This window comes from Brachybacterium paraconglomeratum (assembly GCF_039541415.1).
Lineage (GTDB): Bacteria > Actinomycetota > Actinomycetes > Actinomycetales > Dermabacteraceae > Brachybacterium > Brachybacterium paraconglomeratum_A.
This window is the reverse complement of the sequence record NZ_BAABGE010000006.1, coordinates 1-101,319: the sequence shown is the minus strand read 5'-3', so window position 1 is coordinate 101,319 and position 101,319 is coordinate 1. Positions and strand designations below refer to the sequence as shown.

Below are 101,319 nucleotides of genomic sequence, written 5' to 3'. Positions count from 1 at the left end.
GCTCCCCATCGGGGCGATTCTGCTGACTATCCCGGCACGGCGAGCAGCGGCCAGTGTGAATAGGCGGTGAACTCACCTACCCCGTCAATGAGCGTCTGAAGAACCCCGCCATTCAACGGCGGAAGTCACAGCGAATAGGGTCCGGCAGTGGAATTTCGGGACAGATCTGTCCACTGCGCAGCGCCCACGACCTCACTGTGACACTGAGAGCTCCTCGCCCCGGAGCGTGAGGACTCATGCGGCGGTAGATCCGGGCGTCGGGCTCTGGACGTGCGCGCTCCGCGACCCGGAGAGGTGCGGAGCGCGCGATCACCTGATCGGGACGTGCCCCGTCACCCGCGGCTGCGGGCTCGCGCAGTCAGCGAGATGCCGATTCCGAGCGCGAGCGCCGCCGCGAGTGCCCATGGCAGGACCTCGAGGCCGGTCCGGGCGAGCGGCCCGCGGGAACCGTCGGCCGACGGATCATCCTGCGAGCCGGAGCCGGAGCCGGAGCCGGAGCCGGAGCCGGAGCCGGAGCCGGAGCCGGAGCCGGAGCCGGAGCCGGAGCCGGAGCCGGAGGCGCCGTCACCGTCACCGTCGCCGTCACCGTCGCCGTCACCGGGAACTTCGGCTCCGCCGCCGGGTGCCTCGCCATCACCAGGGGTCTGGCCGTCATCGCCACCGCCGGGCTGCTCCCCGTCGCCGCCGTCACCCGGATCCTCGCCGTCGCTGCCGTCGCCGGGATCCTCCCCGCCGCTCCCGGCCTGCGGGGCCACGAACACCGCGACGGTCTGCGCGGGCACGGTGACGGTGCCGGTGGCTGCATCCCACGTGGCCTGCTTGACCACCTCGTCGGCGCCGCCGGCCTGCACCTCGTGCAGCTCGTAGTCCAGCCCGGCCATGCCTTGGATCGTCTCGGTGATCGGCTCACCGGTCGCGTTGAACACGGTGACCAGCCCGTCGAGCGCCGGATCCGCGTCCCCGCCCACGGTGTCGTCGATCCGCATCACCAGCAGACCGGCGGTGGCGTCGGCGCCGGCGTTCGGGAAGCTGACCTTCTGCCGGATCAGCTCCGCGTCGCCGAGGGTGAACAGCGTCGAGGAGGAGCGCATCCGCAGCAGATCCAGGGTGACCTCGCTGGAGCGCCCGATGTCCTCCGGAGTCGGCGTCTTCGCCGGATCCTCGAGCATCGGCACCATGAGATCCCAGGCCTCGCCGTTCTTCTCCTCCGGCGGCAGGCCCGTGCCGAAGCCGCTGGTCTGCTGCGTCCAGTCGATCGTGTTGAAGTGGTCGCCGGAGTTGTAGCTGTCGCGGTCGAGCGACTTCGAGCGCAGCAGATCGGTGCCGCCCGCCCAGAACGAGGGGGACTGGCCCAGGGTCACCGTGGCCAGGGACAGCGTGTTCATCCGCACCCGCACGTCCATCGGTGCGTCCTGCGGCAGCTTCCACACGTTCATGTCGTACAGCGCCTCGTTGTCGTGCGCGTCGACGTAGTTGACCGTCTCCTCGGGACGGGTGGCGTACCCGGCGGGAGCGCCGTTGTAGTCCAGCTGGTCACCGCGCACCACCTCTCCGCTCGAGCTCAGCAGCTCGTAGTCGGCGAGGTTGCCGGCCATCCCGATGCGGATCAGGTCGGTGCGATGGCGCAGATCGGTCAGCTGTTCCGCTTCACCCACCTCCGCGAAGCCGTTCGGCATCGTGTACAGGCCGTTGCCGAAGCCCTGCGCGGTGCGCTTGTCGGTGTCGAAGGGGCTGCCGCCGTGCACGGCGTCCCGCAGCCGGTCGTTGAAGGTGCCGATCGAGGTGCCGCCCAGCTGCCCCTGCGTGGCCTGGGTGAAGCGGGCGTTGTCCGCGATCTCGCCGAAGTTCCAGCCCTCGCCGTAGAGGTAGATGCTCTTCCCATCGACCCCGTCAACCTCGAGGGTCAGCTGATCCAGCGCCTCGCGCACGGCGAGCATGTTCTCCACCGAGTGGTGGCCCATCAGGTCGAAGCGGAAGCCGTCCACGTGGTACTGACGGGCCCAGAGCACGGTCGAGTCGACCATGAGCTTCTGGCTCATGGCGTTCTCGGTCGCGATGTTCGAGCAGCAGCTGGAGTTCTCCACCCCGCCGTCGAGGTTCAGTCGCTGGTAGTAGCCGGGAACGATCCGGTCCAGCACGGACTTGTCTGCCTGGCCGTGCGCGGCGGTGTGGTTGTAGACCTGGTCGAGCACCACCTGCAGGCCCATCGAGTGCAGCTCGCCCACCATGGAGCGGAACTCCGCGGTGCGCTCTCCGCCGATCTGGTGGCCGCCTGTCGCGTAGGACCCCTCGGGGCTCATGTAGTGCAGCGGGTCGTAGCCCCAGTTGTAGGGGTCCTGGTCCGCGACGGCGGTCACCGCGGCCTGCTGTGCGGTCGAGGAAGGTCCCGCATCGGCGGGAATCTCCGGCTGGACCTGTGCGGCGCGGTCCTCCTCGATGGTGGCGATGTCGAAGGTGGGCAGCAGGTGCACGGTGGTCACGCCCGCCTCGGCGAGCTCGCCGAGCCGCGCGGAGCCTGCCGAGTCCGGGTGGCCGAAGGCGGCATAGCTGCCCCGGACCTCCTCGGGCAGAGCCTCGTCACCGGCGGAGAAGTCCCGCAGGTGCAGCTCGTAGATCGTCTGATCGGCGAACTGATCGACGATCGGGGCGGGGGAGTCCGTCCAGACCTCCGGCGCCCAGCGCGGGTCGTCCAGATCCAGCACCACCGAGTGCTGAGAGTTCAGGGTCAGGCCCACCGAGTACGGATCGGTCACGACGTTGGTCGTGACCTCGCCGAGGGCGGGGACGAAGACGTCCACGGCGAAGGTGTAGGCCTGGTCGGTCCAGTCGGCGGCGCCGACGGCAGTCCACACGCCGCCCGGCCCGCGCTCCATCGCGACCTCGGTCGGCGCGGCGGTCGAACCCGCGGCAGCCACCGCCGGGCCGTGCAGCTGCAGCGTCACCTGCTGCGCCGTCGGCGCCCACAGCGAGAGCGACGGCACGCCAGCCTCCCAGGTCACACCGAGGTCCTGCGCGGTCGCGCCCTCGGCGAAGAGGGCATCGAGCACGCCCGGGATCTGCAGCCCGGTGAACACCTCGATGCCGTCCGCGCCGTACTGTACGACGGCCAGCTCGCCGCGAAGCGCCTCCACCAGCACGGAGCGGTCCAGATCCGGCAGGTCGAGGGCGAGGAAGTCCTTCAGATGCCCGCGGCCTGCGAGTTCAGCCTGGTCCAGGCCGCCGTCGCGCAGGGTCAGCTCTCCGAGGCTGGTGCCACCGACGACGGCGCCCTCCTCGACCGCGAGCCCGCCGGCCTTTGCCGTGAACAGCTCCCAGCGGGTGCCCTCAGGAGCAGTCACCAGGTTCGCCGGCCAGGCGATGGTGTCGGCGTCCACGACGTGGCCCAGCTGCTTGCCGGTGCCTGCGAGCTGCGGCGAGGCGGCCTCGACGGCCAGCAGGTGGGTGGTCAGGTCGTAGGTGAAGGTCACCAGTTCGCCGTCCTGGGTGGAGAAGGAGTAGTTCGCGCCGCCCGGCTCGCCGCCTGCGCCGTAGCTCTCGTCCCAGGATCCTCCGTGGGCGGCCTTGGTCTCGTAGGACCCGCCGGGGATCGCGTCGGTGGTGAAGGTGAAGAGGCCATCGCCGTCGGGATCCTGCATCCAGGTGCGCATGCACCCGGGCATCCAGTCCTCGGGGCAGCCGAGCGCGGCGTTGAACGATCCGGGCAGGGTGACGAAGGGTCCCATGGCGCTGTTCTGCGCGACGTGGGTGGCCGGGTCGTACCAGAAGGTCAGCGGCCCGCCCTCGTGGGTATAGGTGATGTCCCCGCCGCCGGGCACGCCGCCCGCGCCGTAGTTCTCGTCCCAGCTGCCGCCGACGGCAACCTTGAAGGCGTAGTCCCCGGCCGGGATGTCGAACGTGCCGGTGTACATGCCGGAGTCCGCATCCAGGGTCAGCTGGGCCGCGGTGCAGTCCGGCTGCCAGTCGCCCGCGCAGCCCATCGCGGCGTTGTGCGAACCGGGCACGGTCACGGACAGCTCGTCGATCGCGCCCGGTCCCTCCTCGGAGCCGCCCGCGGAGAGGTCCGCGCCGACGACCGCGGTCGTCGAGTCCGCGACTCGGTTCCCGGCCGCGTCGGTCGAGACCGCGCGGTACTCGAGCAGGGTGCCGACGGGCAGTGCGCGCACGTCGTGGAACACGCGCGGGCTGTCATCCTCCGCGGTGCCGAGCGCCGTCCAGGCGACCTCGCCGGCGAGGCGCCAGCTGACGGTGGTCTCGGCCCAGCGGTCGGCGGTGACGGCGGCGCTGATCGGGGCGAGGCCCTCGACCTTCGCACCGTCGGCGAGATCCAGCATGATCTCCTGCGCCTCGGCAGCAGCGGCCACAGGCTGATCCGCCCGCAGCACCACGGCGCTGAGCGCAGGCACCGTGATCTCGACCGTTCCGTCGGCCCCAGCAGTCACCGGGGCATGGTCGCCGTAGAGCGAGGTATAGCTTGCGCCCGGGGTGAGGGTGGTGAGCGTGACGGTGTGCGCCTCGGGGGCGTTGTTCAGCGCGACGAGGTGCTCGAGCTTCTGCTCGCGGTCCACGCGGGAGAAGGCGTAGATCCCGGCGCCGTCCTCGGCGTGCAGCTCGATCTGCGCGCCGGTGGCGAGCGCCGGAGTGGTGTTGCGCAGCGTGGCGAGCTCGCTGATCAGCGGGTACAGCTGCGCCTCTGTCGAGAAGTGCTCGCCCTCGCCATAGGGCGCGCCGTCGATCAGGGTGTCATCGAGATAGGAGGAGACCTGGCTGGCGAACATCGACTGGCGGGCGTCCTTGTCGCTGCCGTCGCCGGCGAAGCCCTGCTCGTCGCCGTAGTAGATCACCGGCTGGCCACGGGTCAGCAGCATCGTCTCGTGCGCGAAGGCGGTGCGCTCCGCGAGCCGGTCGGAGTCCCGCAGCAGATAGCCGATGCGGCCCATGTCGTGATTGCCCACGAAGGTGGGCAGGTCCGCGGCGGAGGAGTCCGCCGTCGTGTAGTAGTCATCCGCCGCGAACAGACCGGCCATGCCCTGCGCGGTGTAACCCTTGGCCCAGTTCGTCGCGGAGGACTGGAAGGCAAAGTCGAGCACCGAGTCCATCTCGGTGTCGCGCACATAGGGGGAGAGCTTCTGCGCGTCAGCGTCATAGATCTCGCCGAAGGTGAAGAACTGCTCCCCGGCCGGCGACCCGCCCTGGTGATCGACCAGAGTGGAGGTGAAGGTCTGCCAGAACTGGAAGTCCACATGCTTGGCGGTGTCGATGCGGAAGCCATCGATCCCGAAGTCCATCCAGGTGGTGTAAATGTCCTCCATCGTCGCGAGCACCCTCGGGTCCTCGGTCATCAGGTCATCCAGACCGTCGAAGTCGCCGAAGGTGACGGACTCTCCCTCCCACGTCGAGTTGCCGCGGTTGTGGTACATCGTGACGTCGTTCAGCGCCTCGGGGACCATCACCTGGTTCTCCGCCGAGCGCACCGGCGAGTAAGGGAACGAGGACGCCGGATCCATCGCCGGGAAGTCGGTGGACTGCGCGAGCGCGGTGACGTCCACCGGGCTGCCAGCCTCATCGAGATAGGGGGAGGTCGCCTGGTCGACGTAGCCGTACTCGCCCTCCTCGTAGTCGATGAGGTCCGCGGTGTGGTTGGTGATGATGTCGAAGTAGACCTTGATGCCGCGGGAGTGGGCGTCGTCGATCAGCCGCTTCAGCTCCTCGTTCGTGCCCAGGTGCGGGTCGATGGTGGTGAAGTCGGTGACCCAGTAGCCGTGGTAGCCGGCGCTCGCGTCCTCGCCCTCGCCCTGGACCGGGTTGTTGGTGAAGGAGGGGGTCAGCCAGATCGCACTCATCCCCAGGCCCTCGATGTAGTCCAGCTGCGAGTGGAGCCCGGCGATGTCACCGCCCTGGTAGAAGCCCTTGTCGGTGGGGTCGAAGCCGTGATCCAGGCGCTCGCCGTCGATCCCGCCGGTGTCGTTGCTCGGATCACCGTTCTCGAAGCGGTCGGTGAGCACGAAGTAGAAGGTCTCGCCTCCGCCGGGGTGGCGGTAGGGGGCCGACGAGAGGGCGTCGTCCTCCTCGGTGTATTCCCCGCCCTGATCGGCGAGCACGACGGACAGCCGCGAGGTCGTCTCGTCGAAGCGGAAGGTCACCCGACTGGGGGCGGCGATGGCCAGCGGGATGTTGTCCTCGCCGCCGCCCAGCCCATAGGCCGCATCCCAGCTGCCGCCGATCGCGGTCTTGATCTCGTACTGCCCGGCGGGGACCTCGAAGGTCGACTCCCACTGCCCGGCCGCCGAGGTGGGGGCGAGCGCGGTCGCCTCGCACGCCGGGTCCCAATCCGCCTCGCAGCCCAGCTCGTCCTGGAGGGAGCCGGTGAGCACCGGCTGGTCGGGGCCGACGGCGAACACCAGCGGCGCGGTGCCGAGGATCGTGGCGGTGGCCATGAGCAGTGCGGTGAGCATTGCGAGCAGCCGATGGGAAGCGTAGGGGACCGACATGCGGGGACTCCTCTGTCCGGGCAAGGGCGCCGGCTGAAGCCGACGGGGGAGGGCGCGCAGGAGACGACCGGGAGCGTCGAGCCTGCAAGATCTTGCATAGCGAAACCTGCGACTGTGCGGTGTTTGCCGTCTCCACCGTAGGGGGTGCAGGTCACATGCTCAAGGGTGAGAGCAGAACCTGCAAGAACTTTCAGGGCAGCAGGGTGCCCGCCCCGGCGAGGGTCGCGATCGTCGTGACCGCGGCATACCCGGTCAGCACCGTGCACAGCAGCCATTCGCGGGCGCTGCCGGCGTTGCCCAGCAGCGGCACGGCGACATCCCCGCTGCGCTGCCAGAGCGGCGAGGCGAGTCGCTTCGGCGGCTTCACGGTCAGCGGCCAGGTGGGGAAGGGGATCCCGTCGGTCGTGAGCAGGTCGCCGACGAGATGCGCCAGCGCCCCCACCGCCACGGCGGCCGGCAGCCAGATCGAGGTGTCCGGCGCGACGACCCCGACCAGCAGCCCGGCACCGATCCCCACGACCCAGGGCAGCAGCCTCCCCGTGACCGCCTTCAGCGCCCGGGTGCCGAAGGCGCACATCACGGCGACCAGGAGGGCGGCGCCCGCCTGCACCTCACCCAGCACGGGCACCACCACCTGCCAGTCGAGCCCGTTCACGAACGCCGCCAGCACGGTGAACGCGAGGACGGCGAGCAGCGTGTGCGTGGCCCCGCGATGGCCGGCCGCTCTGCTGACGGACCGGGTGAGCGCCTTCGTGAGGCCGCCGCCGGAGCGGGAGATCGTGGCACTGGGATGGTCGATATCCGGCAGCAGGGCGGCGCCGGTGGCGACCACGGCACCGGCGATCACCTGCGCGGGCGTCAGGTCCCACAGGTCCAGCCCCGCCGCATGCCCGAGCACCGAGGTGGAGCCGGCCAGGGCCATCCAGGCGGCGGTGCCGCTGATCGCGTGATGTCCGCCCATCATGGGCATCGTCCTCCTCGGGAGTTGGTCTGCGCGGCCTCACCAGGGGAAGGATGGGGGAGGAGGGCCGCCGGGAAGACTACCGGCGGGTCACGACAGTCAGCGGCGCCGGGATATTCGACGCGCCCTTCCGCACGGCGATGACATGATCTCCGGAACCGATAGAGGAGTGAAGGCAGTGGATGTCGAGGTGAGCACGTCGTGGGAGACCTGGCCAGCGCTGCGCGACGAGACGCGGCTGTTGCACCCGGGGTCGGCGCTGGTCGGTCTGCACCGCGACGGAGAGCTGGTCGGCCTGCTCCGCCGTTACGTGGGCGACGGCTCCCGCTGGCTCACGCGCTGGCCGACGGGGGAGTCTGATCGGGAGCCGCCCGCACCGTCGGTGCATTTCAGCGCCGACAGCGATGCGCACACGGCAGAGGCCTGGTTCGAGTCGGAGTGTCTCGACGGCGAGGACCACCTGGTGGCCAGGGCCGTGCTGACGCCTCGCCAGCCACCGGCCTGGATCCAACGGCCGGCCGCCGGCACCGACGGCCTCGTGGTCGAAGCCCTCGCAGAGCTGCTGGTCGAGTCCGGCGGCGCGGATGCGGGGAACGAGATGCCGCTGCACGAGGTCATCGCCCTGCCGGGGCCACGTGTTCCGGGACTGCATGCAGATCTCGGCGCCCGCTCGTGGCATGTCACGGATGGGAGGCGCGTCCTGCGCGCAGTGGAGCTGCCTCCGCTGAGGAACCGTGACGACGATGCGCTCCGCGCTCGCCGAGCCCGGATCATCGACTCGACTGCGCCGCTGTCGGCCCCGGGGTTTCTCCTCTGGAAGGAGGGTGAGGTGAGGCTCTGGCGTGGCGGCGAGGAACCGCTGCTGGATCCCTTCCTCGCACACCGCGACCAGTCTCCGCTGGAGAGGCTGCTCGTCGAGCGCCTTGATGCCGAGAGCCTCGAGTTCTCGTCGTAGTCCGCGGCGTCGAGGAGTGGAGCCCGACGCCGCAGTTCCGGCGAGGTGCCCTTCTCGCCACCGTTCACCGCGTCGCCGCCTCCAGCAGCTCGAGCACGTGGCGGTAGCTCTTCCCGGTCGCGGCCTGCATGCCGAGCTCGCAGGTGCGGTTCGCGGAGACGTACCAGTCGGTCTCCCGCTGTGCGACCTCGGCCGCCTCTGCGGCGGTGGCTGACGCGGTGAGCTCGGGATGCAGCATCCCGCGGTCACCCGCGTAGCCGCAGCAGCCCCAGTCCACCGGCACCACGACGTCCCGGGCGGCGGCCTCGGCGATCGCGACCAGGTCCTCGGTCGCCCCCAGATGCGTCGTCGAGCAGGTGGGGTGCACGGTGACGGACCCGGCCCGCTCGCCGATCTGGAGCCGGTCCAGCAGGTGGCGGCGCACGAAGGTGATCGCGTCCACCACCTCGATGCCCGTGCCCGTCATCGCGTCGAGGATCCCCTCGGTGCAGCTGGAGGCATCGACGATCACCGGCAGGCGCCCGCCGTCGCTCGCCGCGAGCAGCGCGGAGCGCACCCGCTCCCGCATCTGCTCCTTCGCCTCGGTCATCCCCTTGGAGGAGAAGGGTGTGCCGCAGCAGAGGGACGCGGCGTCATCGGGCACCGTGAGGCGCATCCCGGCGCGCTGGGCGAGCAGACCGAGCGCGAGGGGCACCCCGAGCGAGGTCGCAGCCGCCGTCGGCCCGCGACCGCTCCCGCATCCGCAGTCCCCACCGCAGCCGCTGGAACTGTCGCGGTCCGTCGCCCGCGGCTCCTCCGCGGCCCCGAACATCGTGTGCACACAGGCTGGCAGGTACACCGCGGCAACATCTGCAGACGCCCGCCCCCGCCCGCCGGCCCGCCGCACCGACCCACCGCGACGCGGCAGCTCCTCCCGGTACTGCGGCACCACATCCGCCCCCAGCACGGCCCGGCCGACGTCGGTCGCGACCCGCGGCAGCACCTGCGGCATCGCTCCGGCCACGCTCATCGCGGCCGATGCCCCCCGGGTCAGCAGATCCCAGTTCCCGGCCGCAGCGCCCCAGGCTGCGTTCGGGGCCACACCCGCGTCCTCCGCCCGCAGCCGCCGCACCAGATCACCGGTGTTTATATCGACCGGGCACGCTGTCTCGCACATCCCATCGACGGCGCAGGTCTCCAGCCCCTGGTACTCGTAAGCCTTCCGGATCGCGCGGGCGGTCTCGAGATCCCCGCGCTGCTCAGCGAGGTTCGCGTCACGGCGCAGCACGATCCGCTGGCGCGGGGTGAGGGTGAGGTCCTTGGAGGGGCACACCGGCTCGCAGTAGCCGCACTCCACGCAGCGGTCCGCCTCCTCCTCGATCGCGACCACCGGCTTCAGATCGCGCATGTGCGCGGAGGGGTCATCGGTGAGCACCACACCCGGGTTCAGGATCCCCGCCGGGTCCACGAGGGCTTTCAGCTCCCGCATCACGCCGTACAGCTCCGGCCCGTACTGCCGCTCGACGAAGGGGGCCATCACCCGCCCGGTGCCGTGCTCGGCCTTGAGGTTCCCGCCGTGGCCGAGGACCAGAGTGACCATGTCCTCGGTGAACGCCTCGAGTCGGTCGCCGCCGTCCCCGAGCCGTTCGTTGAGCAGGAAGTGGATGTTGCCGTCCTTCGCGTGCCCGAAGATCACCGACTCGTCATAGCCGTGCCGGTCGAACAGCCCCTGCAGCCCCTGGCAGGTGGCCTCCAGCTCCGGCACCGGCACCACCACATCCTCGAGCAGGGCGGTGGATCCCGCCGGCCGCGCCCCGGCGACCGCGGCATAGAGCCCCTTGCGGGTGGTCCACATCGCCGCCCGGCGGCCCGCCTCGGTGGTCATCGAGAAGGGTGCGGCAAGGCCCAGCGTCGCGGCGAGCGAGGAGGCGTCGGCCGCCTTCTGGGCGAGCACCTCGGGCGCATCCGCCCGATGCTCCACCAGCAGCGCCGCATGGCCGTCGACCGTGAGCCCGAGGATCTCCTGCGGCGCTCCCGTGAGGGACTGTGCGACGATCAGCGAGCGGGCGTCCATCAGCTCCGCGGTGGCGAAACCGGCGCCCACCACCTCGGGCAGCGCGGCGGTCGCGGCGGTGAGCGAGGGCAGCACCAGCAGCCCGGTGGCGATGTGCTTCTGGATCGGGACTGTGCGGAACACCGCGGAGGAGACGAAGGCGAGGGTGCCCTCGGAGCCGACGATCAGGTGGGCGAGCACGTCGGCCGGGGTCTCGAAGTCCAGCAGGGCGTTGATGCCGTAGCCCATCGTGTTCTTCAGCGCGAAGCGCTCCCGGATCACGCGGGTCGCGGCGGCGTCCTCCCGCACCCGCCGCATGAGGCGCAGCAGGCCCTCGTGAAGGGCGGGCTCGTCGGCCCGCAGGCGCGCTTCGGCTCCCTCGAGCGCGGTGTCCACGATCGTGCCGGAGGGCAGCACGAAGCGCAGCGACTCGAGCGTGCGATAGGAGTTCTCGGCGATCCCCGCCGCCATGCCCGAGGAGTTGTTCGCGATCACCCCGCCGATGGTGCAGGCGATCTCGGAGGCCGGATCCGGGCCCAGCCGCCGCATATGCCGCAGCAGGTGGGCGTTGACCTGCCGCAGCGTCGCGCCGGGCCCCACCCGCACGCGCTCGCCCGCATCGAGCACCTCGATCCGGCGGAAGTGGGTCCGCACATCGGCCAGCACGGAGTCGGACTGCGCCTGCCCGGACAGGCTGGTCCCGCCGGAGCGGAAGGTCAGCGGCCGACGTTCGCCCGTCGCCTGGCGCAGCAGCGCCACCACCTCGGCCTCGTCGGCCGGGGCGGTCACCGCCTCGGGCAGCAGCAGGAAGTGGGAGGCATCATGCGCGAGGGTGTGGCGGGCGACGACATCGGTGTCGAGCAGCGGCAGAGCGGTCATGCCTCACGGTATCTCGCGAGCTGGTGGCGGGCTGTACCGTCGGTTCCGTGACGAGCGCATTGACCACTTATCTCGAACGACTCTCCATCGCGCTGTCGACCGCGACAGCGCCCGAGACCACGGATGCGGTGCAGCCGGACCGCGGCATCTCCGGCAGCGCTGAGGCCGTTGGTGACATCCCCGAGCTGTCCTTCCTCTCCGGCGCCCGCGAGGACCATCTCGGCGTCGCCATCTGCTCGATCGACGGGGAGATCACCTCCGCCGGCAGCGACCACGCCTTCCCCGTGCAGTCGATCTCCAAGGCGTTCGCCTATGGCGCCGCCATCGACCTGCACGGCATGGACTACGTCGATTCGGTGGTCGACGAGGAGCCGACGGGGGAGGAGTTCAACGCCCTCAGCATCGACCGGCACTCGAAGAAGCCGAAGAACCCGCTGGTCAACATCGGCGCGATCCGCACCCACGCGATGCTGGGCCCCACCCAGGATGAGCGCACGAAGCGACTGCGTGATGTGCTCGACGCCGCTGCCGGCCGCCCGCTCGAGCTGCATGAGGAGACCCGGGACGAGGAGCTGACCACCGCCGACCGCAATCTCGCGCTCGCCTACATGCTGCGCGCCGCCGGGTCGATGAACGAGGACGCCGCAGAGGTGGTCGGCGGCTACATCGAGGGCTGCGCGGTGCTCACCACCGTCACGGATCTCGCGGTGATGGCCGCGACCCTCGCCTCCGGCGGCACCAATCCGCTCACCGGCGAGGAGGTGTTCTCCCGGGTCGCCGCCCGCCAGGTGCTCTCGGTGATGCTCACCTGCGGGATGTACGACAACGCCGGCGACTGGGTCAGCGACGTCGGCCTGCCCGCGAAGTCCGGCGTTGGCGGCGGGATCATCGCCTCGCTGCCCTCCCGGTTCGGCCTCGCCAGCTACGCCCCGCAGCTGGACCTGCACGGCAACTCCGTGCGCGGCACCTACTTCTTCGAACGCCTCAGCGCGGACTTCGCCCTCCACATGCTCGACGGCGTGGTGCCGCGCGACCTCGAGGAGTGCGCACAGGAGCTGATGGAAGTGGGCACGCACCCGTGATCGCCGCCCGACAGCTCGACCCCGACGAGTGGCCGCTCTGGCGAGAGCTGCGACTGCGCGCCCTGGAGGATTCCCCGGGCGCCTTCGGCAGCACGCTCGCCGAGATCCGCGAGCGTGACACCGAAGCCCACTGGCGCGAGGGCGTCAGCTGGCCGCGGGTCCCCTTCGTGGTGGAGGCCGACGGCCAGCCCGCCGCCATGGGCCGCCTCCTGTTCGGTGACGATCCGGTGTACGGGGACGTTCCGGGAGCGCGCGCGGAGCTGATCTCCGTCTGGGTCGCGCCCGAGCTCCGCGGGCACGGCGCCGGCCGCGCCCTGATCGCCGCTGCGGTCGAGCACCTCGCCTCCCGCCATCCGCAGACCCGGCTGCTCCTGGCGGTCGTCGAGACGAACCTGCCCGCCCGTCGGCTCTACGAGAGCTGCGGCTTCGGGACCGGCGGCCGGAACCCCGAGGACGCCGCCGAGCTGCTCATGGAGCGCCGCGCCGCCCCGATGGAACAGGAGCCCGTGGAGCTGCCCACCGACCTGGTCGCCCGCTACCGGGCCGTGGACCGGGAGCTGGTCGGGACCCCGACCCTGGACACCCCCGCCCACCTGGACCGCCTCGAGGCGGAGATCGCCCGGGAGGGCATGCGCACCCCCATCGATCTGGCCTTCAACCAGGAGTTCGCGACACTCGACGGCAATCACCGCATCGCCGTGGCCCTGCGCCTGGGACTGAGCACCGTCCCCGTCCACCTCACCCGCCGCATGCGAGAACTGCGCCCGGCCCATGCCCAGGACATGCGCCCCGACGACCTGACTCTGCTCGACGCCGCCCTGCGCGGGGAAGCGCCTGTGAATCGGTAGACTCGCCCCCATGAGTTCCACCTCGAGCAACGACCTGGTCCGCCGCCCCTTCGAGGGCCTGCCGAACGAACAGGATCTGGTGGCTATGCGCCAGCTGATCCCGGCGGCGACGATGGCCGCGAAGACCACCGCGGAGTACGGCTCTCTGGATGTCGAGCTCGCGACCATCCTGCCGATGGCCTGGCCTGCCGTGCGCCGCACTGACGGCTCCGTCACCGTCGGCATCCAGGCCGGTTATCCCGGCGGCGACCTCTCACGCGGCATCGGCCAGGCCATCAAGCTCGCCGCCGCGCTCGAGCCCGGCAACCCGATCACCACCGTCACCCTCGACGAGGACGCCCCGCGCCTGCAGGACATCCTCGACCTCAGCGGCGGCTTCGAGCTCCAGATCCAGGACACCTTCGAGTTCTGGCTCGACCCCAGCGCCGAGCGCACCGGCGAGATCGAGCAGGCCATCTCCCAGGCCAACGAATCGATCATGCCGACCCGTGCGGTGGCGGGCCTGCCCCACGCCTACTGGGTCGACGCCGGCGCGAAGGAGCACGTGCGCTGGGTGCTCGACGCCGACGAGGAGAAGGTGATCGACGCGGTCACCCGCCTCCACGCCCGTCGCGAATCCGCGATCTGCGAGGGTGCCAAGTACGTCGGCTCCTTCCGCGCCGAGGGCCTCTCGATCCCGGTCTGGGACCTCGCGAAGGGTTCCGGCGTCGAGGCCGCCGAGGCAGAGGCAGAAGCCTTCCGCGCTCGTTTCGAGGAGGCGCTCGCCTCGACCGAGCCGCTCACCACCCTCGAACGTCGGGCCCGGGGCGGCATCGTGGCCCGTCAGGTGACACTGCGATGAGCACCGCGGGGCCGCTGACGACGCACCGTCCCGAGCGGGTGGCCGTCGTGATCCCCGCCAAGAACGAGGCGGAGCGGATCGAGGCGACCATCGAGTCCGCCCGCAGGATTGCGGGAGTGGACCTCGTGGTGGTCGTCGACGACGGCTCCACCGACTCCACCTCCGCTGTCGCGATGGGGGCCGACGCCCTGGTGGTGCGGCACAAGACCAACCGAGGCAAGGCCGCCGCGATGGCGACCGGTGCCCAGATGGTCGCGATCCGCGAGCACGCCGAACGGGCCGATGGAGGCTCCAGCTTCTCCGAGGAGCTGCACGCCGAACCGCGCTCGCCCGGCCACACTGGTCCGTTGCCGGTGATCGACGCGCACCACACCGTGCCGCGCGCCCTGCTGTTCCTCGACGCCGATATGGGTGGCTCCGCCGAAGCCGCGCAGCCGCTGGTCGATGCAGTGCTCGACGAGGGCGTCGACATGGCGATCGCCCTGCTGCCCCCGCAGGAGGGCGCCGCTGGAATGGGCATCGTGGTGCGCACCTCACGCCGGGGCATCCACCGCGCCACCGGCTGGGAGCCGAACCAGCCGCTGTCCGGCACCCGCTGCATCACCCGGGAGACCTGGGAGGCCTGTCTTCCGCTCGCTCCGGGCTGGGGCGTGGAGACCTCGCTGACGATCGATGCGCTCAGCAGCGGGTTCTGGGTCAAGGAGATCCCGGCCGAGCTCCATCACCGTGCTACCGGCAAGGACCTCCGCGGCCAGCTGCATCGTGCCGCGCAGCTGCGCGATGTGGTGCGGGCGCTCGCCCGCAAGCGCCACCTGGCCCCCGACCTCGAGGAGGATGGGCAGGCCGAGTCGCCGGAGGATCCGGAGCCGCTGGAGGTCGCACCGCTGCCGCCACTCCCGTCGGCACCGACGGACCATGACGAGGAGAAGACCTGGACCGTCGTCCCGGAGCCTGCCACCGAGTCCGAGCGTGCAGAGCATGCCGAGGCCCGTCGGCTGACCCTCGCGGACCTGCCCGTCACCGGGGAGTTCTCCGACGACGAGACCCGGGCCCTCGGCGACGTGGACGCCGCGGAGCTCGACGCCCTGCTGCGTGACCTGCCGGTGGACGGCGACTTCGCCCCCGATGACGTCGTCTACCTCGCGGAGACCGACCTCGAGACGCTCGCGACCCGGCTCCGGGGTGCGCCCGTCGAGGGCCGCTTCACCCCGGAGCATGCGGTGATCATCGCCTCGCACCTCGAGGTCGGAGAGCCCACGATCCCGGAGTCCCTGCCCACACCGCTCAGCCCCGACGAGTACACCTCGCTCGTGGTGCACGCCGCGGTGGACGCGGAGAACCTTTAGCCAGCGTTCTGGTTCTGGTCTCAGTCCCGTTCCTGACCCAGGTCCTGAGGCGCCGGCAGCACCGCGGGCAGGTAGCACAGCCAGATGCCGAACATGGCTGCGACCAGCACCGGCCCGGTGTCGTTGACCGCGTAGCCGACCCAGGTGCCCACCACGAGCGCGACCCGCACCCAGTACGAGGCGGGGTGCTCGGCATCCAGAGCCACGAGCCGCCGCCAGCGCAGTCGGCCCGGGATCAGCAGCGCGATCGACGCCACCACCGCGAGCACCATCACGACCGCCAGCGACGGGTATCCGGTGGTCATCGCGACGTTCTGGGCGAGCTTTCGGACCACCACCGAGATCACCTCGCCGCTGAGGAGCTCGTCGATGAAGCGTCCCAGGTGGGTGCGGTCCTCGGCGGGTCGCAGCCAGTCCAGGAACGAGACCCCCAGCACCGCGACCGCGCCGCCCGCCCCGAGGGCGAGCAGATGCCACAGCCGCGGCCGGATCCCGGAGACCAGCAGCGCCAGCAGCCCGAAGGCGGGAATCGTGGCCAGCATCGACCCGAAGTCCGCGCCCATCGACGGGGCCACGCAGACGATCGCGACCAGAGCGCCGACGGCCACCGTCCACACCACCCGTGCACGCGGGGTGCGCACCACCGCGAACAGGCACAGCAGCGCCATCAGCGCCGCCGCGAGCACCATCCCGAACAGATGGTTCGACAGCCCGTAGAAGCGCCCGCCGGAGATCGGCTGCGCCCCCAGCGGTGAGCCCAGCTGGAACCGCGACCCGGTGGCCGATTCGCCGAGGATCAGCAGGGCGACCAGCGCCGCGGAGATCCCGACGGGGCCCAGGCGATGGTGGCGCCAGGGACCGGCCAGCACCAGCGCCGACAGCAGCGCGCAGCCCGCCCACACCACGCCCGTCAGGGCCAGCGTCGGATGCTCCGCGCGCCACCACGGCACCAGGGAGGCGAACATCCCCACCGGCAGTGCGAGCGGCGCGATCGCCGCGAGCGCCCGGCCGACGGCGGCGAGACGCGGCCGACGTGCCAGCGGCGGGACCAGCAGGATCACGATCCCGATCACGCCGAGCGCGAACCAGGAGCCGAGCGCGGGCACGGTCGCCGCATCGACCTGCGCCGCGGCCTCGGAGCGATCCAGGGCCAGCTGCTGCGGGTCGTCGTGCGCGGTGCCGCGGAACGGCTGACCGGGGATCAGCCCGTCGGCGGTGGCGTCATAGGAGGTGAAGATCGTGGCGAGCACATCGGTGAGCACCACCACGCCGGTCTGCTTGGTGGCCCCGCTGGTGAGGGCCTGGCCGGAGAAGGCGGTGTCGAGGGCGACCTGCAGGCCCGCCGTGCGCGAGGCGACCGGCCCGGGGTGCTCGGCCGACGCCGGATGCTCGGGATCGGTGGCCGCGACGGAGACCAGCAGGGTGCGGGGGAGGTCCGCGCTCTGGCAGCCGCCGAGCTCGTCGAGCGTCGCCCCGACGACAGCATCGAGGGAGACCAGGGCCTGGGCACGGGCCGGGCCGTCGGCCTGGGGCAGCGAGGGGACCGTGACCTGGACCAGGTCGCCCGCGGCGAGAGCATCGGCGATCTGGGTGTACCCGGACTCGCGCTCCGGCGCACCGCCGCCGCCTTCATCCCCGACGGTGAGCTCCACCGTCGACGGACCCGAGAAGTCGAAGGTGCTGACCGGGACCCCGAGCTGCTCCCACTGATCCTGCGCCGGCGTCGGGATGCCGCTGGTGCGCGGCGCCTCCTCCGCCAGGCCCCGGTATCCGGAGTGCAGCGTCTCCATGCCCTGCCGCTTCGTGGAGACGACCGAGGTCGAGGTGGTGTTCATGGCACCCGCGCCGGAGCGCTCGGCGAGGCACTGAAGATTCGGTGTGGCCTGCGGATCGATGTCCTCCCAGCCGAGCCCCGCGGTGGCGATCACCAGCCGCACGGGATCGTCGGGATCGTCGGCGGAGGCAGTAGGCGCGCCGGCGAGGACCAAGGCGCCGAGCAGCAGTGCGAGCAGCACGGCGAGCGGCGTTCGACGCACGGGGGCGGGCAGTTCCTGGGGCACGTCCCGATGCTACGGGGAAGGCCTGCGCCGCGCGGCCGGCCGTTGCAGACCCTCCACCTATCTCTCACGCTCTATCGTGGTCGCCATGCCTTCTCCACAGCCTCCGTACGAGCAGGTTCGCCGCGAGATCCTCGAGCAGGTCCGCACCGGCGAGCTGACGCCGGGTGACCGCCTGCCGGCGATCCGCACCTACGCCGCCGATCTCGGCCTCGCCCCCGGCACGGTGGCCCGCGCCTACAAGCTGCTCGAGGAGTCGCAGATCCTCCTCACCCGTCGCGGGGCGGGAACGACGATCGCCCCCGGTGCGGCGATGGAAGCCCGCAAACTTGCGACCACGGCCCAGCGCGAGCCCGGCGGTCCGGTCGACGCAGGCCTGGTCTCGCTGTTCGCCGGACCGATCGCCGCCGCCCGGGCCCGTGGCGCCCGCGATGTGGAGATCCTCGCCTCGGTGAGGGCGGCGCTCGCAGGTGAGAGCGACGGCGGGGGCGCATGACGTCGGTGCGGCTCGCGCGGCACGATGCCACAGCGGCGGCACCGTACCGGGATCGTCTCCTGGAGCTGTGGCCGAGCGTCTTCGGCCCCGTCGCGGATGAGCAGCAATGGCGCACCCAGTTCTGGGAGCAGCACCGCGGCCGCGCCGACTTCCGCCTGGTCACCGCGGAGCGCGGGGAGTCGCTGCTCGGCTTCGCCTGGGGATACACCGGTGAGCGCGGACAGTGGTGGGCGGACATGGTCCACCCGGCCATCGAGGTCGACGCCGATGACTGGGTGGGCGGCCACTTCGAGGTCGTCGAGCTCGCCGTCAGTCCCGAGCATCAGGGCCGCGGGCTCGGCGGAGCACTCTTCGACGCCCTGCTGGCCGATCTCGACCACGACCGTGCACTGCTCCAGACGGATGCCGACCCGCGCGGCGCCGGGCACCGCCTGTACCTCCGTCGGGGCTGGACGGTGCTCGGCGACCTGTCCCCGGGGAAGGTCGTCATGGGAACCCGCCTCGCGACATGACCAGGGCGCAGCGGTGATGATCCATCTCGAGAGGCTCGGACCCCGGCACGCAGATGCCATCCTCGCCGGGCAGGACCCGGCGCTCGCTGCGGAGATCGTGGGGCAGCGGTGGAGCCGGGAGAGCCTGGACTCCTTCCTCGCTCGTGCTGCGCGATGGCGAGCCGACGGGCCGATCCGTGAATACGCGGCTGAGCTCGACGGTGTGCTCATCGGCGGCGGCGGACTGAACCTCCTGGACACGGGGCTCGAGCGCGGGGAGGCTGCGCTGACCTACTGGCTCCTCGCAACCCATCGCGGCCGCGGCCATGGGCATGTTCTGGCGGCGGCTCTGGTCTCCCGCGCGCGAGCTGAGCCGCGGATCTCACGTCTCGTGCTGCGCATCGCGCCGACGAACAGCGCCTCGAGCGCCCTTGCCCGGAGCCTCGGTGCGGAGCGGACCGGCGAGGTCGAGCGACATCCGGCCGACGCCGCACGGACCGTGGACCGCTGGGTCCTGGAGCTGCGGAGGAGCTGAGGAGCGCGCTCGCCCCGCACCCATGCCCCGCCCGCCCTTCCGCCCTTTCCGCACCCACAGCCTTTCGGCGAGGTCAAGGAGCCTCGAAAAATGTGGATGAATTGTGGGATCAATGGTGGATGGTTTTCACGGTTCCTCCCCGCGGCGAGTTATCCACAATTTCATCCCCATCTGCCGGTAACCCTTGTCTCTGATGGTGGCTGGGAGATAAACTGGACACTCTAGAAAGAATTGCTGTTCGAGTAATTCTTTGTCGAGCATCCCGAGGAGGAGGTGGAGACGATGACCGTGACAGAGCCGCATCCTGTCGGTCGATCTGATATCGCCCCTCCATTCGTCACGGTCCGCGCGCGTTCACCGCTGACGCCCACGTCGCTGATTGCTCGCGGCAAGCTCGACGCCGGGAGCGTCGACGCCGCGGCGGTCACCCGGATCATGGAGAGTGAGCGTGAAGAGTCGCGGCGTCACGCCCGGCACCTGCTCGGCCTTGCTCCGTTCTGGATCGACTACGAGGATCCGGACCTCTCGGATGATCGTGAGGAGCGGAGTCTCGCGATCGCCATCGCGCTGCGCACCACCACCGCACGTGCGTCCTACCGCATTCGCGACGCGCATATCGCCGTCAACGAGATGCCGCAAACCTTTGAGCGCCTCGCCGCTGGCGATATGCCGAAAGAGTGGCATTAGAGAATGGTGAAAGCGGTCAGGGAATTCACACCTTTCCAGCGCTCGCAGGCCGATGAATATATTTCGGCATGGGATCTCGCCTCCATTCCCGCTGATCGATTCCAGGATGAACTTCGCCAGCTGGTCTCCTGGTTCGAGCGGGAAGAATCGCGCCACTGCCCGGAGCACTCCCGCGATGTCACCGTTGAGTCCAGCGGTCGCGATGACGGCATCGCCTGCCTCCGCGTGATCGGCCCGATCCCCGAGATCCTGGCTCTCGCCCGCCGGCTCGACACCTCCGCGAAGGCCGTCCAGGCCGCGCAGCGCCATGCCCTCGAACAGGACGGCCCGATCCCCTTCGACCTCGACGGGGACGTGTCTCGCGACGGCGTCGCGATGACCCTCGCCGCTCTGCGCTACGCGATCATCCACCGCACCCTGCTCGACACCGCCGGCGTCGAGGTGCCCGCACCCCGGCACCGCATCAACATCGTCATCCCCGCCCTCACCCTGATGGGCCTGGACGACACCCCTGCCACCTACGACGGCCTGACCCCGCTGCCGGCCGCGATGGCACGCAAGCTCGCCGAGGCCGAGCCGGTCTGGCACAAGGTCTTCACCGAGCCGATCAAGGGCGGGTTCCTCCCGCTCCCGGCCCAGCGCTACCGCCCCACCCCCGAGATGGTCGAGCATCTGCGACTGACCACTCCCCGTTGTGCCGTCCCCGGCTGTACGAAGAGCACCACCGATGACGCGGAGAACGACCACATCGAAGAGTTCGACCACGCGCACCCCGAACGGGGAGGCCCCACCAGCATCGACAACCTCCACCGGCTGCACTGGGGTCATCACGACCTCAAGACCGCGAAACGAATAGACCCGGTCCGAGAACCCGACGGCTCCACCACCTGGACAGTCGGATCCCCACCCCTGGTCAGCGCAAGGGTTTCGCCACGCCCTGACCTGGCCACCCCGCGCCTCGCGACCGCCATGATGGAGTCGTGGGAGCACTACCAATGGCTCAGCATGATGGAAGAGATGGACCGCAGCGGCGAGAGCGCACGCATCCACCAGGAATGGGGACCCGTCGACACTGCCATCGAAGGCGAGCTCGACCCGGGGGAGGACCCGGACGACGCCGCAGAACAGAAGCGGTGGAACCAGGACCCGCCGTTCTGAGAGTTCGCCGGTCGTGGCACCATGTTCCGATGCCCCGAGCCATCAGCCTCGTCCGACCGGACCTCACCCGCTGCTCCGACTTCCTCGACTGCGTGTCGGACTTCGGCGGTACTCCGATGGACGGGTCAGGCATCCGGGATCCCACACATCCACCCGTCGACCAGGGCGATGTCACCGAGTTCGTCGCCGCCCGCCTCGCCGAGGAGGATCCGGCCACCGAGCTCCCCGACGGCTGGGTCCACTGCACGAGCCGCTGGATCCTCGACGCCGAGACCGGCGAGATGCTCGGCTTCATCGCCACCCGGCACCGCCTCACCCCCTACCTGCTCGAGCAGGGCGGTCACATCGGCTACTCGGTGCGCCCCATGGCCAGGCGACAGGGGATCGCCTCCGCAGCGCTGGAGATCGCCCTGCTCCAGGCACAGGAGCTGGGCATCAACCCAGTGCTCATCACCTGCGACGACGACAACCCCGGCTCCCGCCGAACCATCGAGAAGGCAGGCGGCGAGCTCGAGGACATCCGCGACGGCAAACGCCGCTACTGGATCGGCGATGGGCCACGTCCTCAGGCCTGAAGGATCCCGGTCTGAAGGATCCTGGCCTGAACGCGGCCGAGCCCATCCCGGCAGGCCGAGTACCCTTTCGCCATGCGGTACGGATTCCTTGGTCCAGAGACGACCTTCACCCATCAGGCGCTCCTGCAGGCACTCGCGGAGACGCCCGAAGAGTTCACTGCCGCCGAGCCGGAGCTGGTGCCCTTCTCCGCCGTCGCCACCGCCACCACCGACCTGCTCGCCGGTGACATCGATGCGCTGATGGCTCCGATCGAGAACTCGGTCGAAGGCGGCGTCTCCGGCACCCTCGACGTGCTCGCCGCGACCGACTCGATCGTCATCGTCGCCGAGCAGACCGTGCAGATCACCTTCGTGCTCGCCGCCCGGGAGGCCACGCCCCTGGATCAGCTGACCACCGTCTCCTCTCACCCCCATGCCCAGGCGCAGGTCCAGGGCTGGCTGCGGAAGAACGTGCCGGGCGCGAACATCGCCGCCGCTTCCTCGACCGCCGCCGCCGCCCGCGACCTCGCCGCCGTCAGCGCGGAGGAGGCCCGCGGCCGGGCCGCCGTCTGCTCACCGCTCGCCGCGAAGCACTTCGGCCTGGAGATCCTCGCCGAAGGCATCGAGGACTACGACGGCGCGGTCACCCGCTTCGTGCTGGTAACCCGCGAGGGACGGATCCCCGCCCGCACCGGCGCCGACAAGACCACGCTCGTCGTCCAGCTGCCTCACAACCGCTCCGGCGCCCTGCTCGAAGCCCTCGAGATCCTCAGCTCTAACGGCGTGAACATGTCCCGGATCGAGTCCCGCCCCGTCGGCGACTTCCTGGGCAGGTACTCCTTCTCCCTCGACATCGAGGGCCATATCGAGGACCGCCGTGTCGCCGCTGCCCTGCGCTCCCTCCACCGGCTCTGCCCGGTGGTCCACTATCTCGGCTCCTACCCGCGCATCGACGGACAGCGGGCGGAGATCCGCGAGGACTTCGCCGACCACGCCTACGACGACGCGCACGACTGGATCGCGCGGCTGTCGGGGATGATCACCCCGACGGATCCCGGCACGGAGATCTGAGGATGGCAGCGATGGCCAGCACCGCTGTCACCGGTACCGCTGAGGTCCATGCGATCGACGATCGCCTGCTCATCCCGCTCCCCGAGGAGGCCAGCGCCCTCCTGCCCTCCCGCGGTCAGGTCGCTGTCGACGCCGTGCTGAACGGTCGCGAACTGGCCATGGTGGTCGAGCCCGACGGCCGCAAGGGCCACTGGCTGCGCGTCGATGAGGCGCTGCAGCAGGCGCTCGACCTGCGCGAAGGCACCGCCGTCAGCTTCACCCTCACGCCCACGAAAGCCTGGCCCGAGCCGGAAGTCCCGGAGGATCTCGGCGCCGCGCTCACCGCGGCCGACGATCTCGAGACGACCTGGGCGTCCATCACCCCGATGGCGCGCTGGGAATGGGTGCGCTGGGTCGGGTCGACCCGCAACGCCGACACCCGTGCGCGCCGTGTGGAGGTCTCGATCGACAAGCTGCGGAACGGGAAGCGTCGCCCCTGCTGCTTCAACCTCGCCTCCTGCACCGACCCGGAACTCGCCCGGAGCGGTGTGCTGAAGGACTGAACGGCGCGGCCCCCGGTGTGCACCCCGACCCGCTCTCCCCGACCTGCACCCCGCACCGGCGCCTCGGGCCCGCGCTTTCACCTGAGGGGTAGGGTGAGGAGCGACGAGGATGGACTCGACAGCGGGGCGTCATCGTCGTCCGTGCCGGCAGCCCCGCGGAGGGCTTGCCATGAGCACAGAGGCTCATCTTGAGCAGAACACGATCCCTTTCGACCCTGCCACGCGTGACCTCGGTGTCGCGGTCGGGTTCGATGGCTCCCCGAACTCCGAGGTCGCACTGGCCTACGCCGCCGGCATCGCCGCCCGCCGCGGGAGCAAGCTCAGCGTCATCACCACCTATCGAGCACCGCTCCCGGTGTACGCCAACTACGCCTCCCTCGGCGCGGAGCCCGAGGACGAGGCCCGCAAGCTGATCGCCGGGTACGTGCTGGAGGTGGCGGCGTCCCGACTCGCCGAGCATCCCGGCGAGGTCTCCTACCTGACGATCGAGGGAGACTCCGTCGGCGCGCTCGCGGAAGCCTCGGCACGGGCGCACCTGATGGTCGTCGGTGCCCGTGGCCGGGGAGGTTTCCTCGGCCTGGTGCTGGGCTCGGTCTCCACCGCCCTTCCCGCTCATGCGCAGTGCCCCACAGTGGTGGTCCCCGCGGTGGCTGAGCGCTTCACCGGGCCGGTGGTCGTCGGCGTCGACGGCTCGCCCCACAGTCGCCGGGCCGCGCTGCATGCCGCGCGGGAGGCGGCCGATCGCGGAACGTCGCTGGTGCTGCTGACCGCACAGCAGAGACCCGACAGCGGCGAGTACTGGTTCCCGCTGCGCCCGCGCGACGCCCAGGAGCTCGTGGACCGTCGTCGCGCCGACCTCGAGGCGGATCTGGCGGCAGAGGTCGCCTGGGTCACGGAGCACGTGCCCGGCATCGAGATCTCCGGCGAGGTCCAGGAGGGAGCGGCCGCTGCGATCCTCCATGACGCCGAAGCCGTCGCGCAGCTGATCGTCGTCGGTTCCCATGGCCGGGGTGCCCTGAGAAGTGCGCTGCTCGGCTCGGTGTCGCGCGCGATCCTCCACGGGGCCGAGCGGCCGGTCATGGTGGTGCCGCCGCTGCAGGACGACCGGGTCGAGCGGGCTTAGCTGTTGCCCCGCGGGCCTAGCTGTTGCCCTGCGCCGCGCCCTTCCCCTCCGGCACGCGCAGCCGCAGCACCCCGGGATCGACGGTCGCGATCAGGTGGGTGGCGTCGACGTCCGTGTCGCCGTCCAGCTGCACCGGCTGCGCCTTCGTGGTGGTCACGCGGATCCCGGTGGTCAGGTAGCGCTCCATCGTGGCGAGCTTCGGACCGTATTTCGGCGTCAGCTTCGGATTCATGACCTGGGCGGCGACCTGGCTGAACCCGGCCGCGCCGCGCCAGCCCGCGACGACGACCTCGAGGCGGCCGTTGTCGATCGTGGCATCCGGCATCAGCACGAAGCCGCCCGGCAGCTTGCCCACGTTGCCCAGCAGCACGGTGCGGGCCTTGTGGGCGTGACGGGTGTCATCCGGCAGCTGCACCACCACATCCACCGAGCGGCCCAGCACGGTGCGGATCCCGCCGAAGATGTACGCGATCCAGCCGATCCGCTTCTTCATCTCCGGATCGGTGTAGCCGATCATCTCCGCATCGGCGCCGAAGCCGGCGATCACCAGGAAGATCTGGCGCTCGGCGGAGCGGGCCGCGGCGGCGGAGTCACCGGCACGGAGCCAGCCGACGTCCACCTGGTGGTCCTCACCGGTCAGTGCGGTGATCATCGCCGCGGACGGGTCCTCCAGCGGGATCTCGACATTGCGGGCCAGCAGATTCCCGGTGCCGGCCGGGATGATGCCCATCCGGGTGTCGGTGCCGGCCAGCACCGAGGCGACCAGACGCACCGTGCCGTCGCCGCCGGCGGCCATCACGAGATCCGCGCCGTCCGCGACAGCCTGCTCCGTCTGGCCCTTGCCGGGATCGTCGATGGTGGTCTCGTAGAAGACCGTCTCAGCGCCCTCGATCCGGTCCACCACCTCGGTGATCTTCCGGCGGAAGGTGTCGGTCTCCTCGAACTTCGAGGGGTTCAGCACCACGGCGACCTTGCGGAGTCGGCCGTCGTCGGCGGGGGAGTCGGCGGAGTCGTCGGTCTCCGTGGCGTCCCCAGCGTCGTCGGCGCCGGGGGCCTTCCGCGTGCTCGACCGGCGGTCCGCGGCGGCGCGCAGCTCGCTCAGCTCTCGGCGGTGCCGGCCCAGTCGGCGCAGCACCATCACCAGCAGGGCGATCGTGATCACGGTGGTGAGCACTGAGGCGATGCTCAGCATCAGCAGAGTGAGGTCCATTCCGTCAGAGTACTGGCAGGCGTGCGCGCGGGTACCCTGGTGCAATGATCGATCTGCGGCACCTGCGCGAAAACCCTGAAGCCGTCCGAGACGCCCAGCGGGCGCGACGACGTGACCCTGCCACTGTGGACGCGGTGCTCGAGTCCGATGCTCGTTGGCGCGAGACCACCGCGGCCTTCGAGTCCGCGCGCGCCGAGCAGAAGGCCTTCGGCAAGCAGGTCGCCCAGGCCAAGGGCGATCAGAAGCAGGCCCTGCTGGCCGAGGTGAAGCAGCTCAGCGCCGACGTGAAGCGGCTCGAGGCCGAGACCGATGAGGCTCTGACCGCCCGCGACGCCGCGCTGCGCGAGATCCCGAACCTCGCCGAGGGGGCCCCTGAGGGGCTCGAGGCCGACTTCGTGGTGCGCGAGCATGTGGGAGAAGTTCCGACCTTCGACCACCCGGTCAAGGACCACTTGGAGATCGCTGAGGGGCTCAAGGCGATCGACATGGCACGCGGTGCGAAGGTCTCCGGCGCCCGCTTCTACTTCCTGCGCGGGATCGGTGCTCAGCTCGAGCTCGCGATCCTGAACTCCGCGATCGCCCTCGCGACCGACGCCGGCTTCACCCCGATGATCACCCCCACCCTGGTGCTGCCCGAGTCGATGGAGGGCACCGGCTTCCTCGGCGAGCACGCCGACGAGGTATACCACCTCGACAAGGGTGATGACCTCTACCTCGTGGGCACCAGCGAGGTCGCACTCGCCGGCTATCACAAGGACGAGATCATCGACCTCGAAGACGGCCCGCTCCGCTACGCGGGCTGGAGCGCCTGCTACCGCCGCGAGGCCGGCAGCTACGGCAAGGACACCCGCGGCATCATCCGGGTGCACCAGTTCCACAAGGTCGAGATGTTCTCCTACTGCCGCATCGAGGACTCCTACGAGGAGCACGAGCGGCTGCTCGGCTGGGAGCGGGACATGATGGCGCGCATCGACGTGCCCTACCGCATCATCGACACCGCCGCGGGGGACCTCGGCACCTCCGCCGCCCGCAAGTACGACTGCGAGGCGTGGATGCCCAGCCAGAACACCTACCGCGAGCTCACGTCCACCTCGAACACCACCCAGTTCCAGGCGCGTCGGCTGAACATCCGCGAGCGCACCGACAACGGGCTGCGACCGGTCGCCACCCTCAACGGCACGCTCGGCACCACCCGCTTCATCGCTGCGATCCTCGAGAACCACCAGCAGGCCGACGGCTCGGTGGTCGTCCCCGAGGGGCTGCGGCCCTTCCTCGGCGGGCGCGAGATCTTCGAGGTCGTGGGGGGCGCTGTCTGAGATGGCACTGTCGAACTCCCTGCGCCGGCTGCGCAGCATCTTCAGCGCTCGTCGTCACCGCGGGTTCACCCGTTCGTCGGATGGCGATGCGACACTGCCGGACATGACGACCCAGACCTCGACCACCGACCGTGACGCGACCCGTGCGCGCCTCCAGGATCACCTCACCGGGCTCTCCGGGCAGAAGCTGCTGATCGGGCTGGACGTGGATGGCACCCTGGTCGACCACGACGGGGTGATGAGCCCCGAGATGCATGAGATTCTGCAGCAGACGGCGGAGACGCACACCGTCGTCATCGCCACCGGGCGCTCCCTCGGCGCCACGCTGCCGATCGTCGAGGCCGCGGGGGTCACCCACGGCTTCGCCGTCTGCTCCAACGGAGCGGTCACCGTGCAGATGGACCCGGAGCTCGAGGGCGGCCACCGCATCATCGACACCCGGTCCTTCCAGCCCGGCCACGCCCTGCGCACCCTGCGCGAGGTCGCCCCCGACGCGCACTATGCCGTCGAGATGGTCGACGGCAACTTCCGCTCCACAGCCGGATTCCAGGACGCGAGCTTCGGCGTGCAGGCGATCGAGAGTGATCTCGACCAGCTCATGGAGCTCGAGGCCGTGCGCGTGGTCGTGCATGTCCCGGACCTCTCCCCGCAGGAGTTCTCCAAGGTCATCGCCGACTCCGGGGTGCACGGCGTGGAGTACTCCATCGGCTGGACCGCCTGGCTCGACATGGCCGCCCCCGGCATCTCCAAGGCGAGCGCCCTCGAGGTGCTCCGCGGCCGTCTCGAGATCGACAGCGCCAACACGGTCGCGGTCGGCGATGGTTTCAACGACGTCGAGATGCTCACCTGGGCCGGAGTGGGCGTGGCCATGGGCCAGGCCCCGCAGGGCGTGAAGGACGTGGCAGACGTCGTCACCGACTCGATCTACGAGGACGGCACCGTGCTCGTGCTGGAGCAGCTGCTGGGCTGACGCGGCCCGCCCCGGGGTCGGCCTGAAGCCGACGCCCGGAGCGAGGCACTGCAGTGCCCGTCAGCGCGTGCTCACATCCCTGCGCAGTCCCCGGTGGCCGGACCGCGCACCGTGTTCGGTACGCCGTCATCGTCCGGGGCGACGGCGTTTCCGGTGCAGGAGAGCGGACCCTCGACTCGCGACGCGGTGAGGATCGGGGTGACCCCGTCTGCGGTGTCGTCGATCGTCAGCGGACCGCTGACGGTGGACCCGCTGATCTCGACGCTCCCCGTGGTGCCGGTGAGGCTCACCGGCCCTCGGATCTCGCTGTCCTGGATCGAGATGACCTCGGCGCCGGCTGCGGTGACCGGGCCGCGCACGAAGGCTCCGGTCAGCTGCAGACCGGCACCCTCGGCGACGGTCACGGGACCTTCCACGGCGGCGTCTTCGATGCAGGTCGTCCCCGCAGTCACGGTAAGGGGGCCGCTGTGGTCCTCGGTGACGGTGTCATCGCAGGTGACTGCCGCCTCGACGGGGTAGCGGAAGAGGTGCGCCCCGGCGCTCAGGTACACATCACCTGCGCCGTCGACGACGCTCCAGCCGACGCCGTTGGCGAGTCGGGTGGTCTCGCCGGTGGCGGGGTCATGGACCGAGAAGCGTGAGCCGGCGGTGACGTAGATCCGTCCATCCGCTGTGGACTGGTGGACGTTGCCGTAGGCCCAGTAGGTCGTGCCCTCGGAGTAAGCCCCGCCCACACTGCCCTCGACCGTGGAGACGCCGGTGGTCGGGTCGTAGCGGAACAGCGACTGCTCCGCGACGCCCCACACCGCTCCTTCGTCGTCGACCATCAGGCCGGTGATGCCTTCCTGCTCCTCACCGGCAGGATCGATCCGTTCTACGACTGTGCGGGTATCCGGGTCGAACACCAGCAGCTTGCCGGCGGTGTTCCCGCTCGGAGTAGAACCGAGGCCACCGTCCACTGTGGTGCCGATATAGACCATGCCGTCGGACTCGTTGTGCACGACCGAGACGACGTTCTCGTCGGCACCGATCTCTTCGGTCAGCACCACGTGCTCACCGGTGCTGCCCTCCCAGATCGCGAGTCCGCCTTGGGTCTGTCCGTAGATCGCGACGGACCCCATGTAGATCTCGTCGCGCTCCGGGTTGTACGCCATCCCGAAGGGACGGTCCTGTCCCTGGTTCACGCCTTCGAAGAGGCGGGGCACGGTGCCCGGTTCCGCGGGGTCGAAGGTGGCGGGGTCCAGTTCCTCGAACTTCGCGTGCCCGTAGGCACCCAGGTACATCTTTCCGTCACGCACCGTCGCGGACTCGTACTGGCCGCGCTGCATGGTCGGACCGTGATCCGCGCCGGTCCTATCGATGTCGTTCAGGCCCACCATGTAGCCCGACGCCCAGACGGAGTCGTCGGGACCCAGCAGGAGCTTCTGGATCAGAGTCGGCTGGGCGAAGTCGATCGGGCTATCGGACAGCAGAGTCTCGGACTCGAGGTCTGCGACCACCACGCCGAGCGATGACGTGCCGTAGAGCAGCGGAGTGCCGCTGGAGTCGTCGACCACGCCGTCGGAGAGGTAGCCCCCGAGAGTGATGTCCGTGGTCCGGAATGAGTTCTCTTCGAGGTCGTAGACGACCAGGCCCCAGCCCTCGGTCGAGAAGAGCGCGGTGCCCGGCTCAGCGCCGGCGATGATGTGATGTCCGAAGAAGAAGCGGGTCTGCTCGGCATCCCAGTGGATGACCTCACCGTCCAGATCGAGCACGATCATCCGCAATCCGACCTGGGCGATCACGCGATCCTCGATGATGTCCATCCGGCCCACGGTGGTGGCACCCTGGTTCAACCCGGGGGCGTTCTCCTCGGAGGCGATCAGGGTCTGCTCGCCGCGACCGCCGTCCTCGATCATCCAAATCTGAGGGGCGACACCGCCGGTCCCGACGTACACCGTGTCGGTCTCCTCGTAGTACGCGATGGCGTGGATGTACTCAGCACCCGGATCCATCTCGCGCAGCAGTTCGATCTCATCGGTCTCCGGGTCCACCAGGTACAGGCGGCTGTCCGGGTACACGCCGAGGAACATCGAGCCGTCGGGCCCGGGGGAGAGCCCGAAGGCATGGTCCGCCACTTCGCCGCCACTGATCCGGCCGAGGTCCTCGCACTCACCGGTGGCGGGATCGTAGCGCCAGAACTTGGAGTCATAGTAGGTACCCCAGTACACGCGGCCGTCGGTGGCGACGTTCAGATTCCGCACGTGCTCGGCGCCGGTGACTGCGCAGGTGTCCAGCTGCTCGCCGCTTTCGATGTCGGTCATGGCGAAGGTCGCCGGATAGTCGGTGTCGGGAGCGCCCTTGAACACTTGGTAAGAGACATGACGTCCGTCGACCACACCCTGGGCGGCCTGGCTGGGGATCTGGGTGGTCACCGGGGTACCGAGATACTCGAGGTTCTCGTCCTGGGCGAGCAGATCGAGCACCCGCGGGTCGTCGCTCGGCACGCCGGCGGGGGCGGGATCGGCCGGTGGTGGTGGGTCGTCGGCCAGGGCGGGGGAGGATCCGCCGACGAGCAGGGCGCCGGTCAGGGCGGCGGTCGCAAGCAGACCGCCGAGGCGGCGGAGCCGGTGGATGGGAGCTGGTCGATCGGGGACTCGATCATTGGCAAGCGGCGTGGGGGACTGCGCGTGCATGGTGAACCCTCCATTGGGTCAGTGATGCGGCGAGTGAGAAATGCTCTTCTACCCTAAGGTTGCCGCACCCTGGAAGGCAACCGGTTGCAAACTTCCGCCTGAAATGACCGTGTTGAAGGCAAGGGTCTGGTGCGCCCTGCGCGAGCTACCCCCGCCGGCGCCGCCCGCCGCCGGAGTTGTTCGCCGGGGCTGCGACCTCGAGGATCACCTTGCCCAGGTGGCCGCCCTCGCGCAGGATCGCGTGGGCATCCTCGGCGCGCTCCAGCGGCAGACGGGCGTGGATCGGGACGCTCAGCTCACCGGACTCCAGCAGCGGCCAGGCCAGATAGCGGACGGCCTCGAGGATCCCGTGCTTGGTCTCCAGCGGTCGTGAACGCAGGGTGGTGCCAATGACCCGGCCGCGCTTGCCCATCAGCTTCCCGATCGGCAGCTCGCCGCTGGAGCCGCCCAGGGTGCCGATGATGACCAGCCGGCCGCTCTCCCGCAGCATCCCCACATGATCGGCCAGCGCCGACCCGCCGACCACGTCGAGGATCACGTCCACGCCGCCGGTCTCCCGCACCGCTTCGAGCAGATCGGTGGTGTGGCGGTTCCAGGCCATATCGGCACCGAGCTCGCGCGCAGTCGCGATCGCGGCATCGGAGCCGACGGTGGTGAGCACCCGCGCCCCCATCTGACGGGCGAGCTGGATGGCGACGCTGCCGATGCCGCCGGTGCCGCCCTGGATCAGGATCGTCTCGCCCTCGTGGAGGCCGGCTTCGAGCACGAGGTTGGAGACCACCGTCGCCGCGGCCTCGATCACGCCGGCGGCATCGACCAGGCTGATCCCTGCCGGGGCGGGCAGCAGCACCTCCGTCGGCGCCGCGACGACCTCCGCATAGCCGCCGCCCGCGAGCAGCGCCACGACCTTCTCGCCGGTGTCGCGCCGGTATCCGGACACCTCCAGGCCCGGCAGCTCGGAGGCGCCAGCCGGCGGCGGGTACTTCCCGGCGGTCTGGGCGAGATCGGCGCGGTTGACCCCCGCGGCGACGACGTCGATCAGCACCTCACCCGGTGCGGGGACGGGCTCGGGAAGCTCGGCGAGCTCGAGGCGGTGATCCTCGGTGATGGTCATTGCGCGCATGGTCACTGGGTCACTTCCACGATGGTGCGGCCGCGGACCTGCCCGGCCAGGATCTTGTCGGCATGAGGGATGGTCTCGGACAGTCCGATGCTGGTGGTCATCGCATCGAGCAGCGCCGGATCGAGCTCGTCCGCCAGGGCGTCCCACGCGCGTTCACGCAGGGGGAGCGGGCACTGCACCGAGTTGACCCCGGCCAGGGCGACGCCGCGCAGGATGAACGGCAGCACCGTGGTGGGCAGGTCCGGGCCCTGGGCGAGACCGTATGCGGCGACCGTGCCGCCCCAGGCGGTCTGGGCGAGGACGTTGGCGAGCGTCGTGCTGCCCACCCCGTCGATCGCCCCCGCGAAGCGCTGGGACTGCAATGGCCGGCCCGGCTCCTCGGAGAGCTCCCGACGGTCCAGCACCTCGGCGGCGCCGAGGGTGCGCAGATACTCGCCGTTCTCTGCGGCCCGTCCGGTCGAGGCGAGCACCCGGAAGCCGCGGCCTGCCAGGAGCGCGACGGCGATCGATCCCGCACCGCCCGAGGCCCCGGTGACCAGGACGTCCCCGGCGTCCGGCCTGAGGCCGGCATCCTCCAGGCGCAGCACCGCGAGCATCGCGGTGAACCCGGCGGTGCCGATCGCGGCGGCACGCTCGGGGGCGAGGGTCACGGGAAGGCGGACGAGCGCGTCGGGGCGCACCCGGGCTCGGGTCGCGAAGCCGCCATGGAGCGATTCGCCGATGCCGTCGCCGTTGAGGATCACCAGGTCTCCGGCGGAGAAGCGGTCGGACGCCGAGCCGGTCACCCGGCCCACCAGATCGATGCCCGGGATCAGCGGATGGGCACGGGCGATGCCCTTGCCGGCCAGTGCCATCCCGTCCTTGAAGTTGACGCTCGAAGCCAGCACGTCCAGCTCGACGTCACCGCTGAGCAGGGACTCGTCGGCATCCTCGAGCAGGCGCGGGGCTGCGCCCTCGGATTCGATCACTATGGCGCGCATCGGGCGCTCCTCTCGCTCGGGGGCGGATGGCTCCAGCCTATGCGCCACATTCCGGCTCCGGGTTCAGGGATCTGGGCGGGTCCGGCCGCCGGCATGGAAAGCTGGGATCACACAGTCGATCTCGAGTGAGGACCAGTCATGCCTGTAGAGCTTCCCGACGGCGTTCGTGAGATGGCGGGTGCCGGCGCGCTCGCACCGCTTGCCCGATCGGGGCCGAGCCCCCTCCTCACCCTCACGGACGAGGAGATGCTCGTCCTGTACGGGAACGCTGGGAAGGAGCAGTTCGCCTCGCCATGGCTCGACCGCCTGGCCGTGGACCGCGGTCAGTCGTTCGACGTGGGGATGCTGATGGCCACGGCGCGCCGCTCGATGCTCGCCCGAGGAATGATCGCGCCGGAGGTGGTGCTGGCTGCGGCCGAGAAGCGCACAGTCGCGGTAGATCCGCAGCTGATGAGCGCAAATCTTCTGATCACAGGAGTGCTGACCAGGCGGAATCACTCCGTTGTACGGTTGGAAGCGTTCAGCGACGCACCGGAGGAGCGAGGAGCCCACCACGTCTTCGTCGATCGTGATGGAACGGTGCTCCATGAGCAGACATCCCCGGACGGGCTCCACCATTTCATGATGCAGGGGGTGGCGGACTCGGTCGGTCTGCTGCGGAGCTTCGTGCTGGGAAGAGAGGTGACGCAGGACGATGCATCATCCTCCGATACGGACGAGGAGGCTGTCCTTGACTGGCGAGGCAATACCGACGCCGCGGCGACCGATCCCGCACTGCTCGAGCACAGCGGTTCACTCGTCGCGGAGACGAGGATCTATCTGTCTGGCCAGACCCCCGCAGTGAAGGGTGAGCTCCATCTGGTCTCCGGACGCAACGGGCTCCTCATCCTCCAGCCGGATGCTGAGCACTCCGACGACGAAGGCATGGCCACCGCGCAGAAGGTGTCCGTCGACGAGCTGGGAGACATGCTCGAGTACCTGGTGGGCGGGGCTGCTGAGGACGACGCCGACGGACGCAGCTGACGGGACCGAGTTCACCACGGCACGCGGTCGCGGATCCAATCGTTGACTGCTGTCGCCCCGTCCTCGGCGAGGGAGACGGGCCATTGGGTGGAGGCCCATTCCAGCGGACGCTGCGAGACGTCGATCAGCGGGTCGATGATCGGGACAGCATCTCTGACCGCCGTGGTGGCCTGTGAGTACACGTCATCGATGCCGTCGGTGATCGGCGCTGCGAAGTCTGTGTACGCAGGTATGCCGGTGATCTCCTCCAAAGCCCACGCCGGTGCGGTGGCGAGGAATCTGGTGGTCGAACCACCTCCCGGTCCGCCCGTGATCGCGGAGACCTGAGCCGCGGCGGAGAGAGCGGACCAACCCATGTCCAAGGAGCCCGTGACGACTCCTCCCACCTCTCCGATCGCCGTGAGCGCCAGGCCGACCGGTGGGATCGGGGGTACCAGGCTGAGAACCCCGAACCCGATGTCCAGCGTGTTGATGCCCCCGGTGATGAGCCCGTCGGCGGTGCCGAAGTAGTCGCCGTCCTGGAACGACTGCAGAGCGTCGTAATAGCCGATGGCGGCCGACGGGATGTCGTTGGCGAGGCTGATCGCTGCCCCCACGCCCGTCGGCTCGGGGATGAGGCCGGCAAGATCGGCGAGGATCCCCACCGAGTTCCAGGCGAGGTTTCCCCAATAGCCCGCCTCGGGTCCACCCAGGAGGTCTCCCCAGAACCCATCGCTCTCCAACGGTTCGTAGTCCCGGAGGGCCCGGATCAGGATGTCCAGGGGGTTCTGAGGCACTCCGCCACCCGAGCCTCCACCGCCGGTGCCGCCGGAGCTTCCCCCTTCGCTCTCGCTGGCATCGTCCTGCCCCTCGGCGTGCTCCTCGCATTCCTTCGCGAGTGAAGCGAGGACGTCTCCCGCAGGCGTGATCCGCGTCGAGCAGAGCGTGCGGAACGCGTGGCGGAACTCTTCGGCATCCGCACCGACCCACTCCGTTCCATTCACTGCGGTGGTCAGCGTCGAGATCAGCTCGTCGAGCTGCTGTCCGCCGCTTCTCAGCGCACTCCCGTGCTGCCGAAGCTGAGCAGTGTCCGCCCCCCAGAAATTCATGTGCCGACTCCCGTTCGCCAGTGGTCCTCGTCGGTGAGCCTAAGCGGCTCGGGGGATACGCGACATGGGGAGAGGTCCCCATCGCACGGTATCGTCGTCCCGGAGGTTCCAGATCGCATCGTCGGGAAGGACGGGCCGATGGCCGAGATCAGGTACCGGGCTCTCAGAATCGGGTGGATCCGCGGGGGTCTGGGATGCGTCGTGGGCTTCGCCTGTCTCGTCATGCTCGGAGCGGGGGCATTGCTGCTCACGCTGGACTCCGTCGCCGGAGTGCTGGGAGCGGTGATGTGCCTGGTGGTGGTGCTCCTCAGCATCGCCATCGTGCTGATCGGCACCCGGCTCCAGTTCACCGTCGACGATGAAGGCCTCACCCTCCTCCACTACCTCCGTTCTCACCGGATCCCCTGGGAGCAGGTCGCCGTGATCGAGCAGACCGCTGCCTATTGGACGTCAGGGGCCGTGGTGGTGGTGCTCAGGGAGCCTCTCGGGCGAAGGATCACTGCCCTCGCGACCACGGACCGCATGGCCGTGTACCGCGGCGAGAACAGCTTCCGCTGGGGCAGCCCCGCGACGGAGCAGCGCCCGGCCACCCGGGCGGCCATCGATGCGCACCGGCGCTGGCTCGCCGGCTCGACGCGGTAGACCGCCCTTTCCCGGCGGGGACGCCGGGCTCCCGAGGCGTGCTTCGAATGAGCGTTTCTTCTGTCAGGGCCCTTGACGGTTCGTCGCTTCCGTGGTTCATTAGTGGAGTAATGAACCAGCAGACCGCGGTGTCGGTCCCGACGACAGTGAGGCTCGCGTGCTGGATGAGACGAAGCCGCTCTATATCGCGGTGGCGGAGCAGATCGAAGACGGGATCCTCAACGGGACCCATCCGGAGGACGGCCCGGTGCCCTCCACCAATGAGCTGGCCGCGTTCCTCCGCATCAACCCCGCCACCGCCGGCAAGGGGCTGAACCTCCTGGCCGACGCCGGCGTCCTGGTCAAACGCCGAGGAGTGGGAATGTTCGTCGCCGTCGGCGCGACCGCGCTGCTGAGGCAGCGCCGGCGCGACGACTTCGCCCGCGACTACCTCGCCCCTCTGCTGCGCGAAGCCGCGCACCTGGGCATCGACCACCGAGAGATCACCGAGATGATGGAGGCACTGCAATGAGTGCTATCGAGACCCGCAACCTCACCAAGCACTTCCGTGACGTCGCCGCGATCGACGACGTCTCCCTCGACTTCGCCGCAGGCCGGGTGCACGGACTGCTGGGCCGCAACGGCGCCGGCAAGACCACGCTCATGAAGCTGCTGACCGGACAGATCTTCGCCACCTCCGGTGAGATGCGGATGCTGGGCCAGAGCCCGGTCGAGAACGCCGAGGTGCTCTCGAAGACCTGCTTCATCCAGGAGAGCCAGAAGTACCCCGACGGATTCCGGCCGTCGGACGTCCTGCGCATCGCCGAAGGGCTCTACCCCGCGTGGGACCAGGGGCTCGCCCGGGAGCTGGTCGCCGACTTCCGGCTGCCGGAGAAGCGGGCCATCAAGAAGCTCTCGCGCGGGCAGCTCTCGGCCGTCGGCATCATCATCGGCTTGGCCTCCCGAGCCCCGCTGACCTTCTTCGACGAGCCCTACCTGGGCCTCGATGCGGTGGCCCGCCGCCTGTTCTTCGACCGGCTGCTGGCCGACTTCTCCGAACACCCCCGCACCGTGATCCTCTCCACCCATCACATCGACGAGGTCTCCAACCTGCTCGAGCACGTGGTGCTGCTGGACGAGGGGCGGGTCGCGATCTCCGCCGAGGCCGAAGAGCTGCAGAGCGCGGCGATCGAGGTCTCCGGCCGGCTGGACGAGGTCACGGCCTTCATCGCCGGGGCCGATGTGCTCCGCGTCCAGGAGATCGGTGCGCTCGCGACCGCCACCGTGCATGCCGAGCCGGGCAGTGCGGACCGCGCCCGGGCAGCCGGACTCCAGGTCGCCCCCGTCTCGCTGCAGAACTACATCGTCCACCGCACCACCGCCGCGGCTGCTGCCCGGTGACCTGAGAGGAGAACCCTGATGCGCTCGCGCAACGTCATCGACATGCACCTGGTCAATCGGATGCAGGCCTTCGGCTGGCCCCTGGTCGCCGTCACCTTCGCCTTCATGGTCATCCTGGCGGTGGGCCTGATCGTCGGGTCGCAGGGGCCTGAGGCCCAGGCCGGGATGTACTACGGCATGCAGTGGAACGGGGCGATCTTCGCCCTGCTGGGCCCGCTGATCGGCTACGGCTTCACCTCCATGGGGCAGTACTTTCCGCTCGCCCTCGGATTGGGACTGACCCGTCGCGAGTTCGCCACCGGTCTGAGCGTGGTGTTCCTGGGAAACGCCGTGGTCTACTCCGTCCTGGTCACCATCGGGAAGACCATCGAACAGGCCACCGACGGCTTCGGACTGAGCATCCGTTTCTTCGACGTCTTCTACACCGGCACCGGCGCACCGTGGCAGACCCTGGTGCAGACCTTCCTGCTGATCCTCGGCGTGCTCTTCCTCGGTGCGGCGATCACCGCCGCCTTCCTGCGGTTCGGGCAGGCCTTCCTCTGGGTGGCCGGAGCGATCCTTGCGCTGATCGGCGTGGGCATCTTCGCGGGTGTGCTTCTGCTGGATGGCTTCGGGCGGAACCTGCTCGAGGTCATGACCATGGGCTGGGGTCCGTGGATGGTGGTGATCGCCGCGATCGGGGCGGCCTCGGCGGGAGTGTGGCTGCTGCTGGTGCGTCGCACCCAGGTGGCCTGACGGCAGTGGTCGCGGAGAAGGCTCTCGCCCCCTGCCGTTCCCGGCCTGTTTCCGGAGATCCGCAAACGTCCCGGAAAAATACCGCTCTGCGGGGTGATGCTTGACGGGAGATGAGCACCGTGACCCCGACCCCCGACCCGCTCGCCCAGGCCCATGCCCACGACGGCTGGCAGGTGCTCGAGGCGCTGGACAGCACCGGCTCGGGGCTGTCGGCCGACGAGGCATCGGCGCGGCTCGAACGGCATGGGCGCAACGCCCTGCCTTCCGTCCCCCCGGAATCCACCCTGCGCCGGTTCCTGCGCCAGTTCAAGGACCCGATGATCTACGTCCTGCTCGGCGCCGGCGTGCTGACCACGCTCATGGGGCATGTCGTCGACACCGTCGTGATCCTCGCGGTCGTGCTGATCAACGCCGTGATCGGGTACGTCCAGGAGGGCAAGGCCGCGGACGCCCTCGAGGGCATCCGCTCCATGCTCTCCCTGGACGCGCAGGTGCGGCGCGACGGCTCCTGGTCGACGATCCCGGCGGAGAACCTGGTCCCTGGGGATGTGGTGCGGCTCGGCGGCGGGGACAAGGTCCCGGCCGACGTCCGCATTCTCGAGGCCACCAACCTCACCGCCGAGGAGTCCGCCCTGACCGGCGAGTCCCTCGCGGTGGAGAAGTCGCCGCGCTCTGTCGAGGTCGACGCCGCGCTCGGCGATCGTAGCGCGATCGCCTTCTCCGGCACCACCATCGCCTCCGGCTCGGGCCGCGGCGTGGTGGTCGGCACCGGGCGCCATACCGAGATCGGGCACATCACCTCGATGCTCGACGAGGTGGAGTCGATGGAGACCCCGCTGACGCGGCAGATGTCCTCCTTCTCGACGAAGCTCTCGATCGCGGTGGTCGTCGCGGCCGCGTTGATGTTCGTGGCCGGCTGGGTGCTGTACGAGTACGGGCTCGGCGAGCTGGTGATGGCGGCCATCGGCTTCGCGGTTGCCGCGATCCCTGAGGGGCTGCCTGCGGTCCTCACCATCACCCTCGCGCTCGGCGTGCAGAAGATGGCGGGCCGCAACTCCATCACCCGGCGTATGAACTCGGTGGAGACCCTGGGCTCGGTCACCGTCATCGCCTCGGACAAGACCGGCACGCTCACCAGGAACGAGATGACGGTGCGCACCGTGGTCACCCCCGCCGGCACCTATGACGTGCGCGGCACCGGGTATGCGCCCGAGGGGGACATCGAGCTGGACGGGCAGGTCATCGACGCCGAGGACCGAGGGGATCTGCGGATGCTCGCCGAGGTCGCCGCCCGTACCAACGACTCCACCGTCTCGCCGAGGGAGAGCCGGTGGGTGCTCTCGGGCGAGCCGACCGACGGTGGCCTGCGTACCTTCGCGATGAAGGCCGGCATTGAGGGCGACGACGAGCACCGCCTGGCCGTGGTGCCCTTCGACTCCGCATACAAGTACATGGCGACCCTCGACGAGATCGAGGGCGTCGGCCGGGTGGTGAACCTCAAGGGAGCCCCCGACCGGCTGCTGGACCGCTCCGAGTTCCAGGGGATGGGCCTGGACGAGCGCGAAGCGCTGGATCGCGAGCACTGGGACCGGGTGATCGACGAGCTGAGCGGCCAGGGCCTGCGGGTGCTCGCCGCGGCGGTGCGCCGGGCCGGAGACGCCACCGACTCGCTCGCCCCGTCGGACGTCGATTCCGGCGGCTTCACGTTCCTGGGTCTGTACGGGATCATCGACCCACCCCGCCAGGAGGCCATCGAGGCCATCCGGCTCGTCCAGGGTGCCGGCATCCGGGTCATGATGATCACCGGTGACCACGCCGGCACCGCCACCGCGATCGGTCGCGAGATGGGCATCGAGGACGAGCACGGCGCCGTCACCGGCGCGGAGCTGGACGCCGCGGACGACGAGGAGTTCGCCGAGCTCGCACACACCCGCTTGATCTTCGCCCGCACCAGTCCTGAGCACAAGCTGCGGCTGGTCACGGCGCTGCAGGACGGCGGTGACGTGGTCGCGATGACCGGAGACGGCGTCAACGATGCCCCCTCGCTGAAGAAGGCCGACGTGGGGGTGGCCATGGGTATCAAGGGCACTGAGGCCACCAAGGAGGCGGCCGATGTGGTGCTCGCGGACGACAACTTCGCGACCATCGCGGACTCCGTCGAGATGGGCCGCACCATCTACGACAACCTCCGCAAGGCGATCGCGTTCATCCTGCCCACCAATGGCGCGCAGGGCTTGGTCATCCTGGTCGCCGTGCTGATGGGGATGACGCTCCCGCTGACCCCGGTGCAGGTGCTGTGGGTGAACACCATCACCGCCGTCACCCTCGCGCTCGCGCTCGCCTTCGAGCCGGGGGAGCCCGACATCATGCGCCGCCCGCCCCGCAAGCCCGGCGGGTCGATCATCCCGCTCGCTGGCATGATCCGGATCGTCTACGTCTCGCTGCTGCTGGGCGGGATCACCATCGGGGTGTTCCTGCTGGGCCAGGCCCAGGGCGTTCCGCTCGAGGTCTCCCGCACGATCGCGGTCAACACCCTGGTGGTGGGCCAGATCTTCTATCTGCTGGCCTCGCGCTTCACTCGCACCACGAGCCTGCGCAAAGAGCTGCTCACGACGAACCCGATCTCCTGGGCCTGCATCGCGATCATGCTTCTGCTGCAGCTGGCCTTCGTCTATGTCCCGTTCATGCAGACCGCCTTCGCCTCCGGTGCGGTGGGCTGGACGGGCTGGCTGGTCCCGATCGCCGCCGGAGTGGTGGTGTTCGCGGTGGTGGAGGTGGACAAGGCGCTGCGGCGGTAGACTCTCGCGGGTGCCTCCGGGCATGAGGAGGGTTGTCAGAGCGGCCGAATGAGTTGGTCTTGAAAACCAATGTGCAGTGACCCTGTACCGCGGGTTCGAATCCCGCACCCTCCGCGTCACCGCTCCGTGCGCGTCACCCGCTTCTCCCCGGCCCGGATCGCGGCCGCGAGGTGGTTCGCGGCGGGCGGGCGCGGGCAGGTGGCCCAGGCGCTGAAGGCCGCCGGGAAGTTCACGGCCCGGTTGAAGTCCACCGTGATCGTGTCCCCGTCGAGCTCCGCGGTCACCACCCGCCAGTCGGCGCTGGTGGTTCCCGAGGTCTCGTCGGTGAACAGGACGTTCGCGTCGCCGGTGAGCACCAGCTGCACGCGCTTGCCCCCGATCTCGAGCGAGGCGACGCCAGGGGAGGGGAGACGCTGCTCGAGCCAGGGCAGCGCGGAACCGACGGTCACCTCGGTGGGCCGAGCGGTCCAGGTGCCGGTGAGCACGAGCCCCGGGTCGTAGGGATAGGTGGGGACCTCGGAGAACGTGGTGCGTCGGGGCGCAGCCGGGTCCAGGAGGCGCAGCCCCGTGCGGCCGCCGCGACGGATCACGTCGATCTGCACGTCCGCGCCGTACCGCGCCACGCGCATATCTCCGGGAGTCGTGATCGTCGCGCGGTGCAGCTCGCCCTCGCGGGTCTCCTCCACCTCCGGTGACGACGCGAGGAGCTCGAGCTCCTCGCCCTGCCAGGTCACCGTGAGCTGATTGCCCGCGATCTCCCAGCTGCCGGGCACGTCGTCGAAGGACCGGGCCGCCTGCTCCGGATCCACCCAGTGCAGACCCACCTGGGCGAGGATCCCGTGAGGGTCGGCGAGGGAGCGGTGGCGCCGGCTTCGGAAGTCCGACCAGGAGGAGGGCGCGGTGCCGTGGTCGGTGATCTGGTCGGTGGTGCTCATGGCGTGCTCCTCGATCGTCGTGGTCTGCGAGGAGTCTTGCGCGGGGCGGGCACCGGCGTCGACCCCTGCGTCACAGGCGGTCACATCGATGAGAACGGCCTCATCCGGATCTTGGGCTGGTCTCATCCGGGCGGTGTTTCCTGAGGGCATCACAGAAACGGAAGCAGCCCGGAGCACGGGCCGACGGAGGAGAGATGACGATGCGGGCGAAGACGATCTGGACAGTGGCGGCCGGGACCACGGCAGCAGTGCTCATCCCGGGAGTGGCCTACGCGATGACCGCGGGCGGGCCCGTCGAGGGTGTGGACGACACCACCGTCGAGCAGAGCACCGTGCAGGCTGCCGAGCGTCCTGCCGAGGACGCCTCCACCCTCTCGGTGCCGAGTCCGGCGAGTGAGGACCTGGTGAGCGAGGGCGCAGTGAGCGAGGACCTGGCGAGCGCGGTGCCGCCCGTCGAGCTGATGCTGACGGCCAACAGCCCCGTCTCCGCGCAGACTGCGGTCTCGGCGCTCTCGGCGCAGTCAGCCCCGACGGCGGTGTCGGCGGTGTCGGCGCAGTCTGCGGTGTCCGCGCAGTCCGCTCGGTCGCCGGTGTCGGCGGTGTCAGCGCAGTCAGCTGTGTCCGCCCAGTCCGCCCCGTCGGCCCCGTCGGCCCCGTCGGCCCCGTCGGCCCCGTCGGCACAGTCTCCTGTGTCCGCTCAGTCGCCGGTCTCGGCGCAGTCGGCCCCGAGCCCGGTCTCGGCGGATTCGCCGCAGTCCCCGGACTCCGCGAACTGATGTCCTCAGACCGCCGCCACCTCTGACCGTGCCCAGGCCGTGACCTCACGCGCCAGGTCGCGGTCCAGCGCCGGGCCGGAGCGGCGCAGGAGCGTCGGCCGCCCCCGCAGCGCCCTGGGTCCGTCGGGACCGAGGTAGGAGCCGGGCGGGAGCGGCTGGGTCGCGGCGAACAGCACCGCGGCGGCGCCTCCCGTCGGCGGCATGGCGAATGGCCTGGTCACCTCGGTGACCAGCCGATCCAGACGGGCGGAGCCGGTCGCGTTCTGCAGGTTCGTGAGCACCCAGCCAGGGTGCACGAGCTGCAGGTCCACCGGCCCGCCCCGTTCCTGCAGCCGCTCGGAGAGCTCGCGCCCCCACAGCATCGTCACGAGCTTCGAGCGTCCATAGGCGGCGCGCAGGGACCAGCCGCTGCGGGAGAAGTAGGGATCGGACAGGTCGATCTCACCGAAGGCGTGCGCCTGCGAGGCCGTCACCACGACCCGCCCCCGCACCAGCGGCAGCAGCAGATCCGTCAGCAGCAGCGGCGCCAGGGCGTTCACTCCGGTCATCAGCTCGAAGCCGTCCGCGGTGAGCCCCCGGCGGCGGGTCACCAGTCCCGCGACATGGATCAGCAGATCGATCCCGCGGGCGTCCGTGAGCTCCGCGATCTGAGCGGCCGCGGAGCGGACAGAGGAGAGCTCCGCCAGGTCGAGCTGGACCAGGCGGACTGCCTCCTCCCGGCCGGTCTCGCGCACGATCCGGGACTGGACCACCTCACCTTTGGACCGGCTGCGCACCGCGAGGACCAGGTCCGCGCCCCAGCGGGCGAGCTGGAGCGCCGCCTCCCGCCCCAGGCCGTCGCTCGCTCCCGTCATCACGACGGTGCGCCCGCGCAGATCGGGTTCGTGCAGATGCTCCCAGGCCATGGCGTTCATCGCGCCATCGTAGGGGCGCGGACGACGTCGTGCTCCGCGTACGATGACAGCCAAGAATCCCCTTCGGCCTCCTCAGAGGAGATGGCAATGATGGCTCAGTACACCGGTGTCGCAGTCAGTCCTGGCCGGGTGATCGGCACCATCCGCTCGATGGCGCCGCCGGTCGCCGAGCCAGCCACCGGGGACACCCTCGCGGAGGGAGCGGACCGCGCTGTCGAGGCAGAACGGATTCCCGCGGCGGCCGCTGCCGTGCAGGCCACCCTGATCCGGCTCGCGGGGCGTGCCTCGGGGGAGGGGAAGAAGATCCTCGAGGCCACCGCCCAGATGGCGGCGGATCCCTCGCTGACCCAGACCGCGCAGGGCTTCGTCCTCACCGCTGGCAAGACCCCGGAGCGGGCCGTCTGGGAGGCCGGCGACCAGGTCGCCGGAATGCTCGAGGGGCTCGGCGGCTATATGGCCGAGCGTGCCACCGACGTGCGTGACGTGCGTGCCCGCATCGTCGCCGAGCTGCGCGGCGAGCAGGCCCCGGGCATCCCTGAGGGCGAGGAGCCCTTCGTGCTCACCGCCATCGACCTCGCCCCGGCGGACACCGCGACCCTCGATCCTGCCCGAGTGATCGCTCTGATCACCTCCGACGGCGGTCCGCAGTCCCACACCGCGATCCTCGCCCGGCAGCTGGGACTGCCGGCGATCGTCGCGGCCAAGAGCATCCACGAGTTCGCCGACGGGACCGAGGTGTTCGTCGACGCCGGACTCGGCACCATCACCGATGAGGTCACCGAGGAGCATCACCGTTTCGCTGCCGCGTGGACCGAGCTGCAGAAGAACCCGCTCACCTATGAAGGCGGGGGCGGGGTGCTCTCCGACGGCACCCGGGTGCAGCTGCTGGCCAACATCGGCGGCGCCAAGGACGCCGAGACGGCCGCCGCCGCGAACGCGGACGGAGTGGGCCTGTTCCGCACCGAGTTCCTGTTCCTGGACCGTGAGGACGAGCCCTCCGTCGAGGAGCAGACCACGGCCTACGTCGAGACCTTCGCGCACCTGCCCGGCAAGAAGATCGTGGTGCGCACGATCGACGCCGGCGCCGACAAGCCGCTGCCCTTCCTCACCGACGCCGACGAGCCGAACCCCGCGCTCGGCGTGCGCGCCTATCGCACCTCCTGGGAGAAGCGCTCGGTGCTGACCAATCAGCTCGACGCGATCGCCGCCGCCGCGAAGCAGTCCGAGGCGAAGCCCTGGGTGATGGCGCCGATGATCGCGACCGTCGATGAGACCGAGGACTTCGTCGCGATGTGCCGCGAGCGGGGGCTGGAGCCGGCCGGGATCATGGTCGAGACCCCTGCCGCCGCGATCACCGCGGACCGTCACCTCGCAGCGTGCGACTTCGCCTCGATCGGCACCAATGACCTCACCCAGTACACGATGGCCGCCGATCGTCAGCTCGGCTCCCTCGCGCATCTGAACACTCCGTGGCAGCCCTCGGTGCTGGCACTGGTCAAGGCCACCTGCGATGGGGCCCGCGCTGCGGGCGGGGATCCAGAGGCCTTCGGTGAGAGCGCGAACAAGCCCGTCGGCGTGTGCGGCGAGGCCGCCGGTGACCCGGGCCTCGCGGTGGTGCTGGTGGGCCTCGGCGTGAACAGCCTGTCGATGACTCCGCGCTCGTTGCCCGTGGTCGCGAAGGTGCTCTCCACGGTGACCCTTGCGCAGGCACAGGAGCTCGCGGCGAAGGCAGTCTCCGCCCGCACCGCGGAGGACGCGATCAGCGCCGTCCGCGCCGGCCTGCCGATCCTCGGAGAGCTGGGGCTGTGACCACGGGGTCAGTGACCCGCTGACCTGCTCTCCGCAGAGACGAAGGGCGCCCCACCGGATCGGTGGGGCGCCCTTCGACTCTGTGCGCGGCTTGCTCACGCCTCGGCGTCGAGGTCCTTCTCCAGGAGAGCGGCGAGTGCGTTGACCGACTCCTCGGCGCCCTCGCCCTCGGCCCGCAGGGTCACCTCGTCGCCGTTGCCGGCACCGAGGGTCATCAGCATCAGCATGCTCGATGCCTGCACGGCGTTGCCGCCGGCCTTCTCGATGGTCACGGTCGCGGGCTGCTCGGCCGCAGCCTGGGCGAAGATGCCAGCCGGGCGGGCGTGGAGTCCGGAGGAGCTGGCGATCTTGACGGTGCGCTCTGCCATGGTGTGTGCCTTTCGTGGGGTCACGTGTGTGAGGGGAATATACCGTGCCCGGATGGGCAGGGCGGGGTGGACCGGTCGGGTGCTCAGCGCGTGGTGCTTGCGGCGATCAGTGCACGCACCTCGGGGAACAGCGGATGGGTGGGCTCGAGACCTGCGATCTCTGCGGCGGCGGCGTCCGCATCGCCTCCGCGCAGGATCTCCTGCAGTCGGTCGACCTCCTCATCCCCGTCCGGGGTGAAGGCGAGTGCCGCGCCGAAGGCGGCCAGCAGGCCGTCATGCTCCATCCCGCGCTCGGCGAGGGCGGCGGCGGGGCCGATGATCCGGTCATCGCGCGAGAGCTTGCGCAGCGGCGCCCTGCCCACCCGCTCGACGGGATCCGGCAAGGAGGTGTTCGCGAAACGGCCCAGCACCTTGGCCCGGTAGGAGGCCATCTCCTCCTCGGAGAAGCCGTGCACCGCCACCAGCAGCGAGGAGGTCTCGGCGAGCACCGATTCGACCTCGACCGCGACGGCAGGATCCGAGATCGCTTCCGCGATCGTCGCGTGCCCTGCCGCCCAGCCGTGCCAGGCGGTGGTGGCATGGCCGGTGTTGACCGTGAACAGCTTCCGTTCGATGTACGGGCCCAGGTCATCGACCCAGGTGATCCCCGGGACGTCGAGCTCATGGCCTTCGAACGGCCCGCGCTCGACCGCCCATTCGTAGAAGTCCTCGACGGTGACGTCCAGGCCCGCGCCGTCGGCCTGGACCGGCACGATTCTGTCCACCGCGGTGTTCGCGAACAGGGCCTTCTCGTCGAGGTCGTCACCCTGATAGGCGGCGCGGATCTCCTGTTCGAGCAGATCTGTCGCATTGATCGCGTTCTCGCAGGCCAGCACCGCGAGCGGTGGAGCCCCGGCGGGGCGGGCGGCGATGCCGGCGGCGATGTTCGGTGCCACGAACTTCAGGATGTGCGCACCGACGGCGGTGGTCACCAGATCTGCGGCGGCGATCTCCTCGGTCAGCGACTCCGGATCCTGCGCCGAGTTGATCGCACGGAATCCGTCGACCGTGGTGCTCGTGGGCTGCTGGCCCACGGTGCGCACCTGGTAGGAGTCCGCCTGCTGCAGCTGCGTGACGAGGTCCGCGGAGACGTCGGAGAAGACCACCTCGAACCCTGCCTCGTGCAGCAGCAGGCCCACGAAGCCACGGCCGATATTCCCGGCCCCGAAATGTACGGCTCTCATCAGTGCCTCACTCCTTCGTATCGCCGAGGATCTCGAGGATCTCCTCGGTGGTGGTGGCGTTCTTCAGGCGCTCCACCTGGGCGGGGTCCGAGAAGGTCATCGCGACCTTCTGGAGCAGCTCCAGGTGCTCGTTGCCCACTCCCGCGATGCCGATCACGAAGGTGGTGGGATTCCCGTTCCAGTCGATGCCGCCCGGGTAGCGGACGAACGACATCGCCGAGCGCTTGATCGTGGACTTGGCATCGTTGGTCCCGTGCGGGATCGCCAGCCCGTTGCCCATGAAGGTCGAGACGGTCGCCTCCCGGTCGTGCATCGCGGAGACATAGCCCGTATCCACCGCGCCGGCGGCGACCAGCAGGGCGCCGGCCTCATCGATGCCCGAAGCCGAGTCGGTCGCGGAGCCGTCCAGGACGATGCTCTCCGGGGCGAGGATCTCGGGCCCGGAGTCCGCGCTGGCGGTCGCATCGGCGGCAGGCCCAGCGTCGGCGGCCGCAGCGTCGGCGTCCGCCGCTGGGGCTGCGGCCCGGCGGCCATGGACGGCGCCGGCAGCTCCTGCTGTCGCCGCTCCCGCCCCTGCGGCCGTAGCAGCGGTCCCAGCGGGTGCCGCCTGCTCGGCCGGCTGCTCGGTCGTCGGCTCCGCATCCGACTCCGGGTTGTTGCGCTTGCCGACCAGCCCCACGACCTCGTCGTAGCGCGGGGAGTTCATGAACTGGTCCACGCTCACGTGCACCGCAGAGCCGGTGCGCTGACGCGCACGGTCGGTGAGCTCCTTCTGGGTCACCACCACGTCCCACTCGTCGTTCAAGTTCGAGATCGCCTTGTTGGTGACCTCGACGTCGGTGAAGCCGGCCGCGCGCACCTTCTTACGCAGCACCGTGGCACCCATGGCCGAGGAGCCCATGCCCGCGTCGCAGGCGAAGACGATCTTCTGGATCGGGCCGGTGTGCCCGGAGTCGTCGGCCGCCGCGACCGCGCCAGCGCCCGCTGCACCAGCACCGGTCAGAGCACCGGCGACGGAGGACTTCTTGCCCTTCATCTGCTCCATCTTGGCGGTGGCGGCGCCGATGTCGCCGTCATCCTGCTTGCCGATCTTCAGGAACAGCGCCGAGAGCGCGAAGCTCACCGCAGCCGCGGCGAGCACCGCGAGCGCGATGCCCAGGTAAGAGTCACGGGAGGCCACACCGAAGATCGCGAGGATCGAGCCGGGGGAGGCAGGGGCGATCAGGCCGGTCCCGAAGGCGGCGTTGACTGCGACGCCCGCCATGCCGCCGCCGATCGCGGCGAGGATGAGGATCGGCTTCATGAGCACGTAGGGGAAGTAGATCTCGTGGATGCCGCCGAAGAACTGGATGATCGCGGCACCGGGGGCGGTGGCCCGAGCAGCGCCGCGGCCGAAGAACGTGAAGGCGAGCAGGATGCCAAGGCCCGGGCCGGGGTTGGCCTCGAGCAGGAACAGCACGGACTTGCCGTCGATATCCGCCTGGGCGATTCCCAGCGGGGTGAGCACGCCGTGGTTGATGGCGTTGTTGAGGAAGAAGACCTTCGCCGGCTCGATGAGCAGCGAGACCAGCGGCAGCAGACCGGCGTTGACCAGTGCAGCCACGCCGTTGGACAGCAGGGTCATCAGGCCGTTCACCAGCGGGGCGAGGCCGAAGAATCCTCCGACCAGGGCGAAGAAGCCGAAGATGCCGGCGGAGAACATGTTCACGAGCATCTCGAAGCCGGCCGGGATGTGGTCCTGCCACAGCGAGTCGAGCTTCTTCATCACCCAGGCCGCGAGCGGCGCCATGATCATCGCGCCGATGAACATGTGCACCTGGCCGAGTTCCGCGAACTTCTCCGCGGGGTTGCCGTCGGCCACCCACTGCTCGAGCAGCTGGACGTTCTCCTGCTGGATCAACCAGTCGGAGCCGCCGATCACGCCCATGGTGGCGATCACGCCCACCACTGCGCCGCGCGCCTCATAGATCATGCGGCCGCCGGTGTTCGCGATCAGCAGGGGCAGCAGGTAGTGGATCATCGGCCCGACGACGCTGGCCAGCGGCTCGTTCGGGGTCCAGCCATCAGGGATGAAGAAGGCGGTCAGGAGACCCCACGCGATCAGCGCGGGGATGTTCGGCATCACCATGTTCGACAGGGAGGTGCCGACCTTCTGCAGCGCCACGCGCGGACTGAATCCGCTTGGTGCCTCGGTCGTTGTGCTCATGCGACATCCTCGGGGACGGCCGGGACGTCACAGGCCCCGGTGGGGACGACGCGCGCCGGCTGGCGCGCTGCGACCGATCGGGGCCTACCCCGGACATCGTGCTGAGGGGTGCTCCGGCGGCGTGGGAGCAGTCTAGACCGGAATCAGGCGTTGTCAGTGGTAGCAGAGGGGATGGCGTCCTCGGGATGCTCCGTGCTGCGGGTGGCCCTCCACCGGCGATAGGACAGCAGCGTCAGTGCGATCACGATGGTCCAGGAGATCGCCACCACCGCACCGGAGGCGATGCCCGGCTCGACCAGGAACGCTCCGACGGCGATGAGGGAGATCTGACCCGGCAGCGCCGAGAGCGCAGTGGCGATGAGGAAGTCGCGGCTGCTGATGCCCAAAGCGCCGCTGCCGTAGTTCACCGGCCAGTAGGGGATGCCGGGCATCAGTCGCAGCGTGCACACCGCATAGAACCCGCCGTTCTCGAGGCGGTCCTCGACCAGCTCCGCGTGCGATCCGAGAGCGCGCATCACCGTGTCCCGGCCCAGGCCCCGCGCCACCCAGTAGCCGCCCCAGCAGCCGAGCGTCACCCCGATCATCGACAGCACGGTGCCACCGGGCACCCCGAAGAGCATCCCGCCGGCCACCGCCATGATCGTCACCGGGATCGGTGTCAGGGCCACCGCCGCGTAGAGCGCGATGAAGGCGAGCGGACCCCAGGCACCGAGCTCGGCGATGTCCGCGCGCAGCTCGTCCACGGACGGCAGGCGCACGTTCAGCGCGAGCCACACCATCACCAGCACGGCGAGCACGAGGGTGACGTTGCGCAGCACGGAGCCCCAGGGCACCCCGCCGCGCGTGCGGGCAGGGCCGTCGGAGACTTCGGGGGTCTCGCCGGTCTCGGGATCGGGACGGTCTGGCATCCCGCGATCCTAGAGGCTCGGCAGCCGCTCAGCGCTCCGTGGGCTCGACCCGGGCCTCCCCGGCGCGCACGGCCAGCGGCAGGTGGTTGCCCGCCGGCGGGCGCGGACAGGTGCCCCAGGCGCTGAAGGCGGACGGGAAGTTCAGGGAGAAGTTGAGATCCACGTGCACCCGGTCGCCGTCCAGCTGTGCGCTGACCTGACGCCAGTGGGCGCTCTCGGAGCCGGAGGTCTCGTCGGTGAACAGGATGCTGGATTCGCCGGTGAGCACGAGATCCACCTCGGTGCCGGCGATCTCGAGGGTCACGACCCCGGGGGAGGACAGCTCCTGCTCGAGCCACGGCAGCGCCGAGCCGACTCGCACCGTGGCGGGCTGGGCCCGGAAGGTCCCGGTATGCACGAAGGCAGGGTCGTAGGGAAAGGTCGGCACCCCGTCGAAGGCGGCCAGTCGTGGCGCCGCCGGGTCGAGCAGGCGCAGGCCGATCCGCCCGCCCCGACGGATCACATCGATCTGCACGTCCTCGCCGAAGCTCGCCAGGCGGACGTCACCCGCGGAGGTCACGGTCGTGACGACGACCCCGTCATCCGCGCGGACGCCGATCTCCGAGGAGTCGGCGAGCAGCGTGAGCTCCGTGCCTCCGAAGCGCACGACCGGTCGATCCTCGATGATCTCCCAGCTGCCCGGAACCTCGCCAAGACGCTGCGGCCCGGCCGACGGGTCGATCCAGTGCAGCGCGACCTGGGAGAGGATGCCGTGGCGTGCGGCCAGGGATTCATCCCGGCGGCGCCGGAAGTTGGTCCAGGAGGCGGGGCCGTCGGCCCGCTCGGCATCGGCCCGCTCGGCGGCGGCGGTCGGGGTGTGTTGCGTCATCGGGCTCTCCTCGGTAAGGGCGGTGGCGCGAGTCTCCTCCTCGTCCCAGGCTCCTGGCGAGCCTGCCGTGATCTGCGTTCACACGGTGCGAGACCCGCGCCGGGCCGGCCCCCTCCCAGGAGTGATCAGCGCAGGGATGTTCAGCTCTGGACTGATCAACGCAGAGCGGAGACGCTGGCGCCGCGCCACCGGCCCGGCGAAGACTCGCCACATGAACACCACCTCACCTCCAGCCACGACCACCGCCGCCCTCACCGACCGCATCGATCTCGGCCTCCTCCACCAGCGCGTCCTGCTGCTGGATCGGGAGCTCGATCAGGACAACGGCGCCCAGCTCAGCGCCGGACTGCTGCTCCTGGCCGCCGAGGACCCCGACAGCGACATCACGCTGCTGATCAACTCTCCTGGCGGGCTGGTGCCCGCCATGCTCGCGATCGGGGACCTCATGGACCTGGTGCCCTGCGATGTGCGCACCGTCGCTCTGGGCATGGCCTACAGCGCCGGCCAGTACCTGCTCACGCACGGCACCCCCGGCAAGCGGAGCATCCTCCCGCACGGGCGGGTGCTCATGCATCAGGGATCCGCGGGCTTCGGCGGCTCGGCAGCCGATATCGAGATCCAGGCCGAGGACCTGCGCGCGAACCGAGATCTGCTCATCGACCTCACCGCCGAGCGCACCGGGCAGGCGCGGGAGACTATCGCTCGCGACTCCGAGCGAGACCGCTTCTGGTCAGCGCCCGACGCCGTCGCCTACGGCTTCTGCGATCAGGTGATCACCGATCTGGGCGAGATCCTCCCGATGTGGTCCGCCGCGACGACGACAGGACTCGGCCGATGAGCAGCTACACGATCCCCAGCGTCATCGAACGCACCACCGGCGGCGGAGAACGGACCACCGACATCTTCTCCCGCCTGCTCAGCGACCGCATCATCTACCTCGGCACCGAGGTGGACGACGGAGTGGCGAACACGATCATCGCCCAGGTGCTGCACCTGGAGAACGAGTCGCGGGACACCCCCATCCAGATCTACCTGAACTCCGCCGGCGGGGACGTGCAGGCAGTGCTCGCCATCCACGACGCGCTCGCCTATGTGCGCAGCCCGATCGCGGTGACCTGCGTGGGCCAGGTCGTCGCCGCGCCGGTGCTGCTGCTGGCCGCGGGAACTCCCGGGATGCGGGCCGTGCTGCCGCACTCGCGCGCGGTGCTGCGACCGCTCGAGGCCAGCGGACGCGGAGCGATCCCGGACCTGATCCTTGCCGTCGAGGAGGTCGAACGGGTGCGCCGCCAGCTGGAACAGCTGCTCGCGGAGTCGACTGGCCGCGACGCCTCGCAGGTGAGGCCGGACCTCGAACGCGAGCGGGTGCTGGATGCCGCGGCGATCGTGGAATACGGGCTCGCCGACGAGATTCTGCTCAGGCGGCCGACAGCATGACGTCGCGCGGGCGGAGCGGGCGGAGGGAGGGTCGGTGCCGTCCGTTGACGACGGACCTCGCCCCGAGCTCGAGCTCAGGCTCGAGCTCAGGCGGCGCCGAGCGCGGAGCACGGGCGAGGTCGAGCAGGACGGGCCGGGCGTAGGGCTGGGCCGACGACCGGGCTGCGGGCGTGGCTGCGGGCAGAGCCGAGGACTGAGCTGAGGACCGCGCTGCGGACTGCGCTGAGGACCGAGCCGAGGGCTGTGCCGCTTCGGACATCAACTGGGCGGCCGTCACGCCGAGCGCTCCGCAGATCGCAGCGAGGATCTCGCTCGAGGCGTCCTTGCGCCCACGCTCGACGTCCGAGAGGTGCTGCATGCTCACCCCGGCCTGCCCGGCGACATCGGTGAGAGTGCGTCCGCGCTCTCGTCGGCGACGGCGCAGGGCGCCGCCGATCAGCTCTCGCAGCAGAGGCTCCAGCGTGGTCATGGGATGACGGTACGCCGCCTGCGACGACCCCGCCGGAGCCTCTGCTGTGGGCAGAACCAGGCTCCGGCGGGTTCAGAGGTCAGAGCTGTCCCTGCGCCTCCGTGCCTGCGGGGATGGGGGTCATGCGGGTGACCAGGCCCGGCTTCTCGACCAGGTCCGCCACATCGGCGCGCAGGATCTTGACCTCATCGCTGTCGCCGTGGGTGTCGAGCGCCTCGACGGAGGACCACTTCTCGATCATCGTGATGGTGCCGTCCTCGGCGTCGTGGATCGCATAGAGCTCGCAGCCGTTCTCTCCGTGCACGGCGGCGATGCCGCGATGCATGGCCTCGGCCAGCTCCTGCTTCTTGCCGGGCTTGGGGTAGAAGATCGCGGTGACGACGACTGCGGTCATGGGGGCTCCTGGTGCTGATCGGGGTGGGGTCCTGACCGCCCATCCTGCCCCGTCCGGCCGGGAGCCTCCACACCGTCCGAGCGCTGGGCGCTCAGCGGTGCGCGATCGTCAGACTCGGTCGCCGAGCCTCAGCGGGCCGGGGACAGCCCGACCAGCTCGGCGCTGCGCTGCCACAGACCCTCGGCGAGTGCGAGGTCGTCGGCCTGCGGGTTCACGCGCGTGGTGGGCCGGTCCTGGTCGTAGTAGCGCCCGGAGGTCCAGGTCGAACCCGGCACACCGGTGAGGAACCAGGCCAGGGTCGCGCCGCCCTGTTCGGGGCTGATCATCGGTGCGAGGCGCGCCAGCGGCGACTGATAGAACCAGCGCATCGAACTCGCCGATCCGGCGGAGAAGCTCGTGCGCACCAGCCCGGGGTGGAATGCCGCGGAAGAGAGCCCCTGGTCGTGGAACTTCGCGTGCAGGCTGCGGGTGAACAGCACGTTCGCGAGCTTTGCATCCCCGTAGGCCTTGCGCGGGCTGTATCTCCGCTCGTTGCCGAGGTCGGAGAGGTCCAGGTGCCCGAACAGCCGGTTCGCCATGCTTGAGGTGTTCACGACCGAGGCGCCCCCGGGCAGCAGGCGTGGCAGCAGGAGAGTAGTCAGCAGGAACGGGGCGAGGTGGTTGACCTGGAGCGTCTTCTCGAAACCGTCGAGGGTCGGGGTGCGGTCGCCGAAGATTCCGCCGGCATTGTTGGCGAGCACGTCGATGCCGTGCTCGGCGGTCGCCGCTGAGAGCTCCGCCGCGAGGCGGCGCACGTCATCGAGACGAGCGAAGTCGGCGATGAAGTGTTCGGCGTCGATCTCCCGCGCGACGGCCGCAGTCTTCTCCGGTGAGCGACCGACCACGAGCAGGCGGACGCCCGTGCCGGCGAGCTGACGGGCTGCGGCGGCGCCGATCCCGTCGGACGCGCCGGTGATGACGATGGTCGTCGGTGTCTGGGCCTGTGTTTGGGACGGCTCGCCGGTCGTTCTCCGACCCGACGCATTCTGGTGGCTGAGGTTCTTGCCCATGCGGGTCAGTCCTTGCTCGTGTCGTGGGTGGAGACGTCGCCCGAGTTCTCCAGGAAGCGTTCCAGCAGCTTCGCCAGCTGAGTCTGCTCCTCGCGCGTGAGCCGGGCGTCCAACAGTTCCTGCTCGGCGTTGACATGGGGGACCACGATCTCGTCGACCAGCTCCCGACCGGCGCCGGTGAGGCGTACCAGCACGCGGCGCCGGTTGGAGGGGTCCATCGTCCGCTCCAGCAGGCTCTTGTCCTCCAGGCGCTGCAGGCGGTTGGTCATCGCAGCGCCGGTGATCATGCTCGAAGCGGCCAGCTCGCCGGGGGTGAGCGTGTACGGGGATCCGGAACGGCGCAGGGTGGCGAGGGTGTCGAACTCTCCGCGATGCAGTCCGAACTTCTGGAACGTCGTCTGCAGTGCGCGGCTCGCGATCTCGTCGACGCGTGAGAGGCGGCCGATCACCCCCATCGGAGTGGTGTCGAGGTCTGGGCGCTCCCGCGCCCACTGGGCAAGGAAGTCGCTTACGCGATCGGCCATGTCCTCGCCTCCCGGAACATTCGACGCCTAAGTGTTTGACGGAATCCTATCGCGGGCCTCGTTTTTTAAACATGAAACAGTTAGATGTCGAAGAGTTGAGGGCGAGGCGCCTCGCCTCAGGGGGAGCCCCCTCGGGTTCGCGCCCCGTATCGCACGCCGCGCAGTCGCCCGCACCTGCCGGCGGGCTCATGGTCGCGCTGACCGCGATCGCCCCGATCACCTGGGGCACCACCTACGTCGTCACCACCGAGCTGCTGCCACCGGACCACCCCCTGTGGTCGGGAGCGCTGCGCGCCCTGCCTGCCGGCCTGCTCGCCCTTGCGTTCAGTCGAGCCCTTCCGCGGGGCAGCTGGTGGTGGCGCTCCCTGCTCCTCGGCACGCTCAACATCGGCGCCTTCTTCCCGATGCTGTTCCTCGCCGCCTACCTGCTGCCCGGGGGAGTGGCGGGAGTGTTCGGCGCCGCCGGGCCGCTGCTGGTCGCGGCGCTCGCCGCGGTCCTGCTTCGGGAGCGGCCGACGGCTCGCCGACTGATCTGGGGAGTCATGGCCGTGCTCGGGGTTGCGGCCATGGTGCTCGGGCCCGACTCTGCTCTGGATCCGCTCGGCATCCTTGCGGGCATGGGAGGCGTGACCTCGATGGCGTTGGGGACCGTGCTGTCCAAGAGGTGGCGGCCGCCCGTCGGGCCTGTCGCGTCCGCGGGCTGGCAGCTCACCGCCGGTGGTCTGGTCATCCTCCCGCTCGCCCTGATCGTCGAAGGCGCACCGCCGGCGCTCGATGCGCAGGCGGTCGCGGGCTACGCCTGGCTCGCGCTCGTCGGCGGACTGCTCGCCTACACGCTCTGGTTCCGGGGCCTGGGCCGGCTGCCTGCTGGCGGGGCGGCCTTCCTTCCGGTGCTCTCCCCGCTGGTCGCCGCCGTGCTCGGGTTCCTCGTGCTCGGCGAACAGCTCACGCCTCTCCAGCTGGGCGGCTTCACGCTGGCCCTGGTTGCTGTGGCCGCCGCGCAGGGGTCCCGTCGGAGGCGGAGGACGGTGAGGGAGAGGGAATCCGCAGCACTGTGCGATCATATCGACGAACGATAGGTTTAGTCTGCTGCTCGATGGAGGAGAAAGTGATGGGTGCTGTACCTGTCCAGATCCTGCGCGTCATCATCTGGATCTCCCTGATCGGATCACTGCTCATCCAGCTGGGCTTCGTGCCCTTGATGAGCTGGGAGATGAATGACTCCGGGGCCCCGCTCGCAGCGATCGTCACCCTCGCCGCCCTGATCGTGCTCGGGGTGCTCGGCCTGCAGGTCGTCGGCGTCAGCATCCTGCGCCTGCTCACACTGGTCCGCCGCGGTCGGGTGTTCTCGCCGACGGCATTCCGTCACGTGGACCGGATCGTCGGTGCCGTCGCGGGGGAAGCGGTCGTGCTGTTCGCCCTGGCGGTGTTCGCATCGATCATCAATCGCCTCACCCCTGGCGATGAACTGGCCCCCGGGCTGATCGGCATGATCTGCGGCGCCTCTCTCGTCATCGCAGGCGTGGCTCTCGTGATCTACGTCCAGCGGCAGCTGCTGGCACAGGCCACCGAGACCCTTGCGCGTGCCGAAGGCCTGCAGTCCGAGCTCGACGAGGTGATCTGAGTGCCGATCGTCGTGGACATCGACGTGATGCTCGCCCGGAGGAAGATGCCCGTCGGCGTGCTCGCCGAACGGGTGGGGATCACCCCGGCGAATCTCTCCGTGCTCAAGAACGGTCGCGCCAGAGCGGTGCGCTTCTCGACGCTCGCCGCGCTGTGCGAGGTGCTGGACTGCCAGCCCGGCGATCTGCTCCGCTGGGAGCCTGACGCCGCTGACTCCGACGGGACCGAGCCCGCTGCGTGATGCCGCCCTGGGTTTGCTCAGCGTGGCCCGGCTGTGCGGAGGTGGTCGTGCAGATATCGGCCGGTGGCTGCCGCTGCCGCAGGGCGAAGGACGCCGGCACGTGCCTGGCCTCGTCGACGTCAGTCTGCGGGGCCTGGGGCGCGCGGCGGTGGGTGGAGGTCGACAGTGGCACGGTCGATCACGCAGCCCAGGCTGCGTGGTCACGCGCGAACGTCCCCGGCGTACGGTGGGTCACAATGGGTTTTGAGCACCACGGTTCATGTCGTAGTCTTCTGGAAGTCATCTACACGGCTCAGTCATATGGCAGAATCTGTGGACGACACGCACGGCGCAGGATGCCTCCCTCGGAGGCGACCGACGACGGTCGCGCAGCACTTCCGACGAAATTGGGACTTCATTACCTCCTCCGCACTGCCTTTGTACGACGACGCTACGGCGTTACCCCTCACGATCGCGCCGATGGCCGCTACCGCAGCCGTTGCAGCGCTCCCCACCCTCTCCTGGCTCCGAGCCGAGGACGACGTCCACGTCGCCACGCTCGCCGGAGAATTCGCCGGCCATGTCGTCAGCACCTCTGCTGACGCGCCGGTCCACACGGCCTACGGGCCCCAGTTCGGCCGCATCGGCGACTTCATGTCGCTGGCCGCGGCTCAGGCGGCCCTTGTGGCCGCACCCGCCCCGCAGTACGGCAGCGGTGACCGCATCGGTCGCCGTGACGCCAGGGGCACCACCCATCCGCGGCGGCGCCGTCGTCACGGATACCCGGGCCACGAAAGTGGTTCACGACTACGAAGGAATATCGCCATGGCTACTGGCATCGTCACCTGGTTCAACTCCGACAAGGGCTACGGCTTCATCGCCCCCGAGGACGGCTCCGCCGATGTGTTCGCTCACTTCAGCGCCATCGCCGGCACCGGCCGTCGCGACCTCGAGGAGAACCAGCGCGTGGAGTTCGAGACCGAGCAGGGCCCCAAGGGTCTGCAGGCAGTGAACATCCGCGCCCTCTGAGCGCTCCGGCCGATCCACGTATCGGCCGCATGACCTCGACGCCCGTCGGGTCCGGCTTCGGCCGGGCACGGCGGGCGTCGTGCTGTCTCCACCGCTCCCGCGGTCACCGGGTCCTTCGAGTCCTCATCGACGGCACCGGACGGTCTGTCACGCTCCCAGTGCACTCCAGGGCAGAGCTGTCACCATGGCCTGATGGACGTCGAGCAGCTGGGCCGCGAGATCACGAGCCGCATCATGCCCGACTCCGCTCCCGCGACCGGCTGGTGGATCCTGCTCGCGCTCGGCGTCGCGCTGGCAGCCGTGGGGCTGCCGCCGCTGTGGCGGCCGGCGCGGCTCGCGGTGACGATCGTGCACGAGCTCGGTCACGCGGTCATCGGGATGCTGATGGGGCGGCGCTTCACCGGCTTCGTGGTCAGCGCCGATATGTCCGGGCATGCGGTGACCGTCGGCCCGCGCCGCGGACTCGGCAGGGTGGCCTCCACCTGGGCCGGCTATCCGGCGCCCGCGATCGTGGGCGCGGTGCTGGTCCAGATCTCCCTGCACGGCTGGGCGCGCACCGCGCTGTTCGTCGCACTGGTGGTGCTGGTGCTGTCCCTGGTCTTCACCCGCTCGCTGCACACCCTGGCGGCGGTGCTGGGCACCGCTGTCGGAGTCGGCGCGCTGTGGTGGTGGGGGAGCCCCGCGCTGGCAGCCCTGCTGACCCTGGCCGCCGGGGTGTTCCTGCTGCTGGGGGCCTGGCGGCACCTGGGCGCGGTGATCCGGCGCGGCGGCCGCGCCGACGATCCGGCCCAGCTCGCCCAGCTGACCCCGCTGCCGGCCTGGGGATGGCTGCTGAGCTTCGCGCTCGTGCTCGGTGCCTGCAGCTGGTGGGTGGTGGCGACCCTCGCATCGCTGAATGCGTAGGCTGGCCCCTGCTGCACCCGCCCATCCTGAGGAGCCCCATGTCCGCGATCGCCGTTCCGGTCCACCGTCCCGTCCTGGCCGATGCCCTGGCCCCGCACCGCACCCGAGTGCAGGACGCGGGACTGGTGCTCGCCGGCGCCGGTGTTGTCGCCCTCCTCGCGCAGCTCACGATCCCGCTGCCGCTGGTCCCGATCACCGGCCAGACCCTCGGCGTGATCCTGGTCGGCGCCGCTCTCGGCTCCCGCCGCGGCGCCGCAGCGCTGCTGACCTACCTGCTGGTGGGCCTCGCGGGCGCCCCGGTGTTCGCCGAGTTCACGGGCGGACCGGCCTCGATCCTCTCGCCCAGCTTCGGCTTCCTGCTGGGCTTCATCCCCGCCGCCTTCGTGGCCGGCTGGTTCGCCGAGCGCGCCTGGGACCGCACGCCGCTGCTGGCCCTGGCCGGTTTCGTCGCCGCGAGTGTGGTGCCCTTCCTGTTCGGCGTGCCCTATCTCGCCATGATCCTGAACGCTGTGATGGGTGCGGAGCTGGGCCTCGGCGGGATCCTCGCCGCAGGTGTCTGGCCGTTCCTCGTCGGCGGACTGGTCAAAGCGGCGATCGCCGCTGTGCTGATCCCGGTGGCGTGGAAGGCGGTGCGCGCGCTCGACCAGCGCCGCTGACTCTCGCTGGACGTGCACTCCCGCGCGGCGGCGCTCAGATCGTGAGCGTCGCCGCGCGCACCAGGAGCACCACGAAGGCCATCGAGGGCAGGAACGCCACCGTCAGCCACACCTTCCGGTAGGACAGGATCGCGAGGAACTCGCGCAGGGTGGCGCTGGGGACGTAGTAGAAGGCCGTCGGCCCCCCGATCGCCTCGTCGGCGTAGCCCAGCGAACGCGCCAGCAGTGCGGCGCGGAAGGCGTGATAGCGGCTGGTGGAGACGATATAGGGCCCCTGATGGCCCGCGTCGTCGAGGAGCTGGTGGGAGAGCGTCAGGTTCTCCCGGGTGGTCCGCGACTCGGTCTCCGCCAGGACGCGAGCTGCGGGAATCCCGACCTCCTCGAGCAGGTACTCGGCCATCGCCTCGCCCTCAGCGCGAGGCTCGTCCTCGCCGCGGCCACCGGAGGGGACCAGCAACGGGTCTCCTCCCGCCGCCAGCAGCCGCTCGCGCTCGCGGACTGCGCGATCCAGCCGGCTGCGCAGGAGCTTCGGGACCTCACCGTCGATCAGCCCGGAGCCGTGGATGATGATCCCGCCGGTCTCCAGCTGCTTCGGGAAGAGCTGATAGGGGATCGAGGCGCACAGGAACACCAGGAACGCGAGCCCCACATGCAACGAGAGCAGGGCCAGCAGCGCGCCGGCGCCGATGCCCAGCGGCGTCAGCGTGAGCACGAGCGCCGCTGAGGCCACCGGGGCGCCCAGCAGCGCGAGGCCCGTCACCGCGGAGAGCAGGTTCCCCAGGGAGCGGCCCTCTCTGCGCACCACCGTCAGCCCGTTCCAGATCAGGAAGACGCCCAGGCCCAGAATGCCCAGCAGTGCGAGGCCCGCGCCGGCGAGCACCAGCAGATCACCGAACAGCAGTGTGGTGGAGACCAGCTGCGCGAGTGCCCCGATGCTCGAGTGCAGTGCGAGCAGCAGCAGCACCCCGTTGCGCACCCGTCGGCGGTCCCGCCGGAAGACCAGCAGGTAGGCCGCCCACCACAATGCGGCCCAGATCAGCGCACCCAGCATCCATGACTCCTCACGACGTCGCGGCGCTCATCGTCGCACGGCATCCCGGTCAGCCGGGACAGCTTCCGAGCTCAGCGAGCCAGCGGCGCCGCGAAAGGGGAGACGTGCTGGCCGATGTGGGCGGCGAGGACATCGGTGTGCTGGGCCTGGTTCGCCGCCACCACCGCGAGGAAGCGGTCATGGATCGAGGCGCCGGAAGCGTCGTGGCCGTTCAGCGAGTCGCCGTAGCCCACGTGCAGGATCTGGCGAGCATCGTTCGAACGGATCAGCTCCACCAGGTCCACGCCCTCGAGCGAGGTGGGGGTGCGATCCTCATGGGCGGAGACCTGGTAGCTCGCACGGGCCTTCACATAGGAGGCGCGAGAGATGTCCCAGATGCTCGAGAACAGCTCCGGATCATGGGCGGCGACGATCTCGACACCGCACAGGTAGCTGGTGCCGGAGGTCTTCAGGTGCACCAGGCCCTGGGTCGCCTCGATGCACAGCGGGTAGATCGAGAACTTGTCCGAGCCTGAGTGCAGCGAGATCTTGTAGCCGCCGAACTGCTGGGAGATCGCGTGGTGCGCCTCGAGGTTCAGGCGCAGCTCCTCGGCGTCGCCCAGGAAGTCCAGGCCCTTCTCGAAGCCGTCCACATAGCGCGGGGCGAAGCTGAACCAGGAGGCGCCCAGGCGCCTCAGCTCCGTGGCCAGGTAGAAGTGCTCGAAGAAGGTGGTGAGCCACGTCGTCTCATCGACCGCGAACTCGATCTCGATCTCCTGGGTCGCGTTCTCGGTGGCATGGCGGTACATGCGCATCGACTCCACCACCGCGCGGCCGTACTTCACCACGGCGGTGAGGACGTCCTGCTCGGTGACCTCGACCTGCGAATGGCCGACGTCCAGGGTCATACCCACGTAGCGCTTCTTCACCTCCGCGAGGGAGTCCTCGAGCTGGTCCCAGGGCAGCGCTGCGGCGTCGGCCTCGGTGACGCCGGCGGTGACGTCGGCGACCATGTCGCCCGGGTCCAGGGTGAACATCACGAAGCCGGCCTCGAGGCCGCGGTCGATGCCCTCGGTGGTCTTGATGTGGTCGCAGTCGGCGCCGAAGCCGCTGTCCCAGCCGGCCTCGACCAGGCCGAAGATCGCGTCATCCATCACGGACTGGGCGCTGCGGCCCAGGCGGTCCATCTCGCGGATCGACTGCTGGGCGAGGACGGGCATCACGCCGGCGCCCTGGGTCGCGAAGGCACGCGCCTGGCCGGGGGTGGCGAGGCCAGTGCGGTCGCCGGTGCCGACGGAGGTGCGGTGGCCGCCGATCTTCTGCGGGCGCAGGGCCGGGAAGGCGGCCTGCAGCGCCTTGGCATTCGCCGTGGACAGCGGGCCGGTCAGCACATGGCCGTCACCGGCCGCCGCGGCCTCTCCCTCGAAGGAGGTCAGTGCCGTCGCCGCGGAGGCGATGAGCTGGAGCGAGCGGGCGGAGCCGTCATAGCGGATGCTCGCCTCGAGGGAGTCATTGCGCAGGGTCATGAAGTTCTCCATTTCGGAGGGGTGGGGACGTCCGTTGTCCCGACGGCACCCTCACCGTATGGCGTAAACGATTGCATACATTTGGCCTGCATGGAAGGCCATTCTTCCGCTAGTCTCTCCCTAGCGACTGCAAACTTTGCAGTCCATGGAGGAGGCGAGCATGGCGGTGACACTCAAGGACGTGGCGAAGCAGGCAGGGGTTTCGATCGCGACTGCGTCCCGTGCCTTCCAGCGCCCCGAGATGGTCGGCGCGGACTCTCTGACCCGAATCCGGGCGGCCGCGGACGAGCTCGGATACAGCCCCAATCGCACTGCGCGCGCGCTGATCACCGGCCGCGCCGGGGTCTACGGGGTGATCGTCCCCGACCTCGAGAACCCCTTCTTCCCCGCCGTGCTCAAAGGAGCCCAGGCGCGCGCGCACCAGCTCGGTGCCCAGCTGCTGATCACCGATGCAGGGGAGTCGCCGGACGGCGAGCTGCCCTTGGTGCGCACGCTCGCCCCGCAGGTCGACGGGATCATGCTGTGCTCGAGCCGGATGGATGAGGACTCCCTGCGGGTGGCCGCGACCCTGACCCGGCTCAGCCTGGTGAACAGGGTCTCGCCCGAGCTGCCCGGCGTCTACGCCGATCCTGAGCCGGGCATCCCCGCAGCGGTGCAGCACCTGCGCCGGCTCGGACACCGCCGGATCGGATATGTGAGCGGCCCTGCCGTCAGCCGCTCCGACCAGGCGCGCCGTTCCGTGATCAGCCGTATCTGCGCCGAGGCCGCGCTGGAATGGGTGGAGATCGGGCCCTTCCCTCCTACCGCCGACGGAGGCCGTGCCGCCGCAGAGGCGCTGCTGCAGACCGATGCCACCGCGGTGCTGGTCTACAACGACCTGATGGCGCTGGCGATGATGGAGCGCCTGCGCAGCTACGGCGTGGAAGTCCCCGGCCAGATCAGCGTGCTGGGCTGGGACGACATCCCCTTCTCCGCCATGGTCACGCCGGGCCTGGCCACCATCCGGGTGCCGCGCTACGACATGGGCGCCCGGGCGATCGAGATGCTCCATCAGGGGCTCCGCGAGGAGGTGGAGCCCCTGCATCTCGGGTTGGCGACGCAGTTCGTCCCGCGGGGATCGATCGGTCGGGCCGACGGCGCGGGCCTCAGCGCGCTCAGCGGCCTCGGATGAGGTCGGCTGAGGGAGCTCGTGCTCTACGCTCAGCCCATGAATGACCTCTCCACCCCGATCGGGGACATCGCCGGAATCGGCCGTCCCGCCGCCCGCGCCCTGGCCGGCATCGACCTCCGCACCGTCGGTCATCTCGCAGGCCGCGACTGGGAGCAGCTCGCGCGGCTGCACGGGGTGGGCTCAGCGGCCGGGCGGCGCCTGCAGGCGGAGCTCGAGCGCCATGGAGCCACCCTCCTGCACCCGCCCGCTCCCGACCATCGGCAGGCCGTGGTCACCCAGGGCGCGACGGGCACGGGGGCGTCGGACATCCTCACCCATGCCACCGGGATCGACCCGGCGCAGTACATCGCCGGGCTCGATGCACGCCGCAGCCGCGAGGGCGCCGCGCTGCTGGCCCTGTTCGGCGACGCCACGGGGGAGCCGGCCACCATGTGGGGGCCCAGCATGATCGGCTACGGCGAGGTCCACTACCGCTACGCCAGCGGCCGCGAGGGCGACACCTTCCAGCTCGGATTCAGCCCCCGCAAGGCAGAGCTCGCGCTCTACGGCATCCAGGGCTTCCCCCGTTCCGAGGACCTGCTGGACCGGCTCGGCAGGCACCGCAGAGGCGTGGGCTGCGTCTGGGTCAGGAAGCTCGAAGACATCGACCTCGAGGTGCTCCGCGAGGTGGTGGCCCACGCCTGGCAGAGCGGGCCCTCCGCCGCCTGAGCGGGCGCGTGGGCGGTGACGCTCCGCTCAGCAGGGCCCCCTGGAGTGCACCCCGTGCCCGGTGCGGCCTACTGTGCTCCGTGAGATCCCGCGAGCTGGGACAGGCCACCGGACGGGCGAGCAGCCCCTTCGGTCGAGGAGAGGACGGCGAGGGCATGTCGCAGCTGGAGCGCACGCGCGTGGAACGGCTTCTGTTCGTCGGCCGGCGCTCGAAAGCCGCATGCGTGATCCTCGGGATCGGCGCCCTGATGGTCATCCTCTACTCGAGCGTCTTCAAGCTCCTGATGGTGCACGAGGCGGTGGATCACTCCTGGGCCACCGCCGTGTACTGGACCATCACCACCATGTCCACGCTCGGGTACGGGGACATCACCTTCACCACCGATCCGGGTCGGCTGTTCTCGCTGTGCGTGCTGCTCAGCGGAGTCGTCTACATGCTGGTGCTGCTGCCCTTCTTCGTGATCCAGTACGTCGTCACCCCCTGGCTGGACCGGCGTCGCGCCGCTCGGACCCCGCGGAAGGTCCCGGCGACGCTGCGGGACCACGTGCTCCTGGTGGGCTCCGACGCGGTCACCCAGGCCTTCGCCGCCCGCGCCGAGCGCTCCCAGGTCGCCGCCGTGGTGATCCTCGAGGACCCCGCACTCGCCGGAGAGCTGCATGACCAGGGGCGACAGGTGATCGTCGGCCCCCTGGACTCCGCGATGACCTATCGAAACGCCGGGGCGTCGCGAGCACGACTGGTGATCTCCACCCTGTCGGACACCGCGAACACGAACGTCGCCTTCACCGTGCGTCAGGCCGCCGCCCAGGTGCCGGTCGCGGTGACCGCCTCGAAACCGGTCTCGGTCGACGTGCTCGACCTCGCCGGCGCTGATCACGTGCTGGAGCTCGGCGCGGTGCTGGGCCGCGAGATGGCCTCGCGAGTGCTGGGCTCGACCGGACGGTTCCATGCCATCGGCTCCTTCGGCTCCACCCTCATCGCGGAGGCGGCCGCCCGCGGCACCTCATTGGTGGGCCTCACGCTGGGGGAGGCGCTGCCCCTGCTGCGCTCGCGGGTGCGCATCCTCGCGATCATGCGCAAGGGCAGGCTGCGCGCGATGACGCCGGATCTCCGTATCACCGACGGGACGGTGCTGGTGCTCGCAGGCCAGGCGGCCGACCTTGCACAGTACGACGAGCAGTTCCAGAGCGCGGAGATCTCCGAGGAGCCCGTCGTGATCCTCGGCGGCGGCCGGGTGGGACGATCCGCCTCCCGGGCGCTGAGCGACGAGGGGATCCCGAACACGATCGTCGAGATGCTGCCGGGACGGGTGGAGAACTCCTACTCGGTGCTCGAGGGGACGGCGAGCTATGCCATGGTGGCGGGGGACGCCGCCGACCAGCGGGTGCTGCGCCGGGCAGGCCTCGAGAACGCCTCGGCCGTGCTGGTCACCCCCCGCGACGACGACCTCAACGTCTACCTCACGCTGTTCTGCCGACGGCTGCGCCCCGAGCTGCAGGTGGTCTCCCGTGCCACCTATGAGCGCAACGTCGCCACGCTCTATCGAGCCGGCGCCGACAGCGTGCTCTCCTATGCCACGACGGGCGCGACCGACCTCTGGAACCATGCGGGTCTCAGCCATCGGGTCCTGGTCGCCGAGGGGAACGAGCTGTTCCTGGTGCCGCGTCCCGCCTCGCTCGTGCGCCGCTCCGTGCGGGATGATGAGGTGCGCCGACGGACCGGCTGCCACATCGTCGCGGTCCTGGACGAGGAAGGCACCTTGGGCTACGACACCGAGTCGATCCCCTCCGCCCCGGGGCAGCTGCTGCTGCTCGGCGACCGGCACGCGGAGCGCCGCTTCCGCCAGGTGTACCTGGGACGTCGCAGGCTGCGCCGCTAGGCTGAGAGCAGCCACCTCATCGTCCTCAGGAGACCCATGCCGTCCGCCTCCATGCCGTCCGCACCCGTGAAGCTCGCCGTGGGCGATGCCGCGCCCGCCTTCGACCTGCCCACCGCCGGTGGCGGCCGCGTGGACCTCGCCGCACTGCGCGGAGCCCCGGCGCTGCTCTGGTTCTATCCGGCGGCGAACACCTCCCTGTGCACCAAGCAGGCCTGCGACCTGCGGGACAACCATCAGCTGTTCCTCGATGCCGGTTACCGCGTGATCGGAGTGTCGCCGGATCCGGTGGCAGAGCTGGATCGCTTCGTCGCCGAGCAGCAGCTTCCCTACACGCTCGCGTCTGACGAGGGCCACCAGGTGATGGAGGCCTACGGGGCGTGGGGCGAGAAGAATATGTACGGGAAGCTGGTCCAGGGCACCATCCGCTCCACCTTCGCGATCGACGCCGACGGTGTCCTCACCTTCGTGAAGTACCGCGTGGGCACCCCGAAGCACATCGCGCTGCTGCAGGAGAAGCTCGGCCTCTGAACGGCTTGCTCACACTGTGACGTGATCTGCGCGCTCTCGCTTTGGTGCACCCCGCGCCGTACCCGTATGCTGTGGCGGCGTGCTGCGCGAGAGCCAGCACCAGGAGACGTGGCAGAGCGGCCGAATGCGCTCCCCTGCTAAGGGAGTAGGCGACCAAAATCGCCTCGGAGGTTCAAATCCTCTCGTCTCCGCCGATGGCCGGAAGTGACCGGCCCGCGGCAGCAAGAAGGCCCCGACCCTGCGGATGACCGCGGGGGAGGGGCCTTCTCACGTCCGGGCTCAGGGGAGCGGACTGTCCTCGCCGAGCGGGGTCCACTCGGGTCCGTCGGACTCCAGCAGATCGGGGTCGCGCACCACATCCTGCTGCTTCGCTCCGCTGCGCAGGCGGGTCGCCAGCTCCTGCAGGGTCTCGCGAAGCACCGCGCGGGCGCGCGAGGAGTCGCCCGCCCAGAGCGCCTCCAGCAACGCCTCATGGACGGCCGTGATGTCGGCCCGGACGCCGAAGCCACGAGGATCCGAGAAGCTCCCCATCCGGGTGAGGATCACGATCGTGCTCATCGCGGTGACCAGGAACCGGTTCCGTGCGAGCTCGGCGATCTGCTGATGCAGCTCGAGGTCCGCGTTGCCCGCCTCGATGACCTCTTCGGCTGCGAGCGCGCGACGGGTGCGTTCCAGAGTGTCCCGCAGCGGGCTCAGCAGCTCCTGGGCAGAGGTCTCGTCGCCCTTCGCACGCAGCGCGCTGACACGATCGGCCACGATCGAGACGGCCTGCATCTCGATCCCCAGCCGGTAGTCGATGAAGTCCGACATGGTCCCGGCATCCATCGTGGTCACGAAGAGGCCGCGGCCCGGGATCTGGGTGAGCAGGCCATCACGCACCAGCCGCTGGCAGGCCTCGCGCAGCGAAGAGCGCGAGATCCCCATCTGCTTGGACACCTGCACCTCGGGGATGGTGTCGCCGGGGCGCAGATCACCGGAATAGATCGCACTGCGGAGCTCGAGCTCCGCCTGATCGATGATCGAAGGTCGACGGATGGGCTGCATCATCGGCAGCCGGACCGTCTCCTGGCGAGGTGGCATCGCATCCTCCTGTGCTCGAGCGCGATTCGCGCGGGGCGTCACCTAATCATCCGCCCTCGAACCCGTGCAGGCACGCCCGTGTCGAGTCATCGCCGTCACATCTCGGCACATGGACGGCCTGCTGTCCGGGTCACGACACCATCACGAAAGCGCTCTGAGGTCGGGGGGCACCCCATCTGGGCCGCTAGCGTGGGTGTGATCCGAATTGCTGATCTGCGGATTGTCCGACAGCAGGTAGTGTCGTCCATCACCGTAGAGCACGAGACATACACGTCAAGGGAGCATCTCCATGCAGAACCGCCGAAACTTCATCCGCGGAAGCGGTCTGGTCCTGTCGGCCGCCGCACTGGGCGGGCTGGCCGCCTGCAGTCGCACCAGCACTGGCGGCGATGGCGACACCGGAGCCGGTGGCGGCAGCAGTGACGGCGGCGGCGGGGGAGATCTGCTGAGCCAGCTGCAGGAGGCCGGCACCATCACCGTCGGCTTCGCCGGCGAGGCCCCGTACTCCTTCGAGGAGGGCGGCGAGCTGATGGGCGCAACCCTCGCCCTGCACCGCGAGATCTTCGGCGAGCTCGGCATCGACAACGTCGAGGGCAAGCTCACCGACTGGGGATCGCTGATCCCGGGCCTGAACTCCCGACAGTTCGACGCGGTCAGCGCCGGCATGTCGATCCTCCCGGATCGCTGCGCGCAGGCCGCCTTCAGCGAGCCGGAGTTCCAGTACACGACCGCGCTGATGGTGCCCACCGGCAACCCCGATGGCCTAGAGAACATGCAGTCCTTCGTCGACTCCGGCCTCACCGTCGCGACCATGTCCGGGGCCGTCGAATCCGACTATGTCGCAGCGCTCGGCCTGGACAGCATCGAGGTGGGCGGCCCGCAGGACGGAGTGGACGCCCTCAAGGCCGGCAACGCCGCAGCCTTCGCCCTCACCGCGATCTCGTTGAACTGGCTCGCCGACAACACCGTCGACGACGTCGAGGTGACCGAGAGCTTCGTCGCGGAGCTCGACGGCGTGAAGCAGGTCGGCGCGGGCGGCACGGTCTTCCGCCAGGAGGACACCTCGCTGCTGGACGCCTACAACGAGAAGCTCGCCGCGATCATCTCGGACCCCGAGCGCTACCTCTCGATCGTCGGCGAGTTCGGCTTCAGCGAAGAGGAGCTGCCGCCCGCGGACATGACCAGCGAGATCCTCTGCAGCGGTGACCTCTCCTCCCTGCAGTGACCCCAGCTCCATCGATGACGGCGTCCCGGCGCGGCCCCTCGTGGGTCGCGCCGGGCCGTGCGTCGACCGAGAGGTGATGTATTGATGGATGGAGTGATCGGCTTCTTCCAGGACCTCGGCCCGAACCTCCAGCTGGTGCTGGACCGGATGCCGCTGATCCTCGATGGGCTCCAGGTCACGCTGCTGACCACAGTCCTGGGTGCCCTGCTCGCGCTGGTGATCGCTTTCGTGTTCGGCCTCGCGCAGCTCTCGAAGGTCATGATCGTGCGGGGCGTGGCCCGGGTGTTCGTGGAGTTCTTCCGCGGCACCTCGCTGGTGGTCCAGCTGTTCTGGCTCGCCTTCGTGCTCCCGCAGCTGCCGTACCCGCTCGGCTTCCGGCTCGAACCGCTGCTGGTGGGCGTCCTCGCCCTCGGCCTGAACTACGGCGCCTACGCCGCGGAGGTCGTGCGCGGCTCGATCGGCTCGGTGCCCAAGGGGCAGTTCGAGGCGATCAGCGCGCTCAGCCTGAGCCCGACCCGCGGCATGTTCCGGGTGGTGATCCCGCAGGCCTGGGCTCTGATGCTCCCGTCCCTGTCCAACCTGTGGATCCAGCTGCTCAAGGGCAGCGCCATCGTCAGCACGGTGCTGCTGTACGACATCTTCTTCCAGGTCGAGCAGCTGCGTGACCGCACCGGCACCTGGTTCGCGTACTCCTTCGCACTGGTGGCCTACTACCTGATCGCCTGGCTGATCGTGATCCTGATGAACGGCCTGGAGATCCGCGCGAAGCACCAGATCGGTCGCGGCCCGGCCCTGCGGACGGCCTGGCGCTCGCTCTTCCAGGCGCCCGGTACCACCCCGTCAGGCGGACGGAGAGCGCGCGTCGTCCGTGATCGCGCTGCCGCGGCCGCCAGCGGTCCTACGTCGATGGGAGGTGGTCTGGCATGACCCCGGAGAATTCCTGGTGGAGCTGGGACCACGCCTTCGCAGTCCTTCCGAGTCTGCTGCTCGAAGGCTTCAAGATCACGCTGATCGCCACCGTGCTCGGCACCCTCATCGCGCTGGTCCTCGGACTGGTGGTGGCGATCGTCCGGCGCAGTGCGCCGAGGTTCATCAGCACCCCCTTCACCTGGGTGGTCGAGTTCATCCGCATGACCCCGCTGGTGGTCCAGCTGGTCTTCGCGAACCTCGTGTTCTCGCCGTACGTCGACTCGTCGCTCTCCATCGGCATCTGGGTGCTGGGCATCCACTACACGACCTATATGGCCGAGGTGTATCGCGCTGGCATCGACTCGGTGCCCCAGGGCCAATGGGAGGCGGCCACGGCCCTCTCCCTGCCGCGGATGCGCACCTGGCGGGCGGTGGTCGTCCCCCAGGCGATCCGCAACACCGTGCCAGCGCTGGGCAACTACGCGATCTCCATGTTCAAGGAGACCCCGTTCCTGTTCGTCATCTACGTCCCGGAGCTCCTGAACGTCGCGCAGAACTACGGCTCGACCCATTTCCGGTACACCGAGGCGATCACCCTGGCCGGTCTGATCTTCCTGGCGGCCAGCTACCCCACCTCCCTCCTGATCCGACGACTGGAGAAGAAACTTGCCTGAGAACACAGCGAATCCCGGCGTGCCCCACATCGAGTTCCGTGACGTGGTCAAGAAGTTCGGTGACAACACGGTGCTGGACGACCTGAACTTCACGGTCAGCAAGGGCGAGCGCGTCACCCTGATCGGCCCCTCCGGCTCCGGCAAGACCACCATCCTGCGCCTGGTGATGACGCTCGAGGAGCTCACCGGCGGATACATCCACATCGGCGGGAACCCCCTGCAGTACGAGGAGCAGGGCGGCAAGCGGGTGCGGATACCAGACAAGCGGCGCCGCAGGACCACCACCGATATCGGCATGGTCTTCCAGCACTTCAACCTGTTCCCCAATATGACCGTGATGGAGAACATCATCGAGGCCCCGGTCAACGTGATGGGGCTGAAGAAGGCCGAGGCCGAGGCCAAGGCCGAGGGGCTGCTGGAGAAGGTGGGGATGGGCTGGAAGAAGGATGCCCGCCCCTCGGAGCTCTCCGGCGGTCAGCAGCAGCGCATCGCGATCGCGCGCGCGCTCGCCATGGACCCGGAGATCCTGCTGTTGGACGAGGTCACCTCGGCATTGGACCCTGAACTGGTGGGAGAGGTGCTCGCGGTGCTCAAGGACATCGCCGCGGAGACCGACATCTCGATGCTGATCGTCACCCACGAGATGCAGTTCGCACGGGAGGTCTCCGACCGCGTGATGATGTTCGACCAGGGGTCCGTCATCGAGCAGGGACTGCCGGACACGATCTTCAGCGAGCCCGAGAATCAGCGCACCCAGGAGTTCCTGCGCGCGGTGCTCTGAATGACCCGTCGCGGTCCGCGGACTGTCCTCCGCGGGTGCGCCGACGGCTCCTCGCTGTAGTCTGTGCCCGTTCGTTCCGCGCCGACGCGGTCGCCCTGCTTGCGTCGGCGACCGCTGCTCGGTGTGCCGACCCCAGGAGGCCCCGTGCCAGAAACCGACGCTATCGCCGTCCCCACCTTGACGAGCGAGTTCCCCGTCGTCGGCGACGATCCCCATATCGACGCCCCGCTGCGAGCCACTGTTCGCCGCCTCTCGACCTTGCTCGGCCGCACACTTGCTGACCAGCACGGCCAGGAGATGCTCGACCTCGTCGAGCAGGTCCGCAAGCTCACCAAAGATGCGAAGTCCTCGGACTCCGAAGCCAGCGCTCTGGACGTCCAGCAGCGTCTCGCGGAGCTTCCCATCGAGCAGGCCACCGTGCTGACCCGCGTATTCGCCCAGTACTTCCTGCTGGCCAACGCGGCCGAGCAGGTCTACCGCGTGCGCTCCCTGCAGGAACGTCCGGCCTCGGAATCGTGGGTCCCGCGCACCGTCGCGGCCGTCCACGAGTCCGTCGGGGCTGAGGGCCTGCAGGAGGCCGTCGACTCGCTCGATGTGCGCCTGATCTTCACCGCCCACCCCACCGAGGCGTCCCGTCGGGCAGTGCTGACCAAGCTCCGCAAGATCTCTGACATCCTCGAGAACGACACCGAGGACGGCACCTCCGAGCGGCGCCGGCAGGATCACCTGCTCTCCGAGCTCATCGAGTCCCTGTGGCAGACGGACGAGCTGCGCCGTCAGCGTCCCACCCCGCAGGACGAGTCGCGCAATGTGCTCTATTACCTGACCCAGCTGTACCGCCAGACCATGCCGGGCTTCCTCGACGACCTGCGCGAGGAGCTGCGTGCCCACGGTGCGGACCTGCGCGAGCGTCAGGTGCCGCTACGGTTCGGGTCCTGGATCGGCGGCGACCGCGACGGCAATCCGTATGTCACCGCAGAGGTCACCCGCGAGGTGCTCCAGCTGCAGGCCGAGACCGCGGTCGACCTCGCGATCGATGTCGTCTCCGAGCTGATCGGCGACCTGTCGATCTCGAGTGAGCTGACCGGAGACGACGAGGAGCTGCGCGCGAGCATCGACGCGGACCTCGCCTTCGAGTCCGAGGTCGACGAGGTGCAGCAGCAGATGTTCGAGCAGGAGCCCTACCGGCTCAAGCTCGGCACCATGCGCGCCAAGCTCAAGGCCACCGGTGAGCGGATCCGCACCGGCGAGCCCCATGTGCACGGCAAGGACTACTACGACTCCGAGGAGCTGCAGGAGGACTTCGGCGTGCTGCGCGGCGCCCTGGCGCGTCACGGCGGTCGCCGGGCAGCCGATGGCGCGATCGCTCTCGCCCAGCAGGTCCTCGCCGGATCCGGCCTCACCCTCGCCATCCTGGATGTGCGTGAGCACTCCGAGAAGCACCACGAGGTGCTGGCCCGTCTCTTCGACCGGGTCGGCGAGCTGGACCGCCCCTACATGGAGCTCAGCCGTGAAGAGCGCACCACAGTGCTGGCCACGGAGCTCGCGAGCCGGCGACCGCTGGTCGGCTCGGCGCTCGCCGAGGACGAGACGATCCTCGATGACGCCACCCGCACCACCTACAAGGTGTTCGGCGAGATCCGGGACGCCCACCGGCAGTACGGCCAGTCCTCGATCGAGACGTACATCGTCTCGATGACCCATGGCGCCGACGACATCCTCGCCGTCGCCCTGCTGGCCCGTGAGGCCGGTCTGGTCACCCTGCCCGGCGGCGACCAGAACCGCGCCGACATCAGCTTCACCCCGCTGCTCGAGGAGGTCGCCGAGCTGCGTCACGCCGGGGAGATCCTCGATGAGATGCTCAGCGATCCGTCCTACCGGGAGATCGTGCGCCTGCGCGGCGACCTCCAGGAGGTCATGCTCGGCTACTCCGACGGCAACAAGGACTCCGGCGTCATCACCAGCCAGTGGGAGATCCACCAGGCTCAGCGGCTGCTGCGCGATGTCGCCGCCCGCCACGGCGTGACTCTGCGCCTGTTCCATGGCCGCGGCGGTTCCGTCGGCCGTGGTGGCGGCCCGACCTATGACGCGATCCTCGCGCAGCCCTACGGCGTGCTCGAGGGAGAGATCAAGTTCACCGAGCAGGGCGAGGTCATCTCCGACAAGTACACGCTGCCCACGCTGGCCCGGGAGAACCTGGACCTGTCGCTGGCGGCCGTGCTCGAGGGTTCCGCGCTGCACACCTCCCCGCGCTCGACGCCCGAGCAGCTGGACCGCTTCGGGGAGGTCATGCAGCAGGTCTCCGACGCCTCCTATGCGCGCTATCGCACGCTGGCGGACGACCCGGACCTGCCGGAGTACTTCGTCACCTCGACCCCGGTCGAGCAGCTCGGTGACCTGAACATCGGCTCGCGACCCTCAAAGCGCGCCACCTCCGAGAAGGGCCTGGACGGCCTGCGGGCGATCCCGTGGGTGTTCGGCTGGACCCAGTCTCGGCAGATCGTGCCGGGCTGGTTCGGTGCCGGTTCCGGTCTGAAGGCCGCGCGTGAGGCAGGGCTCGAGCCCGACCTGCACGAGATGTACCGCAACTGGCACTTCTTCCGCACCGTGATCAGCAACGTCGAGATGACGCTCGCGAAGACGGACATGGCGATCGCCGCGCACTACGTGCACTCCCTGGTGCCGGAGCGGCTGTGGCCGCTGTTCGATCGCATCAAGGCGGAGTACGAGCTCTCGGTCGCCGAGATCGAGCGTCTCACCGGAGTGCTGGGCCTGCTGGACAACCAGCCGGTGCTCAAGCGCACCCTCGCGGTGCGCGACCGCTACCTCGATCCGATCTCCTATATGCAGGTCTCGATGCTGCAGCGGGCCCGGGCCGCCACCGAGCGGGGCGAGGAGCTCTCGCCTGAGCTGCAGCGCGCACTGCTGACCACCATCAACGGTGTCGCTGCCGGCCTGAAGAACACCGGCTGATCGGGCCGGGCCGCGCCTGATCGGGCCGCGCCTCGCGCCTGATCGGGGCCGGGCTTCGCGCCGAGAACGACCTTCGGAACACTTTCCTGTATGGAAGGTGGTCCGAAGGTCGTTCTCGTTCCGGTGGGAGGTGCCCCGGGCGTGCCGGCGGGCCCGTCAGCGCCGCGCGGTGCCGTCGACCGCGAACTCCTCGATCCGGGTGAGCTCGTCATCGGTCAGCTCGAGGTGCTCGAGGGTGGCGATGTTCTGCTCGAGCTGCGTGACCGAGGAGGCCCCTACCAGCGCAGTGCTCACCTGCCGGTGGCGCAGCGTCCAGGCGAGCGCGAGCTGCGCCAGGCTCTGGCCGCGCTCTTGCGCGATCTGGGACAGTCCGCGCACCCGCGCCTGGTAATCCGCGTCCTGGACCTGCTGCTCCGAGAGCGTGGAGGAGGAGCCGGCGGCGCGGGAGCTCTGCGGCACGCCGGAGAGGTACCGATCGGTGAGCAGCCCCTGCTGAAGCGGGGAGAAGACCGCCAGGCCGACCCCGAGCTCGTTCACGACGTCCAGCAGACCGTTCTCGATGTGCCGGTTGAACATCGAGTAGGACGGCTGATGGATCAGCAGCGGAGTGCCGAGGTCGGCGAGGATCCGGGCGGCCTGCCGGGTCGTCTCGGGGGAGTAGTTCGAGATGCCGACGTAGAGCGCTCTGCCGCTGGTCACCGCGTGGGCGAGGGCCCCCATCGTCTCCTCGAGCGGAGTCTCGGGGTCCTCGCGGTGGTGGTAGAAGATGTCCACGTGATCCAGGCCCATGCGGGTCAGGGACTGGTCCAGCGAGTTCAGCAGGTACTTGCGGGAACCGCCGTCGCCGAACGGCCCGTCCCACATCCGATAGCCGGCCTTGGTGGAGATCACCAGCTCATCGCGGTGATGGCGGAAGTCCTGTTCGAGGATGCGCCCCAGCTGGATCTCGGCGCTGCCAGGAGGAGGCCCGTAGTTGTTGGCCAGATCGAGATGGTGCACGCCGAGGTCGAAGGCACGACGGACGATCGTGCGCAGGGTCAGGGGATCGCGATTCTCGCCGAAGTTCTGCCAGAGGCCCAGCGAGACCGGCGGCAGCAGCACACCGGACCGGCCCACCCGACGGTACGGGGTGCGGTCGTAACGGGATCCGGAGGGGAGGAAGGCGTCGGTGCTCATGCACCGAGCCTAGTCCGTGAATACGCCTCTGGACAGGGTCTTCGTCGGTCACGATGCTGAAAGTCGGCGCTCCATGACATCCATTCCGAGTCCCGCGACCTTCAGCCAGTCGACGTTGCCCGCGAAGGGGACGCTGAGTCCGGTGCGCACGAATCCGTGACGTTCGTACCAGGTATGCAGCTCCGGACGGGACTGCAGCACCTGGATCATCAGCACGTCCACCCCGGCGGTGCGCTGCTGCTCGGCCTGGGCTTCGAGCAGGCGGGCACCGAGACCACGGGACTGGGCCGAGGGGTGCACGGCGAACAGGCCCAGCTCGGCCCGGTCGATGCCGTCGGCGTCCGTGGGATCGCGGCGGGTGTAGCAGCAGCCCACCACCTCCGTGCCAGACCCGTCCGAAGACCTGCGCTCGGCGACCAGCAGCGTCACTGAGGGGTCTGCGAGCATCTCGCGGATCTCGTCCGCATCGGTGCGCTGGCCGTCCACCAGATGAGTTTCGGTGGTCCAGCCGCCCTCGCCCCGATAGGCGGCCTGCACCAGGGCGACCAGGACGTCGGCATCGTGATCGTGAGCGGCCCGCAGCAGGATGTCAGTGTCCTGCGCGGACTCGAGGGACGACTTCGTCATGAGGAGATCTTTCCGGCCTGCTGGAACTCAGCGAGCAGTGCGTGGCCGTCCGGCGCAGAGAGGGTGAGCGGGGAGCCGTGAGCATGCGACGAGCCCTGGAGCGGCCGGCGCGAGCCGTGCGCGAGCAGCTGCTCGGGCTCGGTGAGCTCGCGGATCGCGATCGTCTCGACCAGCTCGGGGTGACGAGCGGCGAACTCGGCGTAGATGGTCGGGTCGTGCTGGCCGTCGTCACCCACCAGGATCCACCGCAGGTGAGGGAACTCCGTGGCGAGATGCTCGAGGGCACGGTGCTTGTGGTCGGGTCCTGAGCGGAAGAAGCCCGTGTTGGTGGGGCCCCAGTCGGTCAGCAGCAGCGGCCCGTCGGGATAGCCGTTGCGGTAGAGGAAGCGCTTGAGCACGGGAAAGACGTTCCACGCGCCGGTGGACAGGTAGAAGACCGGCATCGCGGGGTGCTCGCGCGCGAGGCGCTGATAGAGCATCGGCATCCCCGGGACCACCTGGCGGGAGGACTGGTGGACGACGAACGCGTTCCAGAACGCGAGCAGCGGGCGGGGCAGCCAGGTCACCATCACGGTGTCATCGATGTCGCTGACCACACCGACCTCGATCTCCGGAGAGAAGACGGCGATATCGGCGGTGACCTCGTTGCCGGGCACGGTCCAGAGCACAGCCTGATGGCGGCCCGGGGGCAGCGAGACCTCGAGCATGGCATCCACGATGCCGGTGCGGTCCGCGCGCGTGGTGAACTGCTGATCACCCAGCATGACCTGCACGGTGCGGTGCGGCGCGACCTGGCCGGCGAAGTTCCGCCAGCCGCGCACCGCCATCGTGCGCAGGTCGTGGACCGGCTGATCATGGAAGTCCGCGGGAGTGCCGGGGGAGGCGTACAGCACCTTCGCCAGCACCCGGACCCGCTCGGTGGAGCCGTAGCCGTGGAAGGGCTGCAACCGCAGATCCCAGTTCAGCCGACGCAGGGTATGGCCGACGGCGGAGTTCTTGATGTCCTCCATCCGTGCCGCCCAGTGCGGGCGGTCCTCACCCCCACGCGCGGTCAGCGAGCGGAGCCCGGCGCGCGCCGAGGTGAGCCGTGCGGTGATGCCCACCGGGTGTCAGAGGCCGCGGGACATCTTCAGCCAGGCACCGTCGGGATCGTCCTCGACGATCTCCCAGCGGTCGCCGGTGTCGATGAATCCGAGGCTCTCGTACAGGGCGCGAGCGCCCTTGTTCAAGGGACCGACGTAGAGGGTGATGGTGTCCGCGCCATCCTCCCGGGACCAGTCGAAGATCGCCTCGGCGAGCTTTCCGGCGATCCCGGAGTGGCGGGAGTTCGGGGTGACCCACATGGCCTGGAGCTCGCGCTCGTTGGCGGGGGAGTCCTCCTCATGCCGAGCCGCCACCACGGCGACCGGCTGACCATCCTCGACGGCCAGGAACCAGGCGGCATCGCTCACGCGCTGCTCCCAGACCGAGTCCTCGTAGGTGGATTCCTTGTCCCAGCTCTGCCCGAAGGCGGCGGGGTCCGTGCTGAGGGACCGAAGACGGATCTCGCGCACGAGCGACCAGTCGTCGTCGTGGGCGCGGATAATGTCGGCCATGGGTGTCCTCCTGAGCCGTCGTTGCGTGGTCACGGGCCATCATGCCCTGGCGATCATGCTCTCACGCTGCCCCAGGCACCGCATGCACTCCCACCCCCAGTGTACGTTCCTCGGCGGTTCTGCGCGCGCAGCCCTCCGACCTTGACACAATAGGCGCATGTCGCCCATTCGTCTGCTCACCGTCTGCACCGGCAATGTCTGCCGATCACCCGCTGCTGCGGTGATGCTGCGCGCCGCGATCCTGGAGAGCGACCTGGTCGGGAAGGTGGAGGTCGGTTCTGCCGGCACCAGCTGGGAGGTGGAGGGGATGCCGATGGACGACCGTACCGAGCTGGCTCTCGAACGCGCTGGCTATGTTCGACCCTTCGAGCACACCGCTCGCACCATCCACCTGACCGAGCTGCTGGCCTGGGATCTGGTGCTCCCGATGACCGCTGATCACGCCCAGCGGCTGAAGCGCATGGTCGAGCAGGCACCGGAGGGCTCCGCCATTCCGGAGATCACGATGTGGCGACGCTTCGAGCCGGACGCTGATCCAGCGGCGCTGCCCACGGAACTCGCTGTCGAGGATCCCTGGTACGAGGGGCAGGGCGCGTTCGACCGCACCATCCGTGAGATGAGCACGAGCGTGCCAGCTATCATCGCGCGCGCTCGAAAGCTGCTCGAGCAGCGCTGAGCGCGCCCTCTGCGGGAGCTGCCCTGTCTGTCAGACGTCGGTGTCGTGCTCCCCGGTGCTGCGACGGCTATGCCAGGTCGCGCCGACGAAACCGGCGGTGGTGAGGAAGCCGATGCCGAGCGCGGCGATCAGCACCTGACGCATCTGACCGAAGCCTGAGCCGGAATCGTTCGAGATCGCGTTGAACAGCCTGACCACGGGCCCGCCCTCGTCCTGGGCAGCCGCGGGCTGCGGTGAAGCTGGCGGGGGAGAGCTCGGCGTCTCTGCCCCGACGCCGCTGATCTCGGTGGACTTGCTGCTCTCGCTCTCCACTGCGCCGCTGCTCGTCGGCGGCTCCTCGGAGGCGGGACGGGTGAGGTCAGGCTGTGTGGTGTCGGGCTGAGCAGTATTGGGCTGCACGGCGGGCTCGATGGGCGCGGACTCAGGATCCTCGGGATGCGTCTCCAGCTCCGCGGCGGGATCTCCCTCGGAGTCGGTGCCCTCGGCAGGGGCGCCCTCAGGGGTGCCCTCGGGGCTCGGCTTCTCCGCGGGCGTCAGCTCCGGCGGTGGGGTCGTGCTCTCCGTCGGCTCTTCGGGTTCCGTGGTCGGCTCCGTGGGATCCACGGTCGGTTCTGTCGGTTCCGGTATCTCTGTCTGGGAGCCGTCTGTCGGGGTCTCGCTCGGCGGAGGATTCGGCGACGTCGGGGTGCTGGTCTCCGGATCAGTCGTGGGGACCGGGGTGTCCGACCCGGTATCCGTGCTTCCTCCGCTGGGAAGACTGCCGGGAGTGGAGATGGCGGGAGCTGAGCTGCTCGGCGTGCCGCTCGGGGAGTCGTCCGGGATGGTGGTCGAGTCGCCGTCACCGACGTCGGTGGTCGACTCGGAGCCCTCGTCCGGGTCCGACTCGTCCGCCGGGGGTGGCTGCTCCTCGCCGGCGCACTCCTCGTCGAGGGTGCTGCGCAGCAGCGCGGGAACGACCGGGGCAGACTCGTCGTCCTCGCAGTCGTCGTCGAGGACGGGGTCCTCGACGACGGGGTCCTCGACCGGGGACGTGGTGTGGTGCTCAGGATCGTCCTCGGGCTGAGCGTCGCTGCCCTGCTGAGACTCATCGTCGGGAGCTTCGGGCTCTGCCGGGGTCGTTTCGGCAGTCTCGTCCTCGGCGGGCGTCGGCTCTGCAGCATCCGGCAGCGTGCTATCGGGCTCGGCAGGGGCGGGCTGAGCAGGGGCGGACTGAGTGGTTTCGAGATCCAGCGCCTCCGCGAGGGCGGGTGCCGCCGCGATCGGGAGAGTCATGGCGAGGGCGGCGGAGCAGGCGCACAGGCGTGAGCGCAGTCGCATAGGCGTGGTCCCCCTCCTCCATGGTCGCAAGCTCGGCGGCTGCGGTCGGCGTCATCTCCGGTGGGCCCGACGGAGCACATTACCCTACCGAACCTTTACTTTCGACCCCATCGTTCATGGCGACGAGGGTCGGCGCAAGGGTGCTGTGCACGGCGCCACGCCAGCGTGATCCACGCAATGTTGACCGCGAGTTGACCAAGGCTTTGCTATCGACCTGCGTGAATGCTGGTCAGCCTCAGATTCGGGATCGCAGCAATGCCCAGGAGGGCCGTCGGCATCGCCCATGGCGAACGCCGGGGAAAGTTTTCGGATGCACTAGGGCAGCGCGGCGCAGAACGGGCGCTCCCGGGGTCGCCAGCCGGGTGCACCTGGAGCCGGCGAGCGGAGACAGAGGGGAGCGCCGAGATCCCATCCCTGGGCTCTCGGCGCTCCGTGAGACCGCTGTCAGTCGTCCGCGAGGACCTCGTCGACCAGCGCCTTCGCGGCGTCCTGCACCTGGCTCAGATGCTCCTCACCCTGGAAGGACTCGGCATAGATCTTGTAGATGTCCTCGGTGCCGGAGGGGCGGGCGGCGAACCAGGCCGACTTCGTGGAGACCTTCAGACCGCCGATCGCGCCCCCTGCGGGAGCTTCCGTGATCGCCGAGATGATCGGCTCGCCCGCCAGCTCGGTCGCACTGACCTGCTCGGGGCTGAGCGCCTTGAGCTTCGCCTTCTGCGCGCGGCTCGCCGGAGCATCCACGCGGTCGTAAGCGCTCGAGCCGAACTCCTCGACCAGCTCGGTATGCAACGTGCTGGGGGAGCGACCGGTGACAGCCAGGATCTCGGAGGCGAGCAGCGCCAGGATGATCCCGTCCTTGTCGGTGGTCCACACCGAGCCGTCGCGCCGCAGGAAGGACGCGCCAGCGCTCTCCTCGCCGCCGAAGCCGACGGAGGAGTCGATCAGACCAGGCACGAACCACTTGAAGCCCACCGGCACCTCGTAGAGCTCACGACCCAGCGAGGTCACCACCCGATCGATCAGGCTCGAGGAGACGACCGTCTTGCCGACCTTCGCGGTGGCGGGCCAGTGCGGTCGGTGGGCGAAGAGGTACCGGATCGCGGTGGCGAGATAGTGGTTGGGGTTCATCAGCCCGCCGTCGGGGGTGACGATGCCGTGACGGTCGGAGTCCGGGTCGTTGCCGGTGGCGATGTCGTACTCGTCGCGCTTGTCGAGCAGCGAGGCCATCGCCCACGGGCTCGAGCAGTCCATGCGGATCTTCCCGTCGCGGTCCAGGGTCATGAAGGACCAGCGCGGATCCACCTCCGGATTGACCACGGTGAGGTCGAGGTCATGCATCTCGCCGATCTCGGCCCAGTAGTCCACCGAGGCGCCGCCCAGCGGGTCGGCACCGATCCGCACCCCGGCGCGACGGATCGCCTCGATGTCGACCACGTTCGGCAGATCCGCCACATAGGTGTGGAGGAAGTCGTAGCGCCCAGCGCCCTGGAGAGCCTTCTGACGGCCATGGCGACGCACCCCGCGCAGGCCCTCCGCGAGCAGCTGGTTCGCCCGATCCGCGATCCAGGAGGTCGCGTCGGAGTCGGCCGGGCCGCCGTGGGGAGGGTTGTACTTGAACCCGCCGTCGCGCGGAGGATTGTGGCTCGGCGTGATCACGATGCCGTCCGCCCGGCCCGGATCGTTCGCGGCACGACCCCGGTTGTGCGTCAGGATCGCGTGGGAGACGGCGGGGGTGGGGGTGTAGCCGTCCAGCGAGTCGACCTGCGCGGCGACGTCATTGCCGATCAGCACCTCGAGCGCGGTGTCGAACGCGGGGCGGGAGAGCGCATGGGTGTCGCGGCCGACGAACAGCGGCCCGCGGATGCCCTCCCCGGCGCGGTACTCGACGATGGCCTGCGTGGTCGCGGCGATGTGGTCCTCGTTGAACGCCGTGTCGAGCGAGGAACCGCGGTGCCCGGAGGTGCCGAAGGAGACGGCCTGATCGGGGTCCGCAGGATCGGGATGGAGGTCGTAATACGCGTCGAGGAGCGCATCGACATCGACGAGATCCTCCTCAAGTGCCTTCTGGCCTGCACGGGGGTGCATGATCACCACTCCATCCTCGAGTTCGGGGTCGTCACGACACTCTAAGTCAGTGCGACGCGCGAGGTACCGGGTATGACTACGGGCTGAGACGGCTCGGGATCTCCAGAGGTCAGGACCGCCGAGACTTCACCAGCAGCACGATCCCGATGATGGTGAGCACCAGACCGATCAGGCCCGCGACCACACCGACGACCGGGCCGATCAGCAGCGGCGCGGCCATCGAGAGGATGCTGTAGGGCCCGAGGTGCGCGGGAGCGTCGGTCCCGGTGCAGGAGACCGTCACCGTGGTGTCCTCCAGCGCGGCGACGCCCAGCACCTGGACGTACTGCGTTCCGTCACCGAAGGTGGTCTCGGTCGAGCTGGGCACCGAGGTCACCGCGCCAGGCGTCGAGCCCGTGGCAGTGCATTCTGCGGTGGCCGCATCCGCCAGGGGGATGTAGACGATCAGCATCTCGTTGGCAGGGACCTCGATATCAGCGGTCGCCGCCTGCATCGGGACCGGTCCCTCGGCGGCATCGCCGACGAGCGAGCCGACCGACCACACGATCCCGCCGATCGTCGCGGCCGGACCGATCACGAGCAGCAGCACCAGGCCGATGATCAGCGGCCACAGCCCCCGTCGCTTGCGAGTCGTCGAGCCGGCTCCGCCGGAGCTGCCGGAGCTGCCGGGGCCCGGGTGGACGGAGGCCGGCAACGGACCGGTCTGCGGCGCATACGGATCGGTGCGGGAGGGATCGTGGCCCGGAGCTCCGTAGTTCCCCGAAGAGCCGTAGTTCCCTGAAGACCCGTAGTTCTGAGTCTGGACACTCGAGGACCCGGCGTTCTGGCTGCCGTACTGGGGCGAGCCTTCCGGCCCGGCAGCAGGGGAGGTGGGCCCGGGCAGTCCGTAGCTGGGGCGCTGGCGCGGTGCGGGCGTCGTGGACTCACCGTCGGACATCTGGGCTCCTTCTGGGTACGGCGCGGGACGACACAGGATAGTGGTCGATCCTCCGAGGATGCCGGGACGCTGAGGCCTCGGGTGGCGGGTGGGCGCTCAGCGCAGGGTGATGCTCACGGGGAGGTCATCGCCAGCATCGTCCCCACCAGCGCTGCGCCCACCACGGCGCAGGCCAGCGGTGTGGCCAGCCAGATCAGCAGAATCTTGCCGGCGACCTGCCAGCGCACGTTCCGCATGCCCTGGGCCACCCCGGCACCGACCACGCTCGAGGCCAGGGCATGGGAGGTCGAGACGGGAGATCCGAAGCCGAACAGCCCCAGTGACATCGTGGCCGCTGCGGAGGCCTCCGCCGCCAGGCCCTGCGCGACATTCAGGTCGGTCAGATGGCGGCCGAGCACGCGGATGATGCGGTGTCCGCCCACCAGCGTGCCGAGTCCGATCGCGACGGCGACCGCGACCATGATGGCTGCCGTGTAGGACGGAGAGCTGCCGGTGGTGGCGAAGGCGATCACGATCACCGCGAGCGGCAGCCGGGAATCGGTGAGCCCGTGCCCCGTGGCGACCGCGCCGGCGGAGACGGTCTGGGCGAAGCGGAGGTGTCTGCGCCCCAGCCACTCATGCCGGCCCAGGCCGAGCACGAGCTGCATCAGCAGGTAGGCGATCGTCGCGGAGAGCACGGGGCCGACGAGGGAGACGCCCAGCATCACCCCGAGCCGCTCCCAGGCCGCCGGAGCCCCGATCGCGAGGGAGACCCCCAGCGTGGAGCCGAAGAAGGCATGCCAGGTCGAGGACGGCATCCCCATCCACCAGGTCAGCAGGTCCCAGCCGATGGTGGTGAGCATGATCGCGATCAGGGCGAGCCCGAGCACATCTGGCTGCCCGGAGGTCTCCTGCGTCAGCGGTGTCATCCCCAGCAGCTGCAGCGCCCACGGGGTCGCGACGGCGATCAGCATCATTCCCAGCAGGGCGCCGAGCAGGTTCAGGATCGCGGCCAAGGTCAGCGCGGTCGACTCCGGCAGCGTGCGGGTCGTGATCGTCGTCGTGACGGCGTTGGACGCGTCGTGGAAGCCGTTCATATAGGCCATCGCGATCGCCAGGACGACGACCAGCACGAGCAGGAGCGTCGTCACTCAGGCGTCCTTGACCCGCAGCAGATCGGTGAGGCGTGCGATGCGCTCCTGCAGCACGATCGTGCGCCGGATCGACTCGGAGACGTCGTGCAGGGGCAGGAGCTCCTGGACCGAGCCGCCGCGCGAGTACAGCTCGCCGAGCGCCCTGCGCACCAGGCGTTCCCCCTGCCGGGTGAGCTTGCGGACCTGGATGTAATAGTCGCCCAGCTCCCGGATGCTGGACAGCTTCCAGCTGGCGGCGACCGTGTACTCGGCCGCCCGCTCGATGCCCTTGGCCGCCTCCAGCAGGGGCGTGGGCAGCTGTCCCACGCGGGAGATGACCAGGAGCTCCGCGGTGTGCTCCATCGCGTCCACGGCGTCGGCCATGGTGAGCGCGAGGTCGTACAGCAGCTCCGCCTCGTAGGGGGTGATCAGCGACTGGACGAGCCGCTCGGCGATGCGCCGGCACAGCTCTTCGGCGACGGTGGACTGCTCGTGCAGCCGCGGCGCGATGCGCGTGCGCTCACGGTATCCGTGTCCGAGCAGCTTCGAATGGGTGTCGGAGGACTGCACCAGAAGCTCGGCGAGCTCCGCGAAGAGATCGTAGAGCGGGCGCTCGGTGCGCTGCGGGAAGAACCGGGAGAGGAACTGCACCACGTCAGGTCGCCTCCTCGCGCTCGGGGCGCATGACACCGCTGCTGCCCCGAAGGGGCTGTGCGGACCGGGATCGTGATGATCGTGAAGTTGAGGCGCCGGACCGGGATGCGCCTGTCGGCGCGAAGGCCGCTCGAAGCGGCAAATGTTGGAGCCCGGGGCAACCGCGGCCCGACGCCCATCCATCGTAGGGCACGGGCCCGGGCCAGTGGCAAATGGAAGCCTGCCCGGCTATGGCGATCGCCTCAGTCGTGCGTGCCCGCTGAGCGTTCCTGCGGAGCGTCGCCGGCTCCCGTCAGTCCAGCTGGTCGGCCTCCGCGTAGCGGCCTGCCGCGGAGAGCTCCTCGCCGGTGCGCAGGAGCCGCTCCGCCTGCCGGGTCCGCGCATCGTCGCGGTCCTCGTCCGCCAGGTGCGCAGTGCCATGGGCGATGATCGTGGCGACGGCGCCGGCTCGGCGCAGAGCGAGGCCCAGATCCCCGGTGAATGCGCCGCGCAGGATGTCGTCCATGGTCCGCTGGACCTGCTGGACATCCGGCGGCTCGGCGAAGCCGGAGAGGTACCTCAGCCCGGGCACCGTGCGCGAGCCTGCGCGATAGCGGAGCACCACCTCTTCTCCGACGTGCTGCACCCAGGTGTGCAGCACATACAGCCGCCACAGCGCCCCCGGCAGGGTCGATGCAGGAGCTCCCGACCACAGCGCGCTGAGATCGGTCAGGCCGTCCTCGGCGGCCAACGCCACCACGCGCTCGACGACGGCAGGGTCAGAGCTCTGGAAGACCCCATCCAGCAGCGCCCGGGCGGAGTCGTGGGCCAGATCTGCCGAGGCCGCAGGATCCGGCGCGCCGGGGATGGTCTCGGCGACCGAGGCGTACAGCGGGGCGGGTCGACGGAAGCGAGGGGCGGAAGGACCATTCGAGGACATGCTCAGCACACTACGCGCAGGCAGCAGCAGGCCGCATTACTGTGAGCGCATGACCATCCCCCGGCAGATCGGACCCGAGACCGGTCCCCGCACCGCCCTGCCCGACTACTCCCGCAGCAATGCGACCGTGGAGCGCATGGTCTCGGACCTGCGCCGCGGCAACCGTCGTGCGAGCAGTCAGCCCGCCGCTCCCGGCACTGTGCGGGCTCTGTTCCCGGTGGCCGCCACGCGGGACACCCTGCTGCGTGCGGTGGCCGCCGCGGCGCTGCTGGGAGGCGCCGTCATCGCCGTGGTGGCGATCCTGCTGCTCACCCTCGGGCTCGAGGACGGCCACGCCCCGGGCATCGGCGTGCTGATCGTGATGCTCGCGCTCGGCGGGATCGGACTGATCCTGCTGGTGCTGGGACTGCGATTCGCACTGGTGGCGCTCGGCACGGCCCGCTCGCGGGTGGAGATCGCCGAGCAGGGACTGCGCGTGGTGGGCGCGCTCGGTATCCGGGACGTGCCCTGGCGCGAGATCATCGCGGTGGAGTCCCGGGTGGTGCATCCGGTGCACTGGCTCACCGCGGCGCTGCGGCTGCGCGACGGTTCTCGCGTGCTGATGCCCGCGTTCGACCGCCATATCTGGACCTGGTCCCAGCCCTCAGGGCAGGACATCCGTACCCTGCGCACCGAGCTGCGGAAGCACGAGAAGGCCGCCCGCAGCCCGTTATGAGCCCCGACCCCTGAGAAGCCACCCCTGAGAATTCACCCCTGCGCACGCACCACGGAGGAGAGCCATGGAAGCACTGATGATGACCCTGGGATCGGGCTGGGTCAGCGGGGTCCGGCCCTACTTCATGGTCTTCCTGCTGGGGCTGTCGGGCAGGCTGCTGGGCATCGAGCAGGTCCCTGAGGTGCTGCAGCGCACCGATCTGCTGGTGATCACCGGGCTCCTGCTGCTGGTGGACTTCGCGGCGGACAAGATCGCCTTCCTCGACTCCTTCTGGGACCAGCTGCACACCGTGATCCGCCCGATCGCCGGTGGGGCGATCGGGTTCTTGCTGGGAGGCGAGACGGACACCACCAGCGCCGTCGTGATGGCGGTGCTCGGCGCGGCCGCAGCCTTCGGCTCCCACGCCGCCAAGGCGACCGCGCGCGCCGCGGTGAACGTCTCGCCCGAGCCGGTCTCCAACGCCCTGGTCTCCACCGGCGAGGACGTCGCCGTGGTGGTGATGGGCCTGCTCACGATCCTGCTGCCCGCGCTCGCCGGCGTGCTCGCCCTGCTGCTGCTCGGTCTCGGCATCTACGCGATCGTGCGGATCCGGCGCGCCTATCGAGGGCTGCGGGAACGGCTGCAGCAGGCCCGGGCGCGACGTGCCGGCGGCGCCGACCCGGCGGTCTGAGACCGGGGGCCGACGCCGTCGGGGTCGTGCTCAGCAGTCAGGTCAGGCAGTGTGCTCAGGCTGGGAGCTCACGCAGAGATGGGGCCGGGGACCTGGCTGACGCCGTCCTCCCACAGGGCCCGGGTCGCCTCGGCGACGCCGCCCGCGTCCACGTCGGAGACCCCGAGGATGCCCTCGTCGTCGAGCGGGAGATGGCCGATCCTCCAGCTGCCGTCCGCTTCCACATGGAACATCAGCGGAGCGGGCTCTGCCGGGGCGGAGAGATCGGTGCGGCGCAGCGAGACGGTGCGCTCGTTGCCCTCTCCGAGGAAGGCCAGCACGATGTCGGAGACCGAGGCGGGCACCTGGTCGCTGCTCGGGAGGGCGGTGACCACGAAGGAGTCCAGCTCGTCCTGGGTGAGCATGAGGATGGCCTCGTTGGCCTTGATGATGAAGGCCATGCGCATCGCCTCGCCCTCCGCCAGCGCGATCCCCAGCCAGCGATCGGCGGCGGTCAGTGCGGTGGCGACCACCTGGCCCTCCTCGCCCAGCAGCCACTGGCCATCCTCCGAACGCTCGACCTTGCCGCGAGCGCGGAGCCCCGAGGTCACCGCTGCAGTGACGAACTCCTGGGCGGCCTCAGGCGCAGAGCGCAGCCCGATCTGCTCCCGGGTGATCCGTCCGTTCTCGGTGTCGCGCAGCCCGAGCATGAAGTCGATCTCGTAGGCCGTGTAGATCGTGACCTGCTCATCGGCCGTGCTGGTCTCGCTCATAGGTCCCCCTGGGTGGCGTGGTCCGGACCTGGCAGACATCCGGAAGAAGTGTTTCCGAAAGGATGTCAGATCCGCGCCGGGCACTCCACCTGTTCTCAGGAGAGCCGGTCATAGATCTCGGGGGTGACCTCGTAGCGCAGTGGAGCGCCGGTGAGGAATGAGGTGATCTCTTCCACCACTCCGTCGCCCTGGGCTCGCCGCGCCTCCACGGTCCCACCGGCCACGTGCGGGGTGATCAGCACGTTGTCGAGTCCGTAGAGCGGGGATTCCTCCACCAGGGGCTCGCTGTCGAAGACGTCCAGTCCTGCGCGCAGACGGCCTGCGACCAGCTCGGCGGTCAGCGACTCCATATCGATCACGGCCGAACGGGCGGTGTTGAGCACGGTCGCACCATCGCGCAGCCGAGCGAGCATGGCGGCATCGAGCATTCCCCGGGTCTCGTCGGTGACCGGGGCGTGGATCGCGAGCACGTCGCTGCGCTCGCACAGCTCCGCCAGTCCCACCAGCTGCACCCCGAGTGCCGCGGCGTCATCCGCCGTGGCGAAAGGGTCGTGGGCGAGCACCGTACGGACTCCCAGCCCGCGCACCATCGAGACGTACTCCCGACCCACCCGGGACAGGCTGAGCACGCCGATGGTCTGCTCCCGGATGCCGTGGGTGAGGACCCCGGAGCCGCCGGCCTTCCAGTCCCGCGTGGCCTGCAGACGGCGGTCCATCGAGTGCACGTCGCGCAGCAGCACCAGGGTGAAGGTGAGTGCGAGCTCTGCGACCGCGGTGGCCATCGCCGCCGAGCCGCCCTGGGCGAGCCGCAGTCCCTGCTCGAGCACGTGCTTGGGAAACAGCCCGCGCACGGTGCCGGCCGTGTGCGCGGCGTATTTCAGCCGTGATCCGCTCAGCGCCGAAGGATCGAAGGGGGCGGTGCTCCAGGAGGTGATCAGCACGTCGTAGTCGTCCGCGAGGCCCTCGGGGAGGTGGACCCGGGCATCGCCGCTCTCCGGTGGGAGCACCACCTCGCCCACACGCCGCAGCCGCTCCAGGGCCGCCTCGGAATAGAGGACGCCGAGCTCCTTGGGGGTGATCGCCATGAAGATGCGGGGAGCGCGGTCCGGCTGTGTGGGGACGGGCATGAGGTCTCCTTCTCGGGGGTGGGGAGCTGCGCGGGAGCGGGGAGTGCTTCAGGGGTGCGGTGAGTCGAGCAGGCCGAGCCGGCTCAGACCGGCGAGCAGGTGAACGGCCACGGCCGCATTGCCGAGCTGGTCGAAGTGTCCCGGATCCGTGGAGATCGATGGGGGCTTGGCCCCAGCGCGCCGCTCGGCGAGGTCGTCCGCGGAGGCGTCGATCCCGGTGGCCTCCGGCAGCGTCGGGGAGGTGAGGAAGTCCTGGACCTCGAGGTAGGCGGGGCCGAAGCGTTCGGCGCCTCCGGAGTTCACGGCGAGCACCTGTGCGCGCATCGCGGGCTCGGCGGCGTTGTTCACGAACTGGCCGACGATGGCGACGCGTGCCCCGGCCTGCTCGAGGTAGCGGGCGGAGAGGGTGATGCGGTCCAGCACCCCTGCGGCGTTCTGCCCGCGGTTGAGGTCGTTCTTGCCCATCCACAGCACGGCGTCGTGGCCGCGCAGGGAGGTCCCGGCGAGGGGGAGGAAGGGGTCGCCGTCGACCGCGATCGGCTCCCCGGGGTGCAGACGGGTCAGGAACACGCCCTCCTCGGTGCCGTGGACCACGGCCGGGATGCCGGCGACGTGACCGGCGAAGGGCTTGAGGAAGAGGGAGACCAGATCGAGTGCAGTGGGCAGCAGCCGCACCGTCCCGGCCGCAGGGAGGCGCCCGCCGTCCACGGAGACCGGGAGCGGGATCGACCCGATCCGAGCGGCGGTGTGGTGGGAGGTCTCCCCACCGCGTCCTTCGTTGAGGAAGCCGGTGCCCGACGGTGCCAGCGCCGCCTCGAGCGCCGGTCCGATCAACGCCATCGAGGAGGAGCCCCAGCCGACGAGGGCGGGTCTCATGACAGCCAGCCCTCGCGCCCGGCGGCGACGAACTCCTCATCCAGCAGTGCGGGGAAGCGTGCCCGCACCTCGCGGATCAGCTGTTCCTGCCCGCGGGAGAGGACATCGGGGCCCAGGCAGCGGGTGGCGCTCAGCAGTCCCTGCTGGCGCAACACCTCGTTCACACCGGGCACGCAGCCCGCGAAATCGTGCAGCACATCGAAGACGGCCGCGTTGACCTCCACCAGATCGCTGCCCAGCGCGAGCAGTTCGGGGGTGACGGCGTCGGCGGCGACCTCGGCGTTCGCCCGGGCGACCAGTTCGACGGCGGCGCGGGTGCCCACGGCCCACTGCCCCAGCAGCCCGCCGCGTGCCCGCACCTCGCGCGGCCGCCCGTCGACCTCGCGCCGGAAGGGCGTCACCAGATCCGCCACGATCGCATCATCGTTGCCGGTCAGCACGGCCACCTGATCCCAGCGGTCGTGACCGAGCAGCTCCTGCATCACATCATTGGTGCGATAGCGGTCGAAGGGTGCCGTCTTCACCGCCACCACCGATTCGAGGTTGAAGAGGGAACGCCAGAAGGACCGGCCGAGGGGCATGCCGCCCACGCTGTCCTGCAGGTAGAAGCCGACGGTGGGGAGCACCTCGCCGACGGCGGCGGCACGCTCGAGCAGGGACTGCTCGCTCCGCTCCACCATCCCCCACGGGCTCATCAGCGCTGCGTGATAGCCGAGCTCGCGGGCGAGCTCCGCCTCCCGGACGGCCTGGGCGGTGTCACCGACCAGCCCCGCGATCAGCAGCGGGGAGGTGACGGCGCCGGGGATGCCCTCCGCGGCGACGGAGGCGGCCAGCTCCCAGACGGTGCGCAGCATCGCAGGGTGGTCATGCAGCTCGAACTGGGTGGAATGCACACCGACAGCGAGGCCATGCGCGCCGGCGGCCAGCTGATAGCGGGTCAGCGCCCGCTGCGCGCGCAGGTCGACTCCGCCGGCCTCGTCCAGTGCCAGGGGATGTGCAGGGATCGCGACGCCCGCATCGAGCCTCGCGTGCAGGTCGATCATCAGAACTTCCCCTCGCGCTGCTGGAACTTGGTCGCCTTGCCGAGCTGGCGGCCACCGCCCCCGACCCACTGGCCCACCCAGCGCACCAGGCGGCGCAGCGGCACCGAGGGGTAGCCGTAGAGCTCATGGACCGCGGCAGCGTCGTTCAGCAGTGCGTCGGCCGATTCCTCGCCGACGATCCGGGGCTCGATGCCCATCTCCTCGCCGAGCCAGTGGGCCAGCCGCCGCACGGAGACGGTCTCCGGGCCGGTCGCGTTGAGGATCTTCGGGGGAGTGCCCGCCAGCTCGATCGAGCGCAGCGCCCAGGCGTTGATATCGCCCTGCCAGGCGACGTTGACGGCGGGCATGGTGACATCCACCGGCTCGCCCGCGGCGATCTTGGTGGCGATGTCGGCGATCACGCCGTACCGCAGCTCGCAGGCGTAGTTCAGGCGGAAGATCGACACCGGGGTATCCCAGGTGTGGGAGGCGTAGCTGAACAGCCGCTCCCGGGCGAGGCAGGACTGGGCGTATTCGCCGACCGGCGCGGGGTCATCCGCCTCGGTGGAACCGCCGGAGCCGAGCGGGGAGAGCGGGTACACGTTGCCGGTGGAGTAGACCAGCGAGGGGACGCCCCGGTACCGGTCGGCGACGAGCGCCGGCATCGCGGCGTTGGACCACCAGGTCTGGTGCTCCTGCCCGGTGGTGCCGAACTTCATCGCTGCGAGGTAGAACATGCCTGCGGCATCCGGGAGGTCCGCATAGTTGGCCGACTCGGACAGGTCCGCGGGATGGACGATGATCCCCGCTTCCTCGAGCAGCTCCCGCGAGGCGGGATCGGAGAATCGCGAGACGGCGACGACGCGGGCGGTGGAGCCGACCTGGTCCAAGGCGCGACGCGCCATCAGCGACATGGTGGGGCCGATCTTGCCGCCGGCGCCGAGGAGCACGATGTCGCCGCCCAGTGCGGCGAGGGCCTCGCCCACGCCCGGGAGCGGGCGGGACAGGAGCTCATCGAGCTCTCGCTCGTCGGCAGGGGCAGTGGTGGGAAGCGCGCTGGTGATCACGGTCGACACTGATCGTCCTCACGTCGGGAGAGATGATGGCGGGAGAAAAGGATTTCCCTGTGAGGGCGAGCCTAAGCCGCCAGCGTGGGGCCGTCAAGAGAGCGTTTGCTACGAGTATCCTCCGAGCATGGCAGTGACCCTCAAAGACGTGGCGCAGCGCGCGGGAGTTTCCGTCCCTACGGCATCCCGTGTGCTCTCCGGGAGCACCTACCCCGTGGTCGAGGAGCTCCGTGAGCGGGTGAAGGCCGTCGCCCTCGAGCTCGACTACGTCCCCAACGCCCAGGCGCAGGGGCTGCTGCGCGGCAACACCGGCACCATCGGGGTGCTGGTGGGAGACGTCGGCGACCCGTACTTCTCCGAGATCGTCAACGGCATCCACGAGCGCGCGACCGCCGAGAACCTGCTGGTGACCATCTGCCACACGGAACGTGACCCGGAGCGCGAGCTCGGCTACTTCCGGATGCTGCAGTCGCACCGGGCGCACTCCGTGATCGTCGCCGGCTCGGGCCTCACCGACGAGGACTACCGGCAGGGGATCGCGACCCGGGTGAAATCCTTCCGTGCTGCGGGCGGGCATGTGGTGGGCATCGGCACCCCGGTGGTCGAGATGGACCGGGTGCTGGTGGACAACCGTGAAGGCGGCCGGCTCATCGGCCGCCACCTCACCGACCTCGGCCACCGCGACATCGCACTGATCTCCGGTCCCGAAGCCCTGATCTCCAGCCAGGAACGCTACGAGGGGATGAAGGAAGTGCTCGACGAGGCCGGGGCCCGCCTGATCGTCCACCACGGTCCGCCGAACCGGGACGAGGGCTACCGCGCCGCCGGCGAGCTGCTGCGGGAGCACCCCGAGCTCACCGCGCTGCTCGGCACGGCGGACCAGATGGCGATGGGCGCCCTCGCCTACCTGCGCGACCAGGGACGCAGCGTGCCGGAGGACGTCTCCGTCGCCGGCTTCAACGACATCGCCGTCGCGCGCGACCTCTCGCCCTCGCTGACCACCGTGCGGCTGCCGCTGCGGGAGATGGGCAAGATCGCCCTGGATCTCGCGCTGGGCCGCGGCGGGACTCGGGGGGCGGCCGACGGGCAGGATGCTGAGGGAGGCGCCGGCGAGGCTCCCATGATCGAGCGGCGCCTCGGCGTGGAGCTGATGGTGCGCCAGTCCACCGGGCCTGTGCGCTCGCCCTGAGCAGCACCCACTGTCACGGCTCGAAGGAGCATTGATGTCCGCCGCCCCGCAGGATGGCCGCCCGAGCGACATTCAGGTGCGCGAGGCGCAGGTCAGCTTCCGCGATGTGGCCCTGGAGCCGCCCTTCGTGATCAGCGGGCGGCCGCTCACCCACATCACTGCGGTCACCGTGCGCGTCGACGCCCAGACGCGGAGCGGTCGCGCGGTGGCGGGGACCGGGGCGGGGATGCTCTCGGTGCCCTGGTCCTGGCCCTCGGCCGGTCTCGGCCTGGAGGCCCGCGAACGCGTGATGCGCGAACTGGTGCAGCTGCTCGCGGCGCAGGCGACCGGTTCCTCACTCCGCGGGGATCCGTTCGTGCTCTGGCGACCGCTGTACGACGGCCTCGATGAGATGCTCGAGCGCACGGCGCGCCACGCCGGGATCGATGCCATCCCGCGCCTGGCCGGCCTGCTGGCTCTCGGCGCCGTCGACAATGCCCTGCACGATGCCTGGTCACGAGCTGCCGGGCTCCCGCTCACCTCGATGTACACCGCGGAGCACCTGCGGGAGGATCTCGGCTGTCACGGCGAGGCAGGGGAGGGGCTGCACCCGGGCGATACGCTGCGTCGGCCCCGCTCCCAGCTGCCGGTCCAGCATGCGCTCGGGGTCGGCGACCCGCTCACCGCGGACCTCGCCGCTGCGGGCGTGCGGAGCCTCGAGGACTGGATCCGCAGCGAGGGCGTGCATCACCTGAAGCTCAAGCTCACGGGGGAGGCGTCGGCCGATATCGAGCGGATCCGCGCCGTGCACCGCACCGCCACCCCGCTGCGTCCCGACCTGCGCCTCTCCCTGGATCCCAACGAGGCCTACACGCTGCCCGTGCTCGGCGAGCTGCTCGACACCCTCGAGCGTGAGGACCCGGTCCTGTTCGCCGCGATCGACTACCTCGAGCAGCCGATCCCTCGCGACCAGACTCCGGATCCCCTCGAGCTGAGCAGGCTCTCGGCCCGGATCCCGGTGCTGCTCGACGAGGGCTACAGCCGGCTCTCGCAGCTGTCGACACTGCGGGACGAGGGATGGTCCGGCGTGGTGATCAAGGCGGTCAAGGGCCAGAGCCACGCGATGATCACCCAGGCGCTCGCGAGCGCGGCCGGGATGCGGATCGCGATCCAGGACCTCACCGCGGTCGACCTCGCCCTCGAGCATTCCCTCGGCCTCGCCGCAGTGCTGCCGGTCTCCTGGCCTGCGGTCGAGTACAACAGCAGGCAGTACGCCGCGGCGGCGAATGCGCAGCTCGCGCAGCGCGCTCCGGACCTCGTCACGGTGCGGGATGGCTCTGTCCGTGTCGGCCCGGTGTCCCGCGGAGTGCACGACATCTGAGCTGACGCGGCCGTGCGCGGCGCCGCAAGGTCACAAGCGGGACACGGTCCCGGGGCCCGCGCACGGCCCAGTGACACCGATTGCGGTGATTCCTTGACAACACCCGTGAGCCCCGTCACGATTGGCGTAGAAAGCGTTTGCAGTCATCGGGGCGACGGCGCCCCGGGCGATGGCGCAGACAGCATCCGAAGGGTGAACTCCATGGCAAAGACGCAGGAATTCGGAACAGTCAGCAGGCGGGTGCTGCTCGGCATGGGAGTCGGAGGGGCCGGACTGCTCGCCTCGGGCTGCTCCCTCTTCGATTCAGGCTCGGGCGGGACCGGCGGCGGCAGCGGTGGTGGTGAGGACGGCGGGACCTCCATCACGATCGCCAGCACCAGCACGATCGACGCCCTCGACCCGCACTACGTGAACTCCAGCATGTACATCCTTCCGGCAGGACTGATGGAAGGGCTGCTGATGCAGTCCGAGGACGGCACCGATGTCGTGCCTGCGCTCGCCGAGAGCTGGGACGAGTCCGAGGACGGGCTGACCTACACCTTCCACCTCCGCGCAGCGAACTGGTCCAACGGGGAGCCGGTCACCTCCGAGGATGCGCTCTTCTCCTTCCAGCGGCTGCTCAGCCCGAGCGGCGCGGGCAGCGGCTACACGACCGGTGCCTCGAGCTTCCTCCCCTCGATCGGCATCAAGGGCGCCTCCGCCTTCCAATCAGGGGCCACGGACGACTGGGCGGACGTGGGCATCTCCGCCCCCGACGAGTCCACCGTCGAGGTCACCCTCGCGTCCCCGAATCCCGACTTCCTGATCAACATGACGCACTACTCGATGAGCGTGCTGAACAAGGCGGCGGTGGAGGCGGACTCCACGGGCTGGACCTCCGTCGACGCCTGGGTCGGCAACGGTCCTTACATCCTGTCGAATTGGGATCCGACAACACTGGTCGAGCTCGAGAAGAACCCTGAGTACTGGGACGCGGACAACGTCAGCATCGATCGCATCGCCCTGCAGCTCGGCGGGGACATGCCCACCAACATCCTCGCCTTCAACGCGGGAGAGCTGGACATCACGGGCGTGGGGGCGGAGGCCCTCGCCGGCGACCCCTCGCTCGTGGAGAAGATGATCGAGGTGCCCGGCTACGCCTGCCATTACCTGCAGACCATGTGGGGCGGCCATGAGGCGATCCGCGATCAGCGAGTGCGCCGGGCACTGTCGATGGCGATCGACAGGGATGCACTCATCGAGAACCTCCCGGGCCTCGAGGCGGCGGGTTCGCTGATGCCCAGCAGCGTCCCGGGGTGGAGCGAAGAGATCGTCGTCCCCTTCGATCCCGACGGGGCCAAGAAGCTGCTCGACGAAGCTGGATACGGGGACGGGGTTCCCGGGCTGCGGATCCAGATGGGTTTCGAGGGCCCGATGTTCACGATCCTCGCCGAGCAGCTGAAGGAGACCCTCGGCATGGAGGTCACCCTCGACATCCTGGAAGCCGGCGTCCACGCCGATACGCGCTGGCTCCCCCATGAGGACACCTCGGTGATGAGCTTCTACTACGGCTCCTTCGCCGGCATCTCGACGATGCCCAACTGGATCCTGAACATCTTCGGCATCGACCACGTGCGCCAGTTCTCTCTGCCCCTCGAGGCATGGGACGAGATCAAGGCAACCCGGGCCGACGAGAGCCTCGACGGTGCGCAGATCGCCGCCACGGTCGAGGAGATCCTCTCGACCAAGTCCGATCCGCAGGCGCAGAAATACGCCGAGACGGCACTGGCTGCGCAGGCGGAGCTGGACCCGGAGAAGCGCACCAGCACCTTCCTCGATGCCGCACAGATCCGTGAGGAGCTCGCCTACACGATCCCGATCGCCTGGGGATCACAGACGTGGCTGACCTCAGATCGCGTCACGGGGCTGCAGGGCCGCTCTTCTCCGGAGGGCTACTACTACAAGCACCTGACGGCGAGCGAGTGAACCCGGTGACGGCAGGGAAGGAGGTGGCGGGCAGATGAGACTGGCGATGTTCATCGGGCGGCGGCTGATCCGGCTCGCGCTGTGCATGTTCGCGGTGTCGCTGCTGACCTTCGGGCTGCTGCAGCTGGCGCCCGGCGACTTCGCCGGGATCCAGGCCTCGGGTGGCGGCACCGTCAGCCTCGCGCAGCAGGCGACGAGCGAGAACCGCACCGAGCTGGGCGCCCGCTATGGCTCCGAGGTGCCCCTCTGGCAGCAGTACTCGACGTTCATGGTCGGTGCGGTGACCGGCGACATGGGCCCGAGCTACCGCTTCACCAGCCGGACCGTCGAGGAGATCATCGCCACCGCCTTCCCGATCTCCGCGGCGCTGGCCGTCTCCGCGACCTTCGTCGCCGTCGCCATCGCGGTGCCGCTGGGGATCCTCGCCGCCGTGCGGCGTCGGTCCCTGCTGGATACCGGCACCATGTTCCTGGCCACTCTCGGCAACGGACTGCCGAACTACCTGGCTGCACTGGTCCTGGTGCTGATCTTCGGTGTCGGCCTCGGCGTCCTCCCGATCTACGGGTGGAAGGGGCCGGAATACATGGTGCTGCCCACCCTCGCGCTGGCGATCGCGCCGATCGGCGTGCTCGCCCGCCATGTGCGCTCCTCGATGCTCGAGAACCTCCGTCAGGACTATGTGATCACAGCCCGGGCCAAGGGAGGCAGGGAGCGCACCATCCTGGTCACCCACGTGCTGCGGAACTCGCTGATGCCGCTGGTGACCGTGGTGGGGCCGATGTTCGCCTCCCTCGCCACCGGCACCATCTTCGTCGAGAAGATCTTCGGAATCCCGGGGCTCGGGCACTACTTCACCCAGGCCGCAGTGAGCCGAGACATGCCGCTGCTGATGGGCACCACCCTCTTCTTCGCCGCCCTCCTGATGCTGATGAACCTGCTGGTCGATCTCAGCTACGCAGCTCTCGACCCCCGGGTCAGGGCAGATCTGGGACTCGCCTCGCAGGGACCTCGCCGCACCCGCGGCGGGGACGCCGACGGCGAGGTGGACGCAGGCGGCACGCCGACCACCGTCAGCACGCCGGTGCAGACAGGAGCGATCTGATGTCCGTGCTCGACGAACCGGCCACGATCTCCGCCCAGGCCCCGGCCTACCGCCACACCAGCGAGTGGAGCCGCCGCTGGGGTCGCTTCCTGCGCAACCGGCTCTCCGTGGTGAGCCTCGCGTTCATCGGGCTGGTGGCGGTGGTCGCGCTCGCCTCGCCGCTGCTCGCACCGTTCCACTTCGCGACCCTCCATCGCGGCCAGGAGCTGCTGCCCACCTTCACCGACGGCTTCGTGATGGGCACCGACGAGCTCGGCCGGGACATCTTCTCCCGGCTGATCTACTCGATCCGCACCGCCCTGTTCATCGCTATCGCCGCGGAGGTCCTGTCGCTCGGGATCGGGATGGTGGTCGGACTGGTCGCCGGGTACAAGGGCGGGAAGTACGACGCCGTGCTGATGGCGATCACGGACGTCATGTTCGCCTTCCCCGGGTACCTCTTCTCGGTGCTGCTGGTGGCAGTGATGGGGCGCTCCACCTGGGCGATCATCCTCGCCCTCACGATCGCCTCCTGGGTGGGCCAGTCCCGCCTGCTGCGGGCCCAGATCATGCGCCTGAAGACCCTCGAGTATGTGGAGGCCGGACGGTCGATGGGGGCGGGCGGATGGACCCTGGTGATGCGGTACATGCTCCCCAACGCGCTCGGCCCGGTGCTGGTCACGGTCAGCTTCGGCATCCCGGCGAACATGCTGGCCGAATCGGGCCTCTCAATCCTCGGCCTCGGCGTCGCCCCGCCCACGCCCTCGCTCGGCGCGATGATCGTCGACGGCTACGCCTATGTGCTCAACAGCCCGCACCTCATCTTCTGGCCGACGATCGTGTTCGTCGCGATCATGGTCGCCTTCACCTTCGTCGGCGACGGCATCCGTGATGCCTTCGATGTCGACGAGACCTGAAAGAGAGCCCACCATGCTGCTCGACGTCTCCGACCTGCGGGTCACCTTCGATATGCCCGACGGGTCCACCGTGCACGCGGTCAACGGGCTGGACCTCCAGCTGGACGAGAACGGCTCGACGGCCGTGATCGGCGAATCCGGCTCCGGCAAGAGCGTCTCGATGCGGGCGATCCTGGGTCTGCTGCCCAGCACCGCCACTGTCTCCGGCACGGCCCTGTTCGACAGAGGCGCCGGTGACACCATCGATCTTCTGCGTGCCGGCCACACCCAGTTGCGGAAGGTGCGCGGCCGAGAGGTGGGGATGATCTTCCAGAATGCGATGGAGTCGCTGAACCCTTCGCTCACCCTCGAGCGCCAGCTCACCGAACCGATCCTCTGGCACGGGCTGGGCACCAAGCACGAGGCCCGCAAGCTCGCCATCCGGGCCCTCGGCGACGTGGGGATCCCGGAGCCGGAGCGACGGATCACGATGTACCCCTTCCAACTCTCCGGCGGGATGCGCCAGCGCGCCATGATCGCGATGGCCACCGTCACCGCGCCCCGCCTGGTCATCGCCGACGAACCCACCACCGCGCTCGACGTCACCGTCCAGAAGCAGATCCTCGACCTGCTGCGCAGCATGCGTGATGACGGGATGTCCCTGGTGATGATCACCCACGACCTGGGCGTGGCCCGGTACCTCTCCGGCGACGGAGTGGTGCTGCGCCACGGCGAGGTGCAGGAGTCCGGCCCCATGAAGCAGCTGCTCACCGCCCCCGAACACCCTTATACCCGGATGCTGCTGGACTCTGCGATGGACATCCGGCCTCCGGAGGAGGTCACCAGCGACGCGGCCGACACCGGTGCGACTCCTCCCCGCCCGCAGGCAGCCGCCGCAGCGTCGGCGGGCGGAAAGACACCGCCCTCGGAGTCGGCGACCCAGTCGCTGGTCTCCGTGCACGAGCTGGTCAAGGACTTCCCCGGCGCGACCGGCCCGGTACGGGCGGTGGACCACGTCTCCTTCGCGCTGCACCGCGGCCGCACCCTCGGGGTGGTGGGGGAGTCCGGGTCGGGGAAGTCCACCCTGGCCCGACTGGTGCTGCGCCTCATCGAACCGACCAGCGGCGATGTCACCTTCGACGGCAAGGACGTGCTCGCGATGGGTCGCCGGGAGCTGCGCGAGCAGCGGCGCTCGATGCAGATGGTGTTCCAGAGTCCGTACGGCTCGCTGCTGCCGGCCTCGACCATCGCGGAGAACATCGAGGAACCGCTGCGGATCAACCGCATCGGCTCCCGCGCCTCGCGTCGCGAGCACGCCCTGGACCTCCTGACGAAGGTGGATCTGCCCGCCCATTTCGAGAACCTCTACCCGCGCCAGCTCTCCGGTGGGCAGCAGCAACGGGTGGCGATAGCCCGCGCGCTCGCCCTCGAACCCGATCTGCTGGTGGCCGACGAGCCCACCTCGGCGCTCGATGCCTCCGTGCAGCTGCAGGTCCTCGATCTCCTCGAGAGCCTCCGCCAGGAGCTCGGCTTCTCGATCCTGCTGATCACCCACAACCTCGCCGTGGTGGAGCGCTTCGCCGACGAGGTGCTGGTGATGAGATCGGGGAAGGTGATCGAGCAGGGCTCCGCCTTCGAGATCTTCACCCGTCCCCGCGAGGAGTACACCAAGACCCTCCTCTCCGCCGTGCTGCCGGTGCACTCCGATGCACTCTGAGCCCGCGCACACCGCTTCCGCCGCGCACCGAGTGCTCGCGGTCGACGGCGGAACCCCGGTTCTGCCCCGGGGAACCCTGCCCACGACCAACGATGCCGCTGGTCGCACGCTCGGCGCCGAAGAAGAGGCGGCCGTGCTGCGGGTGCTGCGCTCAGGGATGCTTTCGGGGGTGTGGGGCACCGAGGTCAAGGCGCTCGAGCGGGAGTTCGCGGAGATGATGGGCGCTGACCATGCCGTCTCCTGCAGCAGCGGGACCGCCGCGCTGCATCTCGCCGTCGCGGCTGTCGATCCCGCCCCTGGGGACGAGATCATCGTCCCTCCGATCTCCGACATGGGATCGGTGCTGCCGATCATCGCTCAGAACGCCGTGCCGGTCTTCGCCGACCTCGACCCGGCCACCGGTTGCCTGGACCCTGAGGACGTGCGCCGGCGGATCACCCCGCGCACTCGCGCGATACTCGTCGTCCATCTGTTCGGCGCCGCCGCCCGGCTGACCGAGCTGCGCGCCATCGCCGACGAGGCGGGGATCCTGCTGATCGAGGACTGCGCCCAGGCGTACCTCTCTCGTGAGGATCCCTCGGCGCCGCTGGTGGGCACCATCGGCGACCTCGGCTGCTTCAGCCTCCAGCAGTCCAAGCACATCACCACCGGGGACGGTGGTCTGGTGCTCACCGACGATCCGGGCCTGGCCCGCGCGATGCGTCTCTTCGCGGACAAGGCCTGGCCCCGGGACACGGGGGAGCGCACCTACCTCTCCTTCGCCCTGAACTACCGGATGCCGGAGCTGAGCGGCGCCGTCGCCCGGGCCCAGCTGCACAAGCTCCAGGGTGTGGTCGAGCGACGCCGCCGCAGCGCCGAGCGGGTCTCTGCGCGTATCGGAGCCCTCTCCGGGGTGAGTGTCCCGCCGACCGGGACCGAGCATGCCTATTGGTACTACCCGCTGCTCCTCGAGGGGCTCGACCGTGAGGGGACCCGCCGCTTCGCCGCTGCGCTCTCCGCCGAGGGAGTGTCCTGCATCGCCGGATACATCGCCCGCCCGCTCTACACCGAGCCGGTGCTGCGCTCGCCGAGCGCCTATGGCGGCAGCGGCTTCCCGCTGCGCGGCACCATCGAGTATCCGGACGGCACCTGCCCGCAGGCCGAAGCGCTCATCGACCATCGCCTACTGGTCATCCCCTGGAACGAGAACTTCACCGAGGAGCAGGTCGAGGGGATCGCTGTGGCGATCGAGAAGGTCCATCAGGAGCTGATCGGCGCATGATCCTCGACTGCGACCTGCTGGTGGGGCGTGACATCGCGACCGGTCGACGCCGCACCCCCGCAGAGCTCGCCCAGCGACTCGCCGTCGCCGGGATCGACGGAGGAGCGGTGACCAGCCTGCGGGCCCTCACCTTCGACCCGGTCTCCGGGAACCAGGAGACGGCGCAGGCCGCGAAGGACCACGGCTGGATCGCGGCCCCCGGCGTGGACCTGCGCAACCCCGTGGACGCCGAGGCCCGCCTGCAGCAGATCGCCGCCGACGGGCACCATCTGGTCCGGTTCGCGACCACCCGCCAGAACATCCCCGGCACCGCGCCCCGGCTGCGGCTGCTCGCCCGCCGGGCCACCGAGCTCGGGCTCACCCTGCTGGTCGAGGGTTCCACCCGCACCGTCGGTCTCGCGCTGATGGGGATCGGCGCCTCGGTGGTCCTGCTCGACCAGCACTTCTACGATGCGGGGGAGTTCATCCTCGTGGCCCGGGAGGAGCCCGGCTTCCACACCTCCACCCGGCTGCTCGGCAACCCGGAGGCATGGGAACAGATCGTCACCGAGGTCGGCGCGGAACGCCTCGTGCTCGGCACCCGCGCCGGCTGGTCCGAGGAGCATTCCGTGCTGGAGCGGCTGCACAGCAGCGGTCTCAGTCCCGAGCAGCGTGAGCTCGTCACCTCCGGAAACCTCCGACGCCTGGCAGGGGAGAACTCATGAACAGCGGGCGCATCGACGTGCACGCCCACCTGGGGCCGTGGTTCTTCGGGCCCGACGAGGGCACGGCGGAGGACAACCTGCGCTCGATGGATGCCCACGGGATCGACCTCCAGCTGGTCTCCGGGGTCGAGGCCGTCACCTACGACGCGAGCTCGGGCAACCGCGCTGTCGCCGCCGCCATCGAGGACCACCCACGGCTGCGCGGCATGTTCGTCATCGACCCCCGTGAGCTCGACACTGCTCGCGCGCAGATGGACGAGCTGCTGCCCGGCGGTCTGTTCGTCGGGGCGAAGATCCATACCGACTATGGGCGCACGGCGGCAGGGTCGGGGGCGATGGCGGCGGCCCTCGAGCTGTGCGCGGAACGGGGGCTGCCGGTGCTCGTCCACTCCTGGGGCACCGAGCTGCTCGCACTCGCGGACACCGTCGCCGCGGTGCCGGAGGTGAAGGTCATCGCCGGCCACATGGGCGGACCCGACTGGCGGCTCGCCCCCGAGGCTGCCTCCCGCACTGATCGACTGTGGCTGGAACCCGGCTACTCCCAGCCAGAGGCGGACAGGATCCGCTGGGTCCTGGACCGCGTCGGCCCGGAGCGGATGCTGTTCGGCACCGACTCCACGCTCATCGATCCTGCCCTCTCCGTCGGCGCCTTCCGCGCCGCCGTACTCAGCCCCGCCGAAGAACGACTGATCATGCGGGAGAATGCGCAGGCGCTGTTCGACCTCGGAACGGAATGACATGACCACGCAGAGCACCACCGAGCCCACCCGCCCCCGCGGACGTTTCGGCCCCGCTTTCGTCACCGCGGCGCTGGTCTTCGGACCCGGCAGCATCGCCACCGCGAGCTCGCTGGGCGCATCCTTCGCCTATGACGGCTCTTCAGAGTTGAGTGTGGGGTGAGGCGTCGAGGCCTCCGGTGATGAGGAGCATTCGGAGTCGG

92 protein-coding genes and 2 tRNA genes are annotated in these 101,319 nt (G+C 69.8%); 56 read left to right on the top strand and 38 right to left on the bottom strand.

The window, feature by feature from the left end:
- Positions 1-332: 332 nt before the first annotated feature.
- Together pulA and ABD893_RS09230 are read right to left on the bottom strand one after the other, a co-directional pair.
- Complete coding sequence (gene pulA / locus ABD893_RS09235) at positions 333-6,488, bottom strand: pullulanase-type alpha-1,6-glucosidase (protein WP_345078743.1); 6,156 nt, start codon at positions 6,486-6,488, stop codon at positions 333-335.
- A gap of 190 nt (positions 6,489-6,678) precedes the next feature.
- Positions 6,679-7,452, bottom strand: a complete 774-nt coding sequence (locus ABD893_RS09230) for a metal-dependent hydrolase (RefSeq protein ID WP_345078740.1) — start codon at positions 7,450-7,452, stop codon at positions 6,679-6,681.
- A gap of 187 nt (positions 7,453-7,639) precedes the next feature.
- Here ABD893_RS09230 and ABD893_RS09225 point away from each other — a divergent pair, with 187 nt between their 5' ends.
- Entirely contained in the window at positions 7,640-8,404 is a 765-nt protein-coding gene (locus ABD893_RS09225) for a hypothetical protein (protein WP_345078737.1), read from the top strand.
- 64 nt (positions 8,405-8,468) lie between these two features.
- Here ABD893_RS09225 and ABD893_RS09220 read toward each other — a convergent pair whose 3' ends face one another.
- Positions 8,469-11,315, bottom strand: a complete 2,847-nt coding sequence (locus ABD893_RS09220; protein WP_345078734.1) for an FAD-binding and (Fe-S)-binding domain-containing protein — start codon at positions 11,313-11,315, stop codon at positions 8,469-8,471.
- Positions 11,316-11,362: 47 nt separating this feature from the next.
- Between ABD893_RS09220 and glsA the strand changes: the two genes are divergently transcribed.
- Genes glsA through ABD893_RS09200 form a run of 4 tightly spaced genes read left to right on the top strand, consistent with a single transcriptional unit; the run spans position 11,363 to position 15,432 of the window.
- Positions 11,363-12,397, top strand: a complete 1,035-nt coding sequence (gene glsA / locus ABD893_RS09215) for a glutaminase A (RefSeq protein ID WP_345078731.1) — start codon at positions 11,363-11,365, stop codon at positions 12,395-12,397.
- Positions 12,394-13,245, top strand: coding sequence for a GNAT family N-acetyltransferase (locus ABD893_RS09210; protein WP_345078728.1), 852 nt, complete (start codon positions 12,394-12,396; stop codon positions 13,243-13,245). Before glsA ends, ABD893_RS09210 begins: the two co-directional genes overlap by 4 nt.
- A 10-nt stretch (positions 13,246-13,255) precedes the next feature.
- A complete protein-coding gene (locus ABD893_RS09205) occupies positions 13,256-14,086 on the top strand; it encodes a DUF5926 family protein (RefSeq protein WP_345078725.1) in 831 nt (276 codons plus the stop codon).
- Positions 14,083-15,432, top strand: coding sequence for a glycosyltransferase family 2 protein (locus tag ABD893_RS09200; RefSeq protein ID WP_345078721.1), 1,350 nt, complete (start codon positions 14,083-14,085; stop codon positions 15,430-15,432). Before ABD893_RS09205 ends, ABD893_RS09200 begins: the two co-directional genes overlap by 4 nt.
- Before the next feature lie 20 nt (positions 15,433-15,452).
- Here the strand turns inward: ABD893_RS09200 and ABD893_RS09195 are convergent, their stop codons facing one another.
- Positions 15,453-17,492, bottom strand: a complete 2,040-nt coding sequence (locus tag ABD893_RS09195; protein WP_345078718.1) for a hypothetical protein — start codon at positions 17,490-17,492, stop codon at positions 15,453-15,455.
- An 85-nt stretch (positions 17,493-17,577) separates the two neighbouring features.
- Between ABD893_RS09195 and ABD893_RS09190 the strand changes: the two genes are divergently transcribed.
- The 9 genes from ABD893_RS09190 (at position 17,578) to ABD893_RS09150 (ending at position 24,146) form a co-directional block, all read left to right on the top strand.
- Positions 17,578-17,985 carry a GntR family transcriptional regulator gene (locus ABD893_RS09190; RefSeq protein ID WP_345078714.1) on the top strand — a complete coding sequence of 136 codons (408 nt, stop codon included), beginning with the start codon at positions 17,578-17,580 and terminating at the stop codon, positions 17,983-17,985.
- Positions 17,982-18,497, top strand: a complete 516-nt coding sequence (locus ABD893_RS09185; RefSeq protein WP_345078711.1) for a GNAT family N-acetyltransferase — start codon at positions 17,982-17,984, stop codon at positions 18,495-18,497. The genes ABD893_RS09190 and ABD893_RS09185 overlap by 4 nt, the downstream gene beginning before the upstream one ends.
- 16 nt (positions 18,498-18,513) lie before the next feature.
- A complete protein-coding gene (locus ABD893_RS09180; protein ID WP_345078708.1) occupies positions 18,514-19,011 on the top strand; it encodes a GNAT family N-acetyltransferase in 498 nt (165 codons plus the stop codon).
- A 273-nt stretch (positions 19,012-19,284) separates the two neighbouring features.
- Positions 19,285-19,698, top strand: a complete 414-nt coding sequence (locus tag ABD893_RS09175; RefSeq protein WP_345078705.1) for a hypothetical protein — start codon at positions 19,285-19,287, stop codon at positions 19,696-19,698.
- Between the two features lie 3 nt (positions 19,699-19,701).
- Entirely contained in the window at positions 19,702-20,856 is a 1,155-nt protein-coding gene (locus ABD893_RS09170) for an HNH endonuclease signature motif containing protein (protein ID WP_345078702.1), read from the top strand.
- 29 nt (positions 20,857-20,885) lie between these two features.
- Entirely contained in the window at positions 20,886-21,431 is a 546-nt protein-coding gene (locus ABD893_RS09165; RefSeq protein ID WP_345078700.1) for a GNAT family N-acetyltransferase, read from the top strand.
- A 72-nt stretch (positions 21,432-21,503) separates the two neighbouring features.
- Positions 21,504-22,481: a prephenate dehydratase gene (pheA, locus tag ABD893_RS09160; protein ID WP_345078698.1), complete on the top strand. Its 978-nt coding sequence runs from the start codon at positions 21,504-21,506 to the stop codon at positions 22,479-22,481.
- A gap of 11 nt (positions 22,482-22,492) precedes the next feature.
- Positions 22,493-23,023 carry a YdeI/OmpD-associated family protein gene (locus ABD893_RS09155; RefSeq protein ID WP_345078695.1) on the top strand — a complete coding sequence of 177 codons (531 nt, stop codon included), beginning with the start codon at positions 22,493-22,495 and terminating at the stop codon, positions 23,021-23,023.
- A 169-nt stretch (positions 23,024-23,192) separates the two neighbouring features.
- Complete coding sequence (locus tag ABD893_RS09150) at positions 23,193-24,146, top strand: universal stress protein (protein ID WP_345078692.1); 954 nt, start codon at positions 23,193-23,195, stop codon at positions 24,144-24,146.
- Positions 24,147-24,162: 16 nt separating this feature from the next.
- On the opposite strand, the gene ABD893_RS09145 is transcribed toward ABD893_RS09150, so the two are convergent.
- Positions 24,163-25,356 carry a diacylglycerol/lipid kinase family protein gene (locus ABD893_RS09145; protein WP_345078687.1) on the bottom strand — a complete coding sequence of 398 codons (1,194 nt, stop codon included), beginning with the start codon at positions 25,354-25,356 and terminating at the stop codon, positions 24,163-24,165.
- Between the two features lie 44 nt (positions 25,357-25,400).
- On the opposite strand from ABD893_RS09145, the gene serS reads away from it, so the two are divergent.
- Complete coding sequence (gene serS / locus ABD893_RS09140) at positions 25,401-26,672, top strand: serine--tRNA ligase (RefSeq protein ID WP_345078685.1); 1,272 nt, start codon at positions 25,401-25,403, stop codon at positions 26,670-26,672.
- Between the two features lie 103 nt (positions 26,673-26,775).
- The gene (locus ABD893_RS09135; protein ID WP_345078683.1) at positions 26,776-27,642 is read left to right on the top strand and encodes an HAD family hydrolase; all 867 of its coding nucleotides are present in this window, start codon (positions 26,776-26,778) and stop codon (positions 27,640-27,642) included.
- A 71-nt stretch (positions 27,643-27,713) separates the two neighbouring features.
- Here ABD893_RS09135 and ABD893_RS09130 read toward each other — a convergent pair whose 3' ends face one another.
- The 3 genes from ABD893_RS09130 to ABD893_RS09120 form a co-directional block, all read right to left on the bottom strand.
- Entirely contained in the window at positions 27,714-30,317 is a 2,604-nt protein-coding gene (locus ABD893_RS09130) for a ligand-binding sensor domain-containing protein (protein ID WP_345078680.1), read from the bottom strand.
- Positions 30,318-30,462: 145 nt separating this feature from the next.
- Positions 30,463-31,440: an NAD(P)H-quinone oxidoreductase gene (locus tag ABD893_RS09125; protein ID WP_345078755.1), complete on the bottom strand. Its 978-nt coding sequence runs from the start codon at positions 31,438-31,440 to the stop codon at positions 30,463-30,465.
- Between the two features lie 2 nt (positions 31,441-31,442).
- Positions 31,443-32,420, bottom strand: coding sequence for an MDR family oxidoreductase (locus tag ABD893_RS09120; protein WP_345078677.1), 978 nt, complete (start codon positions 32,418-32,420; stop codon positions 31,443-31,445).
- 138 nt (positions 32,421-32,558) lie between these two features.
- On the opposite strand from ABD893_RS09120, the gene ABD893_RS09115 reads away from it, so the two are divergent.
- On the top strand, positions 32,559-33,443 hold the full coding sequence (locus ABD893_RS09115) for a hypothetical protein (RefSeq protein ID WP_345078675.1): 885 nt from the start codon (positions 32,559-32,561) through the stop codon (positions 33,441-33,443).
- An 11-nt stretch (positions 33,444-33,454) separates the two neighbouring features.
- On the opposite strand, the gene ABD893_RS09110 is transcribed toward ABD893_RS09115, so the two are convergent.
- Positions 33,455-34,531 (bottom strand): hypothetical protein, encoded by a 1,077-nt coding sequence (locus ABD893_RS09110; protein ID WP_345078672.1) that lies wholly within the window; start codon positions 34,529-34,531, stop codon positions 33,455-33,457.
- Positions 34,532-34,669: 138 nt separating this feature from the next.
- Here ABD893_RS09110 and ABD893_RS09105 point away from each other — a divergent pair, with 138 nt between their 5' ends.
- From ABD893_RS09105 to ABD893_RS09080, 6 genes are all read left to right on the top strand, one after another.
- The gene (locus tag ABD893_RS09105; RefSeq protein ID WP_345078669.1) at positions 34,670-35,173 is read left to right on the top strand and encodes a PH domain-containing protein; all 504 of its coding nucleotides are present in this window, start codon (positions 34,670-34,672) and stop codon (positions 35,171-35,173) included.
- A gap of 157 nt (positions 35,174-35,330) precedes the next feature.
- The gene (locus tag ABD893_RS09100) at positions 35,331-35,684 is read left to right on the top strand and encodes a GntR family transcriptional regulator (RefSeq protein ID WP_345078666.1); all 354 of its coding nucleotides are present in this window, start codon (positions 35,331-35,333) and stop codon (positions 35,682-35,684) included.
- On the top strand, positions 35,681-36,553 hold the full coding sequence (locus ABD893_RS09095) for an ABC transporter ATP-binding protein (protein ID WP_345078663.1): 873 nt from the start codon (positions 35,681-35,683) through the stop codon (positions 36,551-36,553). Before ABD893_RS09100 ends, ABD893_RS09095 begins: the two co-directional genes overlap by 4 nt.
- Positions 36,554-36,571: 18 nt before the next feature.
- Positions 36,572-37,288, top strand: a complete 717-nt coding sequence (locus tag ABD893_RS09090) for a hypothetical protein (RefSeq protein WP_345078660.1) — start codon at positions 36,572-36,574, stop codon at positions 37,286-37,288.
- Between the two features lie 110 nt (positions 37,289-37,398).
- A complete protein-coding gene (locus ABD893_RS09085) occupies positions 37,399-40,086 on the top strand; it encodes an HAD-IC family P-type ATPase (protein WP_345078656.1) in 2,688 nt (895 codons plus the stop codon).
- 26 nt (positions 40,087-40,112) lie between these two features.
- Positions 40,113-40,200: transfer RNA gene (locus ABD893_RS09080), tRNA-Ser, on the top strand.
- A 2-nt stretch (positions 40,201-40,202) separates the two neighbouring features.
- Here the strand turns inward: ABD893_RS09080 and ABD893_RS09075 are convergent.
- Positions 40,203-41,021 (bottom strand): DUF1684 domain-containing protein, encoded by an 819-nt coding sequence (locus ABD893_RS09075; protein ID WP_345078653.1) that lies wholly within the window; start codon positions 41,019-41,021, stop codon positions 40,203-40,205.
- Between the two features lie 200 nt (positions 41,022-41,221).
- Between ABD893_RS09075 and ABD893_RS09070 the strand changes: the two genes are divergently transcribed.
- Entirely contained in the window at positions 41,222-41,797 is a 576-nt protein-coding gene (locus ABD893_RS09070; RefSeq protein WP_345078650.1) for a hypothetical protein, read from the top strand.
- Positions 41,798-41,802: 5 nt separating this feature from the next.
- On the opposite strand, the gene ABD893_RS09065 is transcribed toward ABD893_RS09070, so the two are convergent.
- On the bottom strand, positions 41,803-42,711 hold the full coding sequence (locus tag ABD893_RS09065; protein ID WP_345078648.1) for an SDR family NAD(P)-dependent oxidoreductase: 909 nt from the start codon (positions 42,709-42,711) through the stop codon (positions 41,803-41,805).
- 90 nt (positions 42,712-42,801) lie between these two features.
- On the opposite strand from ABD893_RS09065, the gene ptsP reads away from it, so the two are divergent.
- On the top strand, positions 42,802-44,520 hold the full coding sequence (gene ptsP / locus ABD893_RS09060) for a phosphoenolpyruvate--protein phosphotransferase (protein ID WP_345078752.1): 1,719 nt from the start codon (positions 42,802-42,804) through the stop codon (positions 44,518-44,520).
- Positions 44,521-44,615: 95 nt separating this feature from the next.
- Here ptsP and ABD893_RS09055 read toward each other — a convergent pair whose 3' ends face one another.
- The 5 genes from ABD893_RS09055 to ABD893_RS09035 form a co-directional block, all read right to left on the bottom strand.
- Positions 44,616-44,888, bottom strand: a complete 273-nt coding sequence (locus ABD893_RS09055) for an HPr family phosphocarrier protein (protein WP_345078644.1) — start codon at positions 44,886-44,888, stop codon at positions 44,616-44,618.
- 83 nt (positions 44,889-44,971) lie between these two features.
- A complete protein-coding gene (locus ABD893_RS09050) occupies positions 44,972-46,111 on the bottom strand; it encodes a mannitol-1-phosphate 5-dehydrogenase (RefSeq protein ID WP_345078641.1) in 1,140 nt (379 codons plus the stop codon).
- 7 nt (positions 46,112-46,118) lie between these two features.
- The gene (locus ABD893_RS09045; RefSeq protein WP_345078638.1) at positions 46,119-48,317 is read right to left on the bottom strand and encodes a PTS sugar transporter subunit IIA; all 2,199 of its coding nucleotides are present in this window, start codon (positions 48,315-48,317) and stop codon (positions 46,119-46,121) included.
- A 143-nt stretch (positions 48,318-48,460) separates the two neighbouring features.
- Positions 48,461-49,225, bottom strand: coding sequence for a TVP38/TMEM64 family protein (locus ABD893_RS09040; protein WP_345078635.1), 765 nt, complete (start codon positions 49,223-49,225; stop codon positions 48,461-48,463).
- 28 nt (positions 49,226-49,253) lie between these two features.
- Positions 49,254-50,093 carry a DUF1684 domain-containing protein gene (locus tag ABD893_RS09035; RefSeq protein ID WP_345078632.1) on the bottom strand — a complete coding sequence of 280 codons (840 nt, stop codon included), beginning with the start codon at positions 50,091-50,093 and terminating at the stop codon, positions 49,254-49,256.
- A 211-nt stretch (positions 50,094-50,304) separates the two neighbouring features.
- On the opposite strand from ABD893_RS09035, the gene ABD893_RS09030 reads away from it, so the two are divergent.
- Together ABD893_RS09030 and ABD893_RS09025 are read left to right on the top strand one after the other, a co-directional pair.
- Positions 50,305-50,931 (top strand): ClpP family protease, encoded by a 627-nt coding sequence (locus ABD893_RS09030; protein ID WP_345078629.1) that lies wholly within the window; start codon positions 50,305-50,307, stop codon positions 50,929-50,931.
- Positions 50,928-51,527, top strand: coding sequence for a ClpP family protease (locus tag ABD893_RS09025; protein ID WP_345078626.1), 600 nt, complete (start codon positions 50,928-50,930; stop codon positions 51,525-51,527). The genes ABD893_RS09030 and ABD893_RS09025 overlap by 4 nt, the downstream gene beginning before the upstream one ends.
- On the opposite strand, the gene ABD893_RS09020 is transcribed toward ABD893_RS09025, so the two are convergent.
- The 4 genes from ABD893_RS09020 to ABD893_RS09005 form a co-directional block, all read right to left on the bottom strand.
- Positions 51,508-51,996 carry a helix-turn-helix domain-containing protein gene (locus tag ABD893_RS09020; RefSeq protein ID WP_345078623.1) on the bottom strand — a complete coding sequence of 163 codons (489 nt, stop codon included), beginning with the start codon at positions 51,994-51,996 and terminating at the stop codon, positions 51,508-51,510. The two genes, ABD893_RS09025 and ABD893_RS09020, sit on opposite strands and share 20 nt — an antisense overlap.
- A 79-nt stretch (positions 51,997-52,075) precedes the next feature.
- Complete coding sequence (locus ABD893_RS09015; protein ID WP_345078620.1) at positions 52,076-52,390, bottom strand: putative quinol monooxygenase; 315 nt, start codon at positions 52,388-52,390, stop codon at positions 52,076-52,078.
- A gap of 128 nt (positions 52,391-52,518) precedes the next feature.
- The gene (locus ABD893_RS09010) at positions 52,519-53,439 is read right to left on the bottom strand and encodes an SDR family NAD(P)-dependent oxidoreductase (RefSeq protein WP_345078617.1); all 921 of its coding nucleotides are present in this window, start codon (positions 53,437-53,439) and stop codon (positions 52,519-52,521) included.
- 5 nt (positions 53,440-53,444) lie between these two features.
- A complete protein-coding gene (locus tag ABD893_RS09005) occupies positions 53,445-53,963 on the bottom strand; it encodes a MarR family winged helix-turn-helix transcriptional regulator (protein WP_345078614.1) in 519 nt (172 codons plus the stop codon).
- A 188-nt stretch (positions 53,964-54,151) separates the two neighbouring features.
- On the opposite strand from ABD893_RS09005, the gene ABD893_RS09000 reads away from it, so the two are divergent.
- The 6 genes from ABD893_RS09000 to ABD893_RS08975 all read left to right on the top strand — a co-directional run bounded on the left by ABD893_RS09000 (position 54,152) and on the right by ABD893_RS08975 (position 58,394).
- Positions 54,152-55,042 carry an EamA family transporter gene (locus tag ABD893_RS09000; protein ID WP_345078611.1) on the top strand — a complete coding sequence of 297 codons (891 nt, stop codon included), beginning with the start codon at positions 54,152-54,154 and terminating at the stop codon, positions 55,040-55,042.
- 32 nt (positions 55,043-55,074) lie between these two features.
- A complete protein-coding gene (locus ABD893_RS08995) occupies positions 55,075-55,587 on the top strand; it encodes a DUF2975 domain-containing protein (protein WP_345078608.1) in 513 nt (170 codons plus the stop codon).
- Entirely contained in the window at positions 55,588-55,827 is a 240-nt protein-coding gene (locus tag ABD893_RS08990; RefSeq protein WP_345078605.1) for a helix-turn-helix domain-containing protein, read from the top strand. It begins immediately after the preceding gene.
- An 804-nt stretch (positions 55,828-56,631) separates the two neighbouring features.
- Positions 56,632-56,835 (top strand): cold-shock protein, encoded by a 204-nt coding sequence (locus tag ABD893_RS08985; protein ID WP_299300980.1) that lies wholly within the window; start codon positions 56,632-56,634, stop codon positions 56,833-56,835.
- A 192-nt stretch (positions 56,836-57,027) separates the two neighbouring features.
- Positions 57,028-57,738, top strand: coding sequence for a M50 family metallopeptidase (locus ABD893_RS08980; protein ID WP_345078602.1), 711 nt, complete (start codon positions 57,028-57,030; stop codon positions 57,736-57,738).
- A gap of 38 nt (positions 57,739-57,776) precedes the next feature.
- Positions 57,777-58,394 (top strand): biotin transporter BioY, encoded by a 618-nt coding sequence (locus ABD893_RS08975; RefSeq protein WP_345078599.1) that lies wholly within the window; start codon positions 57,777-57,779, stop codon positions 58,392-58,394.
- A gap of 34 nt (positions 58,395-58,428) precedes the next feature.
- Here ABD893_RS08975 and ABD893_RS08970 read toward each other — a convergent pair whose 3' ends face one another.
- Together ABD893_RS08970 and ABD893_RS08965 are read right to left on the bottom strand one after the other, a co-directional pair.
- Positions 58,429-59,445, bottom strand: coding sequence for a YdcF family protein (locus tag ABD893_RS08970; protein ID WP_345078597.1), 1,017 nt, complete (start codon positions 59,443-59,445; stop codon positions 58,429-58,431).
- 71 nt (positions 59,446-59,516) lie between these two features.
- Positions 59,517-60,950 carry a tagaturonate epimerase family protein gene (locus ABD893_RS08965; protein WP_345078595.1) on the bottom strand — a complete coding sequence of 478 codons (1,434 nt, stop codon included), beginning with the start codon at positions 60,948-60,950 and terminating at the stop codon, positions 59,517-59,519.
- 160 nt (positions 60,951-61,110) lie between these two features.
- Between ABD893_RS08965 and ABD893_RS08960 the strand changes: the two genes are divergently transcribed.
- The 5 genes from ABD893_RS08960 to ABD893_RS08940 all read left to right on the top strand — a co-directional run bounded on the left by ABD893_RS08960 (position 61,111) and on the right by ABD893_RS08940 (position 65,428).
- A complete protein-coding gene (locus tag ABD893_RS08960) occupies positions 61,111-62,121 on the top strand; it encodes a LacI family DNA-binding transcriptional regulator (protein WP_345078593.1) in 1,011 nt (336 codons plus the stop codon).
- A gap of 36 nt (positions 62,122-62,157) precedes the next feature.
- On the top strand, positions 62,158-62,829 hold the full coding sequence (locus ABD893_RS08955; protein ID WP_345078591.1) for a DUF1801 domain-containing protein: 672 nt from the start codon (positions 62,158-62,160) through the stop codon (positions 62,827-62,829).
- 80 nt (positions 62,830-62,909) lie between these two features.
- Positions 62,910-64,709, top strand: coding sequence for a potassium channel family protein (locus ABD893_RS08950; protein WP_345078589.1), 1,800 nt, complete (start codon positions 62,910-62,912; stop codon positions 64,707-64,709).
- A gap of 51 nt (positions 64,710-64,760) precedes the next feature.
- Positions 64,761-65,237, top strand: a complete 477-nt coding sequence (locus tag ABD893_RS08945) for a peroxiredoxin (protein WP_345078747.1) — start codon at positions 64,761-64,763, stop codon at positions 65,235-65,237.
- Between the two features lie 102 nt (positions 65,238-65,339).
- Positions 65,340-65,428 (top strand) — tRNA-Ser (locus ABD893_RS08940).
- An 88-nt stretch (positions 65,429-65,516) separates the two neighbouring features.
- Here ABD893_RS08940 and ABD893_RS08935 read toward each other — a convergent pair.
- Positions 65,517-66,317, bottom strand: coding sequence for a GntR family transcriptional regulator (locus ABD893_RS08935; protein ID WP_345078587.1), 801 nt, complete (start codon positions 66,315-66,317; stop codon positions 65,517-65,519).
- A 289-nt stretch (positions 66,318-66,606) separates the two neighbouring features.
- Here ABD893_RS08935 and ABD893_RS08930 point away from each other — a divergent pair, with 289 nt between their 5' ends.
- The 5 genes from ABD893_RS08930 (at position 66,607) to ppc (ending at position 72,879) form a co-directional block, all read left to right on the top strand.
- The gene (locus tag ABD893_RS08930; protein WP_345078585.1) at positions 66,607-67,542 is read left to right on the top strand and encodes a transporter substrate-binding domain-containing protein; all 936 of its coding nucleotides are present in this window, start codon (positions 66,607-66,609) and stop codon (positions 67,540-67,542) included.
- 84 nt (positions 67,543-67,626) lie between these two features.
- Positions 67,627-68,469, top strand: coding sequence for an ectoine/hydroxyectoine ABC transporter permease subunit EhuC (ehuC, locus tag ABD893_RS08925; RefSeq protein WP_345078583.1), 843 nt, complete (start codon positions 67,627-67,629; stop codon positions 68,467-68,469).
- A complete protein-coding gene (gene ehuD, locus ABD893_RS08920; protein WP_345078580.1) occupies positions 68,466-69,125 on the top strand; it encodes an ectoine/hydroxyectoine ABC transporter permease subunit EhuD in 660 nt (219 codons plus the stop codon). The genes ehuC and ehuD overlap by 4 nt, the downstream gene beginning before the upstream one ends.
- On the top strand, positions 69,118-69,906 hold the full coding sequence (gene ehuA, locus ABD893_RS08915) for an ectoine/hydroxyectoine ABC transporter ATP-binding protein EhuA (protein ID WP_345078577.1): 789 nt from the start codon (positions 69,118-69,120) through the stop codon (positions 69,904-69,906). The genes ehuD and ehuA overlap by 8 nt, the downstream gene beginning before the upstream one ends.
- A gap of 144 nt (positions 69,907-70,050) precedes the next feature.
- A complete protein-coding gene (ppc, locus tag ABD893_RS08910; RefSeq protein WP_345078574.1) occupies positions 70,051-72,879 on the top strand; it encodes a phosphoenolpyruvate carboxylase in 2,829 nt (942 codons plus the stop codon).
- Between the two features lie 156 nt (positions 72,880-73,035).
- On the opposite strand, the gene ABD893_RS08905 is transcribed toward ppc, so the two are convergent.
- Genes ABD893_RS08905 through ABD893_RS08890 form a run of 4 tightly spaced genes read right to left on the bottom strand, consistent with a single transcriptional unit; the run spans position 73,036 to position 76,277 of the window.
- Complete coding sequence (locus ABD893_RS08905) at positions 73,036-74,055, bottom strand: aldo/keto reductase (protein WP_345078571.1); 1,020 nt, start codon at positions 74,053-74,055, stop codon at positions 73,036-73,038.
- A 48-nt stretch (positions 74,056-74,103) separates the two neighbouring features.
- Positions 74,104-74,682, bottom strand: a complete 579-nt coding sequence (locus ABD893_RS08900) for a GNAT family N-acetyltransferase (protein ID WP_345078568.1) — start codon at positions 74,680-74,682, stop codon at positions 74,104-74,106.
- Positions 74,679-75,785 (bottom strand): App1 family protein phosphatidate phosphatase, encoded by a 1,107-nt coding sequence (locus ABD893_RS08895; RefSeq protein ID WP_345078565.1) that lies wholly within the window; start codon positions 75,783-75,785, stop codon positions 74,679-74,681. The genes ABD893_RS08900 and ABD893_RS08895 overlap by 4 nt, the downstream gene beginning before the upstream one ends.
- Before the next feature lie 6 nt (positions 75,786-75,791).
- Positions 75,792-76,277 (bottom strand): GNAT family N-acetyltransferase, encoded by a 486-nt coding sequence (locus ABD893_RS08890; RefSeq protein ID WP_345078562.1) that lies wholly within the window; start codon positions 76,275-76,277, stop codon positions 75,792-75,794.
- A gap of 157 nt (positions 76,278-76,434) precedes the next feature.
- Here ABD893_RS08890 and ABD893_RS08885 point away from each other — a divergent pair, with 157 nt between their 5' ends.
- A complete protein-coding gene (locus tag ABD893_RS08885) occupies positions 76,435-76,953 on the top strand; it encodes an arsenate reductase/protein-tyrosine-phosphatase family protein (protein WP_345078559.1) in 519 nt (172 codons plus the stop codon).
- A gap of 30 nt (positions 76,954-76,983) precedes the next feature.
- Here ABD893_RS08885 and ABD893_RS08880 read toward each other — a convergent pair whose 3' ends face one another.
- From ABD893_RS08880 to ABD893_RS08855, 6 genes are all read right to left on the bottom strand, one after another.
- Positions 76,984-78,270: a hypothetical protein gene (locus tag ABD893_RS08880; protein WP_345078556.1), complete on the bottom strand. Its 1,287-nt coding sequence runs from the start codon at positions 78,268-78,270 to the stop codon at positions 76,984-76,986.
- A 444-nt stretch (positions 78,271-78,714) separates the two neighbouring features.
- Positions 78,715-80,355: a phosphoglucomutase (alpha-D-glucose-1,6-bisphosphate-dependent) gene (gene pgm, locus ABD893_RS08875; RefSeq protein ID WP_345078553.1), complete on the bottom strand. Its 1,641-nt coding sequence runs from the start codon at positions 80,353-80,355 to the stop codon at positions 78,715-78,717.
- A 109-nt stretch (positions 80,356-80,464) separates the two neighbouring features.
- Positions 80,465-81,292 carry a hypothetical protein gene (locus tag ABD893_RS08870; protein ID WP_345078550.1) on the bottom strand — a complete coding sequence of 276 codons (828 nt, stop codon included), beginning with the start codon at positions 81,290-81,292 and terminating at the stop codon, positions 80,465-80,467.
- A 113-nt stretch (positions 81,293-81,405) separates the two neighbouring features.
- Positions 81,406-82,422 (bottom strand): inorganic phosphate transporter, encoded by a 1,017-nt coding sequence (locus tag ABD893_RS08865; RefSeq protein ID WP_345078547.1) that lies wholly within the window; start codon positions 82,420-82,422, stop codon positions 81,406-81,408.
- Positions 82,423-83,058 (bottom strand): DUF47 family protein, encoded by a 636-nt coding sequence (locus ABD893_RS08860; RefSeq protein WP_345078544.1) that lies wholly within the window; start codon positions 83,056-83,058, stop codon positions 82,423-82,425.
- A gap of 292 nt (positions 83,059-83,350) precedes the next feature.
- Positions 83,351-83,977 carry a hypothetical protein gene (locus ABD893_RS08855; RefSeq protein ID WP_345078541.1) on the bottom strand — a complete coding sequence of 209 codons (627 nt, stop codon included), beginning with the start codon at positions 83,975-83,977 and terminating at the stop codon, positions 83,351-83,353.
- Positions 83,978-84,026: 49 nt separating this feature from the next.
- Between ABD893_RS08855 and ABD893_RS08850 the strand changes: the two genes are divergently transcribed.
- Together ABD893_RS08850 and ABD893_RS08845 are read left to right on the top strand one after the other, a co-directional pair.
- On the top strand, positions 84,027-84,692 hold the full coding sequence (locus tag ABD893_RS08850) for a PH domain-containing protein (protein WP_345078538.1): 666 nt from the start codon (positions 84,027-84,029) through the stop codon (positions 84,690-84,692).
- Positions 84,693-84,756: 64 nt separating this feature from the next.
- On the top strand, positions 84,757-85,362 hold the full coding sequence (locus ABD893_RS08845) for a DUF4126 domain-containing protein (protein ID WP_345078535.1): 606 nt from the start codon (positions 84,757-84,759) through the stop codon (positions 85,360-85,362).
- A gap of 68 nt (positions 85,363-85,430) precedes the next feature.
- Here the strand turns inward: ABD893_RS08845 and ABD893_RS08840 are convergent, their stop codons facing one another.
- The 5 genes from ABD893_RS08840 to ABD893_RS08820 all read right to left on the bottom strand — a co-directional run bounded on the left by ABD893_RS08840 (position 85,431) and on the right by ABD893_RS08820 (position 90,215).
- Positions 85,431-86,114, bottom strand: coding sequence for a hypothetical protein (locus ABD893_RS08840; protein WP_345078532.1), 684 nt, complete (start codon positions 86,112-86,114; stop codon positions 85,431-85,433).
- A 95-nt stretch (positions 86,115-86,209) separates the two neighbouring features.
- Positions 86,210-87,241: a hydroxyacid dehydrogenase gene (locus tag ABD893_RS08835; RefSeq protein WP_345078529.1), complete on the bottom strand. Its 1,032-nt coding sequence runs from the start codon at positions 87,239-87,241 to the stop codon at positions 86,210-86,212.
- Between the two features lie 48 nt (positions 87,242-87,289).
- Positions 87,290-88,117 carry a hypothetical protein gene (locus ABD893_RS08830; RefSeq protein ID WP_345078526.1) on the bottom strand — a complete coding sequence of 276 codons (828 nt, stop codon included), beginning with the start codon at positions 88,115-88,117 and terminating at the stop codon, positions 87,290-87,292.
- Positions 88,114-89,160 (bottom strand): dihydrodipicolinate synthase family protein, encoded by a 1,047-nt coding sequence (locus ABD893_RS08825; RefSeq protein ID WP_345078524.1) that lies wholly within the window; start codon positions 89,158-89,160, stop codon positions 88,114-88,116. Before ABD893_RS08825 ends, ABD893_RS08830 begins: the two co-directional genes overlap by 4 nt.
- Entirely contained in the window at positions 89,160-90,215 is a 1,056-nt protein-coding gene (locus ABD893_RS08820; RefSeq protein ID WP_345078522.1) for an NAD-dependent epimerase/dehydratase family protein, read from the bottom strand. The genes ABD893_RS08825 and ABD893_RS08820 overlap by 1 nt, the downstream gene beginning before the upstream one ends.
- A gap of 118 nt (positions 90,216-90,333) precedes the next feature.
- Here ABD893_RS08820 and ABD893_RS08815 point away from each other — a divergent pair, with 118 nt between their 5' ends.
- The 10 genes from ABD893_RS08815 to ABD893_RS08770 all read left to right on the top strand — a co-directional run bounded on the left by ABD893_RS08815 (position 90,334) and on the right by ABD893_RS08770 (position 101,279).
- Positions 90,334-91,395, top strand: a complete 1,062-nt coding sequence (locus tag ABD893_RS08815) for a LacI family DNA-binding transcriptional regulator (protein WP_345078519.1) — start codon at positions 90,334-90,336, stop codon at positions 91,393-91,395.
- A gap of 34 nt (positions 91,396-91,429) precedes the next feature.
- A complete protein-coding gene (locus tag ABD893_RS08810; protein ID WP_345078516.1) occupies positions 91,430-92,755 on the top strand; it encodes an enolase C-terminal domain-like protein in 1,326 nt (441 codons plus the stop codon).
- A gap of 201 nt (positions 92,756-92,956) precedes the next feature.
- Entirely contained in the window at positions 92,957-94,720 is a 1,764-nt protein-coding gene (locus ABD893_RS08805; protein ID WP_345078513.1) for a peptide ABC transporter substrate-binding protein, read from the top strand.
- Positions 94,721-94,754: 34 nt separating this feature from the next.
- On the top strand, positions 94,755-95,822 hold the full coding sequence (locus ABD893_RS08800) for an ABC transporter permease (protein ID WP_345078510.1): 1,068 nt from the start codon (positions 94,755-94,757) through the stop codon (positions 95,820-95,822).
- Positions 95,822-96,718, top strand: coding sequence for an ABC transporter permease (locus ABD893_RS08795; RefSeq protein ID WP_345078507.1), 897 nt, complete (start codon positions 95,822-95,824; stop codon positions 96,716-96,718). Before ABD893_RS08800 ends, ABD893_RS08795 begins: the two co-directional genes overlap by 1 nt.
- A gap of 13 nt (positions 96,719-96,731) precedes the next feature.
- Positions 96,732-98,414, top strand: a complete 1,683-nt coding sequence (locus ABD893_RS08790; RefSeq protein WP_345078504.1) for a dipeptide ABC transporter ATP-binding protein — start codon at positions 96,732-96,734, stop codon at positions 98,412-98,414.
- Positions 98,404-99,675, top strand: a complete 1,272-nt coding sequence (locus ABD893_RS08785; RefSeq protein WP_345078501.1) for a DegT/DnrJ/EryC1/StrS family aminotransferase — start codon at positions 98,404-98,406, stop codon at positions 99,673-99,675. The genes ABD893_RS08790 and ABD893_RS08785 overlap by 11 nt, the downstream gene beginning before the upstream one ends.
- Entirely contained in the window at positions 99,672-100,379 is a 708-nt protein-coding gene (locus tag ABD893_RS08780) for an amidohydrolase family protein (protein WP_345078498.1), read from the top strand. The genes ABD893_RS08785 and ABD893_RS08780 overlap by 4 nt, the downstream gene beginning before the upstream one ends.
- Positions 100,376-101,116 carry an amidohydrolase family protein gene (locus ABD893_RS08775; RefSeq protein WP_345078496.1) on the top strand — a complete coding sequence of 247 codons (741 nt, stop codon included), beginning with the start codon at positions 100,376-100,378 and terminating at the stop codon, positions 101,114-101,116. The genes ABD893_RS08780 and ABD893_RS08775 overlap by 4 nt, the downstream gene beginning before the upstream one ends.
- A 1-nt stretch (position 101,117) precedes the next feature.
- The gene (locus ABD893_RS08770; RefSeq protein ID WP_345078493.1) at positions 101,118-101,279 is read left to right on the top strand and encodes a hypothetical protein; all 162 of its coding nucleotides are present in this window, start codon (positions 101,118-101,120) and stop codon (positions 101,277-101,279) included.
- The last annotated feature ends 40 nt before the right edge of the window (positions 101,280-101,319 follow it).

What these genes read in the sequence shown, in the direction of transcription:
- ABD893_RS08955 (WP_345078591.1), top strand. Translation starts at nt 62,158, where the DNA reads ATGAATGACCTCTCCACCCCGATCGGGGACATCGCCGGAATCGGCCGT.
- ABD893_RS09050 (WP_345078641.1), bottom strand. Translation starts at nt 46,111, where the DNA reads ATGAGAGCCGTACATTTCGGGGCCGGGAATATCGGCCGTGGCTTCGTG.
- ABD893_RS08960 (WP_345078593.1), top strand. Translation starts at nt 61,111, where the DNA reads ATGGCGGTGACACTCAAGGACGTGGCGAAGCAGGCAGGGGTTTCGATC.
- ABD893_RS08890 (WP_345078562.1), bottom strand. Translation starts at nt 76,277, where the DNA reads ATGGCCGACATTATCCGCGCCCACGACGACGACTGGTCGCTCGTGCGC.
- ABD893_RS09065 (WP_345078648.1), bottom strand. Translation starts at nt 42,711, where the DNA reads ATGAACGCCATGGCCTGGGAGCATCTGCACGAACCCGATCTGCGCGGG.
- ABD893_RS09200 (WP_345078721.1), top strand. Translation starts at nt 14,083, where the DNA reads ATGAGCACCGCGGGGCCGCTGACGACGCACCGTCCCGAGCGGGTGGCC.
- ABD893_RS09040 (WP_345078635.1), bottom strand. Translation starts at nt 49,225, where the DNA reads ATGCCAGACCGTCCCGATCCCGAGACCGGCGAGACCCCCGAAGTCTCC.
- ABD893_RS09005 (WP_345078614.1), bottom strand. Translation starts at nt 53,963, where the DNA reads ATGGCCGATCGCGTAAGCGACTTCCTTGCCCAGTGGGCGCGGGAGCGC.
- ABD893_RS09170 (WP_345078702.1), top strand. Translation starts at nt 19,702, where the DNA reads ATGGTGAAAGCGGTCAGGGAATTCACACCTTTCCAGCGCTCGCAGGCC.
- ABD893_RS08835 (WP_345078529.1), bottom strand. Translation starts at nt 87,241, where the DNA reads ATGCCCGTCCCCACACAGCCGGACCGCGCTCCCCGCATCTTCATGGCG.
- ABD893_RS08810 (WP_345078516.1), top strand. Translation starts at nt 91,430, where the DNA reads ATGTCCGCCGCCCCGCAGGATGGCCGCCCGAGCGACATTCAGGTGCGC.
- serS (WP_345078685.1), top strand. Translation starts at nt 25,401, where the DNA reads ATGATCGATCTGCGGCACCTGCGCGAAAACCCTGAAGCCGTCCGAGAC.
- ABD893_RS09220 (WP_345078734.1), bottom strand. Translation starts at nt 11,315, where the DNA reads ATGACCGCTCTGCCGCTGCTCGACACCGATGTCGTCGCCCGCCACACC.
- ABD893_RS08970 (WP_345078597.1), bottom strand. Translation starts at nt 59,445, where the DNA reads ATGCTGGGTGCGCTGATCTGGGCCGCATTGTGGTGGGCGGCCTACCTG.
- ABD893_RS09030 (WP_345078629.1), top strand. Translation starts at nt 50,305, where the DNA reads ATGAACACCACCTCACCTCCAGCCACGACCACCGCCGCCCTCACCGAC.
- ABD893_RS08905 (WP_345078571.1), bottom strand. Translation starts at nt 74,055, where the DNA reads ATGAGCACCGACGCCTTCCTCCCCTCCGGATCCCGTTACGACCGCACC.
- ABD893_RS09070 (WP_345078650.1), top strand. Translation starts at nt 41,222, where the DNA reads ATGCGGGCGAAGACGATCTGGACAGTGGCGGCCGGGACCACGGCAGCA.
- ABD893_RS09025 (WP_345078626.1), top strand. Translation starts at nt 50,928, where the DNA reads ATGAGCAGCTACACGATCCCCAGCGTCATCGAACGCACCACCGGCGGC.
- ABD893_RS08985 (WP_299300980.1), top strand. Translation starts at nt 56,632, where the DNA reads ATGGCTACTGGCATCGTCACCTGGTTCAACTCCGACAAGGGCTACGGC.
- ABD893_RS09185 (WP_345078711.1), top strand. Translation starts at nt 17,982, where the DNA reads ATGACGTCGGTGCGGCTCGCGCGGCACGATGCCACAGCGGCGGCACCG.
- ABD893_RS09130 (WP_345078680.1), bottom strand. Translation starts at nt 30,317, where the DNA reads ATGCACGCGCAGTCCCCCACGCCGCTTGCCAATGATCGAGTCCCCGAT.
- ABD893_RS09035 (WP_345078632.1), bottom strand. Translation starts at nt 50,093, where the DNA reads ATGACGCAACACACCCCGACCGCCGCCGCCGAGCGGGCCGATGCCGAG.
- ABD893_RS09000 (WP_345078611.1), top strand. Translation starts at nt 54,152, where the DNA reads ATGGTCGCGCTGACCGCGATCGCCCCGATCACCTGGGGCACCACCTAC.
- ptsP (WP_345078752.1), top strand. Translation starts at nt 42,802, where the DNA reads ATGGCTCAGTACACCGGTGTCGCAGTCAGTCCTGGCCGGGTGATCGGC.
- ABD893_RS09120 (WP_345078677.1), bottom strand. Translation starts at nt 32,420, where the DNA reads ATGCGCGCCATAGTGATCGAATCCGAGGGCGCAGCCCCGCGCCTGCTC.
- ABD893_RS08900 (WP_345078568.1), bottom strand. Translation starts at nt 74,682, where the DNA reads ATGACGAAGTCGTCCCTCGAGTCCGCGCAGGACACTGACATCCTGCTG.
- ABD893_RS08800 (WP_345078510.1), top strand. Translation starts at nt 94,755, where the DNA reads ATGAGACTGGCGATGTTCATCGGGCGGCGGCTGATCCGGCTCGCGCTG.
- pgm (WP_345078553.1), bottom strand. Translation starts at nt 80,355, where the DNA reads ATGCACCCCCGTGCAGGCCAGAAGGCACTTGAGGAGGATCTCGTCGAT.
- ABD893_RS08825 (WP_345078524.1), bottom strand. Translation starts at nt 89,160, where the DNA reads ATGATCGACCTGCACGCGAGGCTCGATGCGGGCGTCGCGATCCCTGCA.
- ABD893_RS08775 (WP_345078496.1), top strand. Translation starts at nt 100,376, where the DNA reads ATGAACAGCGGGCGCATCGACGTGCACGCCCACCTGGGGCCGTGGTTC.
- ABD893_RS09115 (WP_345078675.1), top strand. Translation starts at nt 32,559, where the DNA reads ATGCCTGTAGAGCTTCCCGACGGCGTTCGTGAGATGGCGGGTGCCGGC.
- ABD893_RS09180 (WP_345078708.1), top strand. Translation starts at nt 18,514, where the DNA reads ATGATCCATCTCGAGAGGCTCGGACCCCGGCACGCAGATGCCATCCTC.
- ABD893_RS08935 (WP_345078587.1), bottom strand. Translation starts at nt 66,317, where the DNA reads ATGCCACCTCGCCAGGAGACGGTCCGGCTGCCGATGATGCAGCCCATC.
- ABD893_RS08870 (WP_345078550.1), bottom strand. Translation starts at nt 81,292, where the DNA reads ATGTCCGACGGTGAGTCCACGACGCCCGCACCGCGCCAGCGCCCCAGC.
- ABD893_RS09150 (WP_345078692.1), top strand. Translation starts at nt 23,193, where the DNA reads ATGAGCACAGAGGCTCATCTTGAGCAGAACACGATCCCTTTCGACCCT.
- pulA (WP_345078743.1), bottom strand. Translation starts at nt 6,488, where the DNA reads ATGTCGGTCCCCTACGCTTCCCATCGGCTGCTCGCAATGCTCACCGCA.
- ABD893_RS08880 (WP_345078556.1), bottom strand. Translation starts at nt 78,270, where the DNA reads ATGCGACTGCGCTCACGCCTGTGCGCCTGCTCCGCCGCCCTCGCCATG.
- ABD893_RS08980 (WP_345078602.1), top strand. Translation starts at nt 57,028, where the DNA reads ATGGACGTCGAGCAGCTGGGCCGCGAGATCACGAGCCGCATCATGCCC.
- ABD893_RS09095 (WP_345078663.1), top strand. Translation starts at nt 35,681, where the DNA reads ATGAGTGCTATCGAGACCCGCAACCTCACCAAGCACTTCCGTGACGTC.
- ABD893_RS08790 (WP_345078504.1), top strand. Translation starts at nt 96,732, where the DNA reads ATGCTGCTCGACGTCTCCGACCTGCGGGTCACCTTCGATATGCCCGAC.
- ABD893_RS09105 (WP_345078669.1), top strand. Translation starts at nt 34,670, where the DNA reads ATGGCCGAGATCAGGTACCGGGCTCTCAGAATCGGGTGGATCCGCGGG.
- ABD893_RS09090 (WP_345078660.1), top strand. Translation starts at nt 36,572, where the DNA reads ATGCGCTCGCGCAACGTCATCGACATGCACCTGGTCAATCGGATGCAG.
- ABD893_RS08930 (WP_345078585.1), top strand. Translation starts at nt 66,607, where the DNA reads ATGCAGAACCGCCGAAACTTCATCCGCGGAAGCGGTCTGGTCCTGTCG.
- ABD893_RS09015 (WP_345078620.1), bottom strand. Translation starts at nt 52,390, where the DNA reads ATGACCGCAGTCGTCGTCACCGCGATCTTCTACCCCAAGCCCGGCAAG.
- ehuD (WP_345078580.1), top strand. Translation starts at nt 68,466, where the DNA reads ATGACCCCGGAGAATTCCTGGTGGAGCTGGGACCACGCCTTCGCAGTC.
- ABD893_RS09020 (WP_345078623.1), bottom strand. Translation starts at nt 51,996, where the DNA reads ATGACCACGCTGGAGCCTCTGCTGCGAGAGCTGATCGGCGGCGCCCTG.
- pheA (WP_345078698.1), top strand. Translation starts at nt 21,504, where the DNA reads ATGCGGTACGGATTCCTTGGTCCAGAGACGACCTTCACCCATCAGGCG.
- ABD893_RS09145 (WP_345078687.1), bottom strand. Translation starts at nt 25,356, where the DNA reads ATGGACCTCACTCTGCTGATGCTGAGCATCGCCTCAGTGCTCACCACC.
- ABD893_RS08840 (WP_345078532.1), bottom strand. Translation starts at nt 86,114, where the DNA reads ATGAGCGAGACCAGCACGGCCGATGAGCAGGTCACGATCTACACGGCC.
- ABD893_RS08780 (WP_345078498.1), top strand. Translation starts at nt 99,672, where the DNA reads ATGATCCTCGACTGCGACCTGCTGGTGGGGCGTGACATCGCGACCGGT.
- ehuC (WP_345078583.1), top strand. Translation starts at nt 67,627, where the DNA reads ATGGATGGAGTGATCGGCTTCTTCCAGGACCTCGGCCCGAACCTCCAG.
- ABD893_RS09190 (WP_345078714.1), top strand. Translation starts at nt 17,578, where the DNA reads ATGCCTTCTCCACAGCCTCCGTACGAGCAGGTTCGCCGCGAGATCCTC.
- ABD893_RS09010 (WP_345078617.1), bottom strand. Translation starts at nt 53,439, where the DNA reads ATGGGCAAGAACCTCAGCCACCAGAATGCGTCGGGTCGGAGAACGACC.
- ABD893_RS08795 (WP_345078507.1), top strand. Translation starts at nt 95,822, where the DNA reads ATGTCCGTGCTCGACGAACCGGCCACGATCTCCGCCCAGGCCCCGGCC.
- ABD893_RS09205 (WP_345078725.1), top strand. Translation starts at nt 13,256, where the DNA reads ATGAGTTCCACCTCGAGCAACGACCTGGTCCGCCGCCCCTTCGAGGGC.
- ABD893_RS08885 (WP_345078559.1), top strand. Translation starts at nt 76,435, where the DNA reads ATGTCGCCCATTCGTCTGCTCACCGTCTGCACCGGCAATGTCTGCCGA.
- ABD893_RS08830 (WP_345078526.1), bottom strand. Translation starts at nt 88,117, where the DNA reads ATGAGACCCGCCCTCGTCGGCTGGGGCTCCTCCTCGATGGCGTTGATC.
- ABD893_RS08770 (WP_345078493.1), top strand. Translation starts at nt 101,118, where the DNA reads ATGACCACGCAGAGCACCACCGAGCCCACCCGCCCCCGCGGACGTTTC.
- ABD893_RS08815 (WP_345078519.1), top strand. Translation starts at nt 90,334, where the DNA reads ATGGCAGTGACCCTCAAAGACGTGGCGCAGCGCGCGGGAGTTTCCGTC.
- ABD893_RS08965 (WP_345078595.1), bottom strand. Translation starts at nt 60,950, where the DNA reads ATGACCCTGCGCAATGACTCCCTCGAGGCGAGCATCCGCTATGACGGC.
- ABD893_RS09085 (WP_345078656.1), top strand. Translation starts at nt 37,399, where the DNA reads ATGAGCACCGTGACCCCGACCCCCGACCCGCTCGCCCAGGCCCATGCC.
- ABD893_RS08850 (WP_345078538.1), top strand. Translation starts at nt 84,027, where the DNA reads ATGACCATCCCCCGGCAGATCGGACCCGAGACCGGTCCCCGCACCGCC.
- ABD893_RS09045 (WP_345078638.1), bottom strand. Translation starts at nt 48,317, where the DNA reads ATGAGCACAACGACCGAGGCACCAAGCGGATTCAGTCCGCGCGTGGCG.
- ABD893_RS08805 (WP_345078513.1), top strand. Translation starts at nt 92,957, where the DNA reads ATGGCAAAGACGCAGGAATTCGGAACAGTCAGCAGGCGGGTGCTGCTC.
- ABD893_RS09125 (WP_345078755.1), bottom strand. Translation starts at nt 31,440, where the DNA reads ATGCGCGCAATGACCATCACCGAGGATCACCGCCTCGAGCTCGCCGAG.
- ABD893_RS08855 (WP_345078541.1), bottom strand. Translation starts at nt 83,977, where the DNA reads ATGTCCTCGAATGGTCCTTCCGCCCCTCGCTTCCGTCGACCCGCCCCG.
- ABD893_RS08845 (WP_345078535.1), top strand. Translation starts at nt 84,757, where the DNA reads ATGGAAGCACTGATGATGACCCTGGGATCGGGCTGGGTCAGCGGGGTC.
- ABD893_RS09110 (WP_345078672.1), bottom strand. Translation starts at nt 34,531, where the DNA reads ATGAATTTCTGGGGGGCGGACACTGCTCAGCTTCGGCAGCACGGGAGT.
- ABD893_RS09055 (WP_345078644.1), bottom strand. Translation starts at nt 44,888, where the DNA reads ATGGCAGAGCGCACCGTCAAGATCGCCAGCTCCTCCGGACTCCACGCC.
- ABD893_RS09075 (WP_345078653.1), bottom strand. Translation starts at nt 41,021, where the DNA reads ATGAGCACCACCGACCAGATCACCGACCACGGCACCGCGCCCTCCTCC.
- ABD893_RS08975 (WP_345078599.1), top strand. Translation starts at nt 57,777, where the DNA reads ATGTCCGCGATCGCCGTTCCGGTCCACCGTCCCGTCCTGGCCGATGCC.
- ABD893_RS09135 (WP_345078683.1), top strand. Translation starts at nt 26,776, where the DNA reads ATGACGACCCAGACCTCGACCACCGACCGTGACGCGACCCGTGCGCGC.
- ABD893_RS09165 (WP_345078700.1), top strand. Translation starts at nt 20,886, where the DNA reads ATGCCCCGAGCCATCAGCCTCGTCCGACCGGACCTCACCCGCTGCTCC.
- ABD893_RS08995 (WP_345078608.1), top strand. Translation starts at nt 55,075, where the DNA reads ATGGGTGCTGTACCTGTCCAGATCCTGCGCGTCATCATCTGGATCTCC.
- ABD893_RS09230 (WP_345078740.1), bottom strand. Translation starts at nt 7,452, where the DNA reads ATGATGGGCGGACATCACGCGATCAGCGGCACCGCCGCCTGGATGGCC.
- ABD893_RS08785 (WP_345078501.1), top strand. Translation starts at nt 98,404, where the DNA reads ATGCACTCTGAGCCCGCGCACACCGCTTCCGCCGCGCACCGAGTGCTC.
- ABD893_RS08945 (WP_345078747.1), top strand. Translation starts at nt 64,761, where the DNA reads ATGCCGTCCGCACCCGTGAAGCTCGCCGTGGGCGATGCCGCGCCCGCC.
- ABD893_RS09155 (WP_345078695.1), top strand. Translation starts at nt 22,493, where the DNA reads ATGGCCAGCACCGCTGTCACCGGTACCGCTGAGGTCCATGCGATCGAC.